We start from the raw sequence: 105,007 nt of genomic DNA, 5'->3' as shown, positions 1-105,007 counted from the left end.
GTCGGCACGGTGTCAGCGCCGCAGGGTGCGGCGCCGACTCGCGTTGAGCTACTTGCCGGGTGCGGACTCGCCGAGCTCCTCGAGGATCCGATTCAGGTCCGCGATGGACGCGAAATCGACGACGATCTGGCCCTTGGTGCGCCGCAGGGTGACCTTGACGCGGGTGTTGAGGCGGTCGCCGAGCTGCTCGCCGATCTCGTCGAGATACCCGGTGAGGCCGCTGCGGGGCTCCTTGTGGATGGGTGCCTGAGTGTCTGCCTTGGCGCTGCTCGACTTCGCAGCGGCAGCCTCGGCCGAGCGAACGCTCAGATCCTCGTTGACGATCTTGTCGGCAAGCTGCTGCATGGCTGCCGGTTCGCCCGCGCTGAGGATCGCACGCGCGTGACCGGCTGAGAGCACACCGGCTGCGACACGACGCTGAACCTCCAGTGGAAGGCGAAGGAGGCGCAGCGTGTTGCTGATCTGCGGGCGTGATCGACCGATTCGCTCGGCGAGCACCTCCTGCGTGATCCCGAAGTCGTTGAGCAGCTGCTGGTAAGCGGATGCCTCCTCGAGCGGGTTGAGCTGACTGCGGTGCAGGTTCTCGAGGAGCGCGTCACGCAGCATGACGTCGTCTTCGGTATTTCGGATGACTGCGGGGATGCTCGAGAGACCGGCTGCCTTCGTTGCCCGGAGGCGACGCTCACCCATGATGAGCTCGAAGTCGGCTTCGTCACGAAGCGGATGGTCGGCTGGGATCGGGCGAACGACGATCGGCTGGAGCACCCCGAACTCGCGCACGGAGATGATGAGCTCTTGGAGCGCGGCTTCGTCGAACTCGGTTCGGGGCTGGTGCGCGTTCGGAACGATCCGGCTCGGGTCCAGGGCGCGCAGGGTCGCACCAGGGATCTCGATGAGGCCGTCGCCATCGCCGCCGTTGTCGCCGTTGCTTTCGTTGCCCGGCGCAGGGGCTGGGTCGAGCGCTTCGGACGAGGACTCTGAGGCCGGAGCGGTGGTGCTCGTCAGGTCTTGGGTGTCGTCGACCATGCTGATTGAATCGATGTTCTTCGATCCAGTCGCAGGGCTCGGAGCGGCGGCGGTGCTCGGGGGTGTCTTCACAGCCGTGGCGCGGGCCTTGGTTCCGGCTGGCGCCTTCGCCGCGGGTGTCCTTGTTGCTGCCGCTTTAGCGGCCGGTGCCTTTGTTGTCGTGGTTTTCGCGCGACTTGCGCGAGTAGCGGGGGCCTTCTTCTCTGCACCCACCTCTGAAGTCCTGGCGCCGTCTTTGGCTGCCTCTTCGGTGACGGCGTCGGCGTCACGAGCGGACGTTGCCGTCTTATTTCCTGCATTGGTACGCGTCGATGCAGTCGTCGGATAGGCGGGCGTGTCACTGTCGAAGAACACGTCGGAAGGGCGAGATGCGCCTCGATCTGACGTGGGGATGAGTGCCCCGATGCCCCGACCGAGTCCGGTCCGTTTTTTTGTAGCCATGTTCTTTATGCTCCTCGCTGGGCGATTTCGACGGCCGCTTCGAGATACGCGATCGCGCCGGTCGAGGTTGGTTCGTGGGAAATGATGGTCTTGCCGAAGCTCGGGGCTTCCGAGATACGGACGGTGCGGGGAATGGCGACCTTCAGCGTCTCCTGCGGAAAGTGCTCTCGCACGTCGGCGGCGACCTCTTGCGACAGGTTGGTGCGCCCGTCGTACATCGTCAGCAGGATCGTCGTGAGTCGAAGCTGCGGGTTGAGATCCTGTGACAGGAGGTTGAGGTTCGAGATCAGCTGTCCGAGTCCCTCAAGTGCGTAGTACTCGCATTGGATGGGAATGAGCACCTCACGCGCAGCGACAAATGCGTTGATCGTCAGCAGGCCGAGCGAGGGAGGGCAGTCGATGAAGACGTAGTGGAACTCCTGCTCGGTGCCCGTGGTCTCGTCCAGGAGTCCCGCGATTGCCTGACGCAAGCGGTAGTCGCGCTTGTCGAGGTTGACGAGCTCGATTTCAGCGCCCGCCAGGTCAAGTGTTGCCGGCACGCACCAGAGGGTGTCGATATCGGGGCACTGCTGCATGAGTTCGCTCAGTGGTTCTCCATCGAGGAGTGCCTCGTAGGTTCCCGCGGTCTCACCCCGGTGTTCGATGCCGAGCGCAGTGGATGCGTTGCCCTGGGGGTCGAGGTCGATGACCAGGACCCGAGCACCGAGCGTCGCCAGGGCCGCCGCGAGGTTGACCGCCGTTGTAGTCTTCCCGACTCCACCCTTCTGGTTGGAGATCGTGAAGATGCGCGTGTGGTCGGGGAGGGGAACCTCTCTCTTGACCAGGTTCTTTCTCCGTTGGTTCAGTTCAGAGAGGGCCGTCGCGAGCGGTGAGTCGTCGAGCTGCGACGCTGGTGGCGAAGCGGCATCGCCGGCAGATGAAGCTTTCAAGAATGCTCTCCCTCAAGTAGACGTCTCAATTGTGCCCCAGATCGCACGCGAAAACGCGGTGACGCTCAGGCTTGTGGAATCAGTGCACAGTGCAGCGGCGGTAGGTTTCACGTGGAACATCGGCTTCGCATAATCAACTTCAGCTAGAAGGTTGAGGTGTCGCGCGGCACAGCAGAAGCTACTCACTCGTTCCGGCAGAGGCATCGACGGATGCAATGCAACGCACCAGGCCCGAGCCCTGCCACTCTAAGACCACGAAGACCTTTAAGAGCGAGCAAGGTCGGGCAGCGCACAGACACTCGCACCGCGCGTATGCACGCGCGGGCTCAAGGGTGGACGAATACACGAACTGTTCCACGTGAAACGCTGGTCATCGGACAGCTGCACGAAGAGACGAGGGTCCGGGAGTAGTTTCCCGTCTGTCCGAAGGAGCCCGCAGCTCGCGGAGCCGCATCTGCTTGAAATGACTGCGATGTTCAGAACCCGGCAACTGGAGTGCATCACGCTGGGTAGCTACCGCTCCGAACACGGCAGCCCCATCCCGCGTCGAGGGCACCGTCTACCGCCAACAGCAAGCACTCTGAACATCAGGACGGAGCCAGTGACAATGGTCCGTAGGACCGTCACCGCGTCCTTCTGGCGGGGCAAAACTGAAACTCTCAGATCTGGTGGCCCCGGTGCTGACCAGACCTGCGGGCTTGGATCTTGGGGATCTACGTGGCCAGCGAACACCGACGACATTCAAGAGCCCGGCTGCTTTGTTGTCATCGTGAGTGGCGGTACTGTCCCGGTTCCGCAGCCCCGGGATCAACCGGTGCAGTGAGTCGCTAGGCAGTGAGACAAGTTCCGTCTGGCTAACGGAACCGCGGACTCATGCTCTGTGGTGAGCTCAAATCAGGAGACGGGCCCGGGTAACGCGGTGGCTGACGGGCCAACGCGGCGCGCGGGGCGCGGGGCGCTACGATTTCGCTCGCACCTCACCACCTCTCGACGAATGCGTTTCACGTGGAACGTCCCGAATGACCACCCACTGCGCGCTTCTTTGCAAGGACGTCGAGCGAGCCCGGCCTCGCCCTCGACCTCGACCGCATTGAGAATGCGGCCGACTGAACACCGGAGATTGTCCTGCATACGAACTAGCTCAAGACAATGACACCGCAACCTCTGAGGTGCTTCTCCAAGCAGGGTGTGAGCACCGAGTCTTGTCTGTGCGCGACGCACAATCCCGGCTCAGCGGACCGGCCAATGGTCGTCATCGTCGCTCCACGATGCCCGACAGGGAGCATCGCTCTGTTGTCAGGCCCGGTAGGGCTGACTAAGCGGTAGGACTGACTAAGCCCGACGAGCCACCTGTTCGTCCAGCCACCGTTCCAGGGAGGCTCCCGCGTGTTCAGGACAGCCCTAGAGCGCCCGGTCCCTCTGCAGAAGTCCGACAGCGAAACAGTTCAGCGCGAGATTTCGTCTCAAGCTGCGACAAGACAGTGGAGCGTAGAAAGAAGGCCGAATCGCCTGGTCCCACACCACACAACAAGGACGCGCAACGCTGGAGCGCGGAGACGCGGTACATAATCACACCGGCCGCCTACGCACGTGACTCCTGTCCTGTGTTGCAGGTTCGCCGGCTATCGCAGCCCTTTGGCGTTGACCATAGGCGTACTCGAGATCCGAAAAGAAGGGCAGCGTCGTCTAATCGATCCGTTTCACGTGGAACACACCGAGTCGTTAGCCCGTCTTCGAGAGATGCCGTGCGTGGTCCGCGGGCGAGAAAGTCGGAAGGACGGGTAGGTATCCCGACGCATCGAACGCTAGTGCACTTCAACCGAAGCGCGGCTGCGCCCGTCGTATCCATTCTCAGCCTCGGTGTCCGCCAATATTTCGGCGTGGGCCAGGATTGCAGACCGATCTGCCCTGTTCCGTTCAAGGCCCGCGCCCTCACCTCAGTAGACGATGTCGTTCAGCCCGCGCGGGCGGGAAGCGACGAACAAGATCGCAAACCGACCAGAGAGAGAGAGAGAGAGAGAGAGCACATCCGTACGCACCTGGAGGACTAACCTAGCTACCTAGCTTCGCACCACAGCCACCCATCGCTGCGGGCCATGGAGCCGGACAGTCAAAGTCACGATGACTGCAGTGCGTAAGGATCAGACCTGTGCGGTGTGGTGTGATGCCCCTGTGAGCCACCGAGCCGCGGAGTTCGGTCGGCTAGTTCGTGGCCGGTGAGGGGCTCAGCATCACCCAGTTTGCTCCTTCACGTCGCCCCTGGCCCTGTGCTGCATGTGCGTTTTCAGGGATACCGATCCGAGGCTACTGCCTCATGTGGCTGCGTCTTTCTCAGCGAGATCTACTCGAACTTCGTTCCACGTGAAACATGAGCACAGAAGCGGGTTCTCATCAGCCCCGTTGGACGCGCAGCCTGCACCCAAGCCCTCGGGGCCCGGTTCTGCTGGCGTACAGACCTACAGACCTACAGGACTACAGGGCTACAGGGCTACAGGGCCACTAACAGCGGCACCCACCGTGGCTACTGGACAGACTGCCGACGGGACTCTCTCGTTCGATTACTCGGTGCGTCGGTACGTCCTGCTCCTACTCCCAGTGGTCACGAGGCCTCACAGCTCGTAGAGCGACCCAGCAGGCACGCGCCTTCCCTGAAGAAGGTCTCGGTCCTTGGGTCGTTGGGATCGAAAAACTGACGCCAGGTATCGGTTGTTCAATGACCCAGAAATTGGAACCCCAGAGTCCATTCCGAGGCAAAGAAGGCCAAAGATCAGACGCCAAAATGCAATGGATACCGAGCGCACCCTCACCTCTCGCTGCGTACCTCGATAACCATGGTGGGTTTGGTGAACAGATCGGATCGCATTCGCCCTCGCAACCACGGCTACGACCACTGCTGCGGCCACGAGCGACGACTGCGGCCACGAGCGACGACTGCGACCACGGGCGTCATGCGACTCGGGCCGCCGTCGCCAGCGCTTTCAACGCCTGGTTCTCTCCTGCTGAGTCCGCGTTGCGGCACAACCCTAAGTACCCCAACCCACCGGAGAACCGAGTCGAGTCCAGATGTTCTACGCCTCTAGTTCGCAGCTATCCGTGACTAGAAGCCAAGCTCCACCCCACCGGTCGAATAGAGCACTGTCGGTGATTCTCGGCCCCTGGGCCCACTCACGTACCTCCCCAGCCACCTCCTTCTAAATCGAATCCGATCGCGGAAGACCCAGGGGTGTCATGATCGAGAGGCGCAGTTGCTATTGAATGACCCGACTACCTAGGTGTCCAGCTGACTGAGCAATCGGATCACGTTTCACGTGAAACGAGGCGCATCCTTGGCGCTCAAGAGGGTTGTCCACCCTCGGTGCAGTAGTCGACGAACACCGGCCGGCCAGCCATTGGCGAGTCGAGCCAGAATGATTCAGAACGAATCTCAGCAAGCGTCAATGCTTCTTCACCCGACATCTCTAATCGGTGCCTTCCCAAGATGTTTCACGAGACGTTTCACGTGAAACGTAGCTCACTGCAAGACCGCGGTCAGGTGCGACTAGCGGCTCGAGACCTTTGCAGCTGAGCTGACTCGATCATTATCAAAAACCCGCAGGCAAGGACGCGGCCCTCTCTCTTGCGGTTCGGTACGTCAGGAAATCATGGGTCGGCGGAAATACATCCCTTCACCACTTGAGTACCAGAGGTTGAACTCGCGAAGGACACTCTCGCCAATATCGCTCGTACTGCGGCTCACGGTTGCGAAACGGACCGGCTGTGGAGTCACGCATCCGCTTTCCCGGGACCCCGGCAAGGCCCATTCTCGAGAGTCTCCGTGGTCATGAGATCCATCTGAAGGGGCTCCGAATACGTCGATGATCACCCTCAAACATGATCAGAGCTGTCAACAGCCAAGTTCTGTTTCACGTGAAACGAAACCGATATCAGCATCTCGGAGTCTGGGTTTGGGGCGAGACGTCCCTTCGACCCCACCGCCACAAGACGAGTCGCGATCCAGATCCCACTCCCGCTCCCTCATGCGTGGCAGACCGGAGTTCTCTCGACGCACTTCCGTTCTCGACCTAACTCGAGCTGCCGCAGAGAAGAGACCCCTTTCAGCTCGTCGCGAGACAAGAGTCTCGGAGGGACTACATTGCCGGTTGCGGCTGCTGCGTCGTCGCACCCAGGCCGGTGGTCCGTGGCCGGTCGACGCCTCTAGAAACTTGCGGACCTCTGCTTGAACCAGGCGAGACACTCCAATGCACAGAATCAGAGAACGCCACGCCACATCTCGAGCTTCAGCGGCGGCGGATGGCAGACTCAGTCGATCGAATTCTGCACGACACCGGCTGCTCGCGGCGGTACCGCCAGGCACCCATGATCGTCCGTTTCACGTGGAACACACCGCCCAGAGACTGTCCCGTGCTTGAGGACCGGGTCCATGACCCGCTTCGCGCCACAGTTGTAATCTGCAGTCGCTGCCCTTGTCGGACTCTGCTGCCGCGCTTCGCTCGATGACAGGCGTAATCTCGCGTACCCATCAGGCTCACGATTCGTATCGTGTAAAGCCTGACTGAGTGGAGCGAGACGGAAGGCGTGGTTCTACGGCGAGCTGACTATTCTCCTCCGGCCCCATAGACAGCTGACCAGCTCCCAGCTCCCAGCTCGCCGCTCGCCGCTCGCCGCTAATGAGAGCTTCGACCAGATCTGCTGCGCCTCGTTTCCAGCGCACGACAGAAATCGAAATTTGCAATGGGCAATGATCTGAGCTCCTCCCTGCTGAGGTGTAAAGGCACAGAGCCGCAGAAACACAGAGGCACAGAGGCACAGAGGCGCACCCCATCTTGGCACCGTCAGCGCTACGGCTCCGGCTCCATACGACTCGGACAATCGATCGCAGTTCGCATACTTTCAAGATGCTCCAGCCGCCTCACTCACCCTCTCCCAGCCCATGGTGTGACTGTGGCCTGCGGGACTGCAGAGGCCACTAGGTGCAGCGCGACTCCACCCGACAAGGACGTATGCAATCGGCATGAGTGTCAGTCCTTGCTCAGCCCGAGAATCCATTCCAACGGGCCGCGTACAAAGCACCCCTCTCGTACTTGCCTCCTACCCACTGCCTTCCTTACTTCAGCGCGCGAGCTGATGCCCCCGATCGGGAGACCTTGGGGTGCGAGTCTTGGCTCGGGGCATGATGGTCGGACCGCCGCCGTTTCATGTGAAACCAACACAGTGGGCCTTGAGGTGAACATGATTGTCGACGAAGGGGTGAACGTCTGATCAGGGAAGCTAGAAGCTGTGCGTTGAGCGTAGCTAAGAGGATCCTGCGACTTGCAAGCTCGGGTCTTGACTCTCAAGCATGTTCCACGTGGAACAACCCGGAAGCAAGACCTGGAGACTGGTTGAGTGATGAGGCGAACACCTGAACACAGTGAGGTCAGGCCCTGGACTGGACTCGACGGAAACGAGAATTGAGCAGCCTATGTGAGCTCAAGATCAGTCCAATCGAGCAAGTTGGCTGCCCTGGGCGAGTACGATCCCTCAAGCCCGAGTCTGGGCCCCTACGAAGGCAGCCAGAGGATTGAGGGCGGCTGCGTCCGCACCCGGCAGCTAGCCCCGCTCACGAACTCGAGGAGCCATGACAGTGGCCGGGACAGCATCAAGCTACTTCCACACCAGATCAGCATCCAGCGCCCAATGCGCGTTCCACCTGACTTGTGGACGGACGATGACAATGACGCTTGCCCCCGCACCATGTCTCATTCGTTGACGCTCCCTCGGACTTCGACTCTCTAAGCGTCTCTCTATCCCTAGCGAAGCTCCCAGGTCCGTTCCCGTGCTTCTGCCTGCCTGCCCTGGCCTGCTGAACCCGCAACCCCAACCGCCAGTGCGTTGCCCACCGTCAACAGTCAGTCGCCAGCAGACGGCCGCAGCCGGCCGCAAGCTTTTCACTCAGCCCTCCACGTACGAGCACGGCGACGGCCGTGCGAGCTTCGCGACGTCGGTGAACCGCGTCAGGGCGGTCACGGTGTCCTCAGACTTCCTCCACTCGCACAGGACTGTCTCGGAGTGGGCCAGGGAAGCCACAAATACTCACCCGCCCACCCATCTACCCAAAGGGCAACCCGGCACAGCGACAGGCACGACACGAAACCAGGACACGACGGTCGGCACTGCTGCCAGTCGAATCTCCGGGCTTGTCGGTGTCTCCAAGGCACTCGTGGCAAGCACTTGTGCAACGCGCCGACACCACCCGTCTCGATGCCCGTGTCACGCCGGCCGACACAGTGCTCAAGTCAGGCACGGCGCCTGGACACGCAACGAATGACAGTTTCGCGGAGCAGCGCCCTAGAGGACAACCGGGTACGAGCACTCCCCAGCGTTTCACGTGAAACTCTCGCTATCGAAGAGCCGTGTGTAAGCGGGTCGCAGACCACATAGATAGGTGGGTGACAGCCACGGGGCCCGAAGACCTACACTCAGTGCGGGGAACGCCGAAAACTCCTCGAATTGATCGTGGCTGCAGTCATGTGATCCGCAACCAAAACTCGGGTCACACGGGAGTAAGAAACCATGCCGATCTTGCCAGCTAGAAGCCAGATCCAGATGTCAGGAGCGCTGATCCTCGCATAGTCGACTGCAAGTGACCCAAGAGAGCAAATTCGTGCGCCGGATTGTCAATCAGGAGGGGTTTCACGTGAAACTTCTTCAGTGCCCGCCCTCATTCGTCCTACGAGCAGCTGGAATTCTTGCATCTACTTAGATTGATGCAAGAAAGTTTGTAGTCGAGATCACCCTGGGTGGCAATCCCAAGCTGTCAGTCGACGGTCGCGCGAATGACTCGCGTCGTCTCGGTCTCCAGCTCGTCCCCGAGCTCCTCGACACGAACGTCAGTGAGACCGAACTTGCGGATCACCTTGCTGGCCTTTTCGATCTCCGCCTCTGCGGAGCGTCCTTTGAGGAAGACCAGCTCCCCGCCTGAGCGGACAAGTGGAACGGTAATCGGAATGAGCTTGCTCAATGCCGAAACGGCGCGGGCTGTCAGCTGGTCGAACGTGAACTCGTCATGAACCTCCTCGGCACGAGCACGACGAACCTGCACGTTTTCGAGGGCAAGCCCGTCCACCTCGCGTTGCAGCCAATCGGTGCGACGCTCCATGGGCTCGATCAGTACGAAGTTGACATCAGGGCGTGCGATGGCGAGCACGATTCCCGGCAAGCCTGCACCAGAGCCAATATCCCCGACAAGTCCCGGACGGAGCAGCGGCGACATGAGCACGGAGTTCACGATATGGCGCGTCCATAGTCGCGGGTACTCGAGGGGCCCCACCAGACCGAGCTGTTCCCCGTACTGAGCGAGGTCGGCCGTGAATGCCCGCGCGAGGTCGATACGATCAGCAAAGAGCTCCGCGGCGATCGCCGGCTCGACCTCGACTTCGGTTGGCTGCTGAGTCATGCAGGAGTTCCCTCTCGAACGTGAATGTCGGCACCAGACTGCGAGAGCCTCCCGCAATCAGCTCGCACCAGTCTGACATGCATGACGGAGACCACACTCGCGAGAGAGTCGTTCGTGCGCAACAAAGCTGTGGATAACTTTGTGGAAAACCCTTGGCTGGCGTCACCTGACAGCCAAATCGTCAGGAATAGGCTTCTGACCAGGCATTTAGTGGTTCTAGACCTGAAAGACGCCGCGAACCAGGATTTCGCCTGTGGAAACTCCTGTGGATAACTCTTCGGTCAGGCAGATGCGACTGGGCGAATGACGGTGTGACGTTCGCGCGCTTCGCCCTCCGACTCGGACACGTAGCCACGCTCCGAGACGATGTCGTGCACGATCTTGCGCTCGTAGGACGACATAGGGGGAAGGGCCGCGGAGGAGGCACCTTCCTCGATGCGGGTCACGGCGCGGTCGACCAGGCCGACGAGCTCGATGCGGCGTGCATCCCGCGAGCCTCCGATGTCCAGAATGAGTCTTGAGAACTCGCCGGTCTCAGCCTGGACAGCCAGACGGGTCAAGTGCTGGAGGGCGTCAACCGTCTCGCCGTCTGCAAGCTTCGAGAGGTTCGATTCGCCGTCTGAGTTCACCGAGATATACGTGCGAGACTCGCGAACCTCGATATCGAGGTCACCGTCGACGTCACTGATGTCGAGCAGCTCCTCGAGGTAGTCCGCCGCGATGTCACCGTCGTCACGAGTGTCCGGTGTGCTGACCTCTGCGGGGATGGTCTCAGGAGTTGCTTCAGTCATGCGGATTCCTTAAAACAGTGTGGCAACGAGAGTTGGGGAGCTATTTCTTGGCAGGTGGGCTGCTCTTGCCCGAAGAGGTGCCACCGCTTGGCTTGCCTCCAGAGGCCTTCTTCTTGGCCCTGTTCTTCGACACAGGCTGCGATCGCTGCACCGGCTGCTGCACGGGTGCCTCGATGATGACGTTGCCCTTGGAGTCCTTGCGCTCAGGCTCGACCCACTTGCCTCGAGCCTTGAGTCGGTCCTCGCGAGCCTTCGCGGCTTCAGAGCCGGGCGTCGGCATGTTGCGGATGATGATGTACTGCTGCCCCATCGTCCAGAAGTTCGAGATGAGCCAGTACGTCATGACACCGAGCGGGAACATGACACCGGATACGAGGAACGTGAGCGGCAGGATGTACAGCAGCATCTGCTGCTGGCGGTACATCGGCGACTCCTTGGTCGCCTGCGACACGTTCTTCGAGGTGATCTGCTTCTGGGTGATGAACTGCGAGACCGTCATCACGACGACCATGACGCCGGCGAGGATCTGCACCCCGACGTTGCCGTCGTTGTTGAGGAACGTCGCGCTCAGCGGCGCGCCCCAGATATCTGCCTGCGAGAAGGATGTGGCGAGCTCCTGGTTGAGGAGGCCCACTCCCACCGTGTTGTGCTGTGCGCCGTTGAGCACAGAGAAGAGACCGAAGAAGATCGGCATCTGCACGAGGAGCGGCCAGCACCCTGCCATGGGGTTCGAGCCGGTGCGCTGGTAGACCGCCATGGTCTCGCGGCGCATCGCCTCCATCGAGAACTGGTCGCGCTTGCCCTTGTACTTGTCCTGGATCTTCTTGATCTCAGGAGCGACATCCATCATGGCTCGCTGCGACTTCACCTGCTTCACCATGAGGGGAATCATGGCGGAGCGGACGACGAGCACCAGGCCGAGGATCGCGAGGATCCAGGTCCAGCCATCTGTGCCATCGAGACCGAGCGTCGTCCACAGCGAGTGGAATCCGACCAGGATGAGCTCGATGACCCATTTGATCGGCCACAGGATGGTTCCGAGGATATCCATGAGTGTGGTGACGTCTTTCTCTTAGATGCCGCTAGCTGCCCTGGACTACGAATCCGTGGGCAGTAGTGGTGGTGGTTCTGTGTTCAGGCTCTGGCACATCGTCAATGCCTCCGGCAGCCCAGGGGTGGCAACGAACGAGTCGTCGCCCGGTGAGGAAGCCGCCCCGGAGGACGCCATGAACCTGCACGGCTCTTAAAGAGTACGCGGAGCAGCTGGGGTGATACCGGCAGACATCTCCGTAGAGCGGAGAGATCAGCAGCCGGTAGCCGTTGAGCACGGCGATGACGACGTTTCGAGGAAACAGCGCGATCGCGCGGAGTGAGCCGCCCATCAGGTGCTCGAGCTCACGGTTCTCGGTGCATTCGCTTCGCCATTGGCGGCGATACGACGCACCCCTCGCAAGGATCCGAACCTGGCACGCTCCCGCAGCTCCTCGAATCCGAGCGCAGCCGCTTCGGGATGCACGCGGTAGACGATGTCGAAGCCCAGACCCACTTCAGGAAGAAGCTCCCTGGAGACGGCCTTGAGGCGACGACGAATGCGATTGCGCACAACGGCCACACCTACCCGCTTCGAGACAATGAAGCCGAAGCGAGTAGGTGTGTCGTTGGTGTCGCGCTCGCGCACGCTGACCGTGATTCCCCGAGCACCCACGCGAACGCCGCGTCGAACGATGGCTTGGTAGTCATCGCCCTTCGTGACGCGGTTCGCGTAGGGAAGCAAGAAGCTACGCGGAAAGCTCGGTGCGTCCCTTGCGGCGACGAGCCGAGAGGATGGCGCGACCCGCACGGGTGCGCATACGCAGGCGGAAGCCGTGGGTCTTCGCGCGACGGCGGTTGTTTGGCTGGAAAGTACGCTTCGACATGAGAACTCCGGAAGATACGACCCGATCGGCGGACGCCGTACGGATTTTCACAAGTGCCCTACCGAAGGGCACAACTGCCTTAACCTACGTGACCTGCGCCTGGCAGTCAACTGCCGCCAGAAGCCCAGCATTATGCTCACGAGCTCGTGCCGCGCGGCTCCGACATGCCGGATCCAGCGAAAGCGATTGGCGCACGTCCTGATCCAGCGTAGGCTGGACCCCTACCTCTGCGAGTTATGCACAGGCAGACGCCCGTTTGTCCACAGAAGTTGTGGATATCTCACCGGGTAGATCACAATGACTTGCGCACCAGTGCCACACGGCCGGTGCGTTGACCATGCTGCGAGTCCGCAGCCAAGAAGTAACGCCGGCCCACAGAGATGCGGAGCTGGGAAGTACAGAGGGATGGGGGGAGTGCTTCGGTGACCGACCCCGTTTCGGAGACGTGGCAGACGCTGCTCTCCACACTGCGTGAAGATGACCGCGTCCCCGCTTCCCTCCTGGGGTTCCTCGGCCTTGTGGAGGCGAAGGGCGTCATGAGCGGCGCCCTGCTCCTCGAGGTCCCGAACGACATGACTCGCACGATGATCGAGACGCGCGCGCGGGTGCCGATGCTCGCAGCGATCGCAGAGCTCGACGAGTCCGAGATCAAGACCTTCGCGGTGCTCGTCAACCCGGATGCTGCGCCCCGGGCATCGGCGAGCGAGCCCCTTGACTCGCACGACTACATCGAGGTGGCACCGCCACGCTCCGCTCCCGCGCCGACGAGCTCCGTCACCGTGGTCGAGTCGGAGGCGATCGGCGCCCACTCCTCGTCGGATCAGGGAGCGCGCACGCAGCCCGACCCGGAGTCCCGCCTCAACCCTCGCTACACCTTCGACAACTACATCATCGGAGGGTCGAACCGATTCGCGCATGCCGCCGCGGTCGCAGTGGCGGAAGCACCGGCTCGCTCGTACAACCCCCTGTTCGTCTACGGCGGCTCCGGGCTCGGCAAGACCCACATGCTCCACGCCATCGGCAACTATGCCGAGTCGATCTACCCTGGCATCCAGGTCAGGTACGTCTCGAGCGAAGAGTTCACGAACGACTTCATCAACTCGATCGCCAACAACAGGACCCAGTCGTTCCAGGCGCGCTACCGCGACAACGACATCCTCCTGATCGACGACATCCAGTTCCTGCAGGGCAAGGACTCGACGCAGGAAGCCTTCTTCCACACGTTCAACACCCTGCACGAGCACAACAAGCAGGTCGTGATCACCAGCGACCTCCCACCGAAGCAGCTGACGGGCTTCGAGGACCGGATGCGGTCGCGCTTCGAGTGGGGCCTCATCACCGACGTGCAGTCGCCTGACCTCGAGACGCGTATCGCCATCCTGAGGAAGAAGTCGCAGGTCGACAACCTCCTGATTCCCGACGATGCGCTCGAGTTCATCGCTGCACGGGTGTCTTCGAGTATCCGTGAGCTCGAGGGCACCCTCATCCGGGTCACCGCGTACGCGAATCTCAACGGTGAGAAGGTCGATCTGGCGCTCGTCTCGACCGTTCTGAAGGATCTGGTCTCCGACCAGGACACGGGCATCGTGTCCCCGGTCGACATCATCAACCGCACTGCAGCGTACTTCCAGCTGACGGTCGATGACCTTTATGGCTCGTCCCGCTCTCAGGCGATCGCGACGAGCAGGCAGATCGCCATGTACATCTGCAGGGAGATGACGAACCTCTCGCTCCCGAAGATCGGGCAGCTGTTCGGCGGACGGGACCACACGACGGTCATGTACGCGCACCGCAAGATCACGAAGCTCATGACCGAGCGACGAGATGTCTACAACCAGGTCACCGAGCTCACCGCGCGCATCCGCCAGAACGGCAACGGCCGCTCCTGAGTGCTCCATCTGCTCCACATCACGACGCCCTGTGCTCGGATGTGGAGTTTTTCTTGTCGTTTTCGCCTGTGGATAACTTGTGGACTGTGGAATCGACACGCGAGCACGGACTGTGGAAAACGCCCTCGACGCTGTGGAGTCCGCGAAGTTGTGCACCCCGGTGCTCGTCAGCGTGCACAGGGCGTCCACCGCTCCACCACAACTTACATTCCTGTAGTTCCCGTGGGGCTGCTGGCGAGTTCGGAGTTATCCACAGTGTGCACAGCTGTTAATACGATGATGACAAGAAATCTATAGATATTGGGAGAGTCGATGACATCGATGGACGGTGGTCGGCTGAACCTCGTCTAGCTGGTATTTTCGCGTGCGCGACGCCTCGAGCGTGCTGCTGCGTGCATCACAGGATGCACGTGCGATCGGTCACAACACACCGAATCGAGGCGGCTACCATTGGGGCATTCCAACGAGAGGAACGCCTAGTGAAGTTTGTGGTCAACCGTGACGTCTTCAGCGATGCGGTGTCGTTTGTCGTCAAGCTTCTGCCTCAGCGCCCGACCCTCCCCATCCTCAGCGGTGTTGTCGTCGAGGTCGGCGAGGCAGGCGTCACGCTCTCATCGTTCGACTACGAGGTCTCGAGCCGCACGAGCATCGACGCTGATGTGCAGGAACCCGGTGCGGTTCTCGTGCAGGGTCGCCTCCTCGCAGACATCGCGAACAGGCTCCCGCAGGCCCCCGTCGAGCTCAGCCGTGACGACTCCGGTGTCGTCATCCGCTGTGGAAGCGCTTCGTTCCACCTCCCGACGATGCCGATCGAGGAGTTCCCGAGCCTTCCCGTCGTCGAGGGAGCCAGCGGCTCCATCGCCGGCGACGTCTTCTCGGAGGCCATCTCGCAGGTCGCCGTCGCCGCTTCCCGTGAAGATGTCGCCCCCGTCATCACCGGCGTCAACCTCTCCCTGCAGGCAGACTCCATGAGCCTCGTTGCAACCGACCGCTACCGGGTCGCGGTTCGCACGATCGAATGGCAGAGCTCGCTCACGGAGACCGAGACGGCGCTGGTGCCGGCGAAGACACTCGCAGAGGTCGGCAAGTCGCTCGGGAGCTCCGGTGAGATCACCATCACCCTCGTCAAGGACGACATCCGCGAGCTGATCGCCTTCTCGGCCGGCAACAAGACCGTCACCTCGCTGCTCATCAAGGGCAACTTCCCCGCCGTCGAGCGTCTGTTCCCCGCCGAGACGCCGCACTACGCGGTGCTCACGGTGAGCGACATCGTCGACGCGGTCCGTCGAGTGCAGCTCGTCCTCGAGCGCGAGGCGGCTCTGCGTTTCACCTTCACGACCGAGGGACTCCACTTGGAAGCGCTCGGCAGCGAGCAGGCGCAGGCGAGCGAGAACCTCGACGCGGTGCTCCAGGGCAACGACATGGTCGTCTCGCTCAAGCCGCAGTTCCTGCTCGACGGCGTCGGGGCCATCCACTCGCCGTTCGTGCGCATCGCGTTCACGAACTCCGAGAACCCGAACAAGCCCGGACCGGTGCTGCTGACGAGCCAGACCTCGCGCGATGAAGGCGAGTCGACGAACTACCGCTACCTGCTGCAGCCGAATCTGCTCATGCGGTAACCGGTGCACGTCACCCGTCTGCAGCTGCACGACTTCAGGAACTACGAGTCCGCCGACCTCTCGCTTGGACCCGGCGCTCACCTGTTCGTCGGCTCCAACGGCCAGGGCAAGACCAACCTCGTCGAGGCGATCGGGTACCTGGCCACGCTCGGTTCGCACCGAGTCTCGAGCGACCAGGCGCTGGTGCGCTTCGGCCAGGAGTTTGCCGTCGTCAAGATGGAGCTGGCCCACGAGACGCGGTCGCTGCACCTCGACGTGCAGATCGCGAGCTCGGGTGCGAACAAGGCGCGGGTCGGCGGACAGAACGTCCGCTCTCGCGACTTGGCCAGGTACTTCGCGAGTGTGCTGTTCGCACCGGAGGATCTGACGCTCGTTCGCGGCGAACCCGGGGCACGGCGGCGGTTCCTCGATTCCCTGCTCGTGACCCATTCGCCCAGACTGGGCGGTGTCATCGCCGACTACGAGCGTGTGCTTCGGCAGCGGAACTCCCTGCTCCGATCCATGCGAGGGCCACGATCGTCTGACGCGATGATCGCGACTCTTGATGTCTGGGATGAGCGCATGCTCGAGCTGGGCTCGCAGATCATCGCGGAACGGCTCCTGCTCTGCGACCGGCTCCTTCCTCACCTCGCCGGCTCGTATCAGCGTTTGGTCGGCGCCGACCACCGTCCGACGCTCTCGATGCGGGTGTCGGCCTTCGGGCACGCAGCTTCCGTGATGGGCGACGCGGATGGCGAAGGTGCCGAGGTCGAGGGTGGCGAGGTCACGACGTCTGAGATCCGCGAGCGGTTCGCGGCGCAGCTGGCTGCCATGCGTCCGCGGGAGCTCGAACGCGGTGTGAGCCTCGTGGGTCCGCACCGCGACGACGCCGTCTTCTGGTTGAACGGCCTGCCGGCCCGCGTCACGGCGAGCCACGGGGAGTCCTGGTCGTTTGCGCTTGCGCTCAAGCTCGCTGCTGCCGAGCTGGTGCGGAGTGAGTCGCGCGCCGGGGATCCCGTCCTGATCCTCGACGACGTCTTCGCCGAGCTCGATGCTTCGCGCCGATCACGTCTGGCAGAGGCGATCGGCGATTTCGAGCAGGTCCTGATCACTGCGGCGGTCCTCGAAGACGTGCCTGTGGGGCTGCGGTCGCAGGTCATCCGCATCAGCGCCGGGACGATACAGATAGGCCAAGCCGATGAGTGAGGGTGCGGAAGTCTACGCGCGCTTCAAGGAGGTCTTCGGCGGGAAGACGACCTCGCTGCGCAGGCGGCTGGCCGCCAAGGCGAAGGATGAGCAGGGCACCGATCTGTCCGAGCCCTTCGGCTTCGGCCGCGATCCGGTGGCTGCTGGTTCCGCTCTTGCGGCCCTCACCAGGCAGTTCGGCTGGAACGGCCCCATCAAACAGGCGGAGCTGATGGATGCGTGGCCCGAGATCGTCGGCAAGGAGACGGCTGCGCACTCGACTCCCCTGCACATCGAGGACGGGGTGCTGCTTGTGCAGTGCGACTCGACAGCCTGGGCGACGCAGCTCCGCGGCATGCAGACGCTGCTGCTCACGAACCTCATCGAGAGGTACGCCGAGGCCAAGGTCGAGCGCATCCGCTTTCTGAACCCGGGTGCCCCCTCGTGGAAACGCGGTCCCAGATCGGTTCCAGGGCGTGGCCCACGCGATACCTACGGCTGACGAGGCATTTACGGTCCTCGCCATTGTTTTCGTCGCTTGACGCGCCTTCTTCGGGCTTCGGGTCGGGTTCCTTGGTAGACTGAACAGTCGCTGGATCCGCGTCGTGTGAGTTTGCTCGCAACGCGGATCTTGCATGTCGCCACACAGCAAGGAGACGCCCGAGTTATGGCATCAGAAACTTCCGACCCCGAGAACACGACTGAGACGCCAGAAGATGCGGGGAAGTCGGCCGGTCCAGGAACGTCGGAAGGCCAGACTGCTGCGGAAGGGCTGAGCGAGGCGCCTGCTGAAGTGGCCGAGACCCGCTCGCAGAACGACCGCGTCGAGAACGACTACGGCGCCGGGCAGATCCAGGTGCTCGAGGGTCTCGAGGCCGTACGCAAGCGCCCAGGCATGTACATCGGGTCAACGGGCCCCGAGGGCTTGCACCATCTGGTGTACGAGATTGTGGATAACTCTGTGGATGAATCGCTCGCAGGTTACTGCGACGACATCCAGGTCGCGCTCCAGGATGACGGTGCCGTGCGCGTGAGCGACAACGGTCGAGGTATCCCCGTCGAGCTGCACCCGATCGAGGGAATCTCCACACTCGAGGTGGTCCTCACCAAGCTCCACGCCGGCGGCAAGTTCGGTGGTGGCGGCTACGCCGTCTCCGGTGGTCTCCACGGTGTCGGCTCTTCCGTGGTCAACGCGCTCTCCTACCGACTCATCGCTCAGGTCAAGCGCGACGGCTTCGAATGGGAGATGGACTTCGAGAACGGTGTCCCGACGGGCGACATCCGCAAGGGTGAGCCGACGGAAGACACCGGGACCACCATCACGTTCTACGCGAACTCCGAGATCTTCGAGACGGTCGAGTACGACTTCGAAGTGCTCCGCGCCCGCTTCCAGCAGATGGCGTTCCTGAACAAGGGCCTTCGCATTTCGCTGGCCGACGACCGGGACCAGTCAACCCTCCAGGGTGACGGGCTCGCCGCTCAGATCACGGAGCTGCAGGACGAATCCGCTGCAGACATCGACGAGGCGGAGCGCACCGAGACCGGTGAGCCGAAGGGGGTCACCGAGTCGATCGAGATCCCGCAGAAGCGCTCGCAGACCTACCTGTTCGAGCGCGGCCTCGTCGACTACGTGCAGCACCTCGTCAGCCGCCGCAAGAAGCAGCCGGTCCACGAGGAGATCATCGAGGTCAACGCCGAGGACACCGAGCGGAAGATCTCGCTCGAGCTCGCCATGCAGTGGATCGACTCCTACTCGGAATCCATTCACTCGTTCGCGAACACGATCAACACCAAGGAGGGCGGCACGCACCTCGAGGGGTTCCGTGCAGCGCTGACCACGGTCGTGAACCGCTACGCGAGGGAGAAGAACCTCGTCAAGGAGAAGGACGAGAACTTCTCAGGCGAAGACGTCCGCGAGGGTCTCGCGGCAGTCATCTCCATCAAGCTCGGCGAGCCCCAGTTCGAAGGCCAAACGAAGACGAAGCTCGGCAACACCGAAGCCAAGTCCTACGTGCAGCGCATCGTCGGACAGGCCCTCCAGGACTGGTTCGACCGCAATCCCTCGCAGGCGAGGGACATCATCCGCAAGGCCGGTCAGGCATCCGCCGCTCGACTCGCCGCACGTCGAGCGCGCGAGCAGACCAGGCGCAAGGGACTCCTCGAGACCGGTGGCATGCCGGGCAAGCTCAAGGACTGCCAGTCGAAGGACCCGACTCGCTCTGAGGTCTTCATCGTGGAGGGCGACTCGGCAGGCGGCTCCGCCGTCCAGGGCCGCGACCCCGAGACGCAGGCGATCCTTCCGCTGCGCGGCAAGATCCTGAACGTCGAGAAGGCCCGCCTCGACCGTGCGCTGCAGAACAACGAAGTGCAGTCCATGATCACGGCCTTCGGAGCCGGCCTCGGCGACGACTTCGACCCTGACAAGGTCAGGTACCACAAGATCATCCTCATGGCAGACGCCGACGTCGACGGTCAGCACATCACGACCCTGCTGCTCACCCTGCTCTTCCGCTACATGCGTCCGCTCGTCGAGCTCGGGTACGTCTTCCTCGCCCAGCCGCCGCTGTACCGCATCAAATGGTCGAATGCCGCGCACGACTTCGCGTACTCCGACCGTGAGCGCGACGCGATGCTCGCAGACGGCAAGGCAGCTGGCCGCCGCATCCCCAAGGACAACGCCATCCAGCGCTACAAGGGCCTCGGCGAGATGAGCTACCAGGAACTCTGGGAGACGACGATGGACCCCGCAGTGCGCACGCTCCTGCAGGTCAAGGTGACCGACGCTGAGGCGGCTGACGCCGTGTTCAGCACGCTCATGGGCGAGGACGTCGAATCTCGCCGGACCTTCATTCAGCAGAACGCGCACGACGTGCGCTTCCTCGATATCTAAGGCACACAGGCACCTCTATGGCTGAAGAACGCGTCACAACCACCAACGCCGACGGCGGCGACCGCATCGGACAGGTCGACCTGCAGCTCGAGATGCAGCGCTCGTACCTCGACTACGCGATGAGCGTCATCGTCGGTCGAGCACTGCCCGAGGTTCGGGATGGACTCAAGCCCGTGCACCGTCGCGTCATCTACGCGATGTACGACGGCGGGTACCGCCCGGACAAGGCATTCTCGAAGTGCGCCCGCGTCGTCGGCGACGTCATGGGGCAGTTCCACCCGCACGGTGACTCGGCGATCTACGACGCGCTTGTCCGACTCGTGCAGCCGTGGTCCCTTCGCTACCCGCTCGCACTCGGCCAGGGGAACTTCGGCTCTGCAGGCAACGACGGCGCCGCCGCCCCCCGGTACACCGAGACGAAGATGGCGCCGCTTGCGCTCGAGATGGTCAGGGACATCGACGAGGACACCGTCGACTTCCAAGACAACTACGACGGACGTACGCGAGAGCCTGCCGTGCTGCCCGCTCGCTTCCCGAACCTCCTCGTCAACGGCTCCGTCGGCATTGCCGTCGGAATGGCCACGAACATCCCGCCGCACAACCTCCGCGAGGTCGCAGCAGGCGCGCTCTGGCACCTCGAGCACCCGGACGCCTCTCGCGAGGAGCTCATGGATGCGCTCATGGAGCGCGTCCACGGCCCCGACTTCCCGACCGGTGCCCAGATCCTCGGCACCAAGGGCATCCAGGAGGCGTACCGAACCGGTCGCGGCTCCATCACGATGCGAGCCGTCGTCGCGATCGAGGAGATCCACGGACGCACGTGCCTGGTCATCACCGAGCTGCCGTACCAGGTCAACCCGGACAACCTCGCGCTCAAGGTCGCCGAGCTGGTCAAGGATCAGCGCCTTTCCGGCATCGCCGACATCCGCGACGAGTCCTCCGGTCGCACGGGACAGCGTCTCGTCATCGTGCTCAAGCGCGACGCCGTCGCCAAGGTTGTGCTGAACAACCTCTACAAGCACACGCAGCTGCAGGAGAACTTCGGCGCGAACATGCTCGCGATCGTCGACGGGGTTCCGCGCACGCTCGCCATCGACGGCTTCATCACCGCGTGGGTGCAGCACCAGGTGGAAGTCATCGTGCGCCGCACGAAGTTCCGCCTCAAGAAGGCCGAGGACGAGGTTCACATCCTCCGCGGCTACCTCAAGGCTCTCGACATGCTCGACGAGGTCATCGCACTCATCCGTCGGTCGCCGACCGTCGAAGAGGCGCGGACCGGCCTCATGGAGCTGCTCGATGTCGACGAGCTGCAGGCAAGCGCCATCCTGAACCTCCAGCTCCGTCGCCTCGCGGCGCTCGAGCGCCAGAAGATCATGGAAGACGCGGCCCGCCTCGAGGCCATGATCGCCGAGTACAAGGCGATCCTCGCCGACCCCGTGCGCCAGCGCACCATCATCGGCGAAGAGCTGCAGGAAGTCGTCGACAAGTTCGGCGACGATCGCCGCACCGAGATCCTGCGCGGCTCCGGCGGCGACATGACTGACGAGGACCTCATCCCCGAGGAGGAGATGGTGGTCACCGTGACCCGCGGCGGCTACATCAAGCGCACGCGCAGCGACAACTACCGCTCGCAGCACCGCGGCGGCAAGGGCATCAAGGGTGCGCAGCTCCGCGCGGATGACGTCGTCGAGCAGTTCTTCGTGACGACGACGCACCACTGGCTGCTCTTCTTCACCAACCTGGGTCGTGTGTACCGCGCGAAGGCGTACGAGCTCATGGAGGCGGGCCGGGACGCGAAGGGGCAGCACATCGCGAACCTCCTGCCGCTCCAGCCCGATGAGAAGGTCGCGCAGATCCTCGACATCAGCGACTACCGCCAGGCGCAGTATCTCGTGCTCGCCACACGCGAGGGGCTCGTCAAGAAGACGGCACTCACGGAGTACGACACGAACCGTCAGGCTGGCATCATCGCCGTCAACCTGCGCGAAGGCGACGAGCTCGTCTCCGCCATGCTCGCCGACGAGTCGGACCACGTGTTCTGTGTCTCGCACCTCGGAATGTCGCTTCGCTTCGAGGCGAACGACGATGCGCTTCGGCCCATGGGTCGGTCGACCTCCGGCGTCAAGGGAATGTCGTTCCGCGACGGCGACTACCTGCTCACGGCCGCTGTCACCTCGAGCGACGATGCCTACGTGTTCATCGTCACCGAGGGCGGATACGCGAAGCGCACCTCGGTGTCGCAGTACCGCATCCAGAAGCGCGGCGGACTCGGCATCAAGGTCGCGAAGCTGAACGAGGAGCGCGGCGGCCTCGCCGGTGCGCTGCTCGTCCACGACAACGAAGAGGTGCTGGTCATCCTCGGCTCCGGCAAGGTCGTGCGCTCCAACGTGGCCGAGGTCTCGGTGACGGGACGCGACTCCATGGGCGTGACGTTCGCGAGGCTCGACAGCAGTGACTACGTGATCGCCATCGCGCAGAACGCCGACCGCGAACTCGAGAAGGAGGACGAGGAAGGTGAGGACGGCGAGACGACCGTCACCGCCGCCGACTCCGCCCTCGAGGGAACGTCTGCAGTCTCACCGGACGGCGAGACTGCCCCAGCCGAGAGTGCCCAGAGTGAGACTGTGGCAGACTCTGTCACGTCGTTCGAGCAGGACGAGACCGAAGACTGAGGTACTGATCTATGACGAGCGTTGCTGACAAGCTGGCCCAGAAGTCCAGCAAGAAGACTGCGAGCAAGCAGGTGCGCCTCCGTTTGGTGCACATCGACTTCTGGTCTGTCGTGAAGTTCTCCTTCCTCCTGTCGATCTGCTTCGGCATCATCACGATCGTCGCGACGTTCCTGATGTGGACCGTCATCGAGAACACTGGTGTGCTGGGAAGCGTCAATGACCTGCTCAATGACGTCTCCGGCTCGGCCGGCGTGGGGGTCGACGACTTCGTCACCCTGCCCCAGCTCATGCTCTTCTCCCTTGTGGTCGCACTCCTCAACCTCGTCGCGGGCACGGCCCTCGGCGCAGTTGCGGCGTTCCTCTACAACCTCGCTGTGAAGGTCACGGGGGGCCTCGTGTTCGGTTTCACGAACAGCTAGCGGCTCGATTTCCCTTGACGTGCACTTTTCGTGTATGTTGGGGCAGTCGCTTCGGGGGCTATAGCTCAGGCGGTTAGAGCGCTTCGCTGATAACGAAGAGGTCCCAGGTTCAAGTCCTGGTAGCCCCACGGTTCGATACCGAACGTTGGTATCGTTTCCACCCGAACGGGGCCTTAACTCAGTTGGTAGAGTGCCTGCTTTGCAAGCAGGATGTCAGGAGTTCGAATCTCCTAGGCTCCACGGTGACAAAAGAACCCCCGACCAGGGATTTACTGGTCGGGGGTTCTTCGTATGCATCGCCATGCAAAGCGAATATGCAATAGGGCTACTGAATCGCGGCAGTGAACGTGTCTACGGCGCTGCGCTGCGCTGTCTCGGTGACGTGCGCGTAGACATTCATCGTCGTCGTGATGCTGGAATGGCCGAGCCGTTCCTGCACGACCTTCGCTGGCACATGCTGCTCCAGGAGGATGCTCGCGTGCGTGTGACGGAGCCCGTGCAGGGTGATGCGCGGCAGCGGGTCCACGGTCAACGCAGACGCCATCCACCGCATCCGCCGTGCCCACATCTCGGACACCATGTCTGGACGCCGCACGGAGCCGTCAGCGAGCCCGAACACGTAGGCGTCAGGTCGGGCGAAGTCGAGGCTGATCGAACCGCGCTGCGCCTTGCAGGTCTTCAGGACGTTGATCGTCTCGGTGTCCATGTCCACCGTGCGCGCCGCGCCCGTCTTCGGTTTTTTCGTCACGCCTCGCTGAGTCGTGTCGACGGAGCGCCGAACGCGGATGCGAGAGTGCGCAGCATCGATGTCTTTCCACTTGAGCGCCAGCGCCTCGCCGCGTCGAATGCCGCTGTAGGAGAGCAACCGCCAAAGCGCGTGCATGTCGTCCTCGTACACGTCACTGTTCCAGGTCAGGAACCTGTTCAGCTGCTCGCCGGTCCATGTGACCATCTCCTTCTGCTCGCGACGGATCGCCTTACCAGTCGGAGCCTTAACGGTCTTCTTCTTCCGCGCCGGGTTCACCAGCATGAGTCCATCCTCGACGGCGGCTTCGAGCATCGCGCCGAGCGTGATGTGAACCTTGTTGACAGTCGAAACTCCGAGCGGTTCGCCCTTGTGGTGGCGGTCTCTGCGCCCGTGGTCGCGCAGATCGTTGTAGTGCTTCGCTATCCTCGTCGGCGTGAGCTTGTCGACCTGCAACGAGCCGATGTACGGCACGACGTGAACGCGCAGGTGGCGCTCGTATAGGACGAGCGTGGAGGCCTCGTACTCGTCACGGCTGAGACTGTCGATCCACGTCTTTGCGTAGGCCTCGATGGTCGGTTTCTTGCCGCCTTGCTTCACGCCGGCATCCCGGAGGCTCTTCGCCGTGCGCAGCGCCTCGTGCGCCTCGTCCTCGTCTTTGAACCCAGCAGCGCCGCTGAGTTTCGAGCCAAGCTCAGGTTCATTGGCGTCGATGAGCACGAGCAGCTGATACCGGTAGCGCTTGCCTGCCTTGGTCGCGTAGCTCGTTACAGAGCCTTCGCCGTGACGGCGCGATCTTGCTCTAGCCATTCTGTGGGCCATCCTTCGCGTCCGTCCATCCGAGCCACTCGCTTACTTCCTGAATGGAGCTGGCACCCGCGGCTGGCAGATCACGCGCAGACGCTTGAGCGTAAGCATCCATGAACCCGTCCACGTCTTCCGAGCTGCGCACTGATCCCACATCAGACTTGCGCTTCCCCCGCTCGGATCCATCCAGCAGCCCTTCCTTTACCGCTCTCGCGAGCCATCTCGTGATGGTGGCCCGATCCACTTCGAGCATGCTTTGGAGCGTCGCGCCGGGTGTATCGCTCACGGCGCGAACGATGCGGTAGATGCGGACGAGCACCCGGAGCCGCTCAGTATCTGGTCGACCTCGACGCAGGAGAGCAACATCCTCGGGTGCGGGTGCGGCGCTGACAAGTGCGTCCCCACGCTTCATGCGCAACCGCGATGTGCACGCAGCAACCATCTCAGTGACAGGGATCGAGGCAACTCCGGTCCTCGTCACGGGCAGCCCTCCCGGTAACTGTGCCGCGACGAGATCGACCGCGGCAAGTTGTCCACCGATGGGCCGCACCGTGACTCGGACCTCATAGGACAACCCGTCATCTGCACCCGCGATGACGAGCATCGACGCAGGCGAGAAGAGCCCAGGCGCGATCTCAACGTCTTGGACATGGGCAGCTGTAGCGACTCTCACGCCATGATCGTCGCACATCCGCACAGGTTCCGTAAAGCTTGCGCATTCCGTGGAGGTATGCGAATGTGGTCTCGCACAGGCTCCACAGCACTTGTGCAAAACGGATCAGGAGGACGCCATGCCCACATCAACCGAACGCCCGCCGACGCTAGACCACCTTCGAAAGTCGAGCGCCGCGACCATCACCCGTGCGGAGGCAGCAGCAGTTCTGGGCGTGGATGCCCGCACTGTCACGACTGCGATCGCCAACGGAACTGTGCCCGGAATCAAGATCGGGCGGCGGGTAGTAATCCCGCGCGAGAAGTTCCTCGCCTTGTTCGACGCGGAGGCGGCATGACAACCGCCGAAACGAAGAAAGCCCCCGGCACGCCAATGCCGGGGACCACCGCAGAAGCCGCGCCAACGGCTCCCACCAACACCGAGTCATCACGAAACGAAACGGATAACACCATGTTCGCATCTGCCCCCGACAACCGCCAGCAGCTCGAAGCGCGCACCACGAACCTGACCCGCATCTGCCGCGTCTGGACGAGTGAGATCGTCGACTCCGACGCCCTCTCGCTCATCACCACCCTGCACGCCGGAGAGCACAGCATCGAGCACACCGATGCCGGCATCTACACAAGCTTCGAGGGCGTGGATTCCAGGAGCCCGAACGACGCAGCCGAGTACGTCGAGACGGTCGCTCTCGTCGCGGACGTGGTCCGCGTCCTCGGCGACTACGCGGACCCCGAGAACGCGGCCCGCGACCTCCTCGAGCTTGTGCCGACTCCCCCCGTCGAGAACCCCGGCAACGGTGGCATCTTCGTTGACCTCCGCGCCCGGTTCGGCATCGACCGCGAGGCTGTTGAGCGGGTCTCGGGTATGAAAACTGACCTGCTGCGCCGAGTCGAAGAGGGCGATCTTCGAGTGTCGGTCCCGGCCACCGTCGAGATCACCAGGGCGATCCTCGAAGCCGCGGATGAGCCCGCCTCGGAGCAGCTCCGCCGCCCGGTCGAGGCCTGTGCTGCTCCCGAGCACGAGGGCCTGCTCTGATGGGGCCGCTCAGCTCGCTCGCCCTCGTCGCGTTGCTCGGCATCGCGTCCGAGCAGCTCGCCAGGCTCGTCGCGATCTTGGACTCGGGACGGTAGCGCGCATGGGCGTCGAGGGTGCTGGGCAACTGCTCGGTTACACGATCGAACAGCAGCTCTCCAGCGCCCTCCACTCCCTCATCCTCGGACGCCTGGAGCTATGGCAGTGCACGCCATCGCTCGCCGGTATCTACACGTTCGCGTACGACGCCGGCAGAGCTTCACGAGATGCAGAAATCTCGGATCTCCGCCGTCGCCTCGCGCGAGCTGAACACGAACGTGACCTCGCATACGTGAGGCTCCACAACCCAGGCCAGCGACTCCACGAAACCATCCAGGACCGCATCGACGCTGCATCCCTCGCTATCGAATCGCGAGGTCTCCCGCAGTCGGAAGTTCGGTTCTTCGAGGCAGTGCTCGAGCACGCCATCGACCTGAAGCCACGGAGGAACGCCGCGTGACGAACGCCGCCGAAATCATCAACCTCAAGACCGACCCGGAGAGCATCTGGTCACGCCGCACGAGCCTGCGATCCTTGCACGACTTCGCTCGCGCGTACCTCGCCTCGCCGTGGGCGGTCCTGGGCGTCACTCTCGCTCGCACGACGGCCACCGTGCCGCCGCACATCACCCTGCCGCCCCTCGTCGGTGGTCGCGGCTCCCTGAACCTGTTCGTCGCCGTCGTGGGCGCGAGCGGGCTCGGCAAGGGCGCATCCACCGCCGTCTCACACACCGCGATCACACTCGGGCAGGACGTGCCGACGCTCCCCATCGGCAGCGGCGAGGGCATGGCGAAAGCGTTCGGGCACCGGGAGGTCGTGGACGTCGAGGGGCAGCCGAAGTATTGGGTGACGGTCATCGACAACCCGGCTGTGATCTTCGAGTCATCAGAGGTCGACCAGTTCGCGGCGCAGGGCGGCAGGTCCGGGTCCACGCTCTCCAGTCAGATGCGATCCGCCTGGAGCGGCGAAGTCCTCGGCGCGACCTACGCGACCGCAGAGAAGGCCGTCACGATCCCGGCTCACGACTACCGACTGTGCTTCATCCTCGGCGTGCAGCCGCGACGCTCAGGCGCTCTGCTCTCCGAATCTGACGGTGGTACGCCGCAGCGCTTCCTCTGGCTCCCAGCAGCTGACCCGCTCGCCCGCGACGGTGTGAAAGCTCCCGAGCAGATGACGCTCCCGAAGATCGACTGGCCCATGCAACCGATGTGCATGGAAGTCCCGAAAGAAGCGGCCCGAGAGATCCGCCAGAACCGGATCAAAGCACTCAAGGGCGCGTCCGACGTGCTCGACGGTCACATGATGCTCACCAGGCTCAAGACGGCAGCCGCACTCGCGGTGCTCGACGGGCGCACTGACGTGGACTCCGAGGACTGGGAAATCTCGGGACTCGTCATGCAGAAGAGCGCGACCACCAGGGAGCTGTGCGTGCAGGAGCTTCGAGCGGTCGAGACGGAAGCGGCAGCCCGCCGCGGCGAAGACCGAGCGCACGCCGATGCAGCCCATGAGTCGAAGCGTGCCGAGCTGACAGCCCCCGCCCGGGTCGCCAACAAGATCGCCGAACGACTCCGCGACGGAGAGGTCTGGACCCGAGGGGCGATCAACCGATTGCAGACCTCAGCCGACCGGAAGTTCGTCGACGAAGCCCTCGCGATCCTCGTCCGCGAAGAGCGAGCCGTGAAGCTCTCCGATACCGAGTACCGAGGCATCGCAGAGTCGCCAACCGGGTGGGACGCCGTCTGATGAACGGCATGTGGCGAAGTGGCGGTGTGGCGGTTGTGGCGGTGCACCGGCCCCGGATACACGCCCATCAGGAGCACGGACCCCCGGAAATAAGCGGAAGCCACCAGGCCACCCAGGTCGAAACAGGCACGCAGGGCCGCCACATTCGCCACACGCCACATTCGCCACACGGAAGGAACCACCGATGAAACGCTTGCCGCCCGTCCGCATCGACGTACGCCCCACGTACGTCACCGAGCACCCCACGACCGTGCTCGCCCTCACGCAAAACCACCTCCGCCTCGAAATCGAACTCACCCGAGCCAGGGCATTCGCCGACGCGATCCACGATCTGCTCGACGCCCGCGAGAACCGGACCCGCCTTGAGTAAGTGCGCCCACGTCCGGGACATCAAGGGCAAGCCCGGACTGCTCGTCATCACCCACGCCGACCAATCCGTCGAGATCCCCCTCGCCGACGCCCGCGCCATCCTCGACGCCGCACACGACGCCATCGAGAACTACGAGCGCAACCGCTCACCGCAGGAGACAACACCATGACCGCCCCCATCACGACCGACACCGCACGCCCCGTCGCACTGCAACTCATCAGCGACCTCGGGCAACACGTCGGGAACCCCGAAGCCATCGCCGAAGTGCTCATCACCGCCCTCCGTCAGCACGGCCCCGACACCGCCACCCTCGCACTCACCGCCCTCGGCATCACCTACGCCGAATGCGTCACCCGCGACCCAGACGAAGCCAGCGCCCACCAGAAGCGCCACCAGCGCCCAACCGGAAGGAACCGCACATGACCCACCACGAATCCACACAAGCCGAAGCCGAACGCATCCTCCGAGCAGCCCTCGGCATCGCGCCCGACCTCCGCGAGGACCTCACCAACCGCATGCACGACAACACGCCCCGACCCGCCGACGCGATCCTCAGAGACGCACTCAACGGCGGCGACATGGCACTCAACGATGACGACGCGATCCGCGCCCGCATCCTCGGCAACACCAACTAGGAGAACCAGACCATGACCTACACCCCCAACGACATCGCCGACATCATCAACGCCGGCGGCACCGTCACCGACACGTACACCGACCTCCGCGAACGCCTCAGCGACTACCTCAACCCCGCACAGACCGCACGAGACGAGCTGCTGCAGAAGATCACCGACCCGGCCACGCCCATCGAGATCATCCACGAACTCCGAGCACGCGCCCTCGCCGAAGCCACCGACGCACCCCGACGAGCCGACATCGACAACGCCGTCACACGCGAACTCGAAGCCGCCCTCCGACGCGAGTACGCCACCACCGCCGAGAAGAACTACACCCACCTCGCCAAGCAGTGGAACGACACCGCCCGGAAGTTCACCCAAGCCCACGAAGCGGCACCAGCCACCAGCGACCCCGCATCGCTCATCACCCAGGACAGCAAGACCCGGGAGGCATGGGTGCTCGGACAGTCACTCGCCCTCACCCTCAGCAGCGAACTGCCGCTGCTCATCACCGCAGCGAAACTCGCAGGCGCAACGCTCGGTCACGACAACGACAGCATCGGCCTCGTCATCACCGCAGACGGACTCCACCGCCGCCGCATCTGGGAAGCATGGACAGGAGAGAACCGCTGGACCGAGCTGCTCAACCTCGGCGCGACACTCCACGCGAAGCCGCTCGACCAGTACGAGAAGTACGCCGAACCCAAGCCACTCGAATGGGTGCAGGTCCACTCCAACAGCACAGGCGTCGCCGGATTCCGACAGGTGCAGCTCGACCCCGAAGACCTCGACTACACCGAACAGATCCAGCAGCTCCGCGGCGAACCCAGCAGCAGCCGCGCAGTCCGCATCGCCTAACCCAACCCAGTGACGGCACGGGGCACGGCAACAACGTCGTGACCCTGCCACCACCTCCCCCCGTCCCGGTTCTAGGCCTACTACCGGCTTAGTGATCGCCGGGATGCGTGCTCAGCATCACTCGAAAAGGAGACAGACTCATGGAGACCCCCACAATCACCCCTGACGGCCTTAGGACGGCTGGTACAGCCTTCTGGACGGATGTCGTCGGCACGTACACGTTCCGCGCGGATGAGCTGCGCATCGTGGAAGCTACGGCCCGCACGCTGGACGACCTCGCGATCCTCGAAGCCGCTGCGGTGGACGCGAAGCCCGTCGTCGATGGTCACGCCGGCCAGCCGCGACCAAACCCCGTGTTCGGTGAGATCCGCGCCACTCGCCTGTTGCTCTCGAAGCTCGTCACGCAGCTCGGGCTCCCCGATGAGGGTGAGACGGTCGAGACGATCAAGAAAGCGCGCAGCGGCCAGGCTCGTCGTGCTGCTCGCGTGCGATGGGGCGCATGATGGCGCAGCTCCGAGGCACACCGGCCAGCTCGGCAACGGCCAAGCTCTTCGACACGAACCGTGAGGCGTGGGTGAGCGCCGACGACGTGGCGAAGCTCCGCTCTCTTCGCGCCGCTTACGAGTCCAGTGGACAGCACCGCGACTGGCAGGTGTTGGACGCGTTCTGCTCGCTCGCGAAGGGCTGGGTGGGCACGGAAGACGAGCTGCTGGACGCCTGGGCGGAGCAACGCCGACAGGACGCAACATACGACTGGCGGCAGACGGTGCCGCCGGAGATCGCGCGGTCTCAGGAATTCCCGCCGTACACGGACGCCTGGATCGCCGGGCTCTGACCACATCGTCGCCACAACTGGACCCGGTCCGCGTCCGTGCGGTCCGGGTCCAGTTATGGCCCCGATTTGACAGCTTGGTGCGGTTGTCGAAAAGCGACACGCCCGCACTACCACGGATTTTAGTGAACCGGGTAGTTTCGGCGCGCCGCGCCCTGTAGACTTGTGGAAACCTGTGGATAAGTTCCGTTTACTTGTGGACAACTGCGAAAGGAGAGACATGTCCGATACAACTGCCAGCAACCTGGTGACCACGAGTGGCGTGTCCGCTCTCGACGTGGCTAAGTTCTTCATCGACCAGGATTCCCTCCGCAGCGAGCCCGATGTGACTCCGATGAAGTTGCAGAAGCTGCTGTATTTTGCGCAAGCCAACTACCTCGCGGACACCGGGACACGTCTCTTCGACGACGACGTTGAGGCCTACGACCACGGCCCAGTGGTGCACTCTGTCTGGAAGTCCTACCCGGGTCGAAACGTTATCGCGGCGACTCATAGTGACTCGTTGCAGAGCATTCAGGAACTCCCGGACGATGTCGACGAGTTCCTTCAGGCTGTTTGGTCCCGGTTCGCCGACTACTCGGCTACTAAGTTGCGGAACATCACGCACACACAAGCGCCGTGGAAAGACCACTACGATCCCAACGGGTTCCGATGCCGGATTCCGGACAGTGACATGACTAACTGGTTCCGATCGGGTCGACTGGACCCAATTTGCCGTGTTGTGCATCCAAATCAGATGTTCATCAGTGGATTCCTCCTAGACGAGATGGATGAGGACAAGTCGGCGGCAAGATTCAAGGCCCTTTTGGTGGGATGACCACTTGGGACAGGGTGGCGCCCCTCGAGTCGCAGGAACAGGTCAGCGGTTTTAAAAGTGGCTTGGACAGCGTCGACGAGTGGGTAAGTGCCTCGGCCTACAGCTACCGGCGTTACGTGGCAACCCATCTGTGCTGTTCCGGCGACGTGCTGATCGCGTTCTTCGCGCTCAAGAACATCACCATTGAAACGGACGGGCTTTCATCCAAAATTCGGGGTCTGAAAGACCCGGAGGGACGTATTCAGGCGCTCCTGTTGTGCCAGATGGGCGTCGACCTGGAGCACCAGGGTGAGGGTAACGGTCTGAAGCTCTTCGTTGAAGCTGTGCGAAAAGCGATCGAAGCCTACGAGATTTCCAAGGTGCCACTGCTGGTCGTGGATGCGGCAACTGATCGGCTGGTCGACTGGTACCAGGACAAATGTGGCATGACGCGTATCCCCGGTACGCGTCGTCTCGTCGCGTTGATACCAGCACTCCAGAAAGCCTTGGCCTAGCCCGACCAGATGCGGGATGCATCCCCATGCAAAGTTCCGTGCAATACCGTCGCGGCTGGTGTCTGAATCTGGGTGCTCTGGAGGCGCCTGCCGTTGCAGCGTCGCCCGCCGTTGCAGTGAGGCGGCGCGGGTTTAGGTACGTCCGTGTCGTCACTAGTAGAGAAGTTCGAATCTCCTAGGCTCCACGGTGACAAAGAACCCCGGTCAGAGAAATCTGACCGGGGTTCTTTCTTTTTCTCTAGTCGACGAAGGCGTCGGGGTAGAGCTCGGAGGCGTCGACTCCCGGCGAGTACACGCTGAGGTCGCTCACGCCGGCTTCTGCGAGCACGTCCTCGCAGAGCAGCGTCTGCCCCCGATATCGGCCCCGCGGGGCCGTCAGCACCGCGTGGGCGGCGTCGGCGTACAGCTCAGGGGTTCGGCTGCGGCGCATGAGCTCCTCGCCGCCGATGATGTTGGCCACCGCTGCGGTCTGGATGGTGGTGCGGGGCCACAGGGTGTTCGCCTCCACACCCCGTTCGGCGAACTCGGCCGCGATACCGAGTGTGGCGAGTGTCATGCCGTACTTCGCGGTCATGTACGCCGGGTAGGCACCGAGCCACTGTGGTGCGAGGTTGAGTGGCGGCGAGAGCGACAGGATGCGCGCATCCTGTGACTCGAGGAGGTGCGGCAGGGCCGCCCGCGAGAGCATGAACGTGCCGCGCTGGTTGATCTGGTGCATGAGGTCGTAGCGCTTCTCGTCGATGTCGAGCGTCGAGCGCAGGTCGATGGCGCTCGCATTGTTGACGACGATGTCGATGCCGCCGAACTCGGCGACGGCGCTGTCGACCGCCCGCTGCAGGTCGGAGTCGTCGCGCACGTCGCCGACGACTGGCAGCGCGCGTCCGCCGGCCTCGCGTATCTCCTCAGCGGCTGTGTACACCGTCCCTGGCAGCTTCGGATGTGGATCCCCGGTCTTGGCCAGGAGCACGACGTTCGCACCGTCACGCGCGGCGCGCTTCGCGATCGCGAGTCCGATGCCGCGGCTCCCGCCCGACATGATGATGGTCTTCCCCGCGAGGGAACCTGCCTCCGTTGACTGAGTCAAATCCGCACCTCCATGTGCATCGTGGACGCACCCACGCTACCCACGCGCATGCCGAACCTCATGTGCGTTGTGGCACGGAGACAACGCAGACGCGGAAATGGCCGCCCTGAGCGAGTCAGAGCGACCATTTCGCGAACGCAAACGCGCGAACTCGACGTGGCGTCGAACGCGGTGCAGCGAGCCTCCTAGTGCTCGACAGCCTCCTCTGCGCCGTAGCCCGTGAGCGAGCGCACATCCATCTCCGCGGCGACCCGAGGGTCCTCCTTCTTCTGCGGCAGCACGGAGCCGAGCCAGCCGAGGAAGAACCCGACCGGGATCGAGACGATGCCCGGGTTGTTGAGTGGGAACCAGGCGAAGTCGATCTCCTCGCCGAGCATCGCCGTCTCAGCGCCGGAGACGACCTTGGAGAAGACGATCAGGATGATCGCTGTCGCGAGTCCGCCATACATGCTCCACAGCGCCCCACGGGTCGTGAACTTGCGCCAGTAGAGCGAGTACAGGATCGTCGGCAGGTTCGCGCTGGCCGCGACGGCGAAGGCGAGTGCGACGAGGAACGCGATGTTCTGCCCCTGCACGCCGATGCCACCGACGATGGCGACGACGCCGAGGACGACAACCGTGTACTTGCCGACCTTCACCTCCTGCTCTGGGGTGGCCGTTCCTCGCTTCACGACACTGTTGTAGATGTCGTGGGCGAAGGATGCGGCAGCCGTGATCGCAAGACCCGCGACGACCGCGAGGATCGTCGCGAAGGCGACCGCCGAGATGAAGCCCATGAGGATCGGCCCGCCCAGCTCGAGGGCGAGCAGCGGGGCAGCCGAGTTGACGCCTCCTGGCGCATCCTTGATGGCTGGGGCCCCCACGAGTGCCGCTGCGCCGTAGCCGAGGATGAGCGTGAAGACGTAGAAGCCGCCGATGAGCCAGATGGCCCAGACCACCGACTTCCTGGCCTCCTTGGCGGTGGGCACCGTGTAGAAGCGCATGAGCACGTGCGGGAGCCCAGCTGTGCCGAGCACCAGCGCGAGTCCGAGCGAGACGAAGTCGATCGGGTTCTTGCCGTACTGCAGGCCCGGCGCGAGGATCGCGGCCGGATCCTCCGCGCCGTCGAGGGCCGCCTTGTCGACCGCCGCCTGGAGGAGCGCGGAGAGGTCGAAGCCATTGATGACGAGCACCCAGATGGTCATCGCACCCGCGCCGCCGATGAGCAGGAAGGCCTTGATGATCTGCACCCAGGTGGTGCCTTTCATCCCGCCGATGAGCACGTAGATGATCATGAGCACGCCGACGACGGCGACGACGATCGCGACCCCGATGTCATCGGTGATGCCGAGGAGGAGGGCGACGAGGCCGCCGGCTCCCGCCATCTGCGCGAGCAGGTAGAAGAAGCACACCGCGAGGGTCGTGAGGGCCGCGGCAACACGCACGGGACGCTGCTTGAGGCGGAACGAGAGCACGTCCGCCATCGTGAACTTGCCGGTGTTGCGCATGAGCTCGGCGACGAGCAGCAGAGCGACGAGCCAGGCGACGAGGAAGCCGATCGAATAGAGGAATCCGTCGTAGCCGTTGATGGCGATAGCTCCGACAATGCCGAGGAACGACGCTGCCGACAGGTAATCACCTGAGATCGCGAACCCATTCTGGGTTCCGGAGAAGGATCGCCCGCCGGCGTAGTAGTCGGCTGCGGTCTTGCTGTTGCGGCTTGCGCGAATAACGATGAAGAGAGTGACCGCGACGAATGCCGCGAAGATCGCGATATTCAGGACGGGGTCATTGTTCGCGACAGCGCTTGCCTGGGGTGCCAACAGCTGCCCGCTCATGCCTGGTCCGCCTTGGTGAGCTCAACGCGAAGGTCGTTCGCGAGCGGATCGAGCCGCCGGTTGGCGTAGGAGACGTACCACATGGTGATCGCGAAGGTCGTCACGAACTGGCCCATGCCGAGCAGCAGACCCACGTTGATGTTGCCGAAGACCGGTGTGGCCATGAAGTCGTGCGCGTAGGCGGCAACGATGATGTAGGCGCCGTACCAGACCAGGAAGAAGATTGAGAGTGGAAAGACGAAGGAGCGCTGGCGCTTCTTCAGCTCCTTGAATTCAGCCGCTTCCTCGAATGCGACGTAGTCGATTCCACCTGGCGGTTGAGATGACGTTTCGTGTCGCATGGGGCCTCCTTGCCTCAGTGCATTGCTGCGTTCGTCAGATATGTGCGTGCAGTTCTCGACGGCAAAAGGCGGCGCTTCTTCGCATCGTTGCGAACACGAAAGCCTCATTGCCTGCGTGATAGCATCCACGCTACGCATACGACGAAGTATCGAACTACCCCCGGAAGTTGGTAGTGACCACATGATGTTCCCAGAGGCAGCCACTGAAGCGGATGTCTTCGCCGAGGCTGTCGCCCGCCTGCGCGAGTCCACGGGGTGTCCACTCTCGTTCGGCGGACCCACCCATCGCGACACGACGAATGTCCACACGATCTGCGGGAATCAGGGTCGCGGATTGGTCGGGTTGCGAGTGCAGCTCGGCCGTGGTCTCGGCGGTCGCGCGATGCTGGAGCGTCGCGCGAAGGTCACGACGAACTACCGAGGAAGCAGCCGCATCACCCACGACTACGACGTGCAGGTCCTGTCTGAGCAGGTCCAGAGCCTCATGGCGGTTCCGGTCATCGTCGACAAGCATGTCCGGGGCGTGCTCTACGGCGGGTTCCGCGCGGCTCCGGATTCCCAGTCGATGTCCCTCGGTCAAGCTGTCGCGCTCGGCAAGAGGGTCGAGGATGAGCTGCGTCTGCGAGACGAGCTGAGGCGCCGAATGCGGGTGGGGTCCGCGAGCATCTCCGGGCTGGGCTCCGGCGGGCTCACCGCATCCCAGCTCGAGGAGCTGAGAGGCACCTTCTCCGACTTGCGCGAGGTCGCGTCGATGCTCGGCGACGCGCGGGTTCGCGCGCGCCTTCGAGGCGTCGAGGAGCGACTGGTCAGATTTGCCGGAGACCACGGTGACCCCCGTGATCGGGAGCGCTCGAGAGCTCTCGAGTCGGCCGAGGAACCGGTCAGGCTCTCGCCGAGGGAGCTCGACGTGCTCGGGCAGATCGCCCTCGGACTCTCCAATCGGGACATCGCCGGGAAGCTGATCCTGACCGAAAGCACCGTCAAGAGCTACCTCGGTACCGCAATGACGAAGCTGGATGCGAGCTCTCGCTACCAGGCTCTTGCCAAGGCGAGGCAGCTAGGGCTCCTCCCCTGAACTGAAGGCCGACCCGAGAGCAACATTCTTGCGTTCATGACCCCGTCAGTGGACTGTTACGCAACGTGTCAGGATGTATCGGCGCGGAGACCCGCTGTTCTCTTATTCTTGCGACGCCTCGTGGCTCTTCTTGCGAGGCCCTCTAGAGCCTTAGAGGATGGCCGGCGCTTGCGCGCCGCATTGAAAGGACCCTCCTCCATGTCACGTCTCACCAAGATCGCCGCAGCAATCGGCGCGATCGCCCTCGTTGGAGGCCTCTCCGCGTGCTCTACCGGCGCATCCGATGAGAACACCATCAAGCTCGGCGTCGTCGGCGCATCCGACCCCTACTGGGAGGTGCTCGTCGAGGAGGCCGCAGCTCAGGACCTCACGGTCGAGCTCGTCGACTTCTCGGACTACAACCAGCCGAACCCGGCGACGACCGAGGGTGAGCTCGACGTCAACGCGTTCCAGCACATCATCTATCTCGCGCAGCACAACGCCGCCAGCGGCGACGACCTCGTGCCGATCGGCTCGACCGCGATCTACCCCCTCGGCTTCTACTCCTCGCAGTACGACTCCGTCGAGGCCATCCCGGACGGCGCCGAGGTTGCAGTGCCGAACGACGCGTCGAACCGCGCACGTGGCCTCCTCGTGCTCCAGGAAGCCGGTCTCATCTCGCTCAAGGACGGCGGCTCGCCGTTCTCGACCCTCGACGACGTGCTCCCCGAGTCGCGTGTCACGGTGACCGAGCTCGAGGCCTCGCTCACGGCGACCTCGCTGCCCGACCTCGCCGGCGCGATCATCAACAACGACTTCGTCGAGAACGCAGGCCTCACGACGGAAGACGCGCTCACTCGCGATGACCCCCAGAACGCCTCCGCGTTCCCGTACATCAACATCTTCGTCACGTCGGCCGAGAACGCCGACAACGCGAACTACCTGAAGCTGGTCGAGATCTACCAGAACTCCGAGGCAGTCGCGGCTTCGGTCAAGGAGACGTTCGGCGACACCGCCGTGCTCACGAAGACCCCCGTCGATGAGCTGCAGACGACGCTCGACGAGCTCGTCGCCGAGATCGAAGCACAGGGCTAGAACCCACCGCTCGCGTGCTCGCCGCCCGAGACCCGATGATGATCATCAGGCCTCGGGCGGCGATCTCGCTTGCACCGACGGACGGCGTCCCGACGGCGTCCACCAGCACCACCCACACGGTTCGACCGTGAAGAAGGCGAGAGCGAACACATGGCCCTCATCACACTCACCGACGTCGTCAAGGAGTATCCGTCGCCGAAGCGCGGAGCCCCGGCGACCAGAGCCGTCGACGGCGTCTCACTCAACGTCGAGGCCGGCGACATCTACGGGGTCATCGGCTACTCGGGGGCTGGAAAGTCGACCATGGTGCGCCTCATCAATGCGCTCGAGCCGACCACGTCCGGCAGCATCCACGTCGACGGCGTCGACATCACGACGCTCAGCGAGACGAAGCTGCGCTCGGTGCGCGCGGGCATCGGCATGATCTTCCAGCAGTTCAACCTCTTCAACTCCCGCAACGTCGCCGGCAACGTCGCGTATCCGCTGCGCGTCGCGAAGACCCCCAAGGCGGAGCGCGAGAAGCGCATCGCCGAACTCCTCGAGTTCGTGGGGCTCTCCGAGAAGGCCCGCGCCTTCCCCGACCAGCTCTCCGGCGGTCAGAAGCAGCGTGTCGGCATCGCCCGTGCGCTCGCAACGAACCCCAGTATCCTGCTCGCCGACGAGTCCACGAGCGCCCTCGATCCGCAGACCACGGCCGATGTGCTGCAGCTGCTCAAGAAGGCCAACCAGGAGCTCGGGGTCACGATCATCGTCATCACCCACGAGATGGACGTCGTGAAGGAGATCGCGAGTCACGTCGCCGTCATGGAGCACGGCAAGATCGTCGAGCAGGGCGAGGTCTTCGATATCTTCGCGAACCCGCAGGCGCCCGCGACCCAGCGGTTCGTCTCGACGGTCGTCCAGGGAGTTCCGGATGCTGCCCTGCGGTCCGACCTGAATGCGCGACACCCGGGAACTCTCGTGACGCTGAGCTTCCGCGACGGGCGGACGAACCAGGGCCAGGCGCTGCGCATCCTGCACGAGGCAGGCATCACCGTCGAGCTCGTCTACGGAGGCATGAACGAGATCCGCGGGAGGTCGTTCGGCGATCTGACGTTCGCCCTGCAGGGTGATGCCGCAGCGCAGCGCAGAGCGCTCGACCAGATCAGGGAACTCGCCGTCGTGACGGAATTCCAGGACACCAATGCTGGAGGTGCCGCATGAACGATGTGATCGACCTGCTGCCGAAGCTCTTCGAAGCCACAGGCGCCACCCTCTACATGGTGGCCCTGAGCCTCGTCTTCGGTGGCGTCGGCGGACTCTTCGTCGGCCTGCTGCTGTATCTGACGCGCAAGGGCAACCTCTACGAGCAGCCGGTCGTCAGCACGATCGTCAACATCATCGTGAACTTCTTCCGACCCATCCCGTTCATCATCTTCATCGCTGCCGTGCAGCCGGTCTCGCGGATGATCGTCGGCGTGGGGATCGGGGCAGAAGCGGCCATCGTCGCCATGTCGCTCGCTGCGACGTTCGGGATCTCGCGCCTCGTCGAGCAGAACCTGCTCACGGTGTCGCCAGGCGTGGTGGAGGCAGCACGGTCCGCGGGAGCCGGGCGCTTCCAGATCGTATGGTCGGTTGTCGTCCCCGAAGCGCTCGGGCCCCTCATCCTCGGCTATACGTTCGCGGTCGTCGCTCTCGTCGACATGTCGGCGATCGCCGGTGCCATCGGCGCAGGCGGTCTCGGTGACTTCGCCATCCAATACGGCTACCGCCAGTTCAACCCGGCCGTCACGTGGGCTGCGGTCATCGTCATCGTGGTGATCGTGCAGGGTCTGCAGTTCCTCGGGAACTGGGCAGCACGCAAGACGTTGCGTCGCTGATCCGGGCAGATGCCAGCGCCCGTCGATCGCGCGTCGGTGCCTCCCTGTGCGGAGGCCCGGCGCGCGTCGGCGTACGATAGCGAGCGCCCGTGGTTCGGGTCGGCCCAGGCATCAGGCCGCTGACCTCGAGACCTCGGCAGAGATCTTTGGAGGTTCCGTGCATCGACGACTCGCTTCCTACGGTGTCATCGTGCGCGATGGGCAGATCCTCCTCGCGCACTGGCGTGACCGCGGCCGTTCGGGCTGGACCCTGCCCGGCGGTGGCACCGACCCCGGCGAGGATCCGATCGACGGCGTCGTTCGTGAGATCTGGGAGGAGACCGGCTACCACGCGTCCATCGACCGGCTCCTCGGCATCGACTCGCACATCATCGCGGGCCGAGACCGGCTCGAGCCAGGCAAGACGCCCATGCAGTCGGTTCGGGTCGTCTACGAGGCGAGCATCGTGAGCGGCGAGCTCCGCAACGAGCGGGGCGGCTCGACGGACGAGGCTCGCTGGTTCGACCTCGATGAGATAGCCGCGCTCCGCACGGTGTCGCTCGTGGATGTGGGGCTCAGGCTCCATGAGGAGCGTCCGGCCAACGGGCACCTGCGTTCGATTCGGGCCCCCCGCTAGGCGCTGGAGGGTGCGACCCCGTCACGGGGCGTGCGGGCGACACGAGACCCGCGGAGGTTGCGAGAGACGGCGACTGCGTTGACAGCCACGATCATGGCCATCCCGACCCACTCGTGCGCTACGGGCACCTGCCCGAGCACCACGACGCCGGCGAGTGCCGCGAACATCGGGTTGATGCTCATGAACACCCCGAAGAACCTCGTCGTCACCCAGCGGAGCGCGATGACGTCGATCGAGTACGGGATGACGGAGCACAGCACACCGGAGAGCGCAGCCAGCAGCAGTGGCCAGCCGAGGAGCCGTCCCTCCGCGATCAGCTGCACCGTGATCGGGAGCGTCAACAGGCTCGAAACGAGCGTTGCCGTGGCGGGTGCCTGGAGGCCGCTCAGGCGACCGCCGAGCATCCGATTGAGCAGGATGTAGCTCGCCCAGCAGCACGCCGCGAGCAGTCCGAGGGCGTAGCCGAGGACGTCGCTCGACGCGTCTGGGAGCAGCAGCACGTACACGCCGACAGCGGCGCCTGCCGCGAGGAGGAGATCGGCCCTCGTTCGGGATGCGCATAGGGCCACGGCGAGGGGTCCGAGGAACTCGAGGGTCACGGCGAGCCCCAGCCCGATGCGGTCGACGGCTCCGTACAAGGACAGGTTCATGGTTGCCAAGACGACGCCGAGGAGGAGTGCGGGCCACCATTGCGCCCAAGTGAAGCTCCGCAGGCGAGGGCGCGCGATAGGCAGGAGGATGGCTGCGGACACGAGCTGGCGGATGGCCACGACGCCCGAGGTGCCGAGGGGTCCGAAGGCCAGGGCGCCGAGTGCCGCGCCGAGCTGGTTCGAGAGCCCGCTTCCGGTCAGCATCGCCGCACCCGTCACCACGCTGCGTGGTGCGGCAGCGGAGGCCGTTCTCCCGGTTCCTGTCATGAGCCAATGGTGACCCCGCCCCCGCAGGCCCAGAAATGCGCGACACGCGTGAGTTATACGCTGGACGCATGAGTTTGGAGATTCGTCACCTGCGCGCCCTCGCCGCGGTCGTCGACACGGGAACCTTCACCGATGCGGCGATCGAGCTCCACTGCTCGCAGGCGGCCGTCTCCCGGGCGATCCTCGCCCTCGAGACGCAGCTCGGAGCCCAACTGCTCTCCAGGTCGACTCGACACGTCGCGCTCACGCCACTCGGCGAGCGTGTCCTGACCCGCGCCCGCCGGGTGCTGCTCGAGGTGCGTCTCATCAGCGACGAGGTCGCCGAGACGACGCGGGAAGTGCGAGTCGGCTATGCCTGGTCGACCCTCGGCGCGCACACCGGTGCCGTGCAGCGCGCCTGGCGAGCGCAGCATCCCGAGTCGCACCTCGTCTTCCGGCAGAGCAACACCGCGACGGCGGGGCTCCTCGACGGCGAGGTCGAGCTCGCCGTGTTCCGCACGGTTCCCCGTGATCCCCGAATCGAGACGGTCCGCCTCGGCGAGGAACGACGCGTCGCCGTCCTCGCGAACGACGATCCGCTCGCCAGACGCAGGGCGCTGCTCCTCGACGACTTCGCCGGCAAGACCATGGCGGTGGATGCACGCACCGGCACGACGGTCGGCTCGCTCTGGCCGGCGGAACGCGCCCCGGTCTTCATCCCCACGAGCTCGCTCGACGAGTGGCTCACCCTCATCGCGGACGGCGACGTCTACGGGGTGACAAGCGAGGCTACGGCGGCGCAGCATCCGCGACCCGGTATCGCCTACCGACCGCTGCGGGACGCCCCGACGATCGAGGTCAGACTCGCGTGGTGGCGAGGTGCCAAACCAGCAGTGGCGGACGCGCTCGCGCAGGTCATCGTCGCCGCCTACGACGAAGCCCCGCAGCTCACCAGGTGAGTGCGGGGCCAGTCGTGCATGTGTGCGGCGAGAACTAGTTCGCTGCCGACGCGGGCGAGACCGTCGTGACGGGAGCGTCGAGCTCCTCGTCGGCGATCCACAGGTCGTCGTCTGCACGGAAGGTCTGCCAGAGGGCATAGCCCACGGCTGCGACAGCGGCGACGCCTGCACCGATGAGCAGCCAGCCACCGACACCGACGCCGGAGCTGTTGTACTTCTTGTCGTACGCCTTCGACGCCTTCTTGGCGCGCGAGTTGAGCTCCTTCGAGACCTTCTTCGCGGTGCCAGCGGCGTCCTTGAAGTCGTCGTTCTTCGAAGCGAGGTTGCTCACCGTGCCGGCAAGCGAGCCGGAGAGACCGGCCACGACAGGAAGGACCTTGCCGTTGAAGCGGACGCTCGCGTCTTCGTACTTGTCGCGCGCGGCGTTGTAGCTGCGGTCGAAGCTGGGGCGGACGTTGTTGTCGTAGCTCTTCTGCAGCGCGGGCACGAGCTCGGACTCAGCCAAGCCCTTCGCGCTCACGCCTGCCGACTGCAGGATGCCTCGAGCGTGCTCGATGACAGACTGCTGCTCGCTCCACAAGTTTGTTGCGTCCTTGCGGAGACGCTTGAGTTCACGCGACTGCTTCCGTGAAAGGGCCATTGGTACCTCCGGACGTTGACAAGTAGGTACTGCATATCTTGGCACGCTTCTGCCACACGGAACCTGAATCACCGCACGCTGTCGGCGGACAGGGAGGAGAGAAGTCGGGGGGCTATGGAAAGATGACCAGCATGTCAATCGCCACTGCACTCGCAACGATCAACACGAACCACGGCCCCATCAAGGTGGAGCTCTTCGGCAACCACGCGCCGAACACGGTCAAGACCATCGTGGGCCTCGCCACGGGTGAGCTCGAATGGACCGACCCTCGTGACGGCCAGACGAAGAGCACGCCTCTGTACGACGGCGTGATCTTCCACCGCATCATCCCCAACTTCATGATCCAGGGCGGTGACCCCACGGGCACCGGCACCGGCGGTCCCGGCTTCGCGTTCGACGACGAGATCCACCCAGAGCTCAACTTCAACGAGCCCTACATCTTCGCTATGGCGAACGCCGGCAAGCAGATGGGACGCGGCACGAACGGCTCGCAGTTCTTCATCACGACGGACCCCACTCCCTGGCTCCAGGGAAAGCACACCATCTTCGGCCGCGTCGCGGACGATGAGTCGCGCACCGTCGTCGACGCGATCGCGAAGGTCCCCACCGACGGCCGCGACAAGCCGCTCAAGGACGTCGTCATCGAGAGCGTCACCGTCGAGCAGCTCTAACCTCCAGAAGCCACTCCCCGCATGACATCACCCGAGCTGTCGCAGCAGCGTGAGAACTTCTGCTACCGGCACCCAGACCGACAGAGCTTCGTGCTCTGTCAGCGATGCGGGCGCACCGTGTGCCCCGAATGCCAGACACTCGCGCCAGTCGGCGTGATCTGTCCGGAGTGCATCCGGGAAGCGAACGCGAAGGCCAAGGCCGCACAGCGGCCCTCGGCCCGCACGCGGCTGCGACGGCTCGGGCAGGATCAGCGTCCGCTCGTCACCTACGCCATCATCGGCATCTCGGCGGTCCTCTGGCTGCTGCAGCAGGTGACGGGGGACTGGCTCACGGGCATCCTCGTCTACCACGGCATCTACTCTCACGCGGGTAGCGGGGCGTTCGAGCCGTGGCGCATGCTGACCTCGGCGTTCGCGCACTCCACCGTCTTCCACCTGGCGTTCAACATGCTGACGCTGTGGATCTTCGGTCGGGTACTCGAGCAGGTCTACGGGCACTTGAGGTTCGCTGCGCTCTATGTCGTCAGTGCGCTCGGTGGCTCGCTCGCGATCGCGCTGGTCGCCCCGAACACCACGGTGCTCGGCGCCTCCGGTGCCGTCTTCGGTCTCTTCGGCGCGTACTTCGTCGTTATGCGGCAGGCCCGGATGAACACGATGTCGCTCATCGTGCTGGTCGGCATCAACGTCGTCATGGGGTTCGTGATCCCGGGCATCGCCTGGCAGGCGCACCTTGGTGGGCTCGTAACGGGAGCGCTGTGCTCCTGGCTGTTCCTCTGGGAGTCGAAATCGGCGAAGCCCTCACAGAAGGGGCTCTGGATAGTGGCGGCCCTCGGCGTGCTCATCGTCGTGGGTGCCACCGTCAGCGTCTCCCAGCTGCCGTTGGCGGTAGCTGGCTAGCCCTCCGTCTGCTTCGCAGGACCAAAGAAGCCGCGCATCCGGTCGGGTGCGCGGCTTCTCTGTATTGTGTGAGAGTTATCCACAGGGTTATGCACACCTGGGGATGAATTACACAGCTGTCATTCGAGACCCTGTGGATAACTTGTTGGGGCTGCTAACGCCAGTTCGTCGTCATGATGAAGCCGATGAACGCGATGCCGAAGCCCACGAGGATGTTCCATGAGCCGAGCTCGGCGATCGGGAGAGCACCGCTCGTCAGGTAGAACACGATGATCCAGAGGAACCCGAGCAGCAGGAAGCCGAACATGAGCGGCTTGAACCAGACCGGGTTCGGGTTGCGCTCGTCGCTGTCGCTCACCCCGGAGGCGCGCTTCTGCCGACGCTGCTTCTCCGTCGCCGCGAGAGCGGCCGCAGCTGCGGACGCTTCCGAGGAACGGTGCTTCTTCGTACCGGCCGGAGTCTTCTTCTCCGGCTCGTCGGACTTGGAGTCGCTGGACTTCTCACGAGACATGCGGGCCATCCTATCTATGATTGCTCCTATGCCATCTGCTGAACGGCCCGGACGAGACGACGGGACGACCTCGATCGAGTCTCTCCTCGCGGCCGACGACGGCTACGAGACCAGGTCCGAGCGACGCCTCCGAGAGCAGCAGGCTGCATCCCGGCAGCGCGAGGACTCGTCGAAGGTCACGGGCTCGAAGCCGAGGCGGCGGCTCAGCATCATCGGCGTTTCTGGTGAAGTGCTCATGACCCTCGGAGTCGTCGTCCTGCTCTTCGTCGGGTGGAAGTACTGGCTCAACGACCTCATCGTCGGCGATGAGCAGAACCAGGCCGGGCAGGAACTCAGCCAGGTGCTCGCGGATGGCGGTGAAGAAGCGACGACCGTGACCACAACGGACCCGGCCATCGGCATCCCCATCTCCTCGGCGCCGACGGTCACGAACGAGCGCTTCGCGATTCTCTACGTTCCCACCTGGGGGGCCGACTACGCCCGTCCCATCGCGCAGGGAATCGAACAGCACGAGGTGCTCGACAACAACATCGGCCACTACCCCGACTCGCAGATGCCCGGTGAGGTCGGCAACTTCGCCATAGCGGGCCACCGTCTTGCCTACGGGGCTTCGATGCAGAAGATCCACGAGCTGCAGCTCGGCGACGAACTCGTCGTGGAGACCGCCGACGGCTGGTACACCTACTCGTATCGTTCCGGCGAGTACGTCGCCCCCACACAGGTCGACGTGCTCGGCTCGGTGCCTCGCTACCCGGAGCAGACGGGCACAGACCGGCTCATGATGATCATGAGTTGCAACCCGTTCTGGTCGACGGCAGAGCGCATCATCGGGTACGCGGTGTTCGACAGCTTCACGCCGCGGGCCGACGGCCCGCCAGCGTCGATCGCCGCGTCCGTCGCCACGCAAGGGGGTCTCTGATGTACGGTGCGCTCTGGCGTGTGCTCCCCGGGCCATGGCCCGTCAAGCTCCTGATCACGCTCGTCGTGATCGCAGCCGCTCTCTACGGTCTGGTCTTCTACGCGTTCCCGTGGGCGGATGCACTGCTCACGCCCCAGAACGACGTCACCGTCGGCCTCGGAATCGCTGGCTCCTCAGCGACAATGGCATCCTGACGGCGACGGCTCTTCCCGATCATCGGAAGGAGCCGGAACGCGTTGCGCGGTCACCGCGACCTTGCTCGCGAGTCGTCGTGCGCCGCTACTCCTCCGTTGAGGAGGGGCCCGCGCTCGAGGTGGGTTCTGGTGCTGGCGCGGTCGTCTCCGGCGGGGCCGGCACGGACGTGCAGTAGGTGACCTCGACCTGCGAGTGCTGGGCGACTGGTCCTGGTGGGACCGACATGTTCACGATCGGGTCGCCGTCGACCGCGAGGCAGCCCGGGTCCTGCTTCACGACCGCGAGGAGCCCGAGTTCACGGAGCGTGGCGGTCGCCGACTCGAGGGGCTGACCGATGAGGTCAGGCAGCGCCACGTTGCCCGTCGACGTCACGAGGTTGACGCTGGAGCCCGCGGCGACGCTGGAGCCACCCGCAGGGTCGCTTCGGACGATCGTGCCGGCAGCGACCGTCGGAGAGTCCTCTGACGTGATCTGGCCGACGCTCAAGCCCGCGCCCTGGAGCGCGACCGTCGCCTGCTCAACGGTCATGCCGTTGATGTCCGGCATCGTGACCGCAGACGGGCCAGTCGAGACCAGGACGGTGATCTCCTGGCCGGGAGAGACGCTCAGTCCTGAGCCCGGCGTCGTGCTGATGACCTGGTTCTCGGGGACCTCATCGCTCGTCTGCGCCGCACGCACGGGCGTCAGGCCGGCTTCCTCGAGTGTCGTGCGCGCCGCGTCCCACTGCTCGCCCACGACGTCTGGCACATCGACGCTCGTGTCGGGCAGCTGGCCGACCTGCGGGAGGGAGGACACCCAGATGCTGACGGCCACGATGACGACGACGAGGAGCGCCGCGGCGCCCCAGATCCACATCGCTGGGGGACGCCGCTGCACCTGCGGTGCGCGGTCGTCGGTTTCCGAGAGCGAGTTGAAGGCGGACTCCGTGGCGCTCACGCCAGAGGGGGCTGGTCCGAAGAGCTGGGTGCGGTCGTCGTCCTCCACCTTCGTGGCGAACGCAGGCATGATGCCCTGTGCCGCGAGGTCGAGGTCGCGTCGGAACTCCGAGGCCGACTGGTAGCGGTCCTCGCGGTTCTTCGCGAGGGAGCGCTTGACGACCGCGTTCATCGCCTTCGAGACCTTCGGGTTGATCTCGTTGGCGTCGATGGGGCGCTCGGTGACATGCTGGTAGGCGACGGCTACGGCGGAGTCACCCTGGAACGGGACCTTGCCGGTCAGCATCTCGTAGAGCACGATGCCTGCGGAGTAGAGGTCGCTTCGTCCGTCGACGTTCTCGCCCTTCGCCTGCTCGGGCGAGAAGTAGGAGGCGGTGCCGAGGATCGCCGTCGTCTGGGCGATCGTGCCCGCCGTGTCGGAGATGGCCCGGGCGATGCCGAAGTCCATGACCTTGACCGTGTCCTCCGGCGTGATCATGATGTTGCCGGGCTTGATGTCGCGGTGCACGACGCCAGCACGATGCGAGTACTCGAGCGCCGTCAGGATGCCCGTCATGTACTCGTGGATCTGCGTGTCGGCGAGCGGGGCACCGGCCATGACGTCGCGAAGCTGCTGCCCCTCGATGTACTCCATGACGATGTAGGGCACGACAAGCTCGTGCCCATCGGCGCGCACGAACGTGTCCTCGCCTGCGTCGAAGACGCGGACGATCGTCGGGTGCGTCATCCGGGCAGCGGCCTGTGCCTCCTGTCGGAAGCGCGACCGGAAGTCGGGCTCGCCGGAGAGCTGCGTGTTGAGGAGCTTGACGGCGACGCGGCGGCCAAGACGCTCGTCGGTCCCGAGGTAGACCTCAGCCATACCTCCACGACCAATACGCCGACCGATGTCATATCGGCCCGCGAGCGTGCGTTCGCCCTGCATCACGGAAGCAAGCTCCTCTCCCCTTGGCAGTGTTCGCCAAGCTCAAGCCTCGTTAGTCTGCCGATCTTATCTCGACGCGAATGAGTGATCGGTGCCATCGGAGCTGTGAACCGCGCGTTCCATGTGGATGCATGGAGTTGAGCGAATTCGTTGCTTTGTGCATCCGCCCGCCGGGCCGCCGAGATCAGCCCTCTGGGTCGGTTGACGGCGGAGTTGACGTGCTCGGCGTCGGCTGTGGGACGGTCGCGGAACCCGTGGGTGAGTCGGCACTCGTGTTGCCCGAGCCGCAGGTGGCGCTGTACGAGGCTTCGACGATCGTCGAGCCGTCGTTGACGTTGACGTTGACCGAGGTTCCCGTCACGCTGCCCGGGGATTCGGCGCCAGACACGTTCACGTTGTACGCGGAGAGGCTCTGCCCGGGAGGGCACTGGAACGACGGCCAGCTGATGGTCGCCTGCGTACCCGCCGCGTTGACGGTGACGGTCGGAGCCGTCGTCGGGGTGTTCGGCGTCTCCATGTTCGCGTACACGGTGAGCGTCACGGTGGAGCCGAGGTCGACGGTTCCGGTCGGGCTGACCGCCGTGACCGTGTTGACGTCTTCCTGGTTCGTCGCGACCGGGCCCTCGGCGCGTGCCGGGGTCAGCCCGAGCTCCGAGATGCGGTTCGCCGCCGTGTCGTAGTCGAGGCCCAGGTAGTCGGCCTGCGCGATCGACACGTTGGTCGGCGTGCTGACGCTGGGGGTCGGCTCCTGCGACGGAGTCTCGACCGGTGTCGTCTCCGTGATCGAGGGCGGGGGTGTCGTCGTCGCGTCGGCGTCGGTGTTGTTGGTCACCAGCGCGAACGCGAACCAGGCGAGGGCCGCAGCGAAGAGGATGATCGCTCCGATGAGCACCCACAGCCAGGCAGCCGGCTTCTTGCGCTCTTCGTCTGCCGGGGAGACGAGCGAGGTCGAATCCTCTTCTGCGCCTTCGACCGGGGTTCCTCCGATGAGCGTGTCGAAGTCGTCCTTCATGACCTCGGTCGTGCCCGCGGCCGTGCCGAGCACGGTCGTGCGTGCGCCCTCGTCCATGATGGCGGTGCGATCGAGCGGAGCGGTGGCGTCACCGACCTCGTCGGCGGCCGTCAAACCGAGAACCGCGGGGACCGCCTGCGCTGCCCGCGTGACGTTGCCGTCGCGCAGTGCGCGTGCAGCTCGAGCGAAGACCTCCGCTGAGACCGGCCGGTCTTCCGGCTTCTTCGCGATAGCAGCGAGCACGAGGTTGCGAACCGGCTCTGGCACCGTCACGGGCAGTGCCGGAGGCTCGTCGTTGATGTGCGCCATGGCGATCGCGACCTGCGATTCACCCGTGAACGGGCGCCTGCCTGCGAGCGCCTCGTAGGCGACGATGCCAAGCGAGTAGATGTCGGTGGACGGGTTCGCGGCGTGACCGGAGGCCTGCTCGGGCGAGAGGTACTGGACGGTGCCCATGACCTGACCCGTCGCCGTGAGCGGCACCTGGTCGGCGATCCGAGCGATGCCGAAGTCGGTGATCTTCACGCGGCGGTCTGGCGTGATGAGCAGGTTGCCTGGCTTGATGTCGCGGTGCACGAGGCCGGCCTTGTGAGCCGCGTGCAGGGCGAGTGCCGTCTGCGACACGATGTCCATGACCTGGTCGGGCGGCAGCACGCGCTCGCGCTCGAGCACGGTCGAGAGCGCCTCGCCTGGCACGAGCTCCATGACGAGGTAGGCGGAGCCGTTCTCCTCGCCGTAGTCGTACACGTTGGCGATTCCCTCGTGGTTCACGAGAGCGGCGTGCCTCGCCTCCGCGCGGAAGCGCTCGAGGAAGCCGGGGTCGCCCATGTACTCGTCTTTGAGGATCTTGATGGCAACGGTGCGCCCGATCACCTGATCGGTCGCCTCCCAGACCTCGCCCATGCCGCCGATGGCAATGCGCGAGCTCAGCTTGTATCGGTCTCCGAACGAAACACCTGCAGCTGGTCTCATCTGCTCAGCACCGCCTTCATCACTTGCTGCCCAATCGTCGCCGCCAGGCCATTTCCGGTCCCAGACTGTCCCATTCCGCCACCGTCTTCGAGCACTACCGCGACCGCGATCTGCGTATCGCCCGATTCGGCGAATCCTGTGAACCACAGCGAGTACGGCTCACCCTCGCCGTTCTCCGCGGTCCCTGTCTTCCCAGCCACATTGATCCCGTCAATTCTTGCATTACTGGCAACGCCCGAGTTCACGCTGCCCTCCATCATCGACTGGAGTGACGCCGCAGTCTCCTCGCTGATGGCCCTGCCATAGCTCGAGATCTCCGGTCCCTGGATCTCCTGGAGGCTGGGTGTGAGCACCTGCTCGACGAGCGACGGGTTCATGACCTCACCTCCGTTGGCGATGGCCGCTGAGATCATCGCGAACTGGAGCGGGGTTGCCCGCACGTCGAACTGGCCGAAGCCGGTCAGGGCGAGCTGCGCATCGTCGTCGAGCGCCGTGGGGTACGTGCTCGCGCTCGCCGTCATCGGAATCTCGAATTCGTGATTGAAGCCGAAGGCCTCTGCCATCTCGCGGACGCGCTCGGCGCCGAGGTCCATGGCGAGCTGCGCGAACGGCACATTGCACGACTGCTCGAGGGCGATACGGAGGTTCGTCGTGTCGCCGCTTCCGCACTTCGCGCCGGCGGACGGGTTGTTCACCGAGACATTGGTGCCCGGGAGCGTGAGCGTCGCCGGGTTCGGAAGCGGGGACTCGGCCGTGGCGAGGCCGTCTTCCAGGGCAGCGGCGGCGACGACGAGCTTGAACACCGAGCCGGGAGGGTTCATGTCACCGCCGATCGCACGGTTGCTGAGCGGATCGTTCGGGTCGGCCAGGAGCGCGTTGTAGGACTCGAGCACGCTCGTCTGGTCGTGGCTCGCCAGCAGCGCCGGGTCGTAGGTCGGTGTCGAGTACATGGCCAGGATCGCGCCCGTCGCCGGGTTGATCGCGATGGCAGCGCCCTTGTACTCGCCGAGAGCGTCCGCAGCCGTCTGCTGCGCCACGGGATCGATCGTCGTCTCGACGGCCGCGCCAGCAGGGTCCTGGCCCGTGAAGAGACGCTCCAGCCCCTGGAAGAACTGCGTGTCGCTGCTGCCCGAGAGCTCGGGGTTCAGGGCACCCTCGAGGCCCGTGGATGCACCGTCGACCGAGTAGTACCCCGTCACGGCCGCGTACAGGGGACCGTTCTCGTACTGCCGCTGGTACATGTACTCGCTGTCAACCGGCGTGGAAGACGCGATCGGCGTGCCGTTGACCAGGATCGGACCACGTTGGATCTCGAAGCTCTCCTGGCGGGTCCGGCTGTTGCGCGGGTCGTCTCGGAGCGACTCCGCCTGGAAGACCTGGATGCTCGTGGACGCCACGAACAGCGACATGAACATGATCATGACGAGGACGCCAACGAGGCGGATGTTCTTGCTCATTCGTCGATCGCCTCCGTCGGCACGTTACGCACGGTGTCGCTCAGTCTGAGAAGGATCGCGACGATGATCCAGTTGGCGAGCAGGCTCGAGCCGCCCGCCGCCATGAAGGGCATCGTGAGGCCCGTCAGCGGGATGACGCGCATGACGCCACCTGCCACGACGAACACCTGCACCGCGATCGTGAACGCGAGGCCCGTCGCGAGCAGTCGCCCGAAGTCGTCGACCCCTTGCTGGCCGATGCGGAAGCCGCGCGCCACAAAGATCACGAAGAGCAGCAGCACGACGAAGATGCCGGCCATGCCGAGCTCCTCGCCGATGGCCGCGATGATGAAGTCGCTCGACGCGAGGGGGGTCGTGCCGGGGCTGCCCGAGCCGAGGCCCTTGCCGATGAGACCGCCGGCACCGAGGCCGAAGAGTCCCGTCACGAGCTGGTAGCTGCCGCCATCCGCCTCGTACATCTCGTCGTCGAAGGGGTCGAGCCAGGCGTGGACGCGGAATTCGACGTAGCCGAGCGTGTTCGCCGCGATGAGCGCGCCGCCGATGAACAGGCCGAGGCCGATGAGCACCCACGAGAGGCGCCCCGTCGAGACGAAGACCATGACGAGGAACAGGCCGAAGTACAGCAGGGAGGTTCCCAGGTCGCGCTGGAAGACCAGCACGCCCATGCACACGGCCCACACGACGAGGATCGGCCCCAGATCCCTGACCCGCGGGAAGCGCATCCACAGGAACTTCTTGCCGACGACAGAGAGCGAGTCGCGGGCCGTGACGAGGTAGCCGGCGAAGAAGATCGCAAGCGCGATCTTCGCGATCTCACCGGGCTGGAAGGAAAAGCCCGCGATGCTGATCCACACGCGCGCGGCGACGTCGGTACGGCCAAGCCCCGGGATGAGCGGCAGCAGCAGGAGCACGATGGCGATGGCCATGAACACGTACGTGTAGCGCTGCAGCACTCGGTGGTTCTTGAGCGCGATGAGCACTGCGATCGCGACGCCCACCGCGAGCATCGTGAGCACGATCTGCTGCGTCGAGGGAGTCCAGAAGACGCCCTCAAGCGCAGGATTGCTCAGGTCGATGCGGTAGATCATCGCGATGCCGAGGCCGTTGAGCACCGCCGCGATGGGCAGGATGAACGGGTCGGCGCCCGGCGCGCGGAAGCGCAGAACGATGTTCACGCCGAGAGTCAGCGCCCCGATGATGGCCGACAAGGTGACGACGTTGAAGTCGAAGGTGCCGCGCACGCCGAGCTGCACGAGCAGCAGCGCCGAGAAGTTGATGATGAACGCGAAGACCAGCAGGCCGAGCTCCATGTTGCGGAGCCCCTGACCCGTCTTCCTCGGGGCACCGGGCACGACGGGCGCCTGTTCGCGTGACTTAGTCAGGAATGGCATCTCGGAGCCGTTCCACGATCTCGTTGGCGGCCTCACGGTCGCCGGCGCTGATCGTCTTGTCGACCTGCGACTGCTGGTACTCAGGCAGGCTCGAGATCTTGATGTCGGTCGTCTCGGTGAGCTCGTGCAGGGTGATCGGACCGATGCCCTGCTGCACGCCCTGGTAGACGGCGACATAGCCGACGCTCTCACCGACGTAGTACTGCTGCTGCGTCCAGTTGTAGGCGAGGAGCCCAGCACCGGCGACGGCCGCGAGGAAGACGATGGACGCCGCGAGCCACGAGACCTGCCGGAGGCGCTTTCGTCGCTTGTCCTCCGCGATGAGCTCCTGCAGCGCCTCGTCGCTGAACGGGACGAACTCCTCGTCCTGCGGGCGAGGGGCGGGCCGCCGCAGGGGGTGCAGGATGGACGGGATGATCTGGTTGCTGCGCTTCTGCAGGTTCGCCGAGTAGCGAAGCGGGTTCGCGGCTGATCCCACGACTCGCGTCTTCATGGGCTCGAGCGGCTCGGGGCCGATCTCGAGGATCACCACGGTCACGTTGTCCGGTGCGCCGTTGTCGAGCGCGAGCTGCACGAGGTCATCGCTGATCTCGCGGCTCGACTCGTCCATGCGAGCCAGGGTGCGCTCGATCTGCGACTCGTCGACGTAGCTTGAGAGGCCGTCCGAGCAGAGCAGCCAGCGGTCGCCCTCCTGGATGTCGAAGACCTCGGTGTCGACGTCCGGCCTGGTCTCGACGTCGCCGAGCACGCGCATGAGCACCGAGCGCCTCGGGTGCGTGAGCGCTTCCTCCGCCGTGATGCGGCCCGCATCCACGAGCCGCTGCACGAACGTGTGGTCGACGGTCATCTGCACGAGAGAGCCATCGCGGAACCGGTACACCCGCGAGTCGCCGATGTGCGCGAGCACGAGGGACTGGCCTACGAGGCTGAGGGCGCTCACCGTGGTTCCCATGCCGCGGAGCTCGCTGTGCTCCTCGACGGCGCCCGCGATGAGGGCGTTCGCGTCGAGCAGCATCTCCGTCATGGCCTGCTCGGCGTCTTCGGTGCTCAAGTACTGCTCGTCGTTCTCCGCGAAGTGCTTGACCGCGATCGCGCTCGCCACGTCACCGCCGGCATGCCCGCCCATGCCATCCGCGACGACGAACAGGTTGGTGCCGACGAAGCCGGAGTCCTGGTTGTTGCTTCTGACCTTGCCGACATGGGAGACGGCGCCGGCGCGCGCGATGACCAGCATGCCTATCGCAGCTCGAACGTCGTCGTCCCGATGCGCACAGGCGTGCCGACCGGGACGTGGGTCGGCTGGGAGACGCGCTTGCCGTTGACGTAGGTGCCGTTCGTCGAGTCGAGGTCCTGCACCATCCACGCATCGTTCCAGAGCAGCAGGCGCGCGTGGTGCGTGGAGCTGTAGTCGTCCTGGATGACGAGGTCGGAGTCGCCAGATCGGCCGATCGAGAGCGGCTCGCTGCGCAGCGACAGCTCCGTGCCGCGCTTCGGGCCGGAGGTGATGACCAGCTTGCTCGGCCGCTCGGAGCGCGCAGCCGGACTGGGCACGGGAGTCGGCGGCCGGTGGCTTCCTGGACCAGCATCACCCGAGTCGGATGAGCGGACGGGAGCGGCAGGCGCGGCGGCCGGTGCCGGTGCGGCGTCGTTGTCGGCCGAGGCGAACACCTGCTGGCGCGACTTCTCCATGGCCTGCTTGTAGGCGGACGATCGGGTGCCGAAGAGATCGCTGCGAAGCGAGTAGATGACGGAGAAGACGAAGATCCAGAGCGCGGCCAGGAAGGCGAGGCGCAAGACGAGGAGAGTCAGCTCACTGGTCATGTGAGGCCTCCCTGTCGCGGGAGGTACCCGGTGTCGTCGCTCGGGTCGGCCTGGGGGATCACCCGGAACACAATACGGTGACGCCCGATCTGAATGGTCGAATCGGGCTCGAGACCCGCCTGGGAGATCGAACGGCCATTGACCTTCGTCCCGTTCGTCGAGCCGAGATCGCGGATACCGGCACGCTTCCCGTCCCAGACGACTTCGGCGTGCTTCCGCGACGCGCCGGTGTCGGCGATCGTGATGTCGGCTTCGGAGCCGCGCCCGATGACCGTCGATCCGACGCCCACATGGATGCGCTCGCCATCGACATCCAGGATGGGGGCCCAGGCGACCTGGCCCTGCACGCTGCGCGAGTCGACCTCGATGCGTCCCTCAGAGAGCGAGTCGTTCTCCAGGAACTTGATGCTGAGGCCACCCGAGAACTGGTAGCCCTGCTTCGCGGCATGCTGCTCGACGACGCGCATGAGCTCGTCCTGGATGCCAGCGATCTGCGAGATGCGCGTGTAGTCGACCTGCGACATCTGCACGTTGAAGCGATTCGGGACCAGCACGCGGTCGCGTGTGACGATCGACGCCCTGGTGTCCATCTCGCGTTTCAGCGCGGCGCTGATCTCGACGGGCTGGAGCCCAGAGCGGAAGGTCTTCGCGAACGCACCATTGAAGAGACGCTCGAGCCCACGCTCAAATCTGTCGAGGATTCCCACATGTCTCCTGGTTCTCGAGGGCACGCAACAGCCCGCACCGGGTGGCGCGAATCTGTTTCATGCTAACGGCACTGGGCTGGATGTCCGACTTCTTTGCCTCGGCTATGGGCTTCCGGTGCCCTGCCTGGGCGCTTCCCCGGTGGGCGTCCTCGGGTCTGAGACGCTCGCATCCACGTCCCGGTTTCGCACTCTGCGACAGTGTCTGGTAATCTCTCGGAGGTTGGCGCGAGTGGCGGAATTGGCAGACGCGCACGGTTCAGGTCCGTGTGCCTTCGGGTGTGGGGGTTCAAGTCCCCCCTCGCGCACCAGGGTCCCAGAGCAAGAGCACTGGGAACACGAAACCCCCGGAACTTCGGTTCCGGGGGTTTCGTCGTTCCGGCACGCACCCGCATCGGCGGACTTATGTCGAGCTTCAGGACTTGCTAAGGTGGCCGATCTGTCGAGCGTCGCCGCTCGGGTAGGTCGAGGCGGCGACGTCCTCGGTCCGAGGCTTGAAACCTCCAGCACTCGCTTTCTGAGAACCTGGAGGGTTTTCTTGTCTTCTGACGCGTCTTCCGTCAAGCGCGTATCCGCGCCACGCACCATCTCCAAGTGGTGGGCACTCGCCGTGCTCGCCCTCACCCAGCTCGTCGTCGTGCTCGACGGCACGATCGTCACCATCGCACTGCCGCAGGCGCAGATCGAGCTCGGCCTCACCGACGTGCAGCGGCAATGGGTCGTCACCGCCTACGCCCTCGTCTTCGGGGCGCTCCTGCTGCTCGGCGGTCGAGTCGCCGACTACTGGGGACGCAAGCGCGCCTTCCTCGTCGGCATGATCGGCTTCGGGGTCGCCTCGGTCTACGGCGGCTTCGCCCAGAGTGCCTTCGACCTCATCCTCGCCCGCGGACTCCAGGGTCTCTTCGCCGCGCTCCTCGCCCCCGCCGCCCTCGCGCTGCTCACCGTCAGCTTCCCCTCCGGCAAGGAGCGCACAACCGCGTTCGCCGTCTTCGGTGCCATCGGCGGAAGCGGGGCCGCGGTCGGCCTCGTGCTCGGCGGAGCGCTCACCGAGTTCGCCAGCTGGCGCTGGTGCCTGCTCGTCAACGTCTTCTTCGTCATCGCCGGTGTCATCGGCGCGCTCATCGTCCTGAAGGAGAGCAAGGCCGAGGGTGACAACACCTACGACCTCTGGGGCACCGTCACCGTGTCGCTCGGCCTCGGCTCGCTCGTCTACGGGTTCAGCCTCGCCGAGGAGGGTTGGGGATCCCTCGGGACCATCGGCTTCCTCGCGCTCGGTGTTGCACTCCTCGCCGCATTCGTGTGGATCGAGACCCGCGTCGCCCAGCCCCTGCTCCCGTTGCGGGTCGTGCTCGACCGGGTGCGCGGCGGCGCGTTCCTCATCCAGGCCGTCATTGGCAGCGTGCTCATCGGCGCCACCATGTACCTCGCGCTGCACCTGCAGATCGTCATGGGAATGGAGCCGCTCGTCGCGGGCCTCGCGAACGTCGCGATGACCGTCGTCATCCTCGTGTGCGTCCCTGTCTGGGCGCGTCTGCTCCCCAAGTTCGGGCCACGCCCGTTCATGGTCGTCGGCCCGATCGTCGTCGCCGGCGGACTCCTGCTGCTCTCCGGCGTGACCGTGGACGGCAGCTACCTCACGCACATCCTGCCCGGACTCGTGCTGCTCGGCATCGGCCTCTCGATGATCTTCGTCCCACTGCAGAACCTCGCGCTCACGGGCGTGGAGCCGCACGACGCTGGTGCCGCAGCGGCAACCGTGAACTCGACCATGCAGATCGGCGGGTCGATCGGCCTCTCCGTCTTCACCGTGTTCTATGCGAACGCCGTTGCTTCGGGAGTCGAGGAGGGCGAGACGCAGCTGCAGGCCTTCACGAACGGCTACTCGGCGGTCTTCCTGGCCGCCGCGGGTGCCATGCTCCTCGCGGCGCTCATCGCCGGCTTCATGATCAGGGGCACCAAGGACCGCCCGCTCGTGCCGTCGGAATCATCCGAGCAGGACTCCCTCGTCTCGATGCACTGACGCGCGCCCTGACCAACTTCAGTGCTGAACAGGTCATTCCGGGTCGTCTCGGACTGATCCGGGGCTTCTCCGCACTGAAGTTGGTCAGCCGTCGTCGCTAGCTGCCGTCGCTCCAGCGCTCGAGACCGTGGCCGTCGACGGATCGGCCGCCGAGCTGCACAGAGTCGTCGCCGAGGTTCACCGCGAGGAGAGCTCGCTCGCCCTCGCTGCCCTCGGCGATGAACAGTGCCGCCGTGTTCGCGAGCTCTTCCGTGCGGATGCGCGCAGTCGCGAGCCAGGGATGCTGGCGCCGGAACGCGATCGCGTCTCGGTGCGCCTGCGAGTAGGCGTTCTCCGGCCACTCCTTCGGGTCGCGCGGGAACTCAGGCCTGATGGCGTCGTCTCCGCCGGCCCGCTCCTCCTTCAGCGCCTCGAGCCCGCGCTCGTCGCCCGCATACACGCTCGGGGCGCCCGAGAAGAAGAACAGCATGGCGATGGCGATGGCGTGGTTGCGCTCATCGTCGATGGCGCTCGCGATGCGCGTCACGTCGTGGTTGCCGAGGAACGTCATCGGCAGGAAGTGCTCCGCGAAGTCGTTGTGCCGCTGCAGCGACCAGTCGAGCTCGAAGAGGTTCTGATCCTGCACGGATGAGCGCAGCGCCTTCCACAGCTCGTACTGCGTCACCGAGTCGATGCCGGACTCTCGCACGTACTCCTCGTAGTCGCCGTGGATGACCTCGCCAACGAACCACGAGTCCGGGAACCGCTCACGCAATGGGTCGATCGTTGACCGCCAGAAGAGGGGCGGCACCGCGTAGGCCGCGTCGAGGCGCCACCCGTCGACGCCCCGCTCCAGCCAGTGGTCCATGGCCTTCGAGACGAGCTCGACGACCTCAGGATGCTGGTGGTTGAGCACTACGAGCGCGTCGTGACCCTCGAATACGTCGACCGCGAGTCCGTCGACCTCACGCGCATCCGCACCTCTCGCGAACCGTGCAGCGGCTCCTGAGTCGGGGCCAGCCTCGACGGCCTCGCGCCACCACGGGTGCTCGCGGCCAACATGATTGAAGACTCCGTCGAGGAGCACGCGGACGCCGCGTTCACGGCAGGCGGCGATGAGCGCGTCGAAGTCGGCCTCGTCGCCGAGCCGCGGGTCGATGCGGAGATGATCGACCGTGTCGTAGCCGTGGGTCTGCGAGGCGAAGATCGGTCCGAGCAGCAAGCCGTTGAGGCCGAGAGCGACGAGTTCGTCCAGCCACGCCGTGATGCGATCGAGGCGATGCTCGATCGCACTCGAGCGGGGAGTGCCCGCCGTGTCCGCACCGACGAAGCCGAGCGGGTACACGTGCCACCAGAGTGCGGTCTGCGGCCAGGGCTGAGGAGCTGGAGTCATCGTCTCAGGCTAGTGACGCGGTCTGGGAAGCACTCCCTGAGTGCCTGCGACCCGCCCGTCTCGCCCCGGCGTGAAAGACTGCCTTGGTCCTTCCCCCGACAGCACCGAGGAGTCCCCACAGATGTCGATCACCCCGCGCTCAGGCTCCTCCTACTTCCTCTCGCACGGTGCCTACGAGGCCTCGATCTCGAGCGTCGGCGCGACCCTGCGCGAGCTCACGCACAACGGCAGGCATCTCGTGCACACCTTCGACATGGATGAGGTTCGACCCGCGTACAAGGGGGCGACGCTCGCCCCGTGGCCGAACCGAATCATCGACGGCCGGTATCGCATCGACGGGCATGAGCTGCAGCTGCCCCTCTCCGAGCCCAAGCGCGGGCACGCCCTGCACGGCCTCGCCCTGTGGCTCGACTTCGCACCTGAGGATGTCCGCCCCGACCTCGTCGTGCTGACGGCCACGATCGAGCCGCAGACGGGCTACCCGTTCCGCATCGAGGTGCGCACGAGCTATGTGCTCGGCGACGACGGCCTCACCACGACCGTGGAGCTGCGGAACGTCGGAGCCGGGACCGCACCCGCCGGCGCATCCACCCACTCGTACCTGGTCGCCGGCGAGGGACAGATCGACGAATGGACCCTCGAGTCTCCCGCGCAGAAGCTCATGCACGCCCACGGCGCACGTCTGCTCCCCGGCTCGGTCGTCTCGGTCGAGGAGGTCGCGGGGGCCTTCGACTTCCGGGCCGCCCGGCGCATCGGCGAGATGGAGATCGACCACGCCTTCACCGATGTCTTCGGCGAAGGCGACATCGCCACGGTGACGCTCACGACCCCCGACGGCACGGGCGTCGGCATGACCTGGAGTACGGACGCACCGTGGGTGCAGGTCTTCACGAGCGATCAGCCTGGCATCGAATGGGACCGCCAGGCCGTCGCGGTCGAGCCCATGACCTGCGCACCCGACGCCTTCAACTCCGGCCTCGACCTCGCCTGGCTCGAGCCAGGCGAGAAGCTCGAGACCTCGCAGCGCATCTTCGCGATCTGACGCTCGGGGCTCTCAGGGAGACTGTCCGCGCAGTCCCAGAACGTCACGATCTAGAGCGTCACGACCCCGATCGAGGCGATCAGCGCGTGGTCCCTCTCCAGATGAGGGAGCATCGCCGCCCCGTCCAGCGGGTGGCTCTCGCCCACCGCCACCCGAGCCTCGGGGACCCGCTCGAGGAGCGAGCGCCGGAACGCCGCCGCCACATGCGGCGACGAGAACACGTTGCCGATCGCCCGCACCTGCACAACCTCACGACCGCCGGGCAGACCGACCCGCGCGAGCCCGGCCGCGACCGAGGCAGCCAGCTCCGAGCCCGCCGCCGCCAGGATCCCGGCAGCGACCGCATCCGTCTCCGCGAGGTCGCCGACCGACCGAGCGAACGACGCGATGTGACGGACCTTCCCCTCGTTCGTCTGCAGAGATACGTACATGCTGGGCAGATCCGGGTGGTGGGCGAGTACGACCTCGGTGAGCGCTGTCTCCGGGCCACGACCATCGAAGGCGCGCATCACCGAGTCGAGTGCGGCGCGACCGATCCAGTACCCGGAGCCGGCATCGCCGACGAGGTACCCCCACCCGTCGACCTGTGCGAGGCGTTCCTCGCCGACCGCGAGCGTCACGACACCCGTGCCGGCGGCGACGACCGCACCGAGCTCGGACCCGAGGGCCCCCAGGAAGGCCGAGATCGAATCGTGCGCGATGAAGACCCTCGCGACGCCGAACTGCCCGACCAGCAGAGCGAGCTCATCCGCAACCGTCTGCGCGTGCGTCACCCCCGACACTCCACCGGACACCGTGACCCCCGTCAACCCTGAATCTCGCAGCGACTGCTCCACGACGCTCGCGAGCTGCGGCGCCAACGGAAGGTCGGTGCGAATCGCGGCGAAGGAGCGAACCTCGCCGGCATCGATCTGCGAGCGGATGCCGCTCTGGCCAGCATCGATGGCAAGAACAGGCGAAGGGGAGAACGTCGTCGTCATGCACCGAATCGTATTGCAGAGAGGCGACGGGCAGAGGTGCCCGCGTCACGAACACACCAACAGTCCTAGGGTGAACGCATGACGACACCGAGCCAGTGGAACGGACAGCACAGCCCCGACCCCCAGTCGACCGCAGCCCAGGGCGCGTCTGGCTACGGCACTCCGCCCAGCGGCACACCTTCCGCCTACGGTCCCACTGGTCAGGCACCGTCTGGTCAGGCGCCGTCTGGCCAGGGATACGGTCAGGCATCCGGTGACCCTCAGCAGCCGGGCGGCTACCAGCAGTCCGGCGGTTACGCGCAGCCCGGTGGCTACCAGCAGCCAGGCAGCTACGCCCAACCCGGCGAGTACGCGCAGCCGGGTGGCTACCAGCAGCCGGGCAACCCTCAGCCGGCGAAGGGGCCGAGCCGGAAGCAGCTGGCCACCTTCGCGAGCCTGCGCGAGGAGCTCTCCTTCTCGACGAACCTGTTCGGCATGATCTCGCTGGCGAGCGCGCTTGGCGGGTGGGTCCTCACGACGTTCCTCTCCTTCGTGATGAGCGTCCTGGCGCGCACTGGCGGCTACGAGATCTACGGGGTGCTGAGCCCCGCAAACGGCATCCTGCAGCTGCTGACCTCCGTCGCCGCAATCGTCTTCGGCATCCTCGCGCTTCGATCCAGCGGATGGCGCAACATGCCAGCCTCCGTCGGCTCCGTCGTCGGAGTCATCACCCTCGTTCCCACGGTTTTCTTCTTCCTCATCGGCCTGATCCCGTTCTCCTACTGATCAGGATCCCGAGCCGTTCTTGTAGAGGTCCGCAAGAGGACACCGCGTTTCGTCGTACTAAGCTCACACCTTGGCTGCGTGTCACGCGGCCGTACGCGGTCGAGCAGGCCCGTGCATCCAGTCGATGAATGAGGCGAGAGTTCTGAACGCTCCAGCGAGCCCCCACCCCAAGTCAACCGCCGGACACGTCGTGCCCCCGGCAGACGCCAGGTCCTGGTTGCTCGTCCCGGCGTCCAAGCCCGAAGCCTTCGACGCCGCGGCAGCCTCGCGCGCCGACGTCGTCATCCTCGACATCGAGGATGCCGTCGACCCCAAGCACAAGGCCGCCGCCCGAGCTGACGTCATCGCCTGGCTCAAGGCGGGCAACGCCGCCTGGGTGCGCATCAACGACACCCTGTCCGACTTCTGGGCTGACGACGTCGACGAGCTCGCGGGAGTCCCCGGTCTCCTCGGAGTCGTGCTCGCCAAGACGGAACAGGCCGAGCAGGTCGTCAACACGTACCAGCGACTCGGCGCGCGCATCCCCGTCGTACCGCTCATCGAGTCGGCACTCGGACTCGAAGAGGCCACGAACATCGCCCGCGCTGACGGCTCCTTCCGCCTCGCCTTCGGCAGCGGCGACTTCCGTCGCGACACCGGCATGTGGGCGACCCGCGAGGCCATGGCCTACGCACGCTCGCGCCTCACCGTCTCCTCCAAGGCGGCAGGCCTCCCGGGCCCCGTCGACGGACCCACCACCGACGAGAGCCTCCGCGTCCTCCGCAACGAGTCCGAGTGGACCCTCGAGCACGGCATGACCGGCAAGCTGTGCCTCCGCCTCGAGCAGACGGCCGTCGTCAACGAGGTCATCTGCCCGCAGACGAGCGACATCCTCTGGGCACGCGAGTTCCTCGCCGACTTCGACGCTTCCGGCGGAGTGGTCCGCGACGGCAGCGACCTCCCGCGTCTCGGCCGCGCCCGCAAGATCCTGCGCCTCGCAGAGGCCTTCGGCATCACCGTGGAGGCCTAGAGAGTTCAGCCAGGGTCGGCCTCGCGCCGATCGCTCGGTTCCGCTCTGCAGATGCGGGCCGCTCGCCCCTATCGGCGGGCGGCCCGCATCTCGTTCACAGGCGACGGTGGATGCGCTCTCGCTAGAGTCGGGCAGGTCAGATTCCCGAGCGAGGAGCAATCTTGGTCACCACTCTCAGCGTTGGCGACAGCGCCCCCGATTTCGCGCTCACCGACCAGCACGGCGAGATCATCCGCCTCAGCGACCTTGCCGGCTCGCCAGTCGTCGTCTACTTCTACCCGAAGGCCGGCACGCGCAAGTGCACGCAGCAGGCGTGCGACTTCCGCGACAACTACGCCGCACTCAGCGACGCCGGAGTCACCGTGCTCGGCATCTCGCTCGATCAGCCGCGAGAGCTCGCCATCTTCGGCGAAGAGCAGCAGGTGCCGTACTCGCTCCTCAGCGACTCGGGGGCGACCGCCATGGAATGGGGTGCGTGGGGCGAGCGTCCCGTCGCGGGAATCGCGGGAACCGGAGTCATCAGGTCGACCTTCATCGTGGATGCGAGCGGGAAGCTCTCCTGGGTCGCGTACGACATCGACCCGGACGGCCACGTGGAGGAGCTGCGCGCGAAGCTCGGCATCTGAGCCGAGCGGGAGGCAACGGGTCGTAACCGTCGGTCACGACGTCAAGAGCATCGTGCGTTGTGCGTGACAATCGGAGACACATCCACTGTCTCGAGGACCCCATGACCGACACCACCATCGCCTCCACCTCCGTGCTCGACAACCCCGCCTGGAACTCGCTGACCGGCGCCCACGCGCACCTCGCGGTCGGCGGCGACCTGGTCAAGCGATACCCGGCCGACGTGTCGCCGTTCGTCGGCGTCCGCTCCTGGGAGGAGCCCGGCGTCTGGGATGCGATCGCCGAGCTCCTCGGCTCCGGGGCCGAGCTCGCGATCTCGCACGCAGACCCCGAGGTTCCGGCTGGTTGGGCACAGACCTGGCGCGGCGAAGGCGTGCAGCTGGTCGAGACGCCGCGCTTGCAGACGAGACCGGACGAGGAGGTCGTCGAGCTCGGGGCAGACGACGCCCCCGAGATGCTGGCGCTCGTGGAGCGCAACCAACCCGGTCCGTTCCTGCCGCGAACGTACGTGCTCGGGCGCTACGTCGGCATCCGCCGCGACGGAAAGCTCATCGCCATGGCCGGGGAGCGACTCCACCCGGCGGGTTGGACGGAGATCAGCGCGGTCGCGACCGACGCCGACTACCGCCGGCAGGGACTCGCATCCCGACTCGTGCTCGACGTCGCTTTCCACATCCAGCAACGCGGCGACCGTGCGCTCATGCACGCGGCGGCCGCCAACACGGGCGCCATCGCCGCATACGAGAAGCTGGGCTTCGAGCTGCGTCGGGCCACGCCGTTCACCGGCGTTCGCGTTCCCTGAGTTCACCCAGGCCGACCCGGCCGCTCACGACTGGGCCCAGGGCTCAGTCGTCGAGATCTTCGTCCTCGTCGGGTGGAGGCGGGAAGGCCCGCCCCTGCGGGAGCGCGATGGCCTCGCTCACGACGTGCTCTCGCAGATACTCCCGCAGGTACGGCGTCGTGAACTGCACGCTGCCGTAGCCCGCCGGCTCGATGATGCCGGCGTTGATGAGTCGCTGGCGGTACACGCCCACGTAGCCGGCCTTCGCGCGCATCCGCAGTCGGATATCGCTTGAGAGCGACGGCCCGTCGTCGCTCGCCATCGCGGCCAGGTAGGTCCGGTCGCCGACGGACAGCGCAGCGAGCGTGGGCTCGTAGATGTACTGGCCCATGGCCTGCCTCGCGAGGCGAACAGCGCGGCGGGCGTGCGCGAGCTGGATGCGCTCGGCGGGGCCGGCTTCCTGCCACGATTTCGAGCCGATGAACTGCACGAGGAACGGGTACCCCTGCGTGCCTCGCACGGCGTAGTCGAGGGCGTCGTCATCGATGCTGCGCCCACCCTCCGTGATGGGCTCTCGGAGAGCCCGCGCCGACGCCTCGTAGTCGAGCTGCCCGAGTTCCTGCACGTGCGCGCGGCGCAGGAACGTCAGCATGCGGTCGCTGCGCAGCTCGTTGATGTTCGGCTTGAGGCCGGCGCCGACAAACGCGACGTCGAGCCCTTCTCGGAACGCGTGCTGCACAACCGTCGTGATCTCGCGGAGGTCGTCGATCGCGCCACGGTGGATCTCGTCGACGGTGATGAGGACCCCCGTCCCGTTCGGGGCGAGCAGACGCGTGAGCTCCGTCAGCTGGGACCTCAGGTTGGCGACGGGGCGGTAGCGCTCCTCGACCGTCGACACGAACCCTCCGGAGCCCATCGGCAGGGTGACGCCCGTGATGCGGCGCTTGCTGGACCTCGGGTCATGCTCGGCCAAGAGCTTGGGGAGCGCTTCGGTGGTCATCCGCCCGGCCAGCCCCTTCGTGGCCGTCTCCGAGATCACGAGCCAGCCTCGTGAGACGGCGATGTCCTCCAGCGCGTTGAGCATGACGGTCTTGCCGACGCCGCGCAGTCCGGTGACGAGGGTCGCCCTCCCCACCTCGCCCGGCGTGCCGTCGATCGCCGCTTCGAACGAAGCCAGCATCGCCGACCGGCCGACAAGCAGTGGCGGCGTCACGCCGAACGAGGGCGTGAAGGGGTTCGGGCGCGTGGATGCGGCTCCCGCCTTCGTGGGCACGGGCGGCCGGCTTCCGGTCAGGCCTCGCTCTTCGACGAGCCCGCCTCGACCTCGCCCGCGAACACCTCGCCGTCGATCTCCACGTCGTCGGCATCGTCGAACTCGATCTGCAGGACAAGCGTGTGGTCGTCGCCACGGGCGATGATCTCACCCGTGCCGCTCGCACCGGTCAGCTCTCCGGTGCCGGAGTCGGGGACGACATGCAGCACGCCTCCGCCAGCAGCAGGACGGCCCCTCGCGACCGTGTTCGCGTGCCAGAACGCGAGCGTGCCCGTCCTGCCGGCGATCGAGCCCTCGAAGGCGTCGATCGCGACGTACGTGCCCGAACCATGCTTCTCGTTGAAAGCGCCAGCGAAGAGCACCTCGCTGCGCCCCTCGATGTCACCGCCTGAGATGGCACGGACGATGAATGCACCGCCAAGCGGTGCGGCGGTCTCGATGCCGACGGCTCTGCCGTTGGCATCCCAGGCTTCGATGGTGAAAGAGCTCTCTGCGCGCATGCCACGAGGATACGACGGCGCACCGACAAAGCGACGGGAACTCCGGCGCGGTCAGTCGAGTGAGAGGAAGGCTCGGAGCCGTTCCGCCGAATCGGCGACCGCGACGGAGCCCGCCTCCTCGCCGAGGCGGCCGTAGCCCCAGGACACGTACACCGCGGGCACGCCGTGCTCGGCAGCCCCCTCGACGTCATAGAACCGGTCGCCGATCATCAGCACGTTGCTGAGGTCGACGCCCGCGACGTCGAGTCGACGAAGCGCCTCCTCGATGACGTCGGCCTTGGCCGAGCGCACCTCGTCGTCGGAGGCTCCCGTGATGGTGAGGAAGCTCTCATCGATCCCGTAGCTCTCGAGGATGACTCTCGCCGAGCTCTCCGGCTTGCTCGTCGCCGTCGATTGCGGGATACCTGCGGCATGCACGTCGCGGATGACCTGCAGCACCCCGGGGTACGCGTCGCCGATGAACGACTCAGAGGCGCGGTAGATCGCGCGATAGCGTTCGGTCGCCTCGATGGGGTCGAGCCCGTAGGCGGCGAACGTCTCGTGGATCGGAGGGCCGACGTGCTTGAGCAGCTCGCTGTCGCTCGGGATCGGCAGCCCGTAGCTCGAGAGAACCGTGCGCAGGCTGTTCAGGATGCCAGGAGCCGAGTCGCTGATCGTCCCGTCGAGGTCCCAGAGCACCGCCGTGTACGGGGCGATGCCGGTACCGCGCTCGAGGTCGACCACGCGAGTCGTCGTTGTGGCCGCAGGCTGGACGGCCGGTGTCGGCTGCGGGTCGGTCGGGACCCGGCCTTCCGTTTCTGGAGAGCTTGTGTGCGTCATGTCCGAGCCAGTGTAGTGAGGGCTTGCCGAGCGGCAGGCGACAGCCCGCTGAACAGCTGGGGTGCGCGCGGCTAGAAGAGGCGCATGTGGCGCGGGTCGACGCCGCGCATCTCGTCGTAGTCGAGGATGACGCAGCGGATGCCGCGGTCCTCGGCGAGCGTGCGTGCCTGCGGGGCGATCTCCTGCGCGGCGAACACCCCGGAGACGGGAGCGAGCAGCGGGTCGCGGTTCATGAGCTCGAGGTAGCGCGTCAGCTGCTCGACGCCGTCGATGCCTCCGCGACGCTTGATCTCCACGGCCACAGAAGCGCCGCTCTCGTCGCGCGCGAGGATGTCGACCGGCCCGATCGCGGTCATGTACTCCCGGCGCACGAGCGCATGCCCCTCGCCGAGCAGGTCGATCTGGTCGGCGAGCAGCTTCTGGAGGTGCGCCTCGACGCCGTCCTTCTCGAGGCCGGGGTCTTTGCCGAGCTCGTGGGAGTGGTCGCCGAAGACCTCGCCGATCGTGACGAGCAGCTGGTCGCCGGTCTTCGTCTGCGTGACCCGCCAGAGCGCGGTGATACCCGCCTCGAGCTGGGTTGCGTCCGGTTCCTCCTCGACGATCGAGCAGGGTGCGCTCATCCAGTTCAGCGGCTTGTAGCTGCCGCCGTCGGAGTGCACCAGGAGGCTGCCGTCGGCCTTTCGCATGAGCACACGGGGGGCCATGGGGAGGTGGGCGGTGAGACGGCCGATGTAATCGACGCTGCAGTTCGCAATGACAAGACGCACCTGACGAGGGTAATCGCTCGGGAAGGACTGGGTGGTCGTGCGCGCCGGTGTCGGCTTGCGAGGAGGTCACTCGAAATTCACCGGGGCGCTACCCGGGGGAAACGGAGTCTTCGCCGGACATGCGAATGGTTCTCATAGCGTCGCCGAGGTACCCCGAAGACGGACCGGAAGGAACCAGATGCCCAGCATCATCCGCAGACCACTCGCCGGAGGCGCTGTCGCGCTCACCGCGCTCGCCATCGCAGGCACCGCGTTCGCCGCGACGCCGGCCGCCGCCGCCGAGCCTGGCCCGAAGAACGTGATCGTGCTCATCGGCGACGGAATGGGCTACAACTTCGTGGACCTCGCGAACGCCCACACCAGCGGCGAGACCTACTACCAGGTCACCACGGGCGGGGACAAGAAGGTCATCCCCGCTGGCAGCAACGCTGACCGACCGACGGAGGGCTTCCAGAGCTGGGACCTCGCCGGCATGTCCACGCACTGGGCTGAGGGCCCCGCGTACGACCCCGCGGAGTCCTGGACCGACTTCGAGTGGAACAAGAACGACCCGACCGACTCCGCCGCAGCTGGAACCGCCATGGCGACAGGCGTCAAGACCTACAACGCCGGCATCGGAGTTGACGTCGACGAGAACGTCGTCGAGAACCTCTCGGAGCGTGCGAACTCGCTCGGCAAGTCGACGGGCGTCGTCACGAGCGTGCCGTTCTCGCACGCCACACCCGCCGCCTACTCGGCGCACAACGTGTCGCGCAACGACTACCACGGCATCGCCGCCCAGCAGCTCTCTGGCGAGATGGATGTCGTGATCGGCGCGGGCCACCCGTTCTACGATGACGACAACCAGCCGTTGGTCGCCCCGAACTACCAGTACGTGGGCCAAGCGGAGTGGGAGGCGGCGACCAGCGGAGCGAGCGACTACGCCTTCCTGGAGACGAATGAGGACTTCGAGGCGCTCACCGAGGGCGACACCCCCGAGCAGGTCTTCGGGGTCCCCCAGGTCGGCTCGACGCTGCAGCAGGGCCGCACGGACACCGGTGCGAAGAACGACGTGCCGGGTCTCGCGACGCTCACCGAGGGCGCCCTCAACGTGCTCGACAACAACGACAGCGGCATGTTCCTCATGGTCGAGGGCGGCGCGATCGACTGGACCGGGCACGCCAACCAGACCGACCGAGCGCTCGAGGAGACCCTCGATTTCAACGATGCCGTGGATTCCGTCATCGACTGGGTCGAGACCGAGTCGAGCTGGGATGAGACGCTTGTCGTCGTCACCGCCGACCACGAGACCGGTTACCTCTCTGGCCCGGTCGAAGGCCAGTTCACGCCTATGACGGTCGAGAACCACCTCGACTATGCCACCCACTCGTGGAACTCCACGAACCACACCAACCAGCTTGTGCCCTTCTTCTACAAGGGTGCAGGTGCCGAGCAGCTCACGGCGCTCGCCGATCAGCGGGACCCGCTGCGCGGCCACTACCTCGACAACACCGAGATGGCGCAGTGGCTGCTGACGTCCGCGTGGGTCGAGGCCGCTCCGCCGACGCCGACCGCGACGACCGAACCGACCGCCACGACCGAGCCGACGGCCACGACCGCACCGACCGCCACGGCGACGACTGAGCCGACGGCCACCACCGCACCGACGGCGACGGCGACGACCGAGCCGACCGCGTCCGCAACGGCATCCGCCACCGCTCCTGCCACTGCGGGTCCTGCACCCACGAGCACCTCGGCGACCGGCCAGGGCGGGGACTCGCTGGCCACGACCGGCGCAGAGGGTGCCGCGCCCATCGCGATTGGTGCTGGTCTGCTCCTCGCCGCGGGCATCACCGTTGCACTCGTCGCCCGTCGACGCGCTGCGACCGAGCGCGAGTAGCTCCCAACAGCGAGGAGTCGCCACGAGCGCGCAGCTCGCGCGCGAAACGCACGGCTGGCCGGTCCCGGATGCACGGACCGGCCAGCTTGCGTGCGTCGCTAGGACTTCGCGCCAGTGAAGGCGAGCGCGCCGCCGAGCCCGATCATCATGGCTCCGCCCGTCGCGGACATGCCGGAGATGCGCTTGGGGGAGCGCGCGAACCAGGCCCGGGCCGTACCGGCGAAGAGCGCCCACGCACAGTCGAAGACGAGTGCGAGCAGGAGGAAGCAGACGCCGAGCTCCAGGAGCTGGAGCCAGGCGGGCCCGGCCGCCGGCGACACGAACTGGGGAAGCACGGCCACGAAGAACGCGATCGTCTTCGGGTTCGTGCTGCCGACGATGAAGCCCTGTGTGAGCAGCTTGAACGCGCTCGAAGGAACGGGCGCCGCGGCCTCGAGGTGCGCGTTCCTGGTGCGGATCGCCTGCACGCCGAGCCAGACGAGGTAGACCGCGCCGACGATCTTGATGATCGTGAACGCCACGACCGACGAGGCGACAAGGGCCCCGACCCCGAGCGCCACTGCGAGGACCGCCGGGATCATCCCGATCGCGTTGCCGACGACGCTCAGCACGCCAGCCCGACGGCCGAGCGCGATCGACCTGCCGATCACGAAGAGCACGCTCGGCCCCGGGATGAGGATGAGCAGCACCGACGCGACGGCGAAGGCGAGCAGGCTGTCGATTGGGACCATGACGAGAACGTACCCCTCGGGAGGCCCGCGCGCGAGCGATCCCGGCGGGCCAGTCAGTCGAATCGTCGGCCAGGCGTGTGAACCCCGTCGTTCGGCAGCGAGCTCGTTCGGAGCGGGCCTCCCGAGCAGTCAGAGCTCTTCGGAGGCTCGCCCTTCACGCTCAGGCCGGGATCACGCCGTAGGCGTAGGCGAACTCGGTGGTGCGCTGGTTGCGGTCGTTGTTGTCCGCCGGGAGGAAGCCCACGTGCCCAGCGGTCGACGTCACATCGAAGGAACCAGCGCCCGGAGCGTCGTAGACGATGTCGAACTCGAGGAAGTCGCCAGCGTCGAGCGGTGTCCCGAACGCGGCGACAAGCTCCTGCACGCTCGAGCCGTTCTGACGATCCGGTGCGGTCACGCTCTGGAGGAAGTCACTCGTCGCGGCGCCGTTGCGGCGGACGTTGGTGATGGAGAACGTCGTCGTCGAACGGTAGTCGAACCTGACGACGGCTGCGCCAGACGCAGGAAGCGGGCTCGGACCGACCGACGTGATCTTGACCGACGTCGGGCGGCTCGTGCGGGCTGGCCCGGTGCCGAGGGGAACCGTCTCGAAGCTCGCCTCGGTCTCTGCGGCGTACGGCGCGGCTGGCTCGAGCTCGGTGACACCGACGCCCTGCAGCACGTTGTTGTCGGTCTTGGTCTCGGGAGACAGGGACGTCGCACTGACCCGGGCTCCCGTGATCTTCGTCGGGTCGTACGCGTCGTTCGGGTAGCGGAGAAGCACGGTCGACTCCACGACGAGCACCACCGCACCGGTGGGGAAGATCGGGTCGTCGGACTCGTTGACGGGAACCGAGACGGGGACGAGCCACTTGAGCTCGGTGCGTGTCCCGGTCACGATCGTCTCGACGTCGTCGACGTACGTGGGCTCGGTGGCCCCGGCGACCCGGTACCCGACGCGGTCGATGGTGGCCACCTCGTTGTCGACCGTGTAGCTGGCCTGGAACCCCGAATCAGGGGAAGGGGCGTCGCCGAAGTTCGCGACGGCGAAGTTGCTGAGCGGCACGAACGACGTGTACCGCTGGGAGTAGTCCGGCGTGAACAGGGGAAGGGAATCACCGAACTGCAGGCCGACGATCGCGAGATCGAACCCGGCGGTCGTCGTGCTCGCCGACGCCGACGGCGCTCCGACGGCCAGCGTCACGAGGGGGATGCTCCAGGCGCCGGCAGTCACGATGGCGCGCCGCGAGGGGAGCTGGTTCTCGGTCTTGCTGCTGTTCGAGGGAAGGGATGCACGCATGGTGGAACTCCAGAGTGGGATCTGTTGGCGCCGGCGTCGGGTGCGCGCAGCGTCGGCGAGCCCAGGGGCGACCCGCAATGCCCACATTTGCAGGAAATCACCCGGGTGGCGATGGGGAGAACTCCCCGAGGCTCAGCTCGGATCCGCGGAGATGCGCGAGCGAACCCGTGCTTCCGCTACCGCGCGGCGCCCGGAACGAGCCACTTCGTGCCGCGTTCCCTGGCGCCCAGGACGAGCGCCCGCGCGCCCATCGTGCCGACGGCGAAGGACGCCCACAGCACCCCGAGACCGGCCGCGCCGTGCATCCCGAGCTGCAGCACGAGCGTCACGCCGACCACCAGCACGAGCAGGGGCGGGATGCCCGCCAGTGCCAGGTAGCGAACGTCACCCGCGCCGATGAGGATGCCGTCGAGCACGTACACGAACCCTGCGATCGGCGTCCCGGCAGCGAGGATGAGGAACCCGACGGGCAAAAGGGAGAGCACAGCGGTATCGCTCGTGAAGACGTACCCGAGAACCCAGGCGAGGGCCGCGAAGACGACTGCGAGGATCACGCCGAACCAGAACCCCCACTGCTTGAGGCGGCGGGAGATCGCCGTGACCCGCTTCGTGTCACCGGCACCCAGCGCGTGCCCGACCATCGCCTGGCCCGCGATCGCGAGCGCGTCCAGGGTGAAGGCGATGAGGCTGTTGACCGAGAGGAGGATCTGCAGTGAGGCCAGCTCTGCGACCCCCTGCTGTCCGGCCGCCCACACCAGCACGACGAGGGATGCGCGCAGCGTGAGGGTGCGCAGCACCATGAACGCGTTCGCTGAGAAGACCGTTCGAGGGTCGCCGATGCCCGGCCGGAGCGAGACGCCGAGCTCGCGGCCCGCCCGGACCGCGATGACGATGTAGACGATCGCCATGCCCCACTGCGCGATGACGGTGCCGAGAGCAGACCCCGCGATGCCCCAGCCGAAGCCGTAGATGAAGACCGCGTTCAGCGCCCCGTTGACGGCGAAGCCCGCGATGGCGACGACCAGCGGCACCTTGGTGTTCTGCAGTCCGCGCAGCAGGCCCATGGCGGCAATGACGAGGAGCATCGCGGGGAGTCCCCACAGGCTCAGCGAGAGGTACGTGTTCGCGGCCTCGATGGCGCCAGGGTCGCTCGTGAAGACGCCGACGAGCGGGGCGCTCAGGGGAAGGCCGACGATGAGGAGTACGAGGCCGCAGAAGGCCGCCAGCCACATGCCCTCGATGCCGGCGCGGATGGCGCCTGGACGGTTGCCGGAGCCGAGCAGCCGCGCCACGACCGGGGTCGTCGTGTAGGCCAGGAACACCATGATGCCGACGATCGTGTGCAGGATCGTCGCCGCGACCCCGAGGCCCGCGAGCGCCGTATCGCCCAGGTGGCCGACGAGCGCCGTGTCGGTGAGCAGGAACAGGGGCTCGGCCACGAGGGCTCCGAACGCCGGGACCGCGAGGGTCAGGATGCTGCGGTCGAGCGCGCGTGCATCGGTGCGGCCAGCGGGTTGGGAGTTTCGAGATGCGCGCACGGATCCATCCTCCCAGCAGTCAGCGCGAGGCCCGTTGCCCGGAGTCGGGCAGGTGCACGGTCGGTGATCCCGCATCCCCTCGCATGTTCGCCCTGAGGTGATCACAGGGCCTGTGTCGGTGGCGTGTTCTAGCCTGAGGGACATGTCACAGACGGACGACCTCGCCTCCACCGCTCCCGCAACCGAGCAGCTCCCCTCGGGCATCGACCTTGAGGCGCTCGACGCCTCGGTCCGCCCCGCAGACGACCTGTTCAGGCACACCAACGGCAAGTGGATCGCTGCCACGGAGGTACCCGCGTACCTGCCCGCCTACGGCAGCTTCATCCAGTTGCGCGAAGACGCCGAGAAGGCGGTCCTCGACATCCTGAAGAGCGGCGCGGATGCGGAGCCCGGTTCGGAGCTGCGCAAGGCGGCAGACGCCTACGCAGCGTTCATGGACGAGGACAAGCTCGAGGCCCTCGGCTTCGACCCGGTCCGCCCCGACATCGACCGCGCACTCGCCGCATCGACGATCAACGAGTTCCTCCATGTCCTCGGTGACCTCGAGCGCACCGGACTCGGCTCGTTCGTCTCGGCCTACGTCTACCCCGACCTCAAATCGCCCGCAGAGTACGCCCTCTACTTCGAGCAGTCCGGCCTCGGCCTGCCAGACGAGAGCTACTACCGCGAGGAGCAGTACGCCGAGATCCGCGAGCAGTACACGGCGCACATCGCGCGCATGCTCGGCCTCGCGGGACTGGCCGACGCAGAGGCTCGGGCCGCGCGCGTCTTCGCGCTCGAGACCGAGGTCGCCAAGCTCCACTGGGACGTCGTGAAGTCGCGCGAAGCGGAGCTCGCGTACAACCCGCGCACCTTCGCAGAACTCAGCGCGGCCTACGCGAACGTCGACTTCGCAGGCTGGACCGCACGTTGGGGTGCACCGGCCGGCGCACTCGACCGCGTCATCGTCCGTCAGCCCGACTTCTTCGAGGGGGCTGCTGGCCTGCTCACGGAAGAGCGCCTCCAGGGCTGGCAGGACTGGCTCGTCTGGGGCATCGTCTCGCAGTACTCGGGCATCCTCGCCCCGTCGGTCTCCGCGGCCAACTTCGACTTCTACGGCAAGACCCTCCAGGGCACACCAGAGCAGCGCGAGCGCTGGAAGCGTGGCACGGGCCACGCCGAGGGCAAGCTCCCCGAGGCCATCGGCAAGGCCTACGTCGAGCGGCACTTCTCGCCGACTGCGAAGGCCAAGATGCTCGAGCTCGTGGGCTACCTCACCGGCGCCTACCGCGCATCGATCGCCGAGCTGGAGTGGATGAGCCCAGAGACCCGTGAGCGGGCCCTCGACAAGCTCGAGAAGTTCGTCACCAAGATCGGGTACCCAGACCGCTGGCGCGACTACTCCGACCTGGAGATCCGAGACGACGACGTGGTCGGCAACTCGCGTCGGGCCTCCGTCTACGAGGCGGCCTACGAATTCGCCAAGCTCGGCACGCCCGTGCGACGCGATGAGTGGATGATGCCGCCGCAGACCGTCAACGCCTACTACTCGCCAGGCGAGAACGAGATCGTCTTCCCAGCCGCGATCCTCCAGCTGCCGTTCTTCGACGAGCACCGCGACCCCGCCGCGAACTTCGGCGCCATCGGTGCCGTGATCGGCCACGAGATCGGGCACGGCTTCGACGACCAGGGGTCCAAGTACGACGGAGACGGGCGCCTCGAGGACTGGTGGACCGCGACCGACCGCACGGCCTTCGAGCAGCGCACTCGTGCGCTCATCGACCAGTACAACGAACTCTCACCTGAGGGCACCGAGGGCCAGAAGGTCAACGGCGAGCTCACCATCGGAGAGAACATCGGCGACCTCGGCGGACTCGGCATCGCCTGGAAGGCGTACCGCGCCTACCGTGCAGACGCCGGCTTCGACGCAGACGACGAGAACGTCATCGACGGGCTCACCGCGGCGCAGCGGTTCTTCCTCAGCTGGGCGCAGGCGTGGCAGCAGAAGGCGCGCCCCGAGTACGCCAAGCTGCTCCTCGCGGTCGACCCGCACTCGCCCGCCGAGTTCCGGTGCAACCAGATCGTCCGCAACGTCGACGCCTTCTACGACGCCTTCGATGTCACCGACAGTGACGCCCTCTGGCTCGCTCCCGAAGCCAGGGTCACCATCTGGTAGCCCGATTGTCGAGACGGGCCTGACCTCGACGCCTCCCGGGACGCCAGATCGTCACCCGGGAGGCGTCGTCGTTCCGTCTCGTCTGCCCGCTGGGCCGCTACTCCACGCCGATCGGCGTCCAGGCCCCGCCCGACCCCGTCAGCATGATGCGGGCGCCAGAACCCAGGTACGTCGACGCGACCGCGTCTCCCGAACACAGGTCGACGCCTTCCCCCGTGTACACGGTCGACGTCGTGATCCTGTCTTCCGCGTCGCCGAAGAGCAGGGTGAACGAGCCATCGGCGACCGGCAGGGTTCCATCCGGGAGCTCGTAGTTCCCCTCATCGATGCCAGTGCTCTCGACGAGTGACTCGACCGTGTCGCCTGGGCAGGCGATGACCGCACCGGTCGCGCCGCTCGGCAGGAGCGCGCCGAAATCGAGGGTGGCGCCCATCTCGTTCTCGCTGAGGGCATCCGCGATCGACGTGCCTGGCGGCTGCATGCCCTCTTCGGGTGCGGCGTCGTCCGTCTGCTCGGAGCCCGAGCATCCGCTCAGCGCGAGGAGCGCGGTCACGGTGGCGGCGCCGGCAAGCAGCTTGGAGCGGTGTTCGCGGAGCATTCGCAGGGGTTCCCATCGACGGAGCGTGCACTCGGTAGTCGTCTCAGGATGCTCAGCTCGAGGCGAGGAGGTGCGGTTCCCGAGATCGCCGGCGCGCAACGATTCTGCCCCGTGAACTCGAGGATTCGGGTGAGCCTGACCGCGTTGCCGCGCATTCGGCGTCGACCGACCACGCCGACTTGGGGTGGAGCAGTCGCTTCGTTCTGGAGAACTTCCCACAGAAGAGGAATGTCTCCAGCCCGAGGAGCCGAGCCTGTGGCGTCGGCGTTGGTGCTGCTAGGCGGTGTGCACGGGGCACTCGAGCGCCCCGTCGTCTTCTACCTGCGCAACGCGGGGAAGCGCGGTCGGCGTGATGGATGCCACCGCCGGGCTCGCCGGCTTCGTCGCGGGAGTCTCTCGCTCGACGGTGATGCCGAAGAGCAGCTCGATCGCGTCCAAGTACTCGTCGCCGCGACCAGCGCGGGCGAGCTCCTTCGCGCGCACCGAGGGGCTGTGCAGGAGCGTGTTCGCGAGGCGACGCAGAGCCGCCTCGGCGACGCCCGATTCGTCCTTGTTCGCAACGCGCTCGGTCTCCGCGCGCGCGATGTCGGTGATGTGCGAGCGGAGCGCTGCGATGCCCTCCGCGACGCTCGTCTCGGCCTGCTGCTCGACGAACTCGCTGGCCGCGCGGGACACGATGCAGCGAGCCTCATCGGCGGCCCCGAGCTCCTCGAGGGGAGCGTGGATGCGGATGGTCTCGAGGTCGAGCACCGAGATGCCGTCGAGGCGGCCGACGGCCGGGTCGACGTTGCGCGGCATGCCGAGGTCGATGATGAGCGTGGCCTCGGCGCATCCGGGCGCGAGACGTGCACCGAGCATGAGGTCGTAGTCGATGACCACCGTGTCGGCGCTCGAGCAGGTGACGACGAGGTCGGCGTTCGAGAGGTGCTCCGGCAGGTTCTGGCTGTCGATGACGAAGACGCCGTCGCGTTCGGCGAACTTGTGGGCGCGACCCGAGGGGGAGTACACGCCGACGCGGGTGACGCCGCGGTCCTGCAGGGCCTTGAGCGAGGCTGCCGCGTACGAGCCGGTGCCGACGAGCACGACCTGCGCGGTGCTCCAGTCGGCGATCTGGGATGCGGCGAGCTCGAGCGAGAGGCGCACGAGGGATCGGCCCGCGCTCTGCAGCTTCGTGCCCGACTTGATGCCGCGCGAGGTTGTGGACGCGGACTGGAAGAGACGCTCGAGCTGCGAGGTCGACATGCCAGCCGCACGTGATTCCTCGAGTGCCCGGCGGACCTGTCCGGAGATCTCGCCCTCGCCGACGACCACCGATTCGAGGCCGCTCGAGACGGCGAAGAGGTACTCGGGCACCTGGGTGTCGTGGATGACGGCCATGTTTGCGCGGAGCGTCTCGACGGAGACGTCGAGCGCCGTCGCGATGGTCGGCATGAGCTCGGGAGCGACCGGCTGCGCCGTGTCGATGTCGAGGTAGATCTCGAAGCGGTTGCAGGTGGCGAGCACAATGGCTCCGTCGACGCCAGGGGCGTCGCGGAGCGCGGACTCAAGTCCGCCATCTTCGCGGGCCGCGAGCTTTTCAAGGACTGGGAAGCTCGCGGTGCGGTGATTGGCACTCAGACACAGCAACACGATTACTTATTGTAGAAGTTCTCCGCGCTTTCGCTTCTGAGCCATACCTTCCCTTAAACCTCTTGCGATCCGGCAGACCCGGGAATCCGCCGTCGGATGCCCGCTGTACGGCCCCGCTCGGGTGCCGGGTGGAGAATGGGCGGGTGACCGAAACAGCTCCTGCACCCCTGCCGCTCAGCGACTCGCATCCTCTCTCCTCTGGCCTCACTGCCGACGCTCCGCTCATCCGCGCGGCACGCGGGGACCGACCTGAGACGCTCCCGGTGTGGTTCATGCGACAGGCTGGCCGCTCGCTGCCCGAGTACCGCGAGCTGCGCAAGGGCATCGAGATGCTCGACTCCTGCCTGCGTCCGGAGCTCGCCGCGGAGATCACGCTGCAGCCCGTGCGTCGTCACCGCGTCGACGCGGCGGTCTTCTTCAGCGACATCGTTGTTCCGCTCAAGCTCATCGGCGAGGCCGTCGATATCGTCCCAGGCACCGGTCCGGTCTTCGAGAACCCGGTGCGCTCCTCGCAGGAGGCGCACGAGTTCGCTGCGCGCATCAGGGCCCGCGTCAGCCCGGAGCTCTTCGCTCCCATCAGCGAGGCCGTCTCGCTGACGGTGGCGGAGCTCGGCTCCACGCCGCTCATCGGCTTCGCCGGGGCGCCGTTCACGGTCGCCGCGTATGTCGTCGAGGGCGGTCCCTCGAAGGATCACCTCCGCACGCGCACGCTCATGCAGGCCGACCCTGAGGCATGGGCCGACCTCTCCGGCGCGATCGCCGAGCTCTCTGCCGCGTTCCTGGAGGCGCAGGTGCGCGCGGGGGCGAGCATCGTGCAGCTCTTCGACTCGTGGGCTGGCTCGCTCAGTCGCGATCGCTACCAGAAGTCGATCGCCGCCTCGAGCGGCCTGGCGCTGGAGCGGGTGCGGGCCCTGCGCACGCCGGGTGGCGAGCGCGTCCGCACGATCCACTTCGGCGTCGGCACCGCCGAGCTGCTGCCGGATATGCACGCGATCGGGGCGGACGTCATGGGGGTCGATGACCGCATCACGCTCGACGAGGCCTCCCGCCGCCTCGGTGGCGGTGTGCCGCTGCAGGGCAACGTCGACCCTGCTGTGCTCGGCGCGGGCGACGCCGTGCTCCAGGAGCACGTGCGAGATGTCGTTCGGCGGGGGAACTCGGCACCCGCGCACATCCTCAACCTCGGCCACGGCGTTCCGCCGTCCGCCGATCCGGCCGTGCTGACCGGCCTCGTGGAGTTCGCGCACTCGCTGCCGGACGGCGGTCGGGTCGAGTGACCCGACCACCCCTCGGCCAGTCGACGCCTGACCTCGTTGTCGTCGGCGGGGGCATCGCGGGGATGCTCGCGGCGAGACGGGCCGCTGGCCGTGGTGCCAGCGTGGTGATCGTCGAGGCGGGAGATCGACTCGGCGGAATGATCTGCCGCGCAGACCTGGGCGGGCTGCCGATCGACATCGGCGCTGAGGCGTTCGCGACGCGCGGTGGCGCGTTCGCGGCCCTGCTGCACGAGCTCGGGATGCACGGCGACATCGTCGAGCCGCGGGCACTGGGCTCCTGGGTCGTGACCGACGCGACCGCTGCTCCGATGCCGGCCGGGGGGATGCTCGGCATACCTGGGGAAGCGGCTCTGCGTGACGCGGAGTCCCGTGCCGCGGTGCACGCCGCGATCGGCGACGAAGGCATCGCGGAGCTCGAACGCGACCGCACGCTCAGCCCGGGCGTCGGCGCCGACGCCTCCGACCTCGAGTCGCTGGTGCTCGCGCGCATGGGGCCGACCGTGCTCGGCCGGCTCGTCGCGCCGGTCACGCGGGGCGTGTACTCGCTCGACCCGGCGGAGCTCGACCACCGGGTGCTCATCCCGGGTCTCGCCGAGCGCATCCACGAGCACGGCTCCCTGGCGGCCGCCGTCGCGGCGCTCAGGAGGAGCGCGCCCCCTGGCGCCGCAGTTCGCACCGTCGAGGGAGGCATGCACCGCGTCGTGGCGCGGCTCGAGCACGACCTCGCCGAGCTCGACGTCGATGTCCGGCTCTCCACTCGCGTCGCTTCCGTGCTCGAAGGCGGCTCCGCCCTCGAGCAGGTCTGGCGCGTCGAGCTCGAAGGCGGGGAGCCGCTGTTCGCGAAGCGCATCCTGTCGACCGTCGCGGTTCCGCGCTCCGTGTCCGCCCGCGACGACGACTCCGAGGGGTCATCCGGCGAGGCGCCTGCGATCGGCGGCGCCGCCGCAGTCCCCGCCGAGGTCGTCGCGCTGCTCGTCCGAGCTCCGCAGCTCGACGCTCACCCGCGAGGCACTGGCGTGCTCGTCGGCGACCCGAGCGCAACCATCCGGGCGAAGGCGCTCACTCACGTCACCGCGAAGTGGGCCTGGCAGGAGGCGGCATCCAATGGGATGCACGTGCTCCGGCTCTCCTACGGTCCACAAGCTCGCGGGGGGAGCGAGCCGCTCACGTATTCGCTCAGCGACGATGAGACGATCGAGCTCGCACGCGGCGATGCCGGGCGCCTGCTCGGCATCGCCATCGAGCGCGAGGACGTCATCGCTCTGGCGAGGCACGTCTGGCGCATCCCGGCCCCCGCCGCGCGCATCGGACGATCCGCTGAGCTCCGGGGTGCACGCGACGAGGCTCGGCGGACGCCAGGAGTCGCGCTCGCCGGCACCTGGATCGACGGGACGGGGCTCGCGAGTGTCATCCCAGGGGTGCTGCGCGCCGTGGATGAGCTCTTCCCCGAGGACGCACAGGCTTAGCGCGAGTTGAGATGCCTCGCGGGGCTAGGCTTGCTCCGTGGCTTGATCGCGCCCGATTGACCGATCGCTGGCGTACCGGCGAACGATAGGAGTTTTCATGAAGAAGTTCGTGTTTGTGCTTGGCCTCGGTGCCGGGTACGTCCTTGGTGCTCGCGCGGGGCGCAAGCGCTACGAGCAGATCTCCTCCGTCGCGCAGACGGTGTGGGACACGAAGCTCGTCCGCTCCAAGCGTGCTGAGGTCGACGAGTTCTCCCGCAAGCTCGCTCCGAAGGTCGCCGACGCGGCCGTCAGCGGCGCGAAGCTCGTGACGGCCCAGGTCACGAAGGCGGTCAAGGACAACGGCAAGAAGAGTTCGTCCGGCAAGTCGAACCCGCCTGCTCCCTCCGGAACCGTCGGCAACCCGAGCAGCGACGCGTCCTAACCAGCACTCCCAGCAGAGAGCGACACACCCATGTCTGAGTCGTCAGAAAAGACGCCGATCCGCGGGCCCTTCCCCGGTATCGGCCGCACGAGGGCCAACCCGAAGTCACGGTCGAGCCTCGGCACGCTCGTGACCGATGTCCCCAAGCTCCTCACGAAGCTCGTGCGCGACGAGGTCGAGCAGGGCAAGCGAGAGCTCATCTCGACCGGCACGAAGTACGGCATCGCGGTCGGCCTGTTCGCCGCTGCGGCGTTCTTCGCGCTCACGCTGTGGGCAGTGCTCGTGACCGCTGCCGTCCTCGGACTCAACACGGTGTTCGCGCCGTGGCTCTCCGCGCTCATCGTGGCAGGAGCGTTCCTGCTGATCGTCATCGTGCTCGGCCTCGCCGGCTACCTCGCGCTGAAGCGCGCGGGCAAGCTCGCCCCGGAGCGCACGATCGCCAGCGTCAAGCAGGATGTCAACGCAGTGAAGGGGCTCGGACAGTATGAGTGAGCAGAACGGCGAGGCGACCCTCGCGAAGAAGGAAGACAAGCGCAACGACGGTCAGCTGAAGGCTGACATCGAGCGCACCCGACGTGAGCTGGCGGCAACGCTCGACGCGATCGAGGTGAAGGTCGACCCGCGCATCCGCGGCCGCGAACTCCTCGAATCAACCCGCCACAGCATCCAGCGCCTGAAGGAAGACAACCCGCTCCTGCTCGCGGGTATCGCTACTGGTGCCGCGGTCGTCGTGGCCGGTGGCGTGACCGCCGCCGTCGCACTGTACCGCCGCTCTCGCTGAGCTCCGTCGGCTGTGCGCCGCACCCCAAACACTCCTCGACATTTCGTAGAATAGGACCATGACCCACTCGAATGAGGTCCCGGCTTTCGCCGCCGAGCCCAACGCAACGTCCCCAGTCCCCGCAGAGCACGCATCGGCAGCTCAGCAGGGCGCCCCAGAGGCCCACCAGGGCGCTGAGGAGCAGGGGGGAGGCGCGACGCTCACCGAGTACACGATGATCTCGGTCTTCCGACGAGAGACGCTCAACGAGCTCGTCCTGTCGGGTCGCGACGCCATCAAGGCGGTCGACGAACTCGACGGCATCGTCGCGGAGCTGGCCGAGAACGGCGTCAAGGTGCGCGGCTTCTACGACGTCTCCGGGTTCCGGCACGATGGCGAGCTCATGGTGTGGCTGCACGGCGAAGTGCCCGAGAGTCTGCAGTGGGGCCTGCGCCAGATCCGCCGCAGCGAGCTCATCGCGCCGCTCACACCGTCCTGGCAGATCGTCGGAGTGCACCGCGCCGCCGAGTTCAGCGCACGCCACATGCCCGCGTACATGCTCGGCAAGGAGCCGCGCCAGTGGGTCACCGTCTACCCGTTCGTGCGCTCCTACGAGTGGTACCTGCTGCCGGAGGACGAGCGTCGTCAGATGCTCGCCGAGCACGGCCGCGCCGGATCCTCGTACACGTCGACCCTCACCAACACCGTCGCGTCCTTCGGAATCAGCGACTACGAGTGGCTGCTCGCGCTCGAGGACGACAACCTCCTCAACCTGGTCGACATGATGCGTGACCTGCGACAGACCGATGCTCGGCGCCACGTGCGCGAGGAGGTGCCGTTCTACACGGGTCGCTTCCTGCAGACCTCCGAGATCGTCGAGGTGCTGCAGTGACCGACGTCGCTGCACCGCAGACCGGTTCGCAGCCGAAGGGCCGCAAGCCCGGCCCGGCGACGTACACCCGCGTCGAGGTCAATGCTGCCGTGAGCGCCGCCTCCGCCGCCGCCAAGTTCGGCCCGGAGCACACGACCGAGCCCGTCGCGTACGACGGCATCCTGCTCGCCTCCTTCGGCGGGCCGGAAGGACAGGATGAGGTCATCCCGTTCCTGCGCAACGTGACGGCAGGCCGTGGCATCCCAGACGAGCGGCTCGAGGAAGTGGCCCACCACTACCGGCACTACGGCGGCGTGAGCCCCATCAACGAGCAGAATCGTCAGCTGAAGGCCTCCATCGAGCGGGAGCTCGAGCTGCGCGGTATCGACCTGCCCGTCTTCTGGGGCAACCGCAACTCCGAGCCGTACTTCAACGACGTGCTCCTCGACGCCCGCGAAGCCGGCTGCTCGACGCTCATCGCAGTCGCCACGAGTGCCTACTCGTCCTTCTCCAGCTGCCGTCAGTACCGCGAGGACTTCGCGGACGCGCTCGAGGACACGGGACTCGGCGGGCAGCTCACGATCGACAAGGTGCGCGCCTTCTTCGACCACCCGGGCTTCGTCGCCCCCTTCATCGAGGGTGTCCGCGACGCCGTGCTCAGCCTCGCTCAGGAAGACGCCCAGCTCGACCTGGCCACCGAGGTCGAGGTGCTCTTCACGACGCACTCGGTGCCGATGGCGGATGCCGCGAACTCGGGCCCTCCTGGCGCGGGCTTCGGTGAGAGCGGCGCATACGCCGCCCAGCACCTCGCGGTCGCGGAGGTCGTCGCCCTCGCGGCTCTGCAGGAGCTCGCGGAAGACACGACCATCTCAGGCCGAGTGCCTGAGCAGCTCTCCTGGCAGCTCGTCTACCAGTCGCGCTCCGGCCCGCCCTCGCAGCCGTGGCTCGAGCCCGACATCAACGACGTCATCGCGGAGCTCCCGTCGAAGGGCGCCAAGGCGGTCGTCGTCGTGCCGATCGGCTTCGTCTCCGACCACATGGAGGTCCTCTGGGACCTCGACAACGAGGCGAAGGACTCGGCAGCGGATGCGGGACTCGCATTCCGCCGCACTCCGACGCCCGGCATCCACGCGAAGTACGTGGAAGGGCTCGTCGACCTCATCCTGGAGCGTCGCGACGCGACCCCCGTCGGAGAGCGTCCGGCGATGACCTCGATCGGACCGTGGTTCGATGTGTGCCGCCCCGGGTGCTGCGCGAACAAGCGACTGGGCTTCAAGCCGGCGGTCTCCGGACTGCTGCCGTGACCCTGCGGATCGGCACGCGAGGCAGCGCGCTCGCGGTCGCGCAGACGTCGACGATGGCGCGGGAGCTCGAGCGCATCACGGGCGAGCAGACCGAGCTGGTGCGAGTGACCACCCATGGCGACGTGACGCGCGCCGCACTGTCGTCGCTCGGCGGTACTGGCGTGTTCGCGAGCGAGCTGCGGGATGCGCTGCTCGCGGGGGAGTGCGACCTCGTCGTGCACTCGCTCAAGGATCTCCCGACCGCGAAGGCCCCTGGCCTCACCGTGGCCGCGTACCCCGTGCGGGAAGATGCGCGCGACGCGCTCTGCTCGCTGGGCGGAGCCTCCGGACTCTCCCTCGCCGAGCTTCCGCACGGCGCGAAGGTCGGCACCGGGTCGCCTCGGCGCGTGGCGCAGCTGCTCACACTGCGCCCCGACCTCGAGATCCGCGACATCCGCGGCAACGTCGAGCGTCGTCTCCGCTTCGTCACCGACGGGGAGCTCGACGCCGTCGTGCTCGCCGCTGCCGGGCTCGAGCGGCTCGGCTTCGCGGATGCCATCACCGAGCGCTTCGACCTCGCCGACTTCCCCAACGCTCCCGGTCAGGGCTGCCTCGCCATCGAGGTCCGCGACGATGACGCACCTGCGGGCGTCGCCGACCTCGACGACCGAGAAGCGCGTGCGGCAGTGCTCGTCGAACGCGGCATTCTCGCGACGCTCGAAGCCGGCTGCGCGGCTCCCGTCGGCGCTGCAGCCCGGTACGCCGACGGAAAACTCGAGGCGTGGGCTACCGTGTATGCAGTAGACGGATCTTCGCGGGTCTCCAGCAGGCGTGCCGTGGAGGTCTCCGACCCCGGCGCATTCGATGCCGCCCAGGCAGAACTGGTCTCGCTCATCTCGACGGACCTCTTCGATCAGGGTGCTGTCGCGCTGATGGCCTGAACGGAGGGTCCGGACGTGAACGGAGGAACCACGATGGATGCACCGCTGAAGGGCTGGAAGATCCTCGTACCCCGTGGAGGCGTCTGGGGCGGCGACGTCGCGGAGGCTGTTCGCGCGCGATCGGCGTTCCCCATCACGGCCCCGCTCATCAACTTCGCGAGCCCGAACGAGGACGACTCCCGGGTACTGAGCGACAAGATCCGCCTGCTCGAGAGCGGACACTACAACTGGATCGCGGTGACAAGCGCCACGGCGGCAGATGTCATGCACTCGCTCGGCGTGAAGGTGCCAGACCACACGCTCATCGCGGCGGTCGGCGAGACGACGGCGGCCTCGCTGACGACGGCCGGGTACCGGGTCGACTTCGTTCCCACGCACGACAACTCCGCCAAGGGGCTGCTCCTGGAGTGGGCCGAGGCGGCTCGCCGCCAGCCTCCCATCTCGGTGCTGTGGCTGCGCTCTGAGGTCGCTCGCCCGACGCTCGCGGAGGGGCTCGCCAGGCGCGGGCACCTCGTCGACTCGGTCGTCGCGTACCGCACGGTGGGTGTGCCGGCGGCGGAGAGCATCCAGTACGACATCCGCAACAGCCGGATCCGCGCGATCCTCGTGACCAGCGGCTCCGTGGCGGAGCAGGTGCACAAGCAGTTTTCGCCGATCCCGGATGAGATCTACATCGCCGCGATCGGCCCCCGGACCGCGAAGGACGCCAGGCAGCTGGGCCTGCGCGTCGACGTCGTCGCCAAGCAGCGCTCGGTCGCGTCGCTGCTCGACGGCCTCGAGTGGCTTGCGAGCGGCAGCGACATGCCGGTGACCGAGGCCATCGATCTGAAAGCACTCCGCGCGTTCGAGGCGAGCGAGCTGCAGGCCGAGCAGGACAGTCGACCGGTGCCGAAGGAAGACATCCCGGCCCTCGACGAGGGACGCGGTCAAGCCCCCAATGACCGCTGAGTTCGCCGCCTGCTGGGCGGATCGAACCCACATGCCGACAAGCCGGGCCGCGTCCGCGTCCGTCGGCGCAGAACTCCTGAGGAAGGACACGATCGCATGATCTCCCCGAGCCGCAGGCCTCGTCGCCTGCGCCAGAGCGACGCCGTGCGCCGCCAGGTCCGCGAGGTGCGCGTGCACCCGAACGACCTCATCCTGCCGCTGTTCGTCCGCGAGGGCGTGAGCGAGCCGATCGCCATCTCGTCGATGCCCGGCGTGCAGCAGCACTCGCTCGACTCGCTGCGCCGCGCGGTCGAGGAAGCGGCGACGCTCGGAGTGGGCGGGGTGATGCTCTTCGGCGTGCCGGAGACGCGTGACGCCGTGGGCTCGGGCGCGACCGACCCGAACGGCATCCTCAACGTCGCGGCCCGTGTGCTCGCGGAGGAATTCGGCGAGGACATCGTCGTGCAGACCGACCTCTGCCTCGACGAGTTCACCGACCACGGCCACTGCGGCGTGCTGGACGCGGCCGGTCGTGTCGACAACGACGCGACGCTCGAGCGGTACGACGCGATGGCGATCGCCCAGGCCGACTCCGGTGCCGCGATGCTCGGGATGTCGGGGATGATGGACGGCCAGGTCGCGAGTGCGAGGGACGCCCTCGACGCGGCCGGGCACACCGACGTCGCGATCGTCGCCTACTCCGCGAAGTACGCGTCGGCGTTCTACGGCCCGTTCCGGGAGGCTGTGGACTCGCAGCTCCAGGGGGACCGTCGCACCTACCAGCTCGATCCGGCCAACCGGCGCGAGGGCATGCGGGAGGCGCTCATCGACATCGATGAGGGGGCCGACATCGTCATGGTGAAGCCGGCTGGCTCGTACCTCGACGTGCTCGCCGATGTCGCTGCGGAGTCGATCGTTCCCGTGTGGGCCTACCAGGTCAGCGGCGAGTACGCCATGATCGAGGCCGCTGCGGCGAACGGCTGGATCGACCGCGATCGCGCGATCGCGGAGTCCATCACGTCGATTCGACGTGCTGGAGCCGATGCCGTGCTCACCTACTACGCGAGTGAGCTCGCGCGCACTCTGGCATCGCAGTCGGGCACGCCAGTGTCGGCGGCCCATGGCAGAGTGGATGCACGATGAACCACGACGTCTCCGCCTCGCTCTTCGCCCGCTCGCTCGAGGTCACGCCCGGGGGTGTGAACTCGCCGGTCCGCGCGTACGGCTCGGTTGGGGGCACTCCTCCCTTCGCCGCCTCCGCGACGGGTCCGTACCTGACCGACGTCGACGGCAACGAGTACGTCGACCTCGTCAGCGGCTGGGGCCCCATGCTGCTCGGGCACGCCCATCCCGCAGTCGTCGAGGCAGTCCAAGACGCGGCGGCTCGCGGACTCTCGTTCGGAGCCCCTACCCCGGCCGAGACGCAGCTCGCGGAGCTCGTCGTCGATCGCATCGCCCCCATCGAGCAGGTGCGCCTCGTCTCGACGGGAACCGAGGCGACCATGACCGCTCTGCGTCTCGCACGCGGCTACACGGGCCGCGACCTCATCGTGAAGTTCGCGGGCTGCTATCACGGCCACTCCGACGGCCTCCTCGCGGCCGCGGGGTCGGGCCTCGCCACGCTTGCGCTCCCGGGCTCTGCCGGTGTGCCGGAAGCCATCACCTCGCAGACCATCGTCGTCCCGTTCAACGACCTCGAGGCTGTGCGGGCCGCGTTCGCCGAGCATCCCGGTGAGATCGCCGCTGTCATCACCGAGGCGTCACCCGCGAACATGGGCGTCGTCCCTCCCGAGCCTGGCTTCAACCGGGAGCTCGCCAAGCTGTGCTCGTCCGAGGGTGCCCTGCTCGTCTGCGACGAGGTGCTCACCGGGTTCCGCACAGGCCCAGCGGGCTGGTGGGGCGAGGAGCAGAAGATCGAGTCCTCGAGCGGATGGCAGGCCGACCTGTACACGTTCGGCAAGGTCATCGGCGGCGGCATGCCCGTCGCAGCACTGGGCGGTTCGCGGGAGATCATGAGCCACCTCGCCCCGCAGGGCCCCGTCTACCAGGCGGGCACGCTCTCGGGGAACCCCGTCGCGGTCGCCGCCGGCATCGCGACGCTCTCACACGCCGACGACGCCGTCTACGCTCGCGTCGACGCGGCTGCCGAGCGCATCCGCACCGCGACCTCCGAGGCGCTCACCGCCGCGGGCGTCGCCCACTCGGTGCAGAACGTCGGCAACCTCTTCAGCTTCACCTTCGGCGACGGCGCGGCTCTCGGCTGGACCGGAACCGGTGGCGGGCCGCGGAACGAGGACGAGGTCAAGCGCCAGGAGGCCTGGCGCTACCCGCCGTTCTTCGCCGCGATGCTCGACGCCGGTGTCAACCTGCCGCCGAGCGTCTTCGAGGCCTGGTTCGTCTCGGCTGCCCACGACGATGCGGCCATCGACCGCGTTCTCGCGGCGCTCCCCGCAGCAGCCCGGGCCGCGGCCAACGCCTCGGCACCCGAGTAGGGCCGCGTTGGAACGCCGAGCCGTCGACGAAAGGGCGTAGAGGCTACGTGGAGGAACTCACCAACTGGGTGCTCGACCTGAGGGGCTCCGGCTGGAGCTTCGCAGTCGTGGCCCTTGTGCTGCTCATCGGCGGTGTCGTCACGTTCCTGCCGAGTCAATCGCTGGTCGTGGCGCTCTCCGCCCTCACCGCCGGAGATCAGGGGTGGACGGCCCTCATCAACCTGTTCGGCCTCTTCGCGTTCTGCGTCGTCGGCATGGTGCTCGGCGACATCGGCACCTACTGGCTCGCGAGAGGCGTCGGGTTTGGCAAATGGAGCTGGATGAACGGGCGCCGGCTCACGGCCGTGCGCACGCGCGTCGGCGATCAGCTGAAGACCCGCCCGAAGTGGGTCATGGTCACCGTGAGGCTGTTGCCGATGGGGCGCATCGCGACGGTGCTCGCCGCATCCGACGCACGGATGCCGATGCCCCGGTTCCTCCCGCTTTCCGTGCTCGCGAGTGCCGTGTGGGTGGGCTACGCGGTGGTGATCGGCGCCGTATTCGGCTCCTTCAGCACGGACAACCCGCTGCTCATGATGGTGCTCGCCGTGGTCACGGCCATCGCTCTTGGCCTTCTCGCGCAGGTTGTCAACGGCTGGCTTGAGAAGCTCACTGACCGCCGGAAGGCCGACGTCGCGAGTTAGGCGCATCCCGCCCACGGAGTCCGAACGCCTCTGGAGAGAGAACTCGCTTCGTTGAGATGACGTTCCTTTAGCGAAGCGAGTTCTCCTCCCCGGGGCGGCTCGACTGTCGCCTGCCCGGGTGACGACGGCCCGGCCGGTGGCGGGTGACGTTCGAGATGGTGGAGCTGGGCTCCGCCTGCCTACGCGGCGTCGGTCTTGCCGCGGAGCTCGGCGAGCTCGCGGCCGGACTCCGTCGCCTTCGTCTCGGCGTTGGACTTGAGGTCGGCGGCGAGGTCGGTGAACTGGTCGAGGGCAGGGTTGACGCCGACGAGCGTGAATGGACGCTGCACGACGCGGAGGTCGAGGCCCCAGGCGTCCTGGAGCAGACGGGTCAGGTAGGGCGTGGAGTGGTCCCAGCCCTCCTTCGGGGTGCCCTCGTCGTAGTTGCCACCGAGGACGGTCGCGAGGGTTGCGGGCTTCCCGGCGAGCGTCGTGCTTCCAGCATTGGTGCGCGGGTCGGTGTAGGCGAGGTCGAACCAGAGCTTGAAGTGCTGCGAGATGCCGTAGTTGTAGAGCGGCACGGTGAAGAGCAGGGCGTCGGCCGAGATGATCTCGTCTGCCAGCTGCGCTGCGAGATCGACAGCGGCGCGCTGCTCCTCGGTGCGGTCATCCTCGGGCGTGAAGCCAGCGTAGACGGCGTTCTGCCAGGCGTCGGCGGGGATGGGCGACTCGATGAGGTTGCGGCGTGTGACGACCGAGTCTGGGTGTGCCTGGGTCCACTCGGCCTCGACGAGGTCGCCGAGCGCGCGGCTGGCGGAAGTGGCGGGGAGCAGGCTGGCATCGATACGGAGAAGGGACATGCGGGGCTCCTTGAAATTACACAGAGTCGCTATGAAAACCAGAGCGACTCTGTGCAGATTAGCACGGGTACACTGGCGGCATGGCAGAGAAAGCGCAGGAGCACGGCGCCGCGGAATGCGACGGCGCCATCTCGCTTGCCTTCACGCTGCTGGGCAAGCGCTGGAACGGCATGATCATCGATGTGCTCGGCTCGCAGCCCCTCACCTTCGTCGCCCTGCGCCGCGCCGTGACGGGCATCAGCGACGCGGTCCTCTCCGACCGACTGACCGAGCTCGCCGGGGCCGGACTCGTCGCGCGCACCGTCAACGACGGCCCGCCGATCTCGGTCAGCTACGAGCTCACGACGGCCGGACAACGCCTCATCCCAGTGCTCAAGCAGCTCGGCACGTGGGCTTCGGAGAACCTCGAACACGCACCTCTGGCCTGATCCAGCGCCAGTCGCCTTCGGATCAGGCGTCGCCCCGCACGCGCACGACCGTTCGCCCGCGCACTGTCCCATCGAGGATGGGCTGCGCGACCTCGATCGCCTCCTCGAGTGCGACGACCTCGGTCATCGACTCGAGCAGTTCGCTGTCGAGCTCGAGGAGCCTGTTCCAGGCCTCGGCGCGCACCTCCAGGCTCTGCACGACCGAGTTGATGCCGCGCAGCGTCACCCCGCGCAGGATGAACGGCAGGACGGTCGTCGGCAGGTCGGTGCCCTGCGCCAGTCCGCACGCCGTCACCAGCCCTTCTCGTCTCGTCTGCGCGATCACGTTCGCGAGGGTCGTCGAGCCGACCGCGTCGATGGCCCCGGCCCAGCGCTCCGTCTGCAGCCCCTTGCCCGGCGTATCGGAGAGCACATGCCGGTCGATGATCTCGGCTGCGCCGAGGTGGCGCAGGTAGTCGCCCTCCTCGTCACCGCGGCCAGTGGATGCGACGACCCGGTAGCCGAGTCCGGCCAGCAGGGCGATCGCGACGCTTCCGACGCCACCCGCGGCACCGGTCACGAGCACATCGCCGTCGCCGGGTGCGACCTGCTTCTCGAGCGCCAGCACCGACAGCATCGCCGTGTAGCCGGCAGTGCCGATGGCGGCTCCCTGCAAGAGGGACATCTCCTCGGGCAGGTGGATGAGCGACTCGTCGTCGACGAGGCACAGCTCGGCGAGGCCGCCGTGCCTGCTCTCGCCGAGTCCCGCCCCGTTCAGCACGACGCGGTCGCCTGGCACGAAGTTCGGCGTGCGTGACTCCCGAACGACGCCGACGACGTCGATGCCCGGGACGAGCACATCGGCTCTACTCACGCCGGGCCTGCCGGCGAGCAGCAGGGCGTCCTTGTAGTTGAGGCTCGAGTAGGCCACGTCGACGAGCACTTGGCCGCGATGGAGGTGACCATCGCCGAACAGCTCGTCGCCGAGCTCATCGAACGCGACGTCGATGCGAGGCTTCCCCGCGTCGTCGGTGGACTTCGTCGTCAGGTATCCGCGAACCATGGCGCCATCGTAGGGGGCGCGGATCAGAGCTCCCCAGCATCCGCTGCACGGAGCCGCCCGCTCGCCGCCCGCTGCTCTGCAAGACTGGCTGGCATGATCACGGTCCGCACCTTCACCGAACTCAGCGCCGCCGAACTCTGGGGCATCCTGCACCTGCGCTCGAGCATCTTCGTCGTCGAGCAGGACTGTGTGTACCTCGACCCGGACACGGCCGACTTCGCCGACGGCACCCTGCACGCGTTCATCGGCGACGACCCCCTCTACCCCCACAGCTACGCGAGACTCCTCCCCATCGGCTGGCCGGACGAGCACCTGCCCACGCACGTATCGCGCCCCATCGGCAGGGTCGTGACCGCCGAGAGCTCCCGAGGCCTCGGCTACTCGGCTCAGATCATCCGCCATCTCGTCGAGATCGCCGAGAGTGAAGGCCTCTCGACCTCCCTCAACGGACAGGCGCACCTCGAGTCCTGGTACGCGAGATTCGGGTTTGAACGCTGCGGTGAGAACTTCATGGAGGACGACATTCCCCACGTGCCGATGGTGAAATACACATCGAGCCCTGACTCATGATTTACTCGCTCGTAACAAGCATGAATCAGTTAGTCGCAGTGCCGCGGCTAGCTTGAGATCCGGGCGCCGCTGCGCGGCGCTCGCTCTCTGCTTACGTATAAAGGAGCACCATGAGTAACTTTGCCAAGTCGTCTCCCTCCAGGAAGTTGCGCATCACCACAGGAATCGCCGCCATGAGCGTCGGCGTCTTCATGCTGGCTGCGTGCTCGTCGACGACCGACGGCGGCGATCCAGCTGCGGAGGGCGATGCTGCCGCTGCGGTCTGTGGGCCCGACACAGCTGCATCCGTCGCCGACGTCACGCCCGTCGACGCGCCGGCCGCTCAGGAGCGCTCCGAAGCGCTCAAGATCGGCTCGCTGCTTCCGCAGACCGGAACCCTCGCCTTCCTCGGCCCGCCCGAGATCGCCGGTGTCGACCTCGCAGTCGCCGAGATCAACGCCTCGCCGTCTGGTGTGCTCGGCGGCAACATCACCGTCGTCCACCGTGACTCGGGCGACACGTCGACCGACATCGCGACGCAGTCGGTCACCGACCTGCTCAGCCAGAACGTGTCCGCCATCGTCGGCGCGGCATCCTCGGGCGTCTCGATGACGGTCATCGACCAGATCACCGGCGCGGGCGTCGTGCAGATCTCGCCGGCGAACACCTCGGCCGAGTTCTCCACCTACGCCGACAACGGCTTCTACTTCCGTACCGCCCCCTCGGACATCCTCCAGGGACGCGTCAACGGAAACACGATCGTCAACGACGGCAACGCATCCGTCGGCATCATCTACCTGAACGACGCCTACGGCTCGGGCCTCTCTGAGAGCATCACCACGGCAGTCGAGGCTGCTGGTGGCGAGGTCGTCGCGTCTGAAGCCTTCAATGAGGGTGACAGCCAGTTCTCCGCGCAGATCGACGCCGTCACGGCCGCCGACCCCGACGCGATCGCGCTCGTCGCGTTCGACCAGACGGCGACCATCGTTCCGCAGCTCATCGGCACCAAGGGCTTCCCCGCCGACAAGCTCTACATGGTCGACGGCAACATGGCCGACTACTCCGCCGACTTCGAAGAGGGCACGCTGAACTGCGCCAAGGGCACCATCCCTGGTGTTGTCGCTTCTGACGACTTCCGCGCCCAGCTGCTCGGCATCGACCCGGACCTGAAGGACTTCACGTACGGCGCTGAGTCGTACGACGCTGTCATCCTGGCGGCCCTCGCCGCTCAGGCCGGCGGTGCCGCTGACCCGGCAACGATCAAGGACAACATGCAGAAGGTCTCCGTCGATGGTGAGAAGTGCACCACCTACGCCGACTGCGTCGCGCTGCTCGAAGCTGGAACCGACATCGACTACGACGGTGTCTCCGGCCCGATCTCGTTCGACGAGAACGGCGACCCGTCAGAGGCCACGATCGGCATCTACCAGTACGGCAACGGCAACACCTACTCCAACATCGGAGAAGAGGCTGGCCAGCTCTAAGCTGATCCGCTGAGCGAGGGGCCCGGGATGCACGCATCCCGGGCCCCTTCGCGTGCCCTGGCCGGGGCTGGGCCGGACCCTCTGCGCGCCCTGGTGGGGGCTGGGCCGGACCCTCTGCGCGCCCTGGTGGGGGCTGGGCCGGACCCTCTGCGTGCTCCGGTGGGGGTATGCGATCGCCCCCGCTGCCGTCTTCTTCCCCCTCACCCCCTCGCCCCCGCTCGCAACGCTGCCCGGTGTTTCGCCCCCTGTGGGCTGTCGCAGTGGGGGAAACGCCGGGCAGTGTTTATCTCCCTCTGGGGGAGAGGAGCTCTGTGCAGAATCTGGGCGTGGCCCGGGGTCCACGCATCGCTGCGCGCGAAAGCAACCAACGCTGCCCGGTGTTTCGCCCTCTGTGGGCTGTCGCAGTGGGGGAAACGCCGGGCAGTGTTTATCTCCCTCTGGGGGAGGGGAACTCCGCGCTGAACCTGGGCGCCACGGTGCCCACGGCGCCACGGTGCCCACGGCGCCACGGCGCCACGGCGCCCCGGCGCCCCGGTGCCCCGGTGCCCACGGGGCCCACGCAACGCTGCCCGGCGTTTCGGCCCCTGCGCAGTCTGGCAGGGGGCGAAACGCCGGGCAGCGATCGGCTTCGGCTTCGCCGGGGGCGGCTGGGTGGATGCTCGCGGTTAGTGGGCCGCGTCGCCGTCCTTCGCCTGTTCGTCGGCCGCGAGCGTGCCGAGGTAGAGGGCGATGACCTTCGGGTCGTTGAGCAGCTCGCGTCCGGTACCCGTGTACGCGTCCTTGCCCTGGTCGAGCACGTAGGCGCGGTCGCAGATCTGCAGGCAGCGGCGCGCGTTCTGCTCGACCATGATGACGGAGACGCCGGCACGGTTGATCTGGCGCACGCGCAGGAACGTCTCGTCCTGACGTACCGGGGAGAGGCCCGCCGACGGCTCGTCGAGGAGCAGCACCGACGGGTCCATCATGAGGGCCCGCGCCATGGCGACCATCTGCCGCTCACCGCCGGAGAGGGAGCTCGCGCGCTGCTTGCGGCGCTTACCGAGCTCGGGGAAGAGGTCGGCGACGAATTCGAATCGCTCGTTGAAGACCTTGGGGCGCAGGAAGAGCCCCATCTCGAGGTTCTCCTCGATCGTGAGTGACGGGAAGACGTTGTTGTTCTGCGGCACGAGCCCGACGCCCTTGGCGACGAGCTTGTCGGCGCGCAGGCCCGTGATGTCCTCGCCCTTCAGCATCACGCTGCCGCCGCGGATCTTGATCTGCCCGAAGATGGCCTTGAGGACCGTCGACTTGCCGGCGCCGTTGGGCCCGATGATGCCGATGAGCTCGCCGGGGTAGGCGTCGATCGAGCATCCGTTGAGGATGTTCACGCCGGGCAGGTAGCCGCCGACGAGGTCGATCGTCGACAGCACAGCGTCGCTTCTGGGGGTCGTCGCTGTCGCAGAACCGGATGCGTTGGGCGTCGTCTCGCTCATTTGCTGTCACTCTCCGTCGTCTCGGTCCCGGGCTTCGTCTCGGCGATCTCCTCGGCGATCGTGGTCGTCCCGAGCACCTCGGCCTCGTACTCGGCCGCCGCTTCGACGCCCTGTTCCTCGGCGATGCGCTCGACTTCCAGCTCCTGGATGTCGAGGTCGCCGAGGTCCTGGTCGTGGTGCGCGCCGAGGTAGGCGTCGATCACGGCCTGGTCCTTCATGACCGTCTCGGGCGGGCCCTCCGCGACGATCTGGCCTTCCGCCATGACGACGACCCAGTCGGAGATGTTGGTGACCATGTGCATGTCGTGCTCGACGAACAGCACCGTGGTGCCGTCGTTCTTGAGCTCCTTGACGTGGCCCAGGAGCGACTGCACGAGGGCCGGGTTGACGCCGGCCATGGGCTCGTCGAGCATGATGAGCTTCGGGCTGCTCATGAGGGCGCGTGCCATCTCGAGCAGCTTGCGCTGTCCGCCGGAGAGCGACGCCGCGTAGTCCTCGCGCTTCGCGTCGAGCTTGAAGCGGGCGAGGAGCTCGTCGGCCTTCTCGGTGATCTCCTTCTCGCGGTCGCGCCACAGCGGCTTGAACAGTGCGCGCAGCATGCCCTCGCCGCCCTGCTCGTCGGCGCCGAGGAGCATGTTGTCGAGCACGGTCATGCGTCCGAGGGACTTCGTGAGCTGGAAGGTGCGGACCATGCCGGAGCGGGCCACCTTGAAGGCGGGCACGTTGGCGAGGGAGGTGCCGTCGAACGACCACGTGCCCGTGTTGGGCTTGTCGAAGCCCGTCAGCAGATTGAACATGGTCGTCTTGCCGGCGCCGTTGGGGCCGATGAGCGCCGTGATCTTGCCGCGCGGGATCTCGAGGTGCTGCACATCCACGGCTGTGTTGCCGCCGAACTGGCGGGTGACGCCGTCGGCGATGACGATCGGGTCGACCTTCTTGCAGCCAGGGCCGACCTTGCCGTCGACGAATTCGTGGGTGGGGAGGATGCCCGTTGGCGGGCTCGTCTGCTCAGGCACTGAAGCTCAGCTCCTTCTTGTTTCCGAAGATGCCCTGGGGTCTGAAGACCACCAGCAGCATGAGCGCGATTCCGACGATGATGAAGCGCAGCTGGCCCGCCTGCGTCGTCGAGAGGAAGGTGATCGCGCCCGATTCGATCGCGCCGTACAGGATGCCCTGCGTGAGCGAGAGCACGACCCAGAAGATCATCGCTCCCACGATTGGGCCGAAGATCGTCGCGGCTCCACCCAGCAGCATGATCGTCCAGATGAAGAACGTGAGACCCGTCGTGTAGTTCGCGGGTTGCACGGCTCTCGGCAGGATGAAGATGATGCCGGCGAGGGAGCCGAGGAGGCCGCCCGTGATGAGCGCCTGCATCTTGTAGGCGAAGACGTTCTTGCCGAGGCTTCGGACGGCGTCCTCGTCTTCGCGGATGCCGCGGACGACGCGACCCCACGGGCTGCGCATGAGCGCCCACACGAGGAGGGTCGCGAGGATGACGAGGCCCCAGCCGACGATGCGGGTCCACCAGTCGTAGGCGTTGTAGGTGAAGGGGCCGAAGCCGTAGGTGCCGTCGGGGATCGGGTTGATGGCCGCGAAGGTTCCCTTGAAGCCGTTCAGGCCGTTGGCCGCGCCCGTCACGGGGGTGAGGCCGGTCGTCGTCACGATGTACCGCAGGATCTCGGCGGAGGCGATCGTGACGATGGCCAGGTAGTCGGCTCGTAGCCGCAGCGTCGGGACGCCGAGGATGAACGAGAAGACGATCGAGACGACGATGACGCACAGCACGGCGGCCCAGATGGGCCAGCCGAGGCTGATCGTCGGGATCGCGAACGCGTACGCGCCGAGCAGCATGTACGCGGCCTGGCCGAAGTTGAGGAGGCCGGTGTAGCCGAAGTGGATGCCGAGGCCGATCGCGGCGAGCGCGTAGGCAGCGGTGGTGGGGCTGAGGAGCTCGCCGACGGCGTTGCTCAGGATGTTTGACCAGTCCATGGTTCGTCTCCTAGCCGACTCGCTCGCGGCGGCCGAGAATGCCCTGGGGCCTGACGAGCAGGACCAGGATGAGGATGAGGAGCGCCGCCGCGTACTTGAGGTCGGCGGGGATGAAGAGGGTCGAGAGCTCGACGAAGATGCCGACGACGAGCGAGCCGACGAGAGCACCGTAGGCGGAGCCGAGGCCACCGAGGGTGACGGCGGCGAACATCAGCAGGAGCACCTGGAAGCCCATGTCCCATGAGGATTGGCGGTAGAGGGCGAGCATGACGCCGGCGAGGGCGGCGAGGCCACCTGCCGTGGTCCACACGATGCGGATGATGCGGTCGACGTTGATGCCGGATGCACTTGCGAGCGACGGGTTGTCGGACACGGCCCTGGTGGCCTTGCCGACGCGGGTGCGCGTCAGGAACAGGGCCACGAGGAGGAGCGTGACGATCGAGATGCCCATGCTGAGGAGCGACCCCGTCGTGATGCGCACGGGGCCGAACTCCACGGCTCCGCTGAGGCCCACCGAGCTCATCGGGAGGATCGCCCCGCCGAAGAAGAACTGGTAGAGGTAGCGGAGCGCGAGGCCGAGGCCGATGCTCACGATCATCGCCGGGACGAGGCGCACGCCGCGCTTGCGCAGCGGCTTCCAGAGGGTCGCATCCTGGAGCCAGCCGAAGGCGGCGCCGAGGATCACGACGACGATGATGGCGACGAAGATGTTGAGCCCCATGACGACGGCGAAGAGCCAGGCCATGAGTCCGCCGAAGGTGACGAGCTCGCCGTGGGAGAAGTTGTTCAGCCCGGTGGTGCCGAAGATGAGGGTGATGCCGATCGCGCCGAGCGCGATGAGCAGGCCGAAGTTGAGGCCGGCGACGAGGCGCTCGATGAGCTGCGAGCCGAAGTTGCTGCTCTGCCTGGTGTCCTCTCCGAGTGCGAAGAGGCGCCCGACGTTGGTCGTCGACCACTCGTCCTCGGTGACCTCTGCGGTGGCGCCGTCCTCGTTCCGCAGGTCGATGCCGTCTGGCAGGGTCTCGGTGTCGAGCGTGACCGTGTAGTTGCCTGGGCCTGGGACGGGCACTCGCCAGCGGCCGTCTTCACCCGACTCCACTGTCTCGGAGTAGCCGTCGCCGTCGACGGTGAGCGAGACGCCCGCGACGGGTTCTCCCTCGTAGTTGAGGATGCCGCTGATCGAGTACGGTGACTCCTCGTCGACGGGGTCGGCCGCTGCGTTCGCGGGGCCGGCCATCGCGAAGACGCCGAGGAACGCGAAGAGCGACATCGCGAGCGCCGCGAGCATTCGGTGGGTTCGGGTGAGCCGGGAACGCCGGGCGGTCGCTGAGCGCGAACCGGCTGGCGTGAGCGGACTGGGGAGAAGGGGCACGGAGTACCTCCAGTGCGAGTCGGGCTGGGCACGACGACTGAACGAGATTCTGGAACTGCTATTTCTACAAGCGAGGATTCGCCACTCTGCGAATCTACGGATGGTTTGTATCGGCAATGTTTCTATGCCGCTACACACGATAGCCGTGCGGAAGGGGCTCCGCTCGCAGCCAGGAGCCTCAGCGCGCAATTTTGTTCTACGTCACCACAAATGTGGTGCCTCAGCGCGGCGCAGTGTGCCGCGACATCCAAGATCTCCGATTTGTGAAGATGTCTGTCGTCTCCGGCGTGTCACCGACCGGATGGTGCCCCCGCTGGGGCGCTGAGGCTCGCGGTCGTGTGCTCTGGGCAGTGGAGCGCGCGCTTGCCGCAGTCCTCGCAGGCGACGAAGCGCTCCCTGCAGGAGGGGTCGCTGCAGTTCTGGGTGCGGTGCGTCGGCGTCTCGCATTCGCGGCAGCGGCCGAGGATGTCGGTGTCGGGGCCGAATTCGAGGTGCTCGCGTGCGTCGAAGACCGCGAGGGAGCCTTTCCACAGCCCTTCGTTGCCGAACTGCTCCGCGTACCGGACGATGCCGCCGTCGAGCTGGTACACCTCGCTGAAGCCCCGCTTGAGCATGAGTGCGGAGAGGACCTCGCAGCGCACGCCTCCCGTGCAGTAGGTGACGACGGGCTTCGACTTGAGGTCGTCGTACTTGCCCGATTCGAGCTCGGCGATGAAGTCGCGGGTGGTTCCGGTCTCCGGAACGATGGCCCCCTCGAAGCGGCCGATCTGCGCCTCGATCGCGTTGCGGCCGTCGAAGAAGACGATCTCGTCGCGCGATTCGACGAGTGCGTGGAGCTCGTCGGGGGCGAGGTGGGTCCCGCCGCCCTTGACGCCGTGCTCGTCGACCTCGAGCTCGCCCGGTGCTCCGAAGCTAACGATCTCGTCGCGCACCTTCACGCTGAGGCGTGGGAAGTCGAGGCTCTGTCCCTGCTCGTCGAGTCCAGTGCCCTCCGACCACTTGTAGTCGGCGTCCTTGAAGGCCGCGTACTCCCGGGTGGTGCGCACGTAGCGCTTGAGCGCGTTCAGCTCGCCGCCGAGGGTGCCGTTGATGCCGTCCTTGGAGATCAGGATGCGCCCACGCAGCCCCAGGGACGCCGCGAGGTCGCGCTGCCAGAGGCGGATCGCCTCCGGGTCGGCGAGGGGCGCGAAGGCGTAGTAGAGCACGATCTTGGGGACAGCCATGAGGACGATTTTAGGTGAGGGCGCGTGCTGGCCAGGGGCAGGCATTCCGTCCATCATGCGAAGGGATCTCAAGTGCGGCCAACCGGCCAGCAGGCCCAACGACAGCCCTTGGTCTTGGATCGAAGAGGTATCTCACAGATCATCTGCTGGTCGGTGGAGTCGTGTCGTCAACTCGCGTACTTGTTCAGAAAAACCTTCTCGGTGCCGAAGAATCCGCAAATATTCCCAGTTTGTCTTGTGTGGGCCGGGTTTGCCTCTATTATCACGCAGGTGACTGAATCTCAATTGGAGCCCCCTTTTCCTAGTGAACGCTCCCAATGGCGTGCCTCATTGGTTCAACTCATAGCAGTCAGCCTGATTGCCCTTCTGTTCTACTCTCTACCGTTGGTCGTGCCGTTTCAGGCGGCCTTGTCGTCGACTTCATCCGTCGGTGATTGGGAGGCGCTCGGAACAGTTTTCACGACTATCGGAGCTTCGGTTCTCGATGGGGGTGTCGATGCCTTCAGTGTGGTGGTCACATTGCTCGCCGGTTTGTATGTCCTTGTGGCCGGCGGGCAACTATCCGGCTCGTTGGCGATCCCAAAAGTGCAGCGCATTCTCGCCACGGCGGCGATATCCCTTGTTGGATTCTTGTTTCCGGCGCTTCTTTTCAGTGGTATTGCGGTTTTGAACCAACCGGCCGAGCTCGGAAAGTTCATGCTTGTCGCCCCACTTGGGGCGGTGGTTGTAGTTTTGGCGACGCTCCTAGGCGAGTTCGTTGTCTACACCTCGCAAGAGCAGCTTCGCGCGAATATGGCGGCAGTTGCTAGGTCAGAGTCACTGATCGAAGGAATTGCTGCGAAACGTGAGGTGATGGTCGCCTCGGGAGTCGTTGCTTTGAGTTGGGAGCAGGCTATAGGGCAAGCGAACATATGGAGGCGTCGACTCAGGGTCGTTTTTGCTTCGTCACTCCTCGCAACGCTCGCGACTGCGGTTCTAACTGGCGTTTTGCTTGCTATCCAATATTTGAATTCACAGATCTACTTTCAGTTCTGGCTGAACTCGAATCTCGTGGTTCTTCTGGCGGGATTTATTCTATCCGTGGTAGTTGCAATGCTCTCCGGTGAGTCGGCGCGAGAGCGCTGGGTGAGTGATACGTCATTCTCGAAATACGTTACCCGTGTTGCTGTGGGTGCCGTGCTTTTCTTGATTCTGGCTTTTGGTTTTCTTCTCGGCATGTCGTTGGCTGAAAATCATGGATGGCTAGTCGGTTCGGTGTTCATTGTGACTGCCTGTGGACCGAGCCTTTTCATCTCGATCTCCACCCTGCTGCCAAAATCTCGCATCGGACTCGTCGGGATGCGACAAGCGGAACTTGATCTTGAGTCTCGGGTTAGCTCGGGTCGAGCGAAGATCGCGATACTTGAACGAGACCTCGAAGAGCGAGCGGCTAGTTCAAGCGATTTGCGCGAGAGTTTCCTGAGGCGAGTATTTCGCAGCTTCGGCTATCAGAAAGTGGATTCTAGGTCCAATGAGCGAAGATGAGCAGGGTCTTTGAGCGCTGATAGGTGAGGATCGCTCCCTCGCGAGTTTCGGAGTCGCGTTGATTCGAATTTCTCATAGGTCGCTATCGCACTGGCCGCGAGTCGCGGCGTGTGTCGGGAGGATCGAATGTCCGTGGGTCTGCGTACCCTTGCGGCATGCCAGATCGGGTCATGTCGCTCTATCGGCCGGCGGCGCCGGTCGATGTGCAGCAGACCCTGTCTCCCCTCATGCGGGGCAGGCGAGATCCGACGTGCTGGGTGCATCCCGTGTCGCGCGACGTCTGGCGCACGTCCCACTCGCTGGCGGGAGGCGCGACGACGGTGTTCCGCCAGGCGCGGGAGGGGGTGCGGATCGTGTCGTGGGGTGAAGCTGCTGAGATCGCGGTCGATGAGGCTCCCACGCTGCTGGGCTGCGACGACGACTGGAGCGAGCTCCGCCTCGACGCCCTGCCGGAGCTGGCGGATGTGCGGCGACGGAACGAGGGGATGCGGCTCCCGAAGTCGGGTGCGGTGTTCGAGGCGCTGAGTGCGGCGATCATCGAGCAGAAGATCACGGGCCTCGAGGCGCATCGCGCGTGGGACATCCTGCACCGCGACCACGCCGACGCGGCGCCAGGGCCGGCCGGTCTCGTGCCGCGGCACCTGCGCTTGCCGCTCACGCCGGAGCAGTGGCGGCGCATTCCGAGCTGGGATTGGCACCGGGCCGGCGTCGACTCCTCGCGATCCGGAACGGTCATCCGCTCGGCGACGGTCGCCTCGGCGCTGGAGCGCACGAGCAGCCTGCCGACGGGGTCGGAGGAGCCGCTTCGCCGTCTTCGCTCGATCGTGGGCGTCGGTGTGTGGACGGCCAACGAGACCGTGCAGCGCTCGCATGGCGACCCCGACGCTCCGAGCTTCAGTGATTACCACATCCCCAACATGGTCGGATGGGCGCTCGCGGGCTGCGACGTCGACGACGACGGCATGCGGGAGCTGCTCGAGCCGTGGCGCGGACATCGCGAGCGGGTCGTGCGGCTCATCAAGCTCGCGGGCAACCCGCGCCCGAAGCATGGCCCGCGTATGACCGTGCAAGACCACCGCTCCCACTGAGCTTCGCGCCCCGCGTCGACGCGCGCTGACCTCCTTCGAGGGTGCGTTCGCCCAAGGCTGACGGGGTTTTCAGCGAATTTTCTGGCACTCGAGGGGGTGGAGTGCTAATTTTCTGCTCAAGGAAGTTGACACCGGTCGACTCAAGTTCACCGCACCGTCTCGCGTAGACGAGCGTGCGTACAAGGAAGGGAAAACGACATGGCACGCGTCTTCGATCCGTTCCAGGAGATGGAACGACTTTTCCAGGGAGCACCGAACAGCCCGCGTTCGATGCCCATCGACCTCTACCGCGAGGCCGACCACTACATCCTCACCGCTGACCTGCCCGGCATCGACCCGAGCTCGATCGACGTCGACCTCGACGGCCAGCAGCTGACGATCCGGGCCGAGCGCAGCACGGTCAACGCCGAGGGGGCCAAGTGGCTCGTCCGTGAGCGCAACGGCGGCAGCTACCTCCGCCAGTTCACGCTCGGCCAGGGGCTCGACACCGAGCGCATCGCGGCGAGCTACGAGCATGGCGTGCTGACCGTGACCGTGCCGGTCAGCGAGCGCGCGAAGCCACGCAAGATCGAGGTCGAGAGCGGCACGAAGGTCGAGACCATCCAGGCCTAAGGGGCCCGGTGATCGCAGCTTCGTGAAGCGAACCCAGTAATGCAGAGAGGGGCAGCGCCGACTGGCGCTGCCCCTCTCTGTAACTCCGCGTTTCGGCACGTGCCCGCGACGCGCGCTTTCGCTGGTCAGGCGGCGTGGAGTCCCGTCCCTGCTTCTTCCGCGTCGCGGGCGAGCTTCGCGGCCGCCGCGTATCGGCTGCGGAGCGCCGCGTCAGGGGCAGGCTCGAGGCGAGCGATCGTCTCGACGGGCCAGTCCGGACGTGTCCCGGTCGCCACCCAGGCGGCCTGGCGGGCCGCGCCGTCGGCGACATACTCGCCGGGTGCTGGGATCTCGACGGGCACATCGAAGAGGGTCGGCGCGACGGCGCGCACGCCCTCGCTCAGCGCGGCGCCGCCGATGAGCATGACTCGCTTCGCCTCGACACCGAGCGCACGGTGGGCGTCGAGTGCCTGCGCGAGGCTGCCGAGCATGCCCTCGACTGCGGCCCTAGCGAGGTTCTCGCGGGTGAATGAGCCGCGGGTCATGCCGAGGAGCGATGCGGTCGCATCCGGCAGGTCGGGGGTGCGCTCCCCGTCGAGGTATGGCACGAACGCGAGACCACCGGAACCGACGGGGGCGGATGCGGCCAGCCGACCGAACTCCTCATGGTCGACGCCGAGCACCTCGGCGGTCGTGTCGATGACACGTGCTGCGTTGAGGGTCGCGGACAGGGGAAGGAATGCTCCCGTCGCGTCCGCGAACCCGGCGAGCCCGCCGCGGGGATCGACCACCGGTCGGTCGGCGACGGAGAACACGGTGCCTGAGGTGCCGATGGAGACGACGACGTCGCCCGCGCGCGCGTTGAGGCCGAGCGCCGCGCCGGCGTTGTCGCCGGCGCCCGCGGCGACGAGCGCGCCGGCCGGCGTCTTCCCCGCGACCTCGTCCGGTCCGAGCACACGAGGCAGGATGGCGTCGTGGCCGAGGGCCGCGATGAGCAGCTCGCGGTCGTAGTCGAGCGTGAAGGGCGACCAGTAGCCGGTCCCCGACGCGTCGGAGCGGTCGGTCGTGAGCTTCGTCAGGTCCGGGCCGAGGGGGCTCTCATCTGCGGGGCCGTAGCCGAGGAGACGCCACGTGAGCCAGTCATGGGGGAGGGCCACGGCTGCGACGCGCGCCGCGTTCTCGGGCTCCGCATCCCTCAGCCAGCGCAGCTTCGTGATGGTGAAGGAGGCAACGGGCACGAGTCCTGTGCGCTCGACGAGCGCAGCCTGGCCGAACTCGGCGATGAGGTCACGTGCTGCGCCTGCGCTGCGGGTGTCGTTCCAGAGGAGGGCGTCGCGGACGACGCGGCCTTCGGCGTCGAGGGCGACCATGCCGTGCTGCTGGCCGGCGACGGAGATCGCCGCCACGTCGTCGAGCCCGCCTGCGGCCTCGGTCGCGCCCTGGACGGCCGCCCACCAGTTCGCCGGGTCGATCTCCGTGCCGGGGAGGTGAGCTGCGCGCCCCTGGCGGACGAGCGCACCCGTCGCCGCATCGCGGATGACGAGCTTGCAGCTCTGCGTACTCGAGTCGAAGCCGGCGACGAGCATGGTGGTCTGCTTTCTGTAGGGCGAGTGCTGTGTTGAGGTTCAGGTAGTGATCGAGCATGCACGACAGAGCTGGGGCGGATGCACGCGCGTGGTGAGTGCATCCGCCGCAGCTCTGCGAGGGGGACGGGGGAGCCCGTCAGCTGTTGGGACGTGGACTAGCCGCGTGCGCCCATGAGGTGCTCGAGCGCGAGCTGCTGCAGGCGCACGAAGCCGAAGCCCTTGCCGTTGAAGTAGGCGTCGGCGTCGAAGTCCTCGAAGGCGGAGCGGTCAGCGAGGAAGTCGTCGTACGTCTCGCCCTCGCCGAGCGTGTTCGTGGAGAGCTCGTCGACGCGGGACGCCGCGAGAGCCTCCTGCACCTCGGGGTCGGCGCGGAAGGCAGCCGCGCGCTCCTTGAGGAGGAGGTAGGTGCGCATGTTCGCTGCCGCCGACTCCCAGACGCCCGTCTCGTCCTCGGTGCGCGAGGGCTTGTAGTCGAAGTGACGCGGGCCCGTGTAGGTCTGGCCGCCGTTGGGGCCGCCGTTCTCGAGCAGGTCGACGAGCGCAAACGCGTTCTGCAGGTCGCCGTGGCCGAACACGAGGTCCTGGTCGTACTTGATGCCGCGCTGGCCGTTGAGGTCGATGTGGAAGAGCTTGCCCTGGTAGAGCGCCTGCGCGATGCCTGCCGCGAAGTTGAGGCCGGCCATCTGCTCGTGCCCGACCTCGGGGTTCACACCGACGAGCTCAGGGCGCTCGAGGGTCTCGATGAAGGCGAGTGCGTGGCCGACCGTGGGGAGCAGGATGTCGCCGCGGGGCTCGTTCGGCTTCGGCTCGATCGCGAAGCGGATGTTGTAGCCCTTGTCGGTGACGTAGTCGCCGAGGAGGTTGACGGCCTCGCGGTAGCGCTCGAGGGCCTGGCGGATGTCCTTCGCGGAGTCGTACTCCGCACCCTCGCGGCCGCCCCACATGACAAACGTCTCGGCGCCGAGCGACGCGGCGAGGTCGAGGTTGCGGAGGACCTTGCGCAGCGCGAAGCGGCGCACGTCGCGGTCGTTGGAGGTGAAGCCGCCGTCCTTGAACACGGGAGCGGAGAAGAGGTTCGTCGTGACCATGGGAACCACGAGCCCGGTCGCATCCAGTGCGCCACGGAGTCGGGAGATCTGCGAGTCGCGGACCTCGTCGGTCGAGCCGAACGGGAAGAGGTCGTCGTCGTGGAAGGTGAGGCCGTAGGCGCCGGCTTCTGCGAGCTTCTCGACGACGTGCACGACGTCGAGGTCGGCGCGCGTCGGGCCGCCGAACGGGTCGGTCCCGTTGTAGCCGACGGTCCACAGACCGAATGAGAACTTGTCTGCGGGGGTGGGAGTCAGAGACATGGGAGTCCGTTCTAGGTATCGTCGTTGATAAGTTCCAGAGAGCAACATATAGCACTTCGTTGTGTCACTTCCACCACGAGTTCCGGATGGGACACGGTTCGGATGGTGCTTCGGGCCAGTTTTGTCACGAATCTGACACGGGGTTGCATAACCTGACCCAAGTGGGTATATGTTTGGCGCGACAACTTAGGGCAACACATTTCAGAGAGGAAATGACCGTCATGTCAGCAACGAAGAAGTTGCTCGGTCTCGCAGTCGTTGGAGGCCTCGCACTCGGTCTCACCGCATGCGACGCGCCAGCAGACCCAGCAGCAACCGGCGAAGCAGGAGCAGCAGTCGAGGTCGAGAGCGTCGGCATCTCGATGCCAACCCGCGAGCTCGAGCGTTGGATCAACGACGGAGCGCAGCTCCAGAGCAAGCTCGACGAGGCCGGCTTCACGACCGACCTGCAGTACGCCGAGAACGACCCGGACACGCAGATCTCGCAGATCCAGAACCAGATCGCATCCGGAGTCGACGTGCTCGTCGTCGCCGCCATCGACGGCTCGGTGCTCGCACCGGTGCTGCAGGATGCGGCTGACGAAGGCATCACGATCATCGCCT

98 protein-coding genes, 3 tRNA genes and 1 pseudogene (1 of these 102 running past the window's edge) are annotated in these 105,007 nt (G+C 66.2%); 60 read left to right on the top strand and 42 right to left on the bottom strand.

Translation table 11 applies throughout. From position 1 onward, the window contains the following. Nucleotides 1-48: 48 nt before the first annotated feature. The 8 genes from ITJ67_RS06475 to rpmH form a co-directional block, all read right to left on the bottom strand. A complete protein-coding gene (locus ITJ67_RS06475) occupies nucleotides 49-1,026 on the bottom strand; it encodes a ParB/RepB/Spo0J family partition protein (protein WP_160071579.1) in 978 nt (325 codons plus the stop codon). 446 nt (nucleotides 1,027-1,472) lie between these two features. After that, nucleotides 1,473-2,396: a ParA family protein gene (locus ITJ67_RS06470; RefSeq protein WP_194677096.1), complete on the bottom strand. Its 924-nt coding sequence runs from the start codon at nucleotides 2,394-2,396 to the stop codon at nucleotides 1,473-1,475. Nucleotides 2,397-9,192: 6,796 nt separating this feature from the next. Beyond that, on the bottom strand, nucleotides 9,193-9,831 hold the full coding sequence (gene rsmG / locus ITJ67_RS06465; protein WP_194677095.1) for a 16S rRNA (guanine(527)-N(7))-methyltransferase RsmG: 639 nt from the start codon (nucleotides 9,829-9,831) through the stop codon (nucleotides 9,193-9,195). Nucleotides 9,832-10,112: 281 nt separating this feature from the next. Next, a complete protein-coding gene (locus ITJ67_RS06460; RefSeq protein WP_160071196.1) occupies nucleotides 10,113-10,622 on the bottom strand; it encodes a protein jag in 510 nt (169 codons plus the stop codon). 40 nt (nucleotides 10,623-10,662) lie between these two features. Then, a complete protein-coding gene (yidC, locus tag ITJ67_RS06455; RefSeq protein ID WP_160071195.1) occupies nucleotides 10,663-11,673 on the bottom strand; it encodes a membrane protein insertase YidC in 1,011 nt (336 codons plus the stop codon). Nucleotides 11,674-11,704: 31 nt separating this feature from the next. Further along, nucleotides 11,705-12,004 carry a membrane protein insertion efficiency factor YidD gene (gene yidD / locus ITJ67_RS06450; protein WP_160071194.1) on the bottom strand — a complete coding sequence of 100 codons (300 nt, stop codon included), beginning with the start codon at nucleotides 12,002-12,004 and terminating at the stop codon, nucleotides 11,705-11,707. After that, on the bottom strand, nucleotides 12,004-12,396 hold the full coding sequence (gene rnpA, locus ITJ67_RS06445; protein ID WP_194677094.1) for a ribonuclease P protein component: 393 nt from the start codon (nucleotides 12,394-12,396) through the stop codon (nucleotides 12,004-12,006). Before rnpA ends, yidD begins: the two co-directional genes overlap by 1 nt. A 4-nt stretch (nucleotides 12,397-12,400) precedes the next feature. Further along, nucleotides 12,401-12,538, bottom strand: coding sequence for a 50S ribosomal protein L34 (gene rpmH / locus ITJ67_RS06440; RefSeq protein WP_068484134.1), 138 nt, complete (start codon nucleotides 12,536-12,538; stop codon nucleotides 12,401-12,403). A gap of 422 nt (nucleotides 12,539-12,960) precedes the next feature. Between rpmH and dnaA the strand changes: the two genes are divergently transcribed. The 9 genes from dnaA to ITJ67_RS06395 all read left to right on the top strand — a co-directional run bounded on the left by dnaA (nucleotide 12,961) and on the right by ITJ67_RS06395 (nucleotide 23,431). After that, on the top strand, nucleotides 12,961-14,427 hold the full coding sequence (dnaA, locus tag ITJ67_RS06435) for a chromosomal replication initiator protein DnaA (protein WP_236558332.1): 1,467 nt from the start codon (nucleotides 12,961-12,963) through the stop codon (nucleotides 14,425-14,427). Nucleotides 14,428-14,906: 479 nt separating this feature from the next. Then, nucleotides 14,907-16,046, top strand: coding sequence for a DNA polymerase III subunit beta (dnaN, locus tag ITJ67_RS06430; RefSeq protein ID WP_104244032.1), 1,140 nt, complete (start codon nucleotides 14,907-14,909; stop codon nucleotides 16,044-16,046). 3 nt (nucleotides 16,047-16,049) lie between these two features. Continuing rightward, on the top strand, nucleotides 16,050-17,231 hold the full coding sequence (gene recF, locus ITJ67_RS06425) for a DNA replication/repair protein RecF (protein ID WP_160071190.1): 1,182 nt from the start codon (nucleotides 16,050-16,052) through the stop codon (nucleotides 17,229-17,231). Further along, nucleotides 17,224-17,712, top strand: coding sequence for a DUF721 domain-containing protein (locus ITJ67_RS06420; protein WP_104244036.1), 489 nt, complete (start codon nucleotides 17,224-17,226; stop codon nucleotides 17,710-17,712). Before recF ends, ITJ67_RS06420 begins: the two co-directional genes overlap by 8 nt. Nucleotides 17,713-17,877: 165 nt before the next feature. Beyond that, nucleotides 17,878-20,100 carry a DNA topoisomerase (ATP-hydrolyzing) subunit B gene (gyrB, locus tag ITJ67_RS06415; protein ID WP_160071189.1) on the top strand — a complete coding sequence of 741 codons (2,223 nt, stop codon included), beginning with the start codon at nucleotides 17,878-17,880 and terminating at the stop codon, nucleotides 20,098-20,100. Nucleotides 20,101-20,117: 17 nt separating this feature from the next. Beyond that, on the top strand, nucleotides 20,118-22,772 hold the full coding sequence (gene gyrA, locus ITJ67_RS06410) for a DNA gyrase subunit A (protein WP_160071188.1): 2,655 nt from the start codon (nucleotides 20,118-20,120) through the stop codon (nucleotides 22,770-22,772). 11 nt (nucleotides 22,773-22,783) lie between these two features. Further along, nucleotides 22,784-23,191 (top strand): DUF3566 domain-containing protein, encoded by a 408-nt coding sequence (locus tag ITJ67_RS06405; protein ID WP_104244042.1) that lies wholly within the window; start codon nucleotides 22,784-22,786, stop codon nucleotides 23,189-23,191. A gap of 54 nt (nucleotides 23,192-23,245) precedes the next feature. Next, a tRNA-Ile gene (locus tag ITJ67_RS06400) sits at nucleotides 23,246-23,319 on the top strand. Between the two features lie 39 nt (nucleotides 23,320-23,358). Then, a tRNA-Ala gene (locus ITJ67_RS06395) sits at nucleotides 23,359-23,431 on the top strand. An 85-nt stretch (nucleotides 23,432-23,516) separates the two neighbouring features. On the opposite strand, the gene ITJ67_RS06390 is transcribed toward ITJ67_RS06395, so the two are convergent. Next, a complete protein-coding gene (locus ITJ67_RS06390; RefSeq protein WP_194677093.1) occupies nucleotides 23,517-24,746 on the bottom strand; it encodes a tyrosine-type recombinase/integrase in 1,230 nt (409 codons plus the stop codon). Between the two features lie 788 nt (nucleotides 24,747-25,534). On the opposite strand from ITJ67_RS06390, the gene ITJ67_RS06385 reads away from it, so the two are divergent. The 13 genes from ITJ67_RS06385 to ITJ67_RS06325 all read left to right on the top strand — a co-directional run bounded on the left by ITJ67_RS06385 (nucleotide 25,535) and on the right by ITJ67_RS06325 (nucleotide 32,218). Beyond that, entirely contained in the window at nucleotides 25,535-25,753 is a 219-nt protein-coding gene (locus ITJ67_RS06385; protein ID WP_194677092.1) for a helix-turn-helix domain-containing protein, read from the top strand. A 113-nt stretch (nucleotides 25,754-25,866) separates the two neighbouring features. After that, the gene (locus ITJ67_RS06380) at nucleotides 25,867-26,451 is read left to right on the top strand and encodes a hypothetical protein (RefSeq protein ID WP_194677091.1); all 585 of its coding nucleotides are present in this window, start codon (nucleotides 25,867-25,869) and stop codon (nucleotides 26,449-26,451) included. 100 nt (nucleotides 26,452-26,551) lie between these two features. Next, entirely contained in the window at nucleotides 26,552-26,947 is a 396-nt protein-coding gene (locus ITJ67_RS06375) for a hypothetical protein (RefSeq protein ID WP_194677090.1), read from the top strand. Further along, entirely contained in the window at nucleotides 26,944-28,230 is a 1,287-nt protein-coding gene (locus ITJ67_RS06370) for a hypothetical protein (protein ID WP_194677089.1), read from the top strand. The genes ITJ67_RS06375 and ITJ67_RS06370 overlap by 4 nt, the downstream gene beginning before the upstream one ends. Nucleotides 28,231-28,414: 184 nt before the next feature. After that, nucleotides 28,415-28,600, top strand: coding sequence for a hypothetical protein (locus ITJ67_RS06365; protein WP_194677088.1), 186 nt, complete (start codon nucleotides 28,415-28,417; stop codon nucleotides 28,598-28,600). Further along, complete coding sequence (locus ITJ67_RS06360) at nucleotides 28,593-28,769, top strand: hypothetical protein (protein ID WP_194677087.1); 177 nt, start codon at nucleotides 28,593-28,595, stop codon at nucleotides 28,767-28,769. The genes ITJ67_RS06365 and ITJ67_RS06360 overlap by 8 nt, the downstream gene beginning before the upstream one ends. Beyond that, nucleotides 28,766-29,023: a hypothetical protein gene (locus ITJ67_RS06355; protein ID WP_194677086.1), complete on the top strand. Its 258-nt coding sequence runs from the start codon at nucleotides 28,766-28,768 to the stop codon at nucleotides 29,021-29,023. The genes ITJ67_RS06360 and ITJ67_RS06355 overlap by 4 nt, the downstream gene beginning before the upstream one ends. Beyond that, nucleotides 29,020-29,235, top strand: a complete 216-nt coding sequence (locus ITJ67_RS06350) for a hypothetical protein (RefSeq protein WP_194677085.1) — start codon at nucleotides 29,020-29,022, stop codon at nucleotides 29,233-29,235. The genes ITJ67_RS06355 and ITJ67_RS06350 overlap by 4 nt, the downstream gene beginning before the upstream one ends. A 12-nt stretch (nucleotides 29,236-29,247) precedes the next feature. Then, on the top strand, nucleotides 29,248-30,075 hold the full coding sequence (locus ITJ67_RS06345) for a hypothetical protein (RefSeq protein ID WP_194677084.1): 828 nt from the start codon (nucleotides 29,248-29,250) through the stop codon (nucleotides 30,073-30,075). A gap of 140 nt (nucleotides 30,076-30,215) precedes the next feature. Further along, on the top strand, nucleotides 30,216-30,578 hold the full coding sequence (locus ITJ67_RS06340) for a hypothetical protein (RefSeq protein ID WP_194677083.1): 363 nt from the start codon (nucleotides 30,216-30,218) through the stop codon (nucleotides 30,576-30,578). Beyond that, nucleotides 30,575-30,910, top strand: a complete 336-nt coding sequence (locus ITJ67_RS06335; protein ID WP_194677082.1) for a hypothetical protein — start codon at nucleotides 30,575-30,577, stop codon at nucleotides 30,908-30,910. The genes ITJ67_RS06340 and ITJ67_RS06335 overlap by 4 nt, the downstream gene beginning before the upstream one ends. Nucleotides 30,911-31,127: 217 nt before the next feature. Further along, nucleotides 31,128-31,724: a Panacea domain-containing protein gene (locus ITJ67_RS06330; RefSeq protein ID WP_194677081.1), complete on the top strand. Its 597-nt coding sequence runs from the start codon at nucleotides 31,128-31,130 to the stop codon at nucleotides 31,722-31,724. After that, nucleotides 31,721-32,218: a hypothetical protein gene (locus ITJ67_RS06325; RefSeq protein ID WP_194677080.1), complete on the top strand. Its 498-nt coding sequence runs from the start codon at nucleotides 31,721-31,723 to the stop codon at nucleotides 32,216-32,218. The genes ITJ67_RS06330 and ITJ67_RS06325 overlap by 4 nt, the downstream gene beginning before the upstream one ends. Nucleotides 32,219-32,456: 238 nt before the next feature. Here the strand turns inward: ITJ67_RS06325 and ITJ67_RS06320 are convergent, their stop codons facing one another. From ITJ67_RS06320 to ITJ67_RS06310, 3 genes are all read right to left on the bottom strand, one after another. Then, nucleotides 32,457-33,302, bottom strand: coding sequence for an SDR family oxidoreductase (locus tag ITJ67_RS06320; protein ID WP_228502372.1), 846 nt, complete (start codon nucleotides 33,300-33,302; stop codon nucleotides 32,457-32,459). 185 nt (nucleotides 33,303-33,487) lie between these two features. Further along, complete coding sequence (locus ITJ67_RS06315) at nucleotides 33,488-35,119, bottom strand: cation acetate symporter (RefSeq protein ID WP_104329940.1); 1,632 nt, start codon at nucleotides 35,117-35,119, stop codon at nucleotides 33,488-33,490. After that, on the bottom strand, nucleotides 35,116-35,460 hold the full coding sequence (locus ITJ67_RS06310; RefSeq protein ID WP_104244049.1) for a DUF485 domain-containing protein: 345 nt from the start codon (nucleotides 35,458-35,460) through the stop codon (nucleotides 35,116-35,118). The genes ITJ67_RS06315 and ITJ67_RS06310 overlap by 4 nt, the downstream gene beginning before the upstream one ends. Nucleotides 35,461-35,641: 181 nt before the next feature. On the opposite strand from ITJ67_RS06310, the gene ITJ67_RS06305 reads away from it, so the two are divergent. The 5 genes from ITJ67_RS06305 to ITJ67_RS06285 all read left to right on the top strand — a co-directional run bounded on the left by ITJ67_RS06305 (nucleotide 35,642) and on the right by ITJ67_RS06285 (nucleotide 40,084). Then, on the top strand, nucleotides 35,642-36,535 hold the full coding sequence (locus ITJ67_RS06305) for a LuxR C-terminal-related transcriptional regulator (RefSeq protein WP_194677079.1): 894 nt from the start codon (nucleotides 35,642-35,644) through the stop codon (nucleotides 36,533-36,535). A gap of 198 nt (nucleotides 36,536-36,733) precedes the next feature. Next, complete coding sequence (locus ITJ67_RS06300) at nucleotides 36,734-37,609, top strand: MetQ/NlpA family ABC transporter substrate-binding protein (RefSeq protein WP_104244053.1); 876 nt, start codon at nucleotides 36,734-36,736, stop codon at nucleotides 37,607-37,609. Nucleotides 37,610-37,759: 150 nt separating this feature from the next. Beyond that, nucleotides 37,760-38,812 carry a methionine ABC transporter ATP-binding protein gene (locus ITJ67_RS06295; protein ID WP_160071185.1) on the top strand — a complete coding sequence of 351 codons (1,053 nt, stop codon included), beginning with the start codon at nucleotides 37,760-37,762 and terminating at the stop codon, nucleotides 38,810-38,812. Continuing rightward, on the top strand, nucleotides 38,809-39,468 hold the full coding sequence (locus ITJ67_RS06290; protein WP_104244057.1) for a methionine ABC transporter permease: 660 nt from the start codon (nucleotides 38,809-38,811) through the stop codon (nucleotides 39,466-39,468). Before ITJ67_RS06295 ends, ITJ67_RS06290 begins: the two co-directional genes overlap by 4 nt. A gap of 157 nt (nucleotides 39,469-39,625) precedes the next feature. Then, entirely contained in the window at nucleotides 39,626-40,084 is a 459-nt protein-coding gene (locus ITJ67_RS06285) for an NUDIX hydrolase (protein ID WP_160071184.1), read from the top strand. Here the strand turns inward: ITJ67_RS06285 and ITJ67_RS06280 are convergent. Then, a complete protein-coding gene (locus tag ITJ67_RS06280; protein WP_194677078.1) occupies nucleotides 40,081-41,001 on the bottom strand; it encodes an EamA family transporter in 921 nt (306 codons plus the stop codon). The two genes, ITJ67_RS06285 and ITJ67_RS06280, sit on opposite strands and share 4 nt — an antisense overlap. A gap of 68 nt (nucleotides 41,002-41,069) precedes the next feature. Here ITJ67_RS06280 and ITJ67_RS06275 point away from each other — a divergent pair, with 68 nt between their 5' ends. Next, nucleotides 41,070-41,939, top strand: a complete 870-nt coding sequence (locus ITJ67_RS06275) for a LysR family transcriptional regulator (protein WP_194677077.1) — start codon at nucleotides 41,070-41,072, stop codon at nucleotides 41,937-41,939. A 34-nt stretch (nucleotides 41,940-41,973) separates the two neighbouring features. On the opposite strand, the gene ITJ67_RS06270 is transcribed toward ITJ67_RS06275, so the two are convergent. After that, the gene (locus ITJ67_RS06270) at nucleotides 41,974-42,519 is read right to left on the bottom strand and encodes a hypothetical protein (protein WP_160071181.1); all 546 of its coding nucleotides are present in this window, start codon (nucleotides 42,517-42,519) and stop codon (nucleotides 41,974-41,976) included. 191 nt (nucleotides 42,520-42,710) lie between these two features. On the opposite strand from ITJ67_RS06270, the gene ITJ67_RS06265 reads away from it, so the two are divergent. Then, a complete protein-coding gene (locus ITJ67_RS06265; RefSeq protein WP_104244184.1) occupies nucleotides 42,711-43,250 on the top strand; it encodes a peptidylprolyl isomerase in 540 nt (179 codons plus the stop codon). Between the two features lie 21 nt (nucleotides 43,251-43,271). Then, nucleotides 43,272-44,147: a rhomboid family intramembrane serine protease gene (locus ITJ67_RS06260; RefSeq protein ID WP_104300362.1), complete on the top strand. Its 876-nt coding sequence runs from the start codon at nucleotides 43,272-43,274 to the stop codon at nucleotides 44,145-44,147. Between the two features lie 154 nt (nucleotides 44,148-44,301). Here the strand turns inward: ITJ67_RS06260 and ITJ67_RS19660 are convergent. Continuing rightward, nucleotides 44,302-44,535, bottom strand: a pseudogene (locus ITJ67_RS19660) (cell division protein CrgA); the annotation flags it as partial. Nucleotides 44,536-44,686: 151 nt separating this feature from the next. Between ITJ67_RS19660 and ITJ67_RS06250 the strand changes: the two are divergent. Beyond that, nucleotides 44,687-45,577, top strand: a complete 891-nt coding sequence (locus ITJ67_RS06250) for a class E sortase (RefSeq protein ID WP_160071178.1) — start codon at nucleotides 44,687-44,689, stop codon at nucleotides 45,575-45,577. Beyond that, entirely contained in the window at nucleotides 45,577-45,771 is a 195-nt protein-coding gene (locus ITJ67_RS06245) for a hypothetical protein (protein WP_160071177.1), read from the top strand. Before ITJ67_RS06250 ends, ITJ67_RS06245 begins: the two co-directional genes overlap by 1 nt. Before the next feature lie 85 nt (nucleotides 45,772-45,856). Here the strand turns inward: ITJ67_RS06245 and pknB are convergent, their stop codons facing one another. From pknB to ITJ67_RS20215, 7 genes are all read right to left on the bottom strand, one after another. Beyond that, entirely contained in the window at nucleotides 45,857-47,629 is a 1,773-nt protein-coding gene (gene pknB / locus ITJ67_RS06240; protein WP_194677109.1) for a Stk1 family PASTA domain-containing Ser/Thr kinase, read from the bottom strand. A 184-nt stretch (nucleotides 47,630-47,813) separates the two neighbouring features. Next, entirely contained in the window at nucleotides 47,814-49,613 is a 1,800-nt protein-coding gene (locus tag ITJ67_RS06235; protein WP_194677076.1) for a protein kinase domain-containing protein, read from the bottom strand. Then, complete coding sequence (locus ITJ67_RS06230; protein ID WP_194677075.1) at nucleotides 49,610-51,070, bottom strand: peptidoglycan D,D-transpeptidase FtsI family protein; 1,461 nt, start codon at nucleotides 51,068-51,070, stop codon at nucleotides 49,610-49,612. Before ITJ67_RS06230 ends, ITJ67_RS06235 begins: the two co-directional genes overlap by 4 nt. Further along, on the bottom strand, nucleotides 51,067-52,461 hold the full coding sequence (locus ITJ67_RS06225; RefSeq protein ID WP_194677074.1) for an FtsW/RodA/SpoVE family cell cycle protein: 1,395 nt from the start codon (nucleotides 52,459-52,461) through the stop codon (nucleotides 51,067-51,069). Before ITJ67_RS06225 ends, ITJ67_RS06230 begins: the two co-directional genes overlap by 4 nt. Then, complete coding sequence (locus ITJ67_RS06220) at nucleotides 52,445-53,695, bottom strand: Stp1/IreP family PP2C-type Ser/Thr phosphatase (RefSeq protein WP_194677073.1); 1,251 nt, start codon at nucleotides 53,693-53,695, stop codon at nucleotides 52,445-52,447. Before ITJ67_RS06220 ends, ITJ67_RS06225 begins: the two co-directional genes overlap by 17 nt. Nucleotides 53,696-53,697: 2 nt before the next feature. After that, nucleotides 53,698-54,282 (bottom strand): FHA domain-containing protein, encoded by a 585-nt coding sequence (locus tag ITJ67_RS06215; protein WP_160071173.1) that lies wholly within the window; start codon nucleotides 54,280-54,282, stop codon nucleotides 53,698-53,700. After that, a complete protein-coding gene (locus ITJ67_RS20215; RefSeq protein ID WP_104244082.1) occupies nucleotides 54,279-54,989 on the bottom strand; it encodes an FhaA domain-containing protein in 711 nt (236 codons plus the stop codon). The genes ITJ67_RS06215 and ITJ67_RS20215 overlap by 4 nt, the downstream gene beginning before the upstream one ends. 223 nt (nucleotides 54,990-55,212) lie before the next feature. Here ITJ67_RS20215 and ITJ67_RS06205 point away from each other — a divergent pair. Both ITJ67_RS06205 and ITJ67_RS06200 read left to right on the top strand, forming a co-directional pair. Then, a tRNA-Leu gene (locus tag ITJ67_RS06205) sits at nucleotides 55,213-55,297 on the top strand. 227 nt (nucleotides 55,298-55,524) lie between these two features. Beyond that, the gene (locus tag ITJ67_RS06200) at nucleotides 55,525-57,006 is read left to right on the top strand and encodes an MFS transporter (protein WP_228502371.1); all 1,482 of its coding nucleotides are present in this window, start codon (nucleotides 55,525-55,527) and stop codon (nucleotides 57,004-57,006) included. Between the two features lie 97 nt (nucleotides 57,007-57,103). Here ITJ67_RS06200 and ITJ67_RS06195 read toward each other — a convergent pair whose 3' ends face one another. After that, nucleotides 57,104-58,378 carry an alpha-amylase family glycosyl hydrolase gene (locus tag ITJ67_RS06195; RefSeq protein WP_194677072.1) on the bottom strand — a complete coding sequence of 425 codons (1,275 nt, stop codon included), beginning with the start codon at nucleotides 58,376-58,378 and terminating at the stop codon, nucleotides 57,104-57,106. Nucleotides 58,379-58,499: 121 nt separating this feature from the next. Between ITJ67_RS06195 and ITJ67_RS06190 the strand changes: the two genes are divergently transcribed. Continuing rightward, nucleotides 58,500-59,420 (top strand): aldose 1-epimerase family protein, encoded by a 921-nt coding sequence (locus tag ITJ67_RS06190; protein WP_194677071.1) that lies wholly within the window; start codon nucleotides 58,500-58,502, stop codon nucleotides 59,418-59,420. Nucleotides 59,421-59,470: 50 nt separating this feature from the next. On the opposite strand, the gene ITJ67_RS06185 is transcribed toward ITJ67_RS06190, so the two are convergent. Next, nucleotides 59,471-60,400: an N-acetylglucosamine kinase gene (locus ITJ67_RS06185; RefSeq protein WP_194677070.1), complete on the bottom strand. Its 930-nt coding sequence runs from the start codon at nucleotides 60,398-60,400 to the stop codon at nucleotides 59,471-59,473. Nucleotides 60,401-60,478: 78 nt separating this feature from the next. Between ITJ67_RS06185 and ITJ67_RS06180 the strand changes: the two genes are divergently transcribed. From ITJ67_RS06180 to ITJ67_RS06165, 4 genes are all read left to right on the top strand, one after another. After that, nucleotides 60,479-61,165 carry a hypothetical protein gene (locus tag ITJ67_RS06180; protein ID WP_194677069.1) on the top strand — a complete coding sequence of 229 codons (687 nt, stop codon included), beginning with the start codon at nucleotides 60,479-60,481 and terminating at the stop codon, nucleotides 61,163-61,165. 190 nt (nucleotides 61,166-61,355) lie between these two features. Beyond that, nucleotides 61,356-62,174, top strand: coding sequence for an HpcH/HpaI aldolase/citrate lyase family protein (locus ITJ67_RS06175; protein ID WP_236558325.1), 819 nt, complete (start codon nucleotides 61,356-61,358; stop codon nucleotides 62,172-62,174). Between the two features lie 161 nt (nucleotides 62,175-62,335). Next, on the top strand, nucleotides 62,336-62,800 hold the full coding sequence (locus ITJ67_RS06170) for a peroxiredoxin (RefSeq protein ID WP_228502370.1): 465 nt from the start codon (nucleotides 62,336-62,338) through the stop codon (nucleotides 62,798-62,800). 101 nt (nucleotides 62,801-62,901) lie between these two features. Continuing rightward, nucleotides 62,902-63,600 (top strand): GNAT family N-acetyltransferase, encoded by a 699-nt coding sequence (locus ITJ67_RS06165; RefSeq protein ID WP_160071168.1) that lies wholly within the window; start codon nucleotides 62,902-62,904, stop codon nucleotides 63,598-63,600. A gap of 43 nt (nucleotides 63,601-63,643) precedes the next feature. Here ITJ67_RS06165 and ITJ67_RS06160 read toward each other — a convergent pair whose 3' ends face one another. The 4 genes from ITJ67_RS06160 to nucS all read right to left on the bottom strand — a co-directional run bounded on the left by ITJ67_RS06160 (nucleotide 63,644) and on the right by nucS (nucleotide 66,938). Then, nucleotides 63,644-64,852, bottom strand: a complete 1,209-nt coding sequence (locus ITJ67_RS06160) for an ATP-binding protein (RefSeq protein WP_323741404.1) — start codon at nucleotides 64,850-64,852, stop codon at nucleotides 63,644-63,646. A 17-nt stretch (nucleotides 64,853-64,869) separates the two neighbouring features. Beyond that, nucleotides 64,870-65,352, bottom strand: coding sequence for a DUF3224 domain-containing protein (locus ITJ67_RS06155; RefSeq protein ID WP_194677068.1), 483 nt, complete (start codon nucleotides 65,350-65,352; stop codon nucleotides 64,870-64,872). Nucleotides 65,353-65,403: 51 nt separating this feature from the next. Further along, the gene (locus ITJ67_RS06150; protein ID WP_194677067.1) at nucleotides 65,404-66,171 is read right to left on the bottom strand and encodes an HAD hydrolase-like protein; all 768 of its coding nucleotides are present in this window, start codon (nucleotides 66,169-66,171) and stop codon (nucleotides 65,404-65,406) included. A gap of 71 nt (nucleotides 66,172-66,242) precedes the next feature. Then, nucleotides 66,243-66,938, bottom strand: coding sequence for an endonuclease NucS (gene nucS, locus ITJ67_RS06145; protein ID WP_104244101.1), 696 nt, complete (start codon nucleotides 66,936-66,938; stop codon nucleotides 66,243-66,245). Nucleotides 66,939-67,116: 178 nt separating this feature from the next. Between nucS and ITJ67_RS06140 the strand changes: the two genes are divergently transcribed. Beyond that, complete coding sequence (locus ITJ67_RS06140) at nucleotides 67,117-68,817, top strand: alkaline phosphatase (protein WP_228502369.1); 1,701 nt, start codon at nucleotides 67,117-67,119, stop codon at nucleotides 68,815-68,817. A gap of 98 nt (nucleotides 68,818-68,915) precedes the next feature. Here the strand turns inward: ITJ67_RS06140 and ITJ67_RS06135 are convergent, their stop codons facing one another. From ITJ67_RS06135 to ITJ67_RS06125, 3 genes are all read right to left on the bottom strand, one after another. Then, nucleotides 68,916-69,548, bottom strand: a complete 633-nt coding sequence (locus tag ITJ67_RS06135) for a LysE family translocator (protein WP_160071165.1) — start codon at nucleotides 69,546-69,548, stop codon at nucleotides 68,916-68,918. Nucleotides 69,549-69,708: 160 nt separating this feature from the next. Next, entirely contained in the window at nucleotides 69,709-70,827 is a 1,119-nt protein-coding gene (locus ITJ67_RS06130; protein WP_194677066.1) for a hypothetical protein, read from the bottom strand. A gap of 176 nt (nucleotides 70,828-71,003) precedes the next feature. Further along, nucleotides 71,004-72,365 carry an MATE family efflux transporter gene (locus ITJ67_RS06125; RefSeq protein ID WP_323741403.1) on the bottom strand — a complete coding sequence of 454 codons (1,362 nt, stop codon included), beginning with the start codon at nucleotides 72,363-72,365 and terminating at the stop codon, nucleotides 71,004-71,006. Nucleotides 72,366-72,507: 142 nt separating this feature from the next. Here ITJ67_RS06125 and ITJ67_RS06120 point away from each other — a divergent pair, with 142 nt between their 5' ends. Further along, on the top strand, nucleotides 72,508-74,520 hold the full coding sequence (locus ITJ67_RS06120; protein ID WP_160071162.1) for a M13 family metallopeptidase: 2,013 nt from the start codon (nucleotides 72,508-72,510) through the stop codon (nucleotides 74,518-74,520). 97 nt (nucleotides 74,521-74,617) lie between these two features. Here ITJ67_RS06120 and ITJ67_RS06115 read toward each other — a convergent pair whose 3' ends face one another. Together ITJ67_RS06115 and ITJ67_RS06110 are read right to left on the bottom strand one after the other, a co-directional pair. After that, on the bottom strand, nucleotides 74,618-75,118 hold the full coding sequence (locus ITJ67_RS06115; protein ID WP_194677064.1) for a hypothetical protein: 501 nt from the start codon (nucleotides 75,116-75,118) through the stop codon (nucleotides 74,618-74,620). Between the two features lie 276 nt (nucleotides 75,119-75,394). Further along, nucleotides 75,395-76,747: a glutamyl-tRNA reductase gene (locus ITJ67_RS06110; protein WP_194677063.1), complete on the bottom strand. Its 1,353-nt coding sequence runs from the start codon at nucleotides 76,745-76,747 to the stop codon at nucleotides 75,395-75,397. A 143-nt stretch (nucleotides 76,748-76,890) separates the two neighbouring features. On the opposite strand from ITJ67_RS06110, the gene hemE reads away from it, so the two are divergent. The 12 genes from hemE to ITJ67_RS06050 all read left to right on the top strand — a co-directional run bounded on the left by hemE (nucleotide 76,891) and on the right by ITJ67_RS06050 (nucleotide 87,868). Next, nucleotides 76,891-78,024, top strand: coding sequence for a uroporphyrinogen decarboxylase (gene hemE, locus ITJ67_RS06105; protein ID WP_236558321.1), 1,134 nt, complete (start codon nucleotides 76,891-76,893; stop codon nucleotides 78,022-78,024). Next, nucleotides 78,021-79,490, top strand: coding sequence for a protoporphyrinogen/coproporphyrinogen oxidase (locus tag ITJ67_RS06100; RefSeq protein WP_194677062.1), 1,470 nt, complete (start codon nucleotides 78,021-78,023; stop codon nucleotides 79,488-79,490). The genes hemE and ITJ67_RS06100 overlap by 4 nt, the downstream gene beginning before the upstream one ends. A gap of 97 nt (nucleotides 79,491-79,587) precedes the next feature. Then, on the top strand, nucleotides 79,588-79,911 hold the full coding sequence (locus tag ITJ67_RS06095; RefSeq protein ID WP_104244117.1) for a hypothetical protein: 324 nt from the start codon (nucleotides 79,588-79,590) through the stop codon (nucleotides 79,909-79,911). A 30-nt stretch (nucleotides 79,912-79,941) separates the two neighbouring features. After that, on the top strand, nucleotides 79,942-80,403 hold the full coding sequence (locus tag ITJ67_RS06090; RefSeq protein WP_160071158.1) for a phage holin family protein: 462 nt from the start codon (nucleotides 79,942-79,944) through the stop codon (nucleotides 80,401-80,403). After that, complete coding sequence (locus tag ITJ67_RS06085; RefSeq protein WP_104244121.1) at nucleotides 80,396-80,692, top strand: DUF3618 domain-containing protein; 297 nt, start codon at nucleotides 80,396-80,398, stop codon at nucleotides 80,690-80,692. Before ITJ67_RS06090 ends, ITJ67_RS06085 begins: the two co-directional genes overlap by 8 nt. Before the next feature lie 58 nt (nucleotides 80,693-80,750). Next, complete coding sequence (hemQ, locus tag ITJ67_RS06080) at nucleotides 80,751-81,563, top strand: hydrogen peroxide-dependent heme synthase (protein WP_194677061.1); 813 nt, start codon at nucleotides 80,751-80,753, stop codon at nucleotides 81,561-81,563. 89 nt (nucleotides 81,564-81,652) lie between these two features. Further along, the gene (locus ITJ67_RS06075) at nucleotides 81,653-82,846 is read left to right on the top strand and encodes a ferrochelatase (protein ID WP_323741405.1); all 1,194 of its coding nucleotides are present in this window, start codon (nucleotides 81,653-81,655) and stop codon (nucleotides 82,844-82,846) included. Further along, on the top strand, nucleotides 82,843-83,766 hold the full coding sequence (gene hemC, locus ITJ67_RS06070) for a hydroxymethylbilane synthase (RefSeq protein ID WP_268893482.1): 924 nt from the start codon (nucleotides 82,843-82,845) through the stop codon (nucleotides 83,764-83,766). The genes ITJ67_RS06075 and hemC overlap by 4 nt, the downstream gene beginning before the upstream one ends. 33 nt (nucleotides 83,767-83,799) lie before the next feature. Next, nucleotides 83,800-84,714, top strand: a complete 915-nt coding sequence (locus ITJ67_RS06065; protein ID WP_160071155.1) for a uroporphyrinogen-III synthase — start codon at nucleotides 83,800-83,802, stop codon at nucleotides 84,712-84,714. 96 nt (nucleotides 84,715-84,810) lie between these two features. Next, entirely contained in the window at nucleotides 84,811-85,836 is a 1,026-nt protein-coding gene (gene hemB, locus ITJ67_RS06060; protein WP_194677059.1) for a porphobilinogen synthase, read from the top strand. Beyond that, nucleotides 85,833-87,185: a glutamate-1-semialdehyde 2,1-aminomutase gene (gene hemL / locus ITJ67_RS06055; protein WP_194677058.1), complete on the top strand. Its 1,353-nt coding sequence runs from the start codon at nucleotides 85,833-85,835 to the stop codon at nucleotides 87,183-87,185. Before hemB ends, hemL begins: the two co-directional genes overlap by 4 nt. A 47-nt stretch (nucleotides 87,186-87,232) precedes the next feature. Further along, complete coding sequence (locus tag ITJ67_RS06050; RefSeq protein ID WP_160071152.1) at nucleotides 87,233-87,868, top strand: DedA family protein; 636 nt, start codon at nucleotides 87,233-87,235, stop codon at nucleotides 87,866-87,868. Nucleotides 87,869-88,047: 179 nt separating this feature from the next. Here the strand turns inward: ITJ67_RS06050 and ITJ67_RS06045 are convergent, their stop codons facing one another. Then, the gene (locus ITJ67_RS06045) at nucleotides 88,048-88,707 is read right to left on the bottom strand and encodes an FMN-dependent NADH-azoreductase (RefSeq protein ID WP_194677057.1); all 660 of its coding nucleotides are present in this window, start codon (nucleotides 88,705-88,707) and stop codon (nucleotides 88,048-88,050) included. Nucleotides 88,708-88,787: 80 nt separating this feature from the next. Between ITJ67_RS06045 and ITJ67_RS06040 the strand changes: the two genes are divergently transcribed. Further along, the gene (locus ITJ67_RS06040) at nucleotides 88,788-89,135 is read left to right on the top strand and encodes a winged helix-turn-helix transcriptional regulator (protein WP_104300409.1); all 348 of its coding nucleotides are present in this window, start codon (nucleotides 88,788-88,790) and stop codon (nucleotides 89,133-89,135) included. A gap of 22 nt (nucleotides 89,136-89,157) precedes the next feature. On the opposite strand, the gene ITJ67_RS06035 is transcribed toward ITJ67_RS06040, so the two are convergent. Then, nucleotides 89,158-90,177, bottom strand: a complete 1,020-nt coding sequence (locus tag ITJ67_RS06035) for an acryloyl-CoA reductase (protein ID WP_194677056.1) — start codon at nucleotides 90,175-90,177, stop codon at nucleotides 89,158-89,160. Between the two features lie 93 nt (nucleotides 90,178-90,270). Between ITJ67_RS06035 and ITJ67_RS06030 the strand changes: the two genes are divergently transcribed. Next, a complete protein-coding gene (locus ITJ67_RS06030; RefSeq protein WP_194677055.1) occupies nucleotides 90,271-90,747 on the top strand; it encodes a GNAT family N-acetyltransferase in 477 nt (158 codons plus the stop codon). A 110-nt stretch (nucleotides 90,748-90,857) separates the two neighbouring features. Next, complete coding sequence (locus ITJ67_RS06025) at nucleotides 90,858-92,210, top strand: ABC transporter substrate-binding protein (RefSeq protein ID WP_104329980.1); 1,353 nt, start codon at nucleotides 90,858-90,860, stop codon at nucleotides 92,208-92,210. 665 nt (nucleotides 92,211-92,875) lie between these two features. On the opposite strand, the gene ITJ67_RS06020 is transcribed toward ITJ67_RS06025, so the two are convergent. The 5 genes from ITJ67_RS06020 to ITJ67_RS06000 form a co-directional block, all read right to left on the bottom strand. Then, nucleotides 92,876-93,682: an ABC transporter ATP-binding protein gene (locus tag ITJ67_RS06020; RefSeq protein ID WP_104243553.1), complete on the bottom strand. Its 807-nt coding sequence runs from the start codon at nucleotides 93,680-93,682 to the stop codon at nucleotides 92,876-92,878. Next, nucleotides 93,679-94,698 carry an ABC transporter ATP-binding protein gene (locus tag ITJ67_RS06015; RefSeq protein WP_181062590.1) on the bottom strand — a complete coding sequence of 340 codons (1,020 nt, stop codon included), beginning with the start codon at nucleotides 94,696-94,698 and terminating at the stop codon, nucleotides 93,679-93,681. Before ITJ67_RS06015 ends, ITJ67_RS06020 begins: the two co-directional genes overlap by 4 nt. Further along, on the bottom strand, nucleotides 94,691-95,671 hold the full coding sequence (locus tag ITJ67_RS06010) for a branched-chain amino acid ABC transporter permease (RefSeq protein WP_160070652.1): 981 nt from the start codon (nucleotides 95,669-95,671) through the stop codon (nucleotides 94,691-94,693). The genes ITJ67_RS06015 and ITJ67_RS06010 overlap by 8 nt, the downstream gene beginning before the upstream one ends. Before the next feature lie 10 nt (nucleotides 95,672-95,681). Then, entirely contained in the window at nucleotides 95,682-97,043 is a 1,362-nt protein-coding gene (locus ITJ67_RS06005) for a branched-chain amino acid ABC transporter permease (RefSeq protein WP_236558229.1), read from the bottom strand. Between the two features lie 290 nt (nucleotides 97,044-97,333). Continuing rightward, nucleotides 97,334-98,266: a rhodanese-related sulfurtransferase gene (locus ITJ67_RS06000; protein WP_194677054.1), complete on the bottom strand. Its 933-nt coding sequence runs from the start codon at nucleotides 98,264-98,266 to the stop codon at nucleotides 97,334-97,336. A 180-nt stretch (nucleotides 98,267-98,446) separates the two neighbouring features. On the opposite strand from ITJ67_RS06000, the gene ITJ67_RS05995 reads away from it, so the two are divergent. From ITJ67_RS05995 to ITJ67_RS05985, 3 genes are all read left to right on the top strand, one after another. Further along, nucleotides 98,447-99,790, top strand: a complete 1,344-nt coding sequence (locus tag ITJ67_RS05995) for a hypothetical protein (protein ID WP_194677053.1) — start codon at nucleotides 98,447-98,449, stop codon at nucleotides 99,788-99,790. Between the two features lie 155 nt (nucleotides 99,791-99,945). Beyond that, nucleotides 99,946-100,878, top strand: coding sequence for a DNA-3-methyladenine glycosylase family protein (locus ITJ67_RS05990; RefSeq protein WP_194677052.1), 933 nt, complete (start codon nucleotides 99,946-99,948; stop codon nucleotides 100,876-100,878). A 198-nt stretch (nucleotides 100,879-101,076) separates the two neighbouring features. Further along, nucleotides 101,077-101,490: an Hsp20/alpha crystallin family protein gene (locus ITJ67_RS05985; protein WP_104243543.1), complete on the top strand. Its 414-nt coding sequence runs from the start codon at nucleotides 101,077-101,079 to the stop codon at nucleotides 101,488-101,490. Between the two features lie 125 nt (nucleotides 101,491-101,615). Here ITJ67_RS05985 and ITJ67_RS05980 read toward each other — a convergent pair whose 3' ends face one another. Both ITJ67_RS05980 and xylA read right to left on the bottom strand, forming a co-directional pair. Continuing rightward, entirely contained in the window at nucleotides 101,616-103,055 is a 1,440-nt protein-coding gene (locus tag ITJ67_RS05980) for a xylulokinase (protein WP_160070649.1), read from the bottom strand. 155 nt (nucleotides 103,056-103,210) lie between these two features. Continuing rightward, entirely contained in the window at nucleotides 103,211-104,404 is a 1,194-nt protein-coding gene (xylA, locus tag ITJ67_RS05975; RefSeq protein WP_194677051.1) for a xylose isomerase, read from the bottom strand. Between the two features lie 221 nt (nucleotides 104,405-104,625). On the opposite strand from xylA, the gene chvE reads away from it, so the two are divergent. Next, on the top strand, nucleotides 104,626-105,007 hold the 5' end (the start) of the coding sequence (chvE, locus tag ITJ67_RS05970; protein ID WP_160070647.1) for a multiple monosaccharide ABC transporter substrate-binding protein. The gene runs 740 nt beyond the window's last position; the window shows 382 of its 1,122 coding nt (coding positions 1-382); its start codon is at nucleotides 104,626-104,628; the stop codon falls past the right edge of the window.

Source organism: Pseudoclavibacter sp. VKM Ac-2867, assembly GCF_015351275.1.
In the GTDB taxonomy this organism is placed as follows: Bacteria; Actinomycetota; Actinomycetes; order Actinomycetales; family Microbacteriaceae; genus Pseudoclavibacter.
The sequence above is the reverse complement of the archived record's forward strand: the minus strand, read 5'-3'. Positions and strand labels throughout refer to the sequence as shown.

What these genes read in the sequence shown, in the direction of transcription:
- hemL (WP_194677058.1), top strand. Translation starts at nt 85,833, where the DNA reads ATGAACCACGACGTCTCCGCCTCGCTCTTCGCCCGCTCGCTCGAGGTC.
- ITJ67_RS06150 (WP_194677067.1), bottom strand. Translation starts at nt 66,171, where the DNA reads ATGACGCACACAAGCTCTCCAGAAACGGAAGGCCGGGTCCCGACCGAC.
- ITJ67_RS06120 (WP_160071162.1), top strand. Translation starts at nt 72,508, where the DNA reads ATGTCACAGACGGACGACCTCGCCTCCACCGCTCCCGCAACCGAGCAG.
- rpmH (WP_068484134.1), bottom strand. Translation starts at nt 12,538, where the DNA reads ATGTCGAAGCGTACTTTCCAGCCAAACAACCGCCGTCGCGCGAAGACC.
- ITJ67_RS06325 (WP_194677080.1), top strand. Translation starts at nt 31,721, where the DNA reads ATGACCACTTGGGACAGGGTGGCGCCCCTCGAGTCGCAGGAACAGGTC.
- ITJ67_RS06250 (WP_160071178.1), top strand. Translation starts at nt 44,687, where the DNA reads ATGCCATCTGCTGAACGGCCCGGACGAGACGACGGGACGACCTCGATC.
- ITJ67_RS06330 (WP_194677081.1), top strand. Translation starts at nt 31,128, where the DNA reads ATGTCCGATACAACTGCCAGCAACCTGGTGACCACGAGTGGCGTGTCC.
- ITJ67_RS06390 (WP_194677093.1), bottom strand. Translation starts at nt 24,746, where the DNA reads ATGGCTAGAGCAAGATCGCGCCGTCACGGCGAAGGCTCTGTAACGAGC.
- ITJ67_RS06275 (WP_194677077.1), top strand. Translation starts at nt 41,070, where the DNA reads ATGAGTTTGGAGATTCGTCACCTGCGCGCCCTCGCCGCGGTCGTCGAC.
- ITJ67_RS06295 (WP_160071185.1), top strand. Translation starts at nt 37,760, where the DNA reads ATGGCCCTCATCACACTCACCGACGTCGTCAAGGAGTATCCGTCGCCG.
- ITJ67_RS06355 (WP_194677086.1), top strand. Translation starts at nt 28,766, where the DNA reads ATGACCGCCCCCATCACGACCGACACCGCACGCCCCGTCGCACTGCAA.
- ITJ67_RS06095 (WP_104244117.1), top strand. Translation starts at nt 79,588, where the DNA reads ATGAAGAAGTTCGTGTTTGTGCTTGGCCTCGGTGCCGGGTACGTCCTT.
- ITJ67_RS06340 (WP_194677083.1), top strand. Translation starts at nt 30,216, where the DNA reads ATGGAGACCCCCACAATCACCCCTGACGGCCTTAGGACGGCTGGTACA.
- ITJ67_RS06460 (WP_160071196.1), bottom strand. Translation starts at nt 10,622, where the DNA reads ATGACTGAAGCAACTCCTGAGACCATCCCCGCAGAGGTCAGCACACCG.
- yidD (WP_160071194.1), bottom strand. Translation starts at nt 12,004, where the DNA reads ATGGGCGGCTCACTCCGCGCGATCGCGCTGTTTCCTCGAAACGTCGTC.
- ITJ67_RS06025 (WP_104329980.1), top strand. Translation starts at nt 90,858, where the DNA reads ATGAGTAACTTTGCCAAGTCGTCTCCCTCCAGGAAGTTGCGCATCACC.
- ITJ67_RS06265 (WP_104244184.1), top strand. Translation starts at nt 42,711, where the DNA reads ATGTCAATCGCCACTGCACTCGCAACGATCAACACGAACCACGGCCCC.
- ITJ67_RS06190 (WP_194677071.1), top strand. Translation starts at nt 58,500, where the DNA reads ATGTCGATCACCCCGCGCTCAGGCTCCTCCTACTTCCTCTCGCACGGT.
- ITJ67_RS06010 (WP_160070652.1), bottom strand. Translation starts at nt 95,671, where the DNA reads ATGGACTGGTCAAACATCCTGAGCAACGCCGTCGGCGAGCTCCTCAGC.
- ITJ67_RS06230 (WP_194677075.1), bottom strand. Translation starts at nt 51,070, where the DNA reads ATGAGCAAGAACATCCGCCTCGTTGGCGTCCTCGTCATGATCATGTTC.
- ITJ67_RS06345 (WP_194677084.1), top strand. Translation starts at nt 29,248, where the DNA reads ATGACCTACACCCCCAACGACATCGCCGACATCATCAACGCCGGCGGC.
- hemQ (WP_194677061.1), top strand. Translation starts at nt 80,751, where the DNA reads ATGACCCACTCGAATGAGGTCCCGGCTTTCGCCGCCGAGCCCAACGCA.
- ITJ67_RS06245 (WP_160071177.1), top strand. Translation starts at nt 45,577, where the DNA reads ATGTACGGTGCGCTCTGGCGTGTGCTCCCCGGGCCATGGCCCGTCAAG.
- ITJ67_RS06165 (WP_160071168.1), top strand. Translation starts at nt 62,902, where the DNA reads ATGACCGACACCACCATCGCCTCCACCTCCGTGCTCGACAACCCCGCC.
- ITJ67_RS06305 (WP_194677079.1), top strand. Translation starts at nt 35,642, where the DNA reads ATGATGTTCCCAGAGGCAGCCACTGAAGCGGATGTCTTCGCCGAGGCT.
- yidC (WP_160071195.1), bottom strand. Translation starts at nt 11,673, where the DNA reads ATGGATATCCTCGGAACCATCCTGTGGCCGATCAAATGGGTCATCGAG.
- ITJ67_RS06335 (WP_194677082.1), top strand. Translation starts at nt 30,575, where the DNA reads ATGATGGCGCAGCTCCGAGGCACACCGGCCAGCTCGGCAACGGCCAAG.
- ITJ67_RS06045 (WP_194677057.1), bottom strand. Translation starts at nt 88,707, where the DNA reads ATGTCCCTTCTCCGTATCGATGCCAGCCTGCTCCCCGCCACTTCCGCC.
- ITJ67_RS06140 (WP_228502369.1), top strand. Translation starts at nt 67,117, where the DNA reads ATGCCCAGCATCATCCGCAGACCACTCGCCGGAGGCGCTGTCGCGCTC.
- ITJ67_RS05990 (WP_194677052.1), top strand. Translation starts at nt 99,946, where the DNA reads ATGCCAGATCGGGTCATGTCGCTCTATCGGCCGGCGGCGCCGGTCGAT.
- ITJ67_RS05980 (WP_160070649.1), bottom strand. Translation starts at nt 103,055, where the DNA reads ATGCTCGTCGCCGGCTTCGACTCGAGTACGCAGAGCTGCAAGCTCGTC.
- ITJ67_RS06405 (WP_104244042.1), top strand. Translation starts at nt 22,784, where the DNA reads ATGACGAGCGTTGCTGACAAGCTGGCCCAGAAGTCCAGCAAGAAGACT.
- ITJ67_RS06300 (WP_104244053.1), top strand. Translation starts at nt 36,734, where the DNA reads ATGTCACGTCTCACCAAGATCGCCGCAGCAATCGGCGCGATCGCCCTC.
- ITJ67_RS06115 (WP_194677064.1), bottom strand. Translation starts at nt 75,118, where the DNA reads ATGCTCCGCGAACACCGCTCCAAGCTGCTTGCCGGCGCCGCCACCGTG.
- ITJ67_RS06180 (WP_194677069.1), top strand. Translation starts at nt 60,479, where the DNA reads ATGACGACACCGAGCCAGTGGAACGGACAGCACAGCCCCGACCCCCAG.
- ITJ67_RS06135 (WP_160071165.1), bottom strand. Translation starts at nt 69,548, where the DNA reads ATGGTCCCAATCGACAGCCTGCTCGCCTTCGCCGTCGCGTCGGTGCTG.
- ITJ67_RS06130 (WP_194677066.1), bottom strand. Translation starts at nt 70,827, where the DNA reads ATGCGTGCATCCCTTCCCTCGAACAGCAGCAAGACCGAGAACCAGCTC.
- ITJ67_RS06020 (WP_104243553.1), bottom strand. Translation starts at nt 93,682, where the DNA reads ATGAGCGAGACGACGCCCAACGCATCCGGTTCTGCGACAGCGACGACC.
- ITJ67_RS06195 (WP_194677072.1), bottom strand. Translation starts at nt 58,378, where the DNA reads ATGACTCCAGCTCCTCAGCCCTGGCCGCAGACCGCACTCTGGTGGCAC.
- ITJ67_RS06420 (WP_104244036.1), top strand. Translation starts at nt 17,224, where the DNA reads ATGAGTGAGGGTGCGGAAGTCTACGCGCGCTTCAAGGAGGTCTTCGGC.
- gyrB (WP_160071189.1), top strand. Translation starts at nt 17,878, where the DNA reads ATGGCATCAGAAACTTCCGACCCCGAGAACACGACTGAGACGCCAGAA.
- ITJ67_RS06030 (WP_194677055.1), top strand. Translation starts at nt 90,271, where the DNA reads ATGATCACGGTCCGCACCTTCACCGAACTCAGCGCCGCCGAACTCTGG.
- ITJ67_RS06235 (WP_194677076.1), bottom strand. Translation starts at nt 49,613, where the DNA reads ATGAGACCAGCTGCAGGTGTTTCGTTCGGAGACCGATACAAGCTGAGC.
- ITJ67_RS06260 (WP_104300362.1), top strand. Translation starts at nt 43,272, where the DNA reads ATGACATCACCCGAGCTGTCGCAGCAGCGTGAGAACTTCTGCTACCGG.
- ITJ67_RS06365 (WP_194677088.1), top strand. Translation starts at nt 28,415, where the DNA reads ATGAAACGCTTGCCGCCCGTCCGCATCGACGTACGCCCCACGTACGTC.
- ITJ67_RS06000 (WP_194677054.1), bottom strand. Translation starts at nt 98,266, where the DNA reads ATGGCTGTCCCCAAGATCGTGCTCTACTACGCCTTCGCGCCCCTCGCC.
- ITJ67_RS06065 (WP_160071155.1), top strand. Translation starts at nt 83,800, where the DNA reads ATGGATGCACCGCTGAAGGGCTGGAAGATCCTCGTACCCCGTGGAGGC.
- ITJ67_RS06035 (WP_194677056.1), bottom strand. Translation starts at nt 90,177, where the DNA reads ATGGTTCGCGGATACCTGACGACGAAGTCCACCGACGACGCGGGGAAG.
- gyrA (WP_160071188.1), top strand. Translation starts at nt 20,118, where the DNA reads ATGGCTGAAGAACGCGTCACAACCACCAACGCCGACGGCGGCGACCGC.
- ITJ67_RS06280 (WP_194677078.1), bottom strand. Translation starts at nt 41,001, where the DNA reads ATGACAGGAACCGGGAGAACGGCCTCCGCTGCCGCACCACGCAGCGTG.
- ITJ67_RS06215 (WP_160071173.1), bottom strand. Translation starts at nt 54,282, where the DNA reads ATGACCAGTGAGCTGACTCTCCTCGTCTTGCGCCTCGCCTTCCTGGCC.
- ITJ67_RS06385 (WP_194677092.1), top strand. Translation starts at nt 25,535, where the DNA reads ATGCCCACATCAACCGAACGCCCGCCGACGCTAGACCACCTTCGAAAG.
- ITJ67_RS06040 (WP_104300409.1), top strand. Translation starts at nt 88,788, where the DNA reads ATGGCAGAGAAAGCGCAGGAGCACGGCGCCGCGGAATGCGACGGCGCC.
- ITJ67_RS06475 (WP_160071579.1), bottom strand. Translation starts at nt 1,026, where the DNA reads ATGGTCGACGACACCCAAGACCTGACGAGCACCACCGCTCCGGCCTCA.
- ITJ67_RS06225 (WP_194677074.1), bottom strand. Translation starts at nt 52,461, where the DNA reads ATGCCATTCCTGACTAAGTCACGCGAACAGGCGCCCGTCGTGCCCGGT.
- ITJ67_RS06375 (WP_194677090.1), top strand. Translation starts at nt 26,552, where the DNA reads ATGGGCGTCGAGGGTGCTGGGCAACTGCTCGGTTACACGATCGAACAG.
- ITJ67_RS06350 (WP_194677085.1), top strand. Translation starts at nt 29,020, where the DNA reads ATGACCCACCACGAATCCACACAAGCCGAAGCCGAACGCATCCTCCGA.
- ITJ67_RS06155 (WP_194677068.1), bottom strand. Translation starts at nt 65,352, where the DNA reads ATGCGCGCAGAGAGCTCTTTCACCATCGAAGCCTGGGATGCCAACGGC.
- ITJ67_RS05985 (WP_104243543.1), top strand. Translation starts at nt 101,077, where the DNA reads ATGGCACGCGTCTTCGATCCGTTCCAGGAGATGGAACGACTTTTCCAG.
- ITJ67_RS06220 (WP_194677073.1), bottom strand. Translation starts at nt 53,695, where the DNA reads ATGCTGGTCATCGCGCGCGCCGGCGCCGTCTCCCATGTCGGCAAGGTC.
- pknB (WP_194677109.1), bottom strand. Translation starts at nt 47,629, where the DNA reads ATGCAGGGCGAACGCACGCTCGCGGGCCGATATGACATCGGTCGGCGT.
- hemB (WP_194677059.1), top strand. Translation starts at nt 84,811, where the DNA reads ATGATCTCCCCGAGCCGCAGGCCTCGTCGCCTGCGCCAGAGCGACGCC.
- ITJ67_RS06090 (WP_160071158.1), top strand. Translation starts at nt 79,942, where the DNA reads ATGTCTGAGTCGTCAGAAAAGACGCCGATCCGCGGGCCCTTCCCCGGT.
- ITJ67_RS06085 (WP_104244121.1), top strand. Translation starts at nt 80,396, where the DNA reads ATGAGTGAGCAGAACGGCGAGGCGACCCTCGCGAAGAAGGAAGACAAG.
- ITJ67_RS06315 (WP_104329940.1), bottom strand. Translation starts at nt 35,119, where the DNA reads ATGAGCGGGCAGCTGTTGGCACCCCAGGCAAGCGCTGTCGCGAACAAT.
- xylA (WP_194677051.1), bottom strand. Translation starts at nt 104,404, where the DNA reads ATGTCTCTGACTCCCACCCCCGCAGACAAGTTCTCATTCGGTCTGTGG.
- rsmG (WP_194677095.1), bottom strand. Translation starts at nt 9,831, where the DNA reads ATGACTCAGCAGCCAACCGAAGTCGAGGTCGAGCCGGCGATCGCCGCG.
- ITJ67_RS06185 (WP_194677070.1), bottom strand. Translation starts at nt 60,400, where the DNA reads ATGACGACGACGTTCTCCCCTTCGCCTGTTCTTGCCATCGATGCTGGC.
- ITJ67_RS06310 (WP_104244049.1), bottom strand. Translation starts at nt 35,460, where the DNA reads ATGCGACACGAAACGTCATCTCAACCGCCAGGTGGAATCGACTACGTC.
- ITJ67_RS06380 (WP_194677091.1), top strand. Translation starts at nt 25,867, where the DNA reads ATGTTCGCATCTGCCCCCGACAACCGCCAGCAGCTCGAAGCGCGCACC.
- ITJ67_RS06290 (WP_104244057.1), top strand. Translation starts at nt 38,809, where the DNA reads ATGAACGATGTGATCGACCTGCTGCCGAAGCTCTTCGAAGCCACAGGC.